Source organism: Desertivirga xinjiangensis (genome assembly GCF_024436435.1).
Taxonomy (GTDB): domain Bacteria; phylum Bacteroidota; class Bacteroidia; order Sphingobacteriales; family Sphingobacteriaceae; genus Desertivirga; species Desertivirga xinjiangensis.
The window spans coordinates 691,265-806,607 of sequence record NZ_JAFMZP010000002.1 but is presented as its reverse complement, the minus strand read 5'-3'; the positions used below and the strand labels follow the sequence as shown (position 1 = coordinate 806,607).

The 115,343-nt window shown below is 41.9% G+C and carries 98 protein-coding genes and 3 tRNA genes (2 of these 101 running past the window's edge); 47 read left to right on the top strand and 54 right to left on the bottom strand.

Translation table 11 applies throughout. The features are described from left to right. From J3P37_RS08235 to J3P37_RS08215, 5 genes are all read left to right on the top strand, one after another. Positions 1–1,305: the final stretch of a SusC/RagA family TonB-linked outer membrane protein gene (locus J3P37_RS08235; protein WP_256010620.1), read on the top strand. Its footprint begins 2,319 nt before the window's first position; only the last 1,305 of its 3,624 coding nucleotides appear in the window; the start codon falls outside the window, past its left edge; it ends in the stop codon at positions 1,303–1,305. A 10-nt stretch (positions 1,306–1,315) separates the two neighbouring features. Further along, complete coding sequence (locus J3P37_RS08230) at positions 1,316–2,698, top strand: RagB/SusD family nutrient uptake outer membrane protein (protein WP_256010619.1); 1,383 nt, start codon at positions 1,316–1,318, stop codon at positions 2,696–2,698. Between the two features lie 5 nt (positions 2,699–2,703). Further along, positions 2,704–5,247, top strand: a complete 2,544-nt coding sequence (locus J3P37_RS08225; RefSeq protein ID WP_256010618.1) for a zinc-dependent metalloprotease — start codon at positions 2,704–2,706, stop codon at positions 5,245–5,247. Between the two features lie 336 nt (positions 5,248–5,583). After that, positions 5,584–7,800 carry a response regulator gene (locus J3P37_RS08220; RefSeq protein ID WP_256010617.1) on the top strand — a complete coding sequence of 739 codons (2,217 nt, stop codon included), beginning with the start codon at positions 5,584–5,586 and terminating at the stop codon, positions 7,798–7,800. A 203-nt stretch (positions 7,801–8,003) separates the two neighbouring features. Beyond that, a complete protein-coding gene (locus J3P37_RS08215) occupies positions 8,004–8,552 on the top strand; it encodes a dihydrofolate reductase family protein (RefSeq protein ID WP_256010616.1) in 549 nt (182 codons plus the stop codon). 259 nt (positions 8,553–8,811) lie between these two features. On the opposite strand, the gene J3P37_RS08210 is transcribed toward J3P37_RS08215, so the two are convergent. From J3P37_RS08210 to J3P37_RS08170, 9 genes are all read right to left on the bottom strand, one after another. Continuing rightward, on the bottom strand, positions 8,812–9,915 hold the full coding sequence (locus J3P37_RS08210) for a phytase (RefSeq protein WP_256010615.1): 1,104 nt from the start codon (positions 9,913–9,915) through the stop codon (positions 8,812–8,814). Position 9,916: 1 nt separating this feature from the next. Next, complete coding sequence (locus tag J3P37_RS08205; RefSeq protein ID WP_256010614.1) at positions 9,917–10,858, bottom strand: purple acid phosphatase family protein; 942 nt, start codon at positions 10,856–10,858, stop codon at positions 9,917–9,919. A gap of 128 nt (positions 10,859–10,986) precedes the next feature. Then, positions 10,987–12,018, bottom strand: a complete 1,032-nt coding sequence (locus tag J3P37_RS08200; RefSeq protein WP_256010613.1) for a hypothetical protein — start codon at positions 12,016–12,018, stop codon at positions 10,987–10,989. A gap of 27 nt (positions 12,019–12,045) precedes the next feature. Then, positions 12,046–14,754, bottom strand: a complete 2,709-nt coding sequence (locus tag J3P37_RS08195; RefSeq protein ID WP_256010612.1) for a TonB-dependent receptor — start codon at positions 14,752–14,754, stop codon at positions 12,046–12,048. Between the two features lie 230 nt (positions 14,755–14,984). Beyond that, a complete protein-coding gene (locus J3P37_RS08190; protein WP_256010611.1) occupies positions 14,985–16,655 on the bottom strand; it encodes a tetratricopeptide repeat protein in 1,671 nt (556 codons plus the stop codon). A gap of 523 nt (positions 16,656–17,178) precedes the next feature. Next, positions 17,179–17,252, bottom strand: a tRNA-Pro gene (locus tag J3P37_RS08185). A 58-nt stretch (positions 17,253–17,310) separates the two neighbouring features. Further along, a tRNA-Pro gene (locus J3P37_RS08180) sits at positions 17,311–17,384 on the bottom strand. 86 nt (positions 17,385–17,470) lie between these two features. Beyond that, a tRNA-Ser gene (locus J3P37_RS08175) sits at positions 17,471–17,557 on the bottom strand. A gap of 165 nt (positions 17,558–17,722) precedes the next feature. Further along, positions 17,723–19,726, bottom strand: coding sequence for an HD family phosphohydrolase (locus J3P37_RS08170; RefSeq protein ID WP_256010610.1), 2,004 nt, complete (start codon positions 19,724–19,726; stop codon positions 17,723–17,725). 297 nt (positions 19,727–20,023) lie between these two features. Here J3P37_RS08170 and J3P37_RS08165 point away from each other — a divergent pair, with 297 nt between their 5' ends. The 5 genes from J3P37_RS08165 to J3P37_RS08145 all read left to right on the top strand — a co-directional run bounded on the left by J3P37_RS08165 (position 20,024) and on the right by J3P37_RS08145 (position 24,910). After that, the gene (locus tag J3P37_RS08165; protein WP_256010609.1) at positions 20,024–20,941 is read left to right on the top strand and encodes a hypothetical protein; all 918 of its coding nucleotides are present in this window, start codon (positions 20,024–20,026) and stop codon (positions 20,939–20,941) included. 133 nt (positions 20,942–21,074) lie between these two features. Continuing rightward, positions 21,075–21,914 (top strand): formyltetrahydrofolate deformylase, encoded by an 840-nt coding sequence (purU, locus tag J3P37_RS08160; RefSeq protein WP_256010608.1) that lies wholly within the window; start codon positions 21,075–21,077, stop codon positions 21,912–21,914. A gap of 44 nt (positions 21,915–21,958) precedes the next feature. Beyond that, complete coding sequence (locus tag J3P37_RS08155) at positions 21,959–22,579, top strand: hypothetical protein (RefSeq protein ID WP_256010607.1); 621 nt, start codon at positions 21,959–21,961, stop codon at positions 22,577–22,579. Positions 22,580–22,712: 133 nt separating this feature from the next. Beyond that, entirely contained in the window at positions 22,713–24,026 is a 1,314-nt protein-coding gene (locus J3P37_RS08150; RefSeq protein WP_256010605.1) for an ammonium transporter, read from the top strand. Positions 24,027–24,532: 506 nt separating this feature from the next. Beyond that, positions 24,533–24,910 (top strand): hypothetical protein, encoded by a 378-nt coding sequence (locus tag J3P37_RS08145; protein WP_256010604.1) that lies wholly within the window; start codon positions 24,533–24,535, stop codon positions 24,908–24,910. A 48-nt stretch (positions 24,911–24,958) separates the two neighbouring features. Here the strand turns inward: J3P37_RS08145 and J3P37_RS08140 are convergent, their stop codons facing one another. The 4 genes from J3P37_RS08140 to J3P37_RS08125 are packed head-to-tail and all read right to left on the bottom strand — an operon-like array spanning position 24,959 to position 27,555. Beyond that, entirely contained in the window at positions 24,959–25,543 is a 585-nt protein-coding gene (locus tag J3P37_RS08140; RefSeq protein WP_256010603.1) for an ATP-binding protein, read from the bottom strand. Then, positions 25,530–25,856, bottom strand: a complete 327-nt coding sequence (locus J3P37_RS08135; RefSeq protein ID WP_256010602.1) for an STAS domain-containing protein — start codon at positions 25,854–25,856, stop codon at positions 25,530–25,532. Before J3P37_RS08135 ends, J3P37_RS08140 begins: the two co-directional genes overlap by 14 nt. Continuing rightward, positions 25,857–27,008, bottom strand: coding sequence for a response regulator (locus J3P37_RS08130; protein ID WP_256010601.1), 1,152 nt, complete (start codon positions 27,006–27,008; stop codon positions 25,857–25,859). It abuts the gene before it with no gap. 4 nt (positions 27,009–27,012) lie between these two features. Then, positions 27,013–27,555 (bottom strand): hypothetical protein, encoded by a 543-nt coding sequence (locus tag J3P37_RS08125; protein WP_256010600.1) that lies wholly within the window; start codon positions 27,553–27,555, stop codon positions 27,013–27,015. A 66-nt stretch (positions 27,556–27,621) separates the two neighbouring features. Between J3P37_RS08125 and J3P37_RS08120 the strand changes: the two genes are divergently transcribed. Then, positions 27,622–28,542, top strand: coding sequence for a glycosyltransferase family 2 protein (locus tag J3P37_RS08120; protein WP_256010599.1), 921 nt, complete (start codon positions 27,622–27,624; stop codon positions 28,540–28,542). Between the two features lie 32 nt (positions 28,543–28,574). Continuing rightward, on the top strand, positions 28,575–29,747 hold the full coding sequence (locus J3P37_RS08115) for a glycosyltransferase family 2 protein (protein ID WP_256010598.1): 1,173 nt from the start codon (positions 28,575–28,577) through the stop codon (positions 29,745–29,747). 151 nt (positions 29,748–29,898) lie between these two features. On the opposite strand, the gene J3P37_RS08110 is transcribed toward J3P37_RS08115, so the two are convergent. Beyond that, positions 29,899–30,603, bottom strand: a complete 705-nt coding sequence (locus J3P37_RS08110; protein WP_256010597.1) for an LOG family protein — start codon at positions 30,601–30,603, stop codon at positions 29,899–29,901. Positions 30,604–30,623: 20 nt separating this feature from the next. Beyond that, positions 30,624–32,099: a sodium:solute symporter gene (locus tag J3P37_RS08105; RefSeq protein ID WP_256010596.1), complete on the bottom strand. Its 1,476-nt coding sequence runs from the start codon at positions 32,097–32,099 to the stop codon at positions 30,624–30,626. A 135-nt stretch (positions 32,100–32,234) separates the two neighbouring features. Between J3P37_RS08105 and recR the strand changes: the two genes are divergently transcribed. From recR to J3P37_RS08080, 5 genes are all read left to right on the top strand, one after another. Beyond that, complete coding sequence (gene recR / locus J3P37_RS08100; protein WP_256010595.1) at positions 32,235–32,852, top strand: recombination mediator RecR; 618 nt, start codon at positions 32,235–32,237, stop codon at positions 32,850–32,852. Positions 32,853–32,953: 101 nt separating this feature from the next. Next, a complete protein-coding gene (locus J3P37_RS08095; protein WP_256010594.1) occupies positions 32,954–35,128 on the top strand; it encodes a S9 family peptidase in 2,175 nt (724 codons plus the stop codon). Then, the gene (locus J3P37_RS08090; protein WP_256010593.1) at positions 35,128–36,684 is read left to right on the top strand and encodes a peptide MFS transporter; all 1,557 of its coding nucleotides are present in this window, start codon (positions 35,128–35,130) and stop codon (positions 36,682–36,684) included. Before J3P37_RS08095 ends, J3P37_RS08090 begins: the two co-directional genes overlap by 1 nt. 17 nt (positions 36,685–36,701) lie before the next feature. Continuing rightward, positions 36,702–38,462: a peptide MFS transporter gene (locus J3P37_RS08085; RefSeq protein WP_256010592.1), complete on the top strand. Its 1,761-nt coding sequence runs from the start codon at positions 36,702–36,704 to the stop codon at positions 38,460–38,462. 96 nt (positions 38,463–38,558) lie between these two features. Beyond that, the gene (locus J3P37_RS08080) at positions 38,559–39,287 is read left to right on the top strand and encodes a polyprenol monophosphomannose synthase (protein ID WP_256010591.1); all 729 of its coding nucleotides are present in this window, start codon (positions 38,559–38,561) and stop codon (positions 39,285–39,287) included. A 74-nt stretch (positions 39,288–39,361) separates the two neighbouring features. On the opposite strand, the gene J3P37_RS08075 is transcribed toward J3P37_RS08080, so the two are convergent. The 6 genes from J3P37_RS08075 to J3P37_RS08050 all read right to left on the bottom strand — a co-directional run bounded on the left by J3P37_RS08075 (position 39,362) and on the right by J3P37_RS08050 (position 44,935). Beyond that, positions 39,362–40,081, bottom strand: a complete 720-nt coding sequence (locus tag J3P37_RS08075; protein ID WP_256010590.1) for a DUF3307 domain-containing protein — start codon at positions 40,079–40,081, stop codon at positions 39,362–39,364. Then, the gene (locus tag J3P37_RS08070; protein ID WP_256010589.1) at positions 40,081–40,686 is read right to left on the bottom strand and encodes a hypothetical protein; all 606 of its coding nucleotides are present in this window, start codon (positions 40,684–40,686) and stop codon (positions 40,081–40,083) included. Before J3P37_RS08070 ends, J3P37_RS08075 begins: the two co-directional genes overlap by 1 nt. Before the next feature lie 184 nt (positions 40,687–40,870). Beyond that, complete coding sequence (gene guaB / locus J3P37_RS08065; RefSeq protein WP_256010588.1) at positions 40,871–42,340, bottom strand: IMP dehydrogenase; 1,470 nt, start codon at positions 42,338–42,340, stop codon at positions 40,871–40,873. Between the two features lie 210 nt (positions 42,341–42,550). Then, positions 42,551–43,120, bottom strand: a complete 570-nt coding sequence (locus J3P37_RS08060; RefSeq protein WP_256010587.1) for a superoxide dismutase family protein — start codon at positions 43,118–43,120, stop codon at positions 42,551–42,553. Between the two features lie 130 nt (positions 43,121–43,250). Continuing rightward, positions 43,251–44,558 carry an ammonium transporter gene (locus tag J3P37_RS08055; protein ID WP_256010585.1) on the bottom strand — a complete coding sequence of 436 codons (1,308 nt, stop codon included), beginning with the start codon at positions 44,556–44,558 and terminating at the stop codon, positions 43,251–43,253. A 185-nt stretch (positions 44,559–44,743) separates the two neighbouring features. After that, positions 44,744–44,935, bottom strand: coding sequence for a hypothetical protein (locus tag J3P37_RS08050; RefSeq protein ID WP_256010584.1), 192 nt, complete (start codon positions 44,933–44,935; stop codon positions 44,744–44,746). A 113-nt stretch (positions 44,936–45,048) separates the two neighbouring features. Between J3P37_RS08050 and J3P37_RS08045 the strand changes: the two genes are divergently transcribed. After that, a complete protein-coding gene (locus tag J3P37_RS08045) occupies positions 45,049–45,744 on the top strand; it encodes a DUF3291 domain-containing protein (RefSeq protein ID WP_256010583.1) in 696 nt (231 codons plus the stop codon). A gap of 28 nt (positions 45,745–45,772) precedes the next feature. Continuing rightward, positions 45,773–46,021: a hypothetical protein gene (locus J3P37_RS08040; RefSeq protein ID WP_256010582.1), complete on the top strand. Its 249-nt coding sequence runs from the start codon at positions 45,773–45,775 to the stop codon at positions 46,019–46,021. A gap of 87 nt (positions 46,022–46,108) precedes the next feature. Here J3P37_RS08040 and J3P37_RS23095 read toward each other — a convergent pair whose 3' ends face one another. From J3P37_RS23095 to J3P37_RS08015, 6 genes are all read right to left on the bottom strand, one after another. Next, on the bottom strand, positions 46,109–46,498 hold the full coding sequence (locus tag J3P37_RS23095) for a mannonate dehydratase (RefSeq protein WP_369414060.1): 390 nt from the start codon (positions 46,496–46,498) through the stop codon (positions 46,109–46,111). A 245-nt stretch (positions 46,499–46,743) separates the two neighbouring features. Continuing rightward, positions 46,744–46,911, bottom strand: coding sequence for a quinol oxidase subunit 4 (locus tag J3P37_RS08035; protein ID WP_256010581.1), 168 nt, complete (start codon positions 46,909–46,911; stop codon positions 46,744–46,746). Between the two features lie 46 nt (positions 46,912–46,957). Next, a complete protein-coding gene (locus tag J3P37_RS08030) occupies positions 46,958–48,268 on the bottom strand; it encodes a sensor histidine kinase (protein ID WP_256010580.1) in 1,311 nt (436 codons plus the stop codon). A gap of 1 nt (position 48,269) precedes the next feature. After that, on the bottom strand, positions 48,270–48,944 hold the full coding sequence (locus tag J3P37_RS08025) for a response regulator transcription factor (protein WP_256010579.1): 675 nt from the start codon (positions 48,942–48,944) through the stop codon (positions 48,270–48,272). Positions 48,945–48,950: 6 nt separating this feature from the next. Beyond that, positions 48,951–49,826 (bottom strand): porin family protein, encoded by an 876-nt coding sequence (locus J3P37_RS08020; RefSeq protein WP_256010578.1) that lies wholly within the window; start codon positions 49,824–49,826, stop codon positions 48,951–48,953. Between the two features lie 9 nt (positions 49,827–49,835). Continuing rightward, positions 49,836–50,288 (bottom strand): hypothetical protein, encoded by a 453-nt coding sequence (locus tag J3P37_RS08015; protein ID WP_256010577.1) that lies wholly within the window; start codon positions 50,286–50,288, stop codon positions 49,836–49,838. 29 nt (positions 50,289–50,317) lie between these two features. On the opposite strand from J3P37_RS08015, the gene J3P37_RS08010 reads away from it, so the two are divergent. Beyond that, the gene (locus J3P37_RS08010; protein WP_256010576.1) at positions 50,318–51,118 is read left to right on the top strand and encodes a DUF4382 domain-containing protein; all 801 of its coding nucleotides are present in this window, start codon (positions 50,318–50,320) and stop codon (positions 51,116–51,118) included. Between the two features lie 144 nt (positions 51,119–51,262). Here the strand turns inward: J3P37_RS08010 and J3P37_RS08005 are convergent, their stop codons facing one another. Continuing rightward, entirely contained in the window at positions 51,263–51,547 is a 285-nt protein-coding gene (locus J3P37_RS08005) for a hypothetical protein (RefSeq protein ID WP_256010575.1), read from the bottom strand. Positions 51,548–51,745: 198 nt separating this feature from the next. On the opposite strand from J3P37_RS08005, the gene J3P37_RS08000 reads away from it, so the two are divergent. The 3 genes from J3P37_RS08000 to rnr all read left to right on the top strand — a co-directional run bounded on the left by J3P37_RS08000 (position 51,746) and on the right by rnr (position 62,061). Beyond that, on the top strand, positions 51,746–57,382 hold the full coding sequence (locus J3P37_RS08000) for an alpha-2-macroglobulin family protein (RefSeq protein ID WP_256010574.1): 5,637 nt from the start codon (positions 51,746–51,748) through the stop codon (positions 57,380–57,382). Between the two features lie 38 nt (positions 57,383–57,420). Continuing rightward, a complete protein-coding gene (pbpC, locus tag J3P37_RS07995) occupies positions 57,421–59,787 on the top strand; it encodes a penicillin-binding protein 1C (RefSeq protein ID WP_256010573.1) in 2,367 nt (788 codons plus the stop codon). A gap of 114 nt (positions 59,788–59,901) precedes the next feature. Further along, complete coding sequence (gene rnr, locus J3P37_RS07990) at positions 59,902–62,061, top strand: ribonuclease R (protein ID WP_256010572.1); 2,160 nt, start codon at positions 59,902–59,904, stop codon at positions 62,059–62,061. A gap of 97 nt (positions 62,062–62,158) precedes the next feature. Here the strand turns inward: rnr and J3P37_RS07985 are convergent, their stop codons facing one another. The 4 genes from J3P37_RS07985 to J3P37_RS07970 are packed head-to-tail and all read right to left on the bottom strand — an operon-like array spanning position 62,159 to position 65,808. After that, on the bottom strand, positions 62,159–63,094 hold the full coding sequence (locus J3P37_RS07985) for an EamA family transporter (RefSeq protein ID WP_256010571.1): 936 nt from the start codon (positions 63,092–63,094) through the stop codon (positions 62,159–62,161). A gap of 20 nt (positions 63,095–63,114) precedes the next feature. Then, positions 63,115–64,380, bottom strand: a complete 1,266-nt coding sequence (bioA, locus tag J3P37_RS07980) for an adenosylmethionine--8-amino-7-oxononanoate transaminase (RefSeq protein ID WP_256010570.1) — start codon at positions 64,378–64,380, stop codon at positions 63,115–63,117. Continuing rightward, entirely contained in the window at positions 64,377–64,823 is a 447-nt protein-coding gene (locus tag J3P37_RS07975; protein ID WP_256010569.1) for an NUDIX domain-containing protein, read from the bottom strand. Before J3P37_RS07975 ends, bioA begins: the two co-directional genes overlap by 4 nt. A 4-nt stretch (positions 64,824–64,827) precedes the next feature. Beyond that, complete coding sequence (locus tag J3P37_RS07970; RefSeq protein ID WP_256010629.1) at positions 64,828–65,808, bottom strand: cation diffusion facilitator family transporter; 981 nt, start codon at positions 65,806–65,808, stop codon at positions 64,828–64,830. 155 nt (positions 65,809–65,963) lie between these two features. Here J3P37_RS07970 and J3P37_RS07965 point away from each other — a divergent pair, with 155 nt between their 5' ends. Then, complete coding sequence (locus J3P37_RS07965; protein WP_256010568.1) at positions 65,964–67,181, top strand: pyridoxal phosphate-dependent aminotransferase; 1,218 nt, start codon at positions 65,964–65,966, stop codon at positions 67,179–67,181. Continuing rightward, positions 67,156–68,136: a bifunctional heptose 7-phosphate kinase/heptose 1-phosphate adenyltransferase gene (locus tag J3P37_RS07960; protein WP_256010567.1), complete on the top strand. Its 981-nt coding sequence runs from the start codon at positions 67,156–67,158 to the stop codon at positions 68,134–68,136. The genes J3P37_RS07965 and J3P37_RS07960 overlap by 26 nt, the downstream gene beginning before the upstream one ends. Positions 68,137–68,430: 294 nt before the next feature. On the opposite strand, the gene J3P37_RS07955 is transcribed toward J3P37_RS07960, so the two are convergent. Further along, positions 68,431–69,648 carry a DEAD/DEAH box helicase gene (locus tag J3P37_RS07955; protein ID WP_256010566.1) on the bottom strand — a complete coding sequence of 406 codons (1,218 nt, stop codon included), beginning with the start codon at positions 69,646–69,648 and terminating at the stop codon, positions 68,431–68,433. Positions 69,649–69,943: 295 nt separating this feature from the next. On the opposite strand from J3P37_RS07955, the gene rbp reads away from it, so the two are divergent. After that, positions 69,944–70,363, top strand: a complete 420-nt coding sequence (gene rbp / locus J3P37_RS07950; protein WP_256010565.1) for an RNA-binding regulator — start codon at positions 69,944–69,946, stop codon at positions 70,361–70,363. A 103-nt stretch (positions 70,364–70,466) separates the two neighbouring features. Here the strand turns inward: rbp and J3P37_RS07945 are convergent, their stop codons facing one another. Together J3P37_RS07945 and J3P37_RS07940 are read right to left on the bottom strand one after the other, a co-directional pair. Next, complete coding sequence (locus J3P37_RS07945) at positions 70,467–71,786, bottom strand: sensor histidine kinase (protein WP_256010564.1); 1,320 nt, start codon at positions 71,784–71,786, stop codon at positions 70,467–70,469. 68 nt (positions 71,787–71,854) lie between these two features. Then, positions 71,855–73,000 (bottom strand): AI-2E family transporter, encoded by a 1,146-nt coding sequence (locus J3P37_RS07940; protein WP_256010563.1) that lies wholly within the window; start codon positions 72,998–73,000, stop codon positions 71,855–71,857. A 200-nt stretch (positions 73,001–73,200) separates the two neighbouring features. Here J3P37_RS07940 and J3P37_RS07935 point away from each other — a divergent pair, with 200 nt between their 5' ends. From J3P37_RS07935 to J3P37_RS07920, 4 genes are all read left to right on the top strand, one after another. Then, positions 73,201–73,542 (top strand): hypothetical protein, encoded by a 342-nt coding sequence (locus tag J3P37_RS07935; protein ID WP_256010562.1) that lies wholly within the window; start codon positions 73,201–73,203, stop codon positions 73,540–73,542. A gap of 118 nt (positions 73,543–73,660) precedes the next feature. After that, positions 73,661–74,197 (top strand): ferritin, encoded by a 537-nt coding sequence (locus tag J3P37_RS07930; protein ID WP_256010561.1) that lies wholly within the window; start codon positions 73,661–73,663, stop codon positions 74,195–74,197. Positions 74,198–74,304: 107 nt separating this feature from the next. After that, entirely contained in the window at positions 74,305–74,520 is a 216-nt protein-coding gene (locus tag J3P37_RS07925) for a hypothetical protein (RefSeq protein ID WP_256010560.1), read from the top strand. A gap of 79 nt (positions 74,521–74,599) precedes the next feature. Beyond that, positions 74,600–75,076, top strand: coding sequence for a DUF2147 domain-containing protein (locus tag J3P37_RS07920; protein WP_256010559.1), 477 nt, complete (start codon positions 74,600–74,602; stop codon positions 75,074–75,076). A gap of 3 nt (positions 75,077–75,079) precedes the next feature. On the opposite strand, the gene holA is transcribed toward J3P37_RS07920, so the two are convergent. After that, positions 75,080–76,105 (bottom strand): DNA polymerase III subunit delta, encoded by a 1,026-nt coding sequence (holA, locus tag J3P37_RS07915; protein WP_256010558.1) that lies wholly within the window; start codon positions 76,103–76,105, stop codon positions 75,080–75,082. Positions 76,106–76,232: 127 nt separating this feature from the next. Between holA and J3P37_RS07910 the strand changes: the two genes are divergently transcribed. Continuing rightward, entirely contained in the window at positions 76,233–76,694 is a 462-nt protein-coding gene (locus J3P37_RS07910; RefSeq protein WP_256010628.1) for a type I restriction enzyme HsdR N-terminal domain-containing protein, read from the top strand. A gap of 32 nt (positions 76,695–76,726) precedes the next feature. After that, positions 76,727–77,176 carry a hypothetical protein gene (locus J3P37_RS07905; protein ID WP_256010557.1) on the top strand — a complete coding sequence of 150 codons (450 nt, stop codon included), beginning with the start codon at positions 76,727–76,729 and terminating at the stop codon, positions 77,174–77,176. A gap of 3 nt (positions 77,177–77,179) precedes the next feature. On the opposite strand, the gene J3P37_RS07900 is transcribed toward J3P37_RS07905, so the two are convergent. The 4 genes from J3P37_RS07900 to aroQ form a co-directional block, all read right to left on the bottom strand. Next, positions 77,180–77,845, bottom strand: coding sequence for a hypothetical protein (locus tag J3P37_RS07900; protein WP_256010556.1), 666 nt, complete (start codon positions 77,843–77,845; stop codon positions 77,180–77,182). A 38-nt stretch (positions 77,846–77,883) separates the two neighbouring features. Beyond that, positions 77,884–78,516 (bottom strand): hypothetical protein, encoded by a 633-nt coding sequence (locus J3P37_RS07895; RefSeq protein WP_256010555.1) that lies wholly within the window; start codon positions 78,514–78,516, stop codon positions 77,884–77,886. A gap of 37 nt (positions 78,517–78,553) precedes the next feature. Then, entirely contained in the window at positions 78,554–81,229 is a 2,676-nt protein-coding gene (locus J3P37_RS07890; RefSeq protein WP_256010554.1) for a valine--tRNA ligase, read from the bottom strand. A 294-nt stretch (positions 81,230–81,523) separates the two neighbouring features. Then, positions 81,524–81,937, bottom strand: a complete 414-nt coding sequence (gene aroQ / locus J3P37_RS07885) for a type II 3-dehydroquinate dehydratase (protein ID WP_256010553.1) — start codon at positions 81,935–81,937, stop codon at positions 81,524–81,526. 54 nt (positions 81,938–81,991) lie between these two features. Here aroQ and xerD point away from each other — a divergent pair, with 54 nt between their 5' ends. Both xerD and J3P37_RS07875 read left to right on the top strand, forming a co-directional pair. Beyond that, a complete protein-coding gene (xerD, locus tag J3P37_RS07880) occupies positions 81,992–82,888 on the top strand; it encodes a site-specific tyrosine recombinase XerD (protein ID WP_256010552.1) in 897 nt (298 codons plus the stop codon). A gap of 678 nt (positions 82,889–83,566) precedes the next feature. Then, complete coding sequence (locus J3P37_RS07875; RefSeq protein ID WP_256010551.1) at positions 83,567–84,313, top strand: hypothetical protein; 747 nt, start codon at positions 83,567–83,569, stop codon at positions 84,311–84,313. A gap of 69 nt (positions 84,314–84,382) precedes the next feature. Here J3P37_RS07875 and bioB read toward each other — a convergent pair whose 3' ends face one another. The 4 genes from bioB to J3P37_RS07855 form a co-directional block, all read right to left on the bottom strand. Continuing rightward, positions 84,383–85,378: a biotin synthase BioB gene (bioB, locus tag J3P37_RS07870; RefSeq protein WP_256010550.1), complete on the bottom strand. Its 996-nt coding sequence runs from the start codon at positions 85,376–85,378 to the stop codon at positions 84,383–84,385. Positions 85,379–85,444: 66 nt separating this feature from the next. Then, positions 85,445–86,794 carry a magnesium transporter gene (gene mgtE / locus J3P37_RS07865; protein ID WP_256010549.1) on the bottom strand — a complete coding sequence of 450 codons (1,350 nt, stop codon included), beginning with the start codon at positions 86,792–86,794 and terminating at the stop codon, positions 85,445–85,447. Positions 86,795–86,883: 89 nt separating this feature from the next. Next, the gene (gene corA / locus J3P37_RS07860) at positions 86,884–88,008 is read right to left on the bottom strand and encodes a magnesium/cobalt transporter CorA (RefSeq protein WP_256010548.1); all 1,125 of its coding nucleotides are present in this window, start codon (positions 88,006–88,008) and stop codon (positions 86,884–86,886) included. Between the two features lie 3 nt (positions 88,009–88,011). Beyond that, a complete protein-coding gene (locus tag J3P37_RS07855; protein WP_256010547.1) occupies positions 88,012–88,620 on the bottom strand; it encodes a WbqC family protein in 609 nt (202 codons plus the stop codon). A 54-nt stretch (positions 88,621–88,674) separates the two neighbouring features. On the opposite strand from J3P37_RS07855, the gene J3P37_RS07850 reads away from it, so the two are divergent. Continuing rightward, on the top strand, positions 88,675–89,547 hold the full coding sequence (locus J3P37_RS07850) for a lysophospholipid acyltransferase family protein (RefSeq protein ID WP_256010546.1): 873 nt from the start codon (positions 88,675–88,677) through the stop codon (positions 89,545–89,547). A gap of 4 nt (positions 89,548–89,551) precedes the next feature. Further along, positions 89,552–90,574 (top strand): glycosyltransferase family 2 protein, encoded by a 1,023-nt coding sequence (locus J3P37_RS07845; RefSeq protein WP_256010545.1) that lies wholly within the window; start codon positions 89,552–89,554, stop codon positions 90,572–90,574. Here the strand turns inward: J3P37_RS07845 and cobA are convergent. The 9 genes from cobA to J3P37_RS07800 all read right to left on the bottom strand — a co-directional run bounded on the left by cobA (position 90,571) and on the right by J3P37_RS07800 (position 100,578). After that, positions 90,571–91,305 (bottom strand): uroporphyrinogen-III C-methyltransferase, encoded by a 735-nt coding sequence (gene cobA, locus J3P37_RS07840; RefSeq protein ID WP_256010544.1) that lies wholly within the window; start codon positions 91,303–91,305, stop codon positions 90,571–90,573. The two genes, J3P37_RS07845 and cobA, sit on opposite strands and share 4 nt — an antisense overlap. A 219-nt stretch (positions 91,306–91,524) precedes the next feature. Continuing rightward, entirely contained in the window at positions 91,525–92,496 is a 972-nt protein-coding gene (locus tag J3P37_RS07835; RefSeq protein ID WP_256010543.1) for a helix-turn-helix transcriptional regulator, read from the bottom strand. A 169-nt stretch (positions 92,497–92,665) separates the two neighbouring features. After that, complete coding sequence (locus J3P37_RS07830; protein ID WP_256010542.1) at positions 92,666–93,634, bottom strand: MBL fold metallo-hydrolase; 969 nt, start codon at positions 93,632–93,634, stop codon at positions 92,666–92,668. A gap of 11 nt (positions 93,635–93,645) precedes the next feature. Continuing rightward, positions 93,646–94,272, bottom strand: coding sequence for a DUF4142 domain-containing protein (locus tag J3P37_RS07825; protein WP_256010541.1), 627 nt, complete (start codon positions 94,270–94,272; stop codon positions 93,646–93,648). Positions 94,273–94,346: 74 nt separating this feature from the next. Then, positions 94,347–95,357, bottom strand: a complete 1,011-nt coding sequence (locus J3P37_RS07820; RefSeq protein ID WP_256010540.1) for a Gfo/Idh/MocA family oxidoreductase — start codon at positions 95,355–95,357, stop codon at positions 94,347–94,349. Between the two features lie 70 nt (positions 95,358–95,427). Continuing rightward, on the bottom strand, positions 95,428–97,989 hold the full coding sequence (locus J3P37_RS07815) for a phosphoenolpyruvate carboxylase (RefSeq protein WP_256010539.1): 2,562 nt from the start codon (positions 97,987–97,989) through the stop codon (positions 95,428–95,430). Between the two features lie 138 nt (positions 97,990–98,127). After that, a complete protein-coding gene (locus J3P37_RS07810) occupies positions 98,128–98,997 on the bottom strand; it encodes an SDR family oxidoreductase (protein WP_256010538.1) in 870 nt (289 codons plus the stop codon). A gap of 16 nt (positions 98,998–99,013) precedes the next feature. Beyond that, a complete protein-coding gene (locus J3P37_RS07805; RefSeq protein ID WP_256010537.1) occupies positions 99,014–99,520 on the bottom strand; it encodes a hypothetical protein in 507 nt (168 codons plus the stop codon). 11 nt (positions 99,521–99,531) lie between these two features. Beyond that, complete coding sequence (locus J3P37_RS07800) at positions 99,532–100,578, bottom strand: zinc-dependent alcohol dehydrogenase (RefSeq protein WP_439648955.1); 1,047 nt, start codon at positions 100,576–100,578, stop codon at positions 99,532–99,534. A gap of 355 nt (positions 100,579–100,933) precedes the next feature. On the opposite strand from J3P37_RS07800, the gene J3P37_RS07795 reads away from it, so the two are divergent. Genes J3P37_RS07795 through J3P37_RS07780 form a run of 4 tightly spaced genes read left to right on the top strand, consistent with a single transcriptional unit; the run spans position 100,934 to position 104,418 of the window. Then, the gene (locus J3P37_RS07795) at positions 100,934–101,359 is read left to right on the top strand and encodes a nuclear transport factor 2 family protein (RefSeq protein ID WP_256010535.1); all 426 of its coding nucleotides are present in this window, start codon (positions 100,934–100,936) and stop codon (positions 101,357–101,359) included. A 49-nt stretch (positions 101,360–101,408) separates the two neighbouring features. Next, the gene (gene moaCB / locus J3P37_RS07790; RefSeq protein WP_256010534.1) at positions 101,409–102,359 is read left to right on the top strand and encodes a bifunctional molybdenum cofactor biosynthesis protein MoaC/MoaB; all 951 of its coding nucleotides are present in this window, start codon (positions 101,409–101,411) and stop codon (positions 102,357–102,359) included. A gap of 1 nt (position 102,360) precedes the next feature. Continuing rightward, positions 102,361–103,188: an alpha/beta hydrolase gene (locus J3P37_RS07785; RefSeq protein WP_256010533.1), complete on the top strand. Its 828-nt coding sequence runs from the start codon at positions 102,361–102,363 to the stop codon at positions 103,186–103,188. Positions 103,189–103,224: 36 nt separating this feature from the next. Beyond that, entirely contained in the window at positions 103,225–104,418 is a 1,194-nt protein-coding gene (locus J3P37_RS07780) for a molybdopterin molybdotransferase MoeA (RefSeq protein ID WP_256010532.1), read from the top strand. Here J3P37_RS07780 and J3P37_RS07775 read toward each other — a convergent pair. Continuing rightward, entirely contained in the window at positions 104,413–105,156 is a 744-nt protein-coding gene (locus tag J3P37_RS07775; protein ID WP_256010531.1) for a Crp/Fnr family transcriptional regulator, read from the bottom strand. The genes J3P37_RS07780 and J3P37_RS07775 overlap by 6 nt on opposite strands. A gap of 515 nt (positions 105,157–105,671) precedes the next feature. On the opposite strand from J3P37_RS07775, the gene J3P37_RS07770 reads away from it, so the two are divergent. The 7 genes in view from J3P37_RS07770 to J3P37_RS07740 are tightly spaced (at most 46 nt apart) and all read left to right on the top strand, a layout consistent with a single transcriptional unit that may run on beyond the window. Next, complete coding sequence (locus tag J3P37_RS07770; protein ID WP_256010530.1) at positions 105,672–107,201, top strand: alginate export family protein; 1,530 nt, start codon at positions 105,672–105,674, stop codon at positions 107,199–107,201. A gap of 9 nt (positions 107,202–107,210) precedes the next feature. Then, entirely contained in the window at positions 107,211–107,978 is a 768-nt protein-coding gene (locus J3P37_RS07765; RefSeq protein WP_256010529.1) for an ATP-binding cassette domain-containing protein, read from the top strand. 46 nt (positions 107,979–108,024) lie between these two features. Further along, a complete protein-coding gene (locus J3P37_RS07760) occupies positions 108,025–109,335 on the top strand; it encodes an MFS transporter (RefSeq protein ID WP_256010528.1) in 1,311 nt (436 codons plus the stop codon). 32 nt (positions 109,336–109,367) lie between these two features. Next, the gene (locus tag J3P37_RS07755) at positions 109,368–112,889 is read left to right on the top strand and encodes a nitrate reductase (RefSeq protein WP_256010527.1); all 3,522 of its coding nucleotides are present in this window, start codon (positions 109,368–109,370) and stop codon (positions 112,887–112,889) included. Beyond that, on the top strand, positions 112,886–114,376 hold the full coding sequence (locus J3P37_RS07750) for a rubredoxin domain-containing protein (RefSeq protein WP_256010526.1): 1,491 nt from the start codon (positions 112,886–112,888) through the stop codon (positions 114,374–114,376). The genes J3P37_RS07755 and J3P37_RS07750 overlap by 4 nt, the downstream gene beginning before the upstream one ends. Before the next feature lie 36 nt (positions 114,377–114,412). Then, positions 114,413–115,144, top strand: a complete 732-nt coding sequence (locus J3P37_RS07745) for a sulfite exporter TauE/SafE family protein (RefSeq protein ID WP_256010525.1) — start codon at positions 114,413–114,415, stop codon at positions 115,142–115,144. A gap of 7 nt (positions 115,145–115,151) precedes the next feature. After that, positions 115,152–115,343, top strand: partial view of a GTP 3',8-cyclase MoaA gene (locus tag J3P37_RS07740; RefSeq protein WP_256010524.1) — the 5' portion only. 774 nt of this gene lie beyond the right edge of the window; the window shows 192 of its 966 coding nt (coding positions 1–192); its start codon is at positions 115,152–115,154; the stop codon falls past the right edge of the window.

Here is a 115,343-nt window from a genome sequence, read left to right as displayed (position 1 = left end):
TCCTACTCTTATCAGGCAAGATATTTCTTATCGGGAAGCATTCGTTTTGATGACTATAACATTCTGGGTGTAAGCCGTAAAGACAGGGCTACTCCGCTGTGGTCGGCGGGGTTGCGCTGGGATCTTAAAAAAGAAAACTTTATGAAAGGGGTACAATGGCTTGAAGCACTTAGTTTGAGGGGAACTTATGGCAAACTCGGGAATGCGCCAGGCAGCTCGCAGAATTATGCAACAGTAAGCGTCGGACTGGTCGACGGCTACACCCAGCTGCCTTACAGCAGCATCGGGAATCCTGCAAACAGAGATCTAGGATGGGAAATCACAGCTCTTAGTAACCAGGGGATTGATGCGCGGTTTTTTCATAACCGTCTGTCCATCTCGGCCGACGTATTCCAAAAAAGGTCCAAGGGTATTTTTGTAAGCATTCCGATGAATGGAACTTATGGTTTCACCTCTCTGGCCAGGAATGCTGCCACGCTTTCAGCCCATGGTTACGAGCTGAGCTTGTCGGGAGACCTTCTTAAAAGCAGGGGCTTTCTATGGACGATGAACGGTAATGTTTCTTACAATACCAATAAAGTCACGGATGCTCGCTTTGAAAACAATTCTACTTCGGTGGGTTCAGGGATGATCATCAATGATTATCCTGTTGATAACTTCTTCGTATTCCGCTTCGCTGGTCTGGATGAGAAAGGACAATCGAAAATTTATAAAGCAGATGGCTCGGTCATACAGTCTTCCGGTTCGTCATCTATCTCCGCTGAAGACCGCAAGTATGCAGGGAGAACAACGGCACCTTATTTCGGGGGACTTAGCAATACCTTTACTTACAAAAATCTGAGCCTTTCAGCGCGGGCCAGCTACTACTTTGGACATAAGTTCCTTTATAAAACAGTGAATACGTCCTTCTACCCCACTTCTGGATCTGTTTCTGGCTTAATTCCTAACATTGACGTACTTGCAATGCGCTGGAGAAAGCCGGGTGATGAGTCGGTGACGAGTGTACCTGGTTTTAGCAACACGAATTTCAACAGTATCTTCTGGTACGCAAACTCGGATGAGAATGTAAGGGATGCAGGCCATATCCGCTTGCAGCAAGTGAGTCTTAGCTATAACCTTCCACCTTCATTCTTCAAGAAGAGCCCGTTTATAAAAGGGATCAGTCTGGCTGCAACGGTAAGTAACGTCGGATTGTTATGGGTGGCAAATAAAGAAGGAATAGATCCCGCCTATCAGGCTGACGGAACGTTATCGAATCTTCCACCGACAAGAAATTATGTTTTCAGTTTTAATCTTTCACTTTAAGAACAGTACAATGAAGCGATATATTTACAAAGGCCTAATGCTGATTACCGTGCTTGCTCATTCCGCATGCAGGAAGTATGTTGAGATTTCACCAGAGCAGATTCGCGTGCTTAAACGGACAAGTGATTTTCAGCAGCTTCTTTACAACTCGACCACTTTCGACCCTGCTTATTATCTGCCGGTCCTTGCTGCGGATGATACGGGGAACGAAATACTCAGCTGGCAAAACAGTTTATCTCTCTCTCAGGCAAATGCTTTTATCTGGGCGGAGAAAACATATGGTCAAAGCGAAGAGGATGTTGACTGGAATAATTTATACAAACAGATCTATACCTGTAATCTGATAGAAGAAGGGATAATGAACAGTGAAGGCGGAACTGAAGCTTTGAAGGAGTTAGTTCTCGCATCTGCACGGGTACACCGTGCGTTTGCTTACTATACCCTTGTTAACCTTTATGCTAAACAATATGATCCATTAAGTGCAGAATCAGATCCAGGTGTACCTCTTCAACTGAGCACCTCATTCTATTCCAGTCTTGAGCGAGCAAGCGTCCAAAAGGTATATGAAAAAATATCTGAGGACCTGAAGGCTTCTTTGACAGGCCTGCCGGATAAACCTGATTACAGTCCTAACCCTTCCAAAGCGGCGGCTTACTCCATACTGTCTAGGGTTTACCTAAATATGCGTCAGTTTGCACAGGCAGAAGAATACGCTGACCGTACCCTGGGCATTCAGAACACTTTGGTCGACCTAAATGATTATGCAGCTAACAGGAATACGTACCCGGCTAAAATAAGAAATCCGGAAGTGATCTTTTTTAAGCGTACCTCCCAGTTCCCAACTTCTCTGGCGATCAGTTCTTCGGCCACCGCCCTTTATGATCAGGTAAATGATCTTCGTTATACAACCTTTTACCTTTCAGATCCAAATATCCCTGGAGGAAACTTCCCTGCAGGCAATGGTAATAAGCTCTATTATAAGTCAAGGATAACGGCGGACGGTGTCTGGGTAGGTCCCACTGTACCCGAGCTGATGCTTATAAAAGCGGAGTGCCGGGCCCGGGCTGATGATCCTTCAGGGGCGGTCAGCATTCTGAACGCGCTTCGTAAAAAAAGGTATCTAAGGGTAAATTACAGCGCTGACCTTAGTGCAGATTCTCGTGCTGAGGCTTTGCAGCATGTAATTAACGAAAGAGGGCGTGAGCTGGTAGGTACGGGTATGCGCTGGTTCGATCAGCGCCGCCTAAGCAAGGACGCAGGATTGGTTTCGCCTGTTACCCGGTTATTTAAAGGAGAAAGCTATACGCTTGAGCCGGAAAGTAACCGTTATACTTTCGCGATTGCTGATAAATACATTCAACTAAATCCAGAAATAATACAAAATCCGAGATAAAAAACATGTTAAAAAGTTCTAAGACGCTGTTAGGCGGAGCTATTTGCGGAGCTTTGCTCATTTCAGGCTGCGCAATCCTTAAGAAGAAAAAAAAGGTCTCCCTCATCAGCCCAATTGAAGCTGTTGATCCGGCTAAAAAAACAGCGGACAGCTTAAAGAAAGCGAAGGCTTTAAAACCCTATTCTGATGTGGTAGGCAAGGGCACTAAAACCCAGACCGGCTTTTTCACTGTCCACCAAAAAGACAACAAGTTTTACTTTGAAATCCCCAATAATATCCTGAAGAGAGAGATCCTAGTGGTCAGCCGTATCGCCAAGGCCTCCTCAGATATGAGAAATGGAAGCTCAGGCTACGCCGGCGATCAAATCGGGGAAACTGTCTACAGTTTCGAGAAGGGTCCCGATAACAAGCTTTTTCTCAGACGCAGATCTTATTCTGAGTACGCCAAGGATAGTACGATGACTTTGTTTGCTGCCCTGGAAAAGAATAATGTGAGTGCCATAGTTGCCACATTCCCGGTTCTGACTATGCCTTCAGATTCGTCGGCTGTCGTGGTGGATGTAACTGAGTTTCTGAACAGCGATAATGATGTCCTATATTTTCAAAAAAAAATATTCAAGGAACGGGCTGGCATGGCTGGGCAGATCAACGACAGGAGTTATATTGATTATGTCCATACGTATAACACAAACGTTGAAATAAGAGCGGTGAAAACATACAATGCCGGAATTAATCCTAATGGTTCCGTATTTACTATCGAGCTGAACTCTTCATTGGTGCTGCTTCCCCTGAAGCCTATGAAAGGTCGTCTGGCGGACGCACGTGTGGGATATTTTACGACTGCTTTCAAAGATTTTGGTGCTGATCCGCAGGGCGTGACTACTACTGCTTACATCAAAAGATGGCGGCTTGAACCTAAACCCGAAGATATGGAAAAGTATAAACGGGGGGAGCTTGTAGAGCCGGTCAAACCGATTGTTTTCTACATCGATCCTGTAACGCCGAAAAAGTGGGTTCCCTATCTGATCGCTGGTGTGAACGATTGGCAAAAAGCTTTTGAGGCGGCCGGCTTCAAAAATGCCGTATTGGCAAAAGAGGCTCCGACCCGGGAGCAGGACAGTACATGGAGCATTGATGACGCCAGGCACTCGGCTATTATTTACCGCCCGTCGTCCGTGGCCAATGCTATGGGGCCAAGCACGTCTGATCCGCGGAGCGGTGAGATCCTGGAAAGTCATATTTTCTGGTATCATAATGTGATGTCTCTGTTGCAAAGATGGTATCGCCTGCAGGCCGGAGCCGCTGATCCAGCTGCACGTAAGCCGGAATTCGATGATGAGCTTATGGGTACACTTATTCGTTTTGTTTCTTCGCATGAAATAGGCCATGCTCTTGGTTTACTGCATAATTTCGGGGCAAGTTCTAGAGTTCCGGTCGAGAAGCTAAGGGATAAAAAGTGGCTCGAAAGCCATGGCCATACGCCTTCTATCATGGATTATGCCCGTTTCAACTATGTTGCACAGCCGGAGGATAAGATCCCTCAGAGCGGTCTTTTTCCTAAAATCGGCGATTATGATCTCTGGGCTATAAAATGGGGATACAGCTGGCTGCCGGATTACCAGAATCCGGAGGCTGAAACACCCTACCTGATTAAGATGGTCACCGATTCAATTCGCAGGAATAAAAACTTATGGTTCGGATCTGAGCTGGAGGCAAGCGACCCCCGTTCCCAAAATGAGGACTTGGGAGACAACGCGATGAAAGCTGGCTATTATGGAATAAAGAACCTTAAGAGGATTGCACCGGAACTGCATAAATGGGTGAATGTTCCAACCGAAGGCCAGGAAAAACTTAATATGTCTTATTCTGATCTCTGGCTGCAGTTCGGTAGGTACCTGGGCCATGTATCAAAGAATATTGCCGGGGAATACCACACTGTTAAAATCAATGCAGAGCCGGGATTAATGTATCAGCCGGTGCCTTATGAGATCCAGAAAGAGGCTGTCGGCTTCCTTAATAAAGAGATTTTTTCTACACCAATGTGGTTGAATACGAAAATTGTCCTGAACCGGCTGAACAGTAGTTTCGGTGTGGAGTTGAATCAGTTACAGAAGAGTGTTATTGAGTCGGTGTTCACCCGGGCGAACTTAAGCCGTCTGCTGATCAATGAGCAGGAATTTAGCGTGCGGACATATACAGTCAAAGACCTGCTGAGGGACTTCGACAAAGGTATCAATGCTGAGATCTATAGTGCAAGGAATATTGATTTTTATCGCAGGAATCTGCAGAAGAATTATGTATATCGGTTGTGCTATATGAATTTTTTTCCTAACGAAGCCAGCCTGATCGGATTTGGAAGATACTATAATATTGCTACCAGTGATTTGTCAAGTTATCTTTCTGAGGAGTTGCGAAGATTGCAGTCCTCCTTCAGAAGAGCAGCAGCTAATACTACTTTGAATAAAGAAACGAGGAGTCATCTTAGACGTATGGATGCGTTTATTGAAAGCAAATTTGTTGCTGATCGGAACGGTATCATTCCGAGATAAGAATTTTTTTTCTACTATTTAATGGCCATACGGGTTCTCCGCATGGCCATTGATCTAATGCGCCACCGGGAAGGAATTTTTTTGGTTCTCTATACCGATGGTAACATTTCAGCCAGGTGGTCACTGTCAGAAATCCAGATAAGACTTACTGACAAGTATAATAGTACAATCCTTTAAGGGTTTCAAAAAACATTGGATCTGATGAAACATCAGATCTATTATGTACATGTAGATTCTAAACATAAGGATAAATCATACATAGCTTGCCTCGCCTATAGTTCGTAATTATACGAAACCCCGATAAAAACCCACCGTAGAAATAAAAAATTCCTTGTAATGAAAGCTGCAGCAGTGCTACATACCTTACTTGCCCTGGGAATTGATGAAGATCAGGAAGAGTGGTTACAACAAAAGCTTAAGCTGACCAATAAAACTTCGCTTTTAACTGTTCTTCTTGATATTCCTTATATTGTGCTGACTGCGGTTTATTTCCCGCAGCTTCTTTTTTGCCCATTGGGAGTCGCATTGTCTGTTACGGGCTGTTTAGTTTTAAATTTCTATAAAAAAGTCAATTTTTCGAGGTTCCTGCTGGCTGCTAATATTCCTGTCTTTCTAACTTTGTATCATGCCTGCTTACTGAAGCCGAATGAGGATTTAATTCCGGCGCTATACCAGCTTCAGCTGAGCTTACTAGTATTTCCTTTACTTGTCTTTGCTCTCAACGAAAAGATTTGGATTGCCTGCACCCTCCTGCTCAACAGTTCTCTTGCTTTCAGTTACCCACTGATTGGGTCTTTCTCGTTGCAATTAGACAATTCAATTCTACGGGAGGGTTGGATTGCTTTCATGGGAACGGGTATTGCCATAACCGCATTATTCATCATTGTCATCCTGAATTCTATTATCAACGAACAGTATTCACGGTTAAACAAATCGATGCTTAGTGAACTGGAGACGCAGCAAAAATTCACCCTCGAAGCACTCGAGGATGCTGAGCGCTCCAAACGGGAGGCTGAAAAAGCGAATGAGGCGAAAAGCACTTTCCTGGCAACCATGAGTCATGAAATCCGGACTCCTATGAACGGTGTTATCGGGATGGCGGGACTTTTATCTTCTACTCCGTTGAGTACTGAGCAGAATGAGTACGTTGAAATCATCAAATCCAGTGGTGAATCTTTGCTTAGCTTGATTAACGACATTCTAGATTATTCTAAAATTGAATCAGGCAGAATGGAGTTAGAGCAGCAGGAATTTGATCTGAGAGCCTGCCTGGAAAAAGTGATGGATATTTTTTCGGGGAACAGCAGTTCCTCCGTGGATCTGATATACCAGGTGGATGCGGAAATCCCTGAGTATCTGCTTGGAGACAGTTATCGCTTATCACAGGTGCTGATCAATCTGACCGGCAATGCCTTGAAGTTCACTTCAAAGGGTGAAGTCTTTATTCAGGTACGTAAGATAAATACTACTGGTTCACATACGGAGATTAGGTTCAGTGTGAGTGACACTGGTATAGGAATCCGGGAGGAAAAACTGCCTGCTCTGTTCAAAGCGTTTTCCCAGGTCGATTCATCTACCACAAGGAAATATGGAGGTTCGGGCCTCGGACTGGCGATCAGTCAGCGCCTGATCGATCTGATGGGCGGCGAAATCCAGGTTGTAAGTGAACTGGGAAGTGGTTCGTGTTTTTCGTTTTCCTTAAACTTTATCAATGGAAGGAGTCCGGGCCGGAACTTTTATCTTGAGGAGCGTTTTCCAAATGACAAGGAAAAGGTTTTGGTTATGGATGACAATGCCACACTAAGAGAGGTTTTAAAAACTCATCTTCTTCGTCTTGGACTGGCACCAGTGCTGGCTGCTTCAGGGAAGGAAGCCTTAAAAATCCTTTCTGAAAACAAGGATTTGTGTCTTGTTATTGTGGACAGGTCTGTGCCGGAATGGAATGATGTTGATCTGGCTGCTGCAATCAGGAAGCTATCTCCGGAAATTCCTGTATTAATCTTGTCGGATGTGGGTGATGATGTATGTTTGAGGTATCCTGAGCTGTCTTTAAAACTTATTACCAAGCCTGTGAAGGAGAGTCAGTTTTTCGAAGCGGTAAGGGCTGAATTAAAAACGAAGCTTCCCTTGCCTGCACATCGAAGGCAGGATGCTGGTTCCTCGTACTCTGCTGAGTTTGCCCTGAATTTTCCACTAAATATTCTTTTGGCTGAAGATAATCTTATCAACCAGAAGCTGGCTGACCGGATCCTTAGCAAGCTGGGTTATAGGATTGACCTGGCTAATGATGGTGTCGAGGCGGTGAGCTTGGCTCAGACCAATACCTACGACCTGATTTTGATGGATGTTCAGATGCCTAATATGGATGGTCTGGAAGCTACACGTACGATTCGTTTCGGCAAGGGCAGGCAACCGAGGATTGTGGCAATGACGGCAAATGCAATGCCGGGCGACAGGGAGGCTTGTCTGGCTGCTGGTATGGATGAATATATTTCGAAGCCGGTAAATGTGCCGCGTTTGCTGGAGGTGCTGAGGGCCTGCAAACGGACATAACAGAGGCTAGTTAGTGCTCTGCGAGCATACAACACATACCGAGATTGTTTGGCGCTTATAGACAAGCAGAATAATTGTAGGGAAAAGTCCAATGCCGAGGATTCGCCACGGATCTAATATAAATACGTATATTTATTTTGGCTGACACACCCGTGCAAGTAAACGTTAGCTGCCTATTTAAATAAACTTTCAAAAGAAATAACATGAGAAAATTAATAATGTGGAATATCATTACGCTTGATGGATATTTTGAAGGAGAAAAAAGCTGGGACCTTCCCTTTCACGAAACCGTTTGGGGACCCGAGCTACATCAATTATCAGTTGAACAGTTGCAGTCGGCAGATTACCTTGTATTTGGCCGGATAACGTTTCAGGGTATGGCTGCATATTGGAAAAATGCAGAAGGTGAGATTGCAGGATTGATGAATACGACTCCCAAGATAGTAATCTCCCGGACATTGGAATCAGCAGATTGGAATAACTCCATCCTCATTAAGGAAAATGTGGTAGGAGAACTTAAAAAGCTGAAGTCAGGTGGAGATAAAGACATGTATGTGTTCGGCAGTGCATACCTATCTGAGACTTTGGTTGAAGAAAACCTCTTTGATGAGTATAGAATAGGGGTAGCACCTGTTATTGCAGGAAGCGGAAGATGCCTGTTTCCAAAAGGATTGACGACAAAAAAGCTATCGTTGATTTCGTCGCAACAACTCTCCACAGGTGGCGTAGTTTTAAAATATCGACCAAAATGAGGTAGCTCTAAAATTTGCTGACGAAAAGCGTCTGCATTTCAGCATTGGCGCGCAAGTGCATTATCTGTTTCTCTGGCATACATTTTTCTTGACATTAACATGCCTGAGGTGTATGGCTTTGAGTTTCTGGCCGAATACAATAAACTGCCAGAAAACAATCACTTCAATTTAGAATTACCTTCGTAAATTTACCGGCTCATATCTTTCCTGAGAACAATAAAATAGCAGGGAATCAAGCCTGCTATTTTAGTCTTTGAATCTAAGGATTAATGATCAGTTTGCTTCCGGCTATGTCTTCCCATCGGTAAAAATGGAAAGTCTTGTCATCACTCATCGCTACAAATAAACCGTGTTTAAAATCACTATTTAACGGAACAGACACAATATCCGACCCGTCACTTTTAACTGTTGCCGTTTTAACAGAATCGATCAAAGCATGATTGTGAGGGTTATTAAGCCCTTCCCTGCTGTATACTTTGAATTTGTTCGCACTTTGGTCAGATACCAGGATATAGCCGGTAGTTGCCGAGGTTTTATAAATGCTGATGCCCTCATTATCTTCGGTGTAACCTTCCGTGGCAAATAAAGCGAGCTCCTCATTGCCTTTTGCTGGATCGGCATAATACTTCCGTACGCCTACCTGTTCGTCTGAGTAGTAAATATAGCCTAGCTCGTTGTCGACCGCTATCGATTCAATTTCTTTGATACCACTATATTTTCCGAACTTTCTTATTAAAGTGGCTTTTAACCGTGCATTACCATCGTCTTCAAGCAAATATTGCCAGAGGTATGTGCCATCGGTAGGGCCTGTTTTCCTGCCTACAATAGCATAGATCTTTCCTGCGGGATCGGTATAGAGGGCTATTCCCATTAGATCCCGGAACATTATGCCCATTTGACCTTCGTAGACTTCAATTCCTCCATTATCAAGGGGCTTCATATCCGGCAGAGAGTAAACACGAATTTTATGGGTCATTCTTTCGGTAGCCACGGCAATGTCGAATTTCTTCCCACCTAAAGTCAGACCATAGGCTACATCTACGTTGTTAGGACGTTTTAGTCCTTTCACAGTTTTCTCCTTGACTATCTTTCCCTTAAGGTCGTATATATAAAGCCCGCCGTTTTTATCTTTGTCGGTACCAATAACCAGTGACCGAGCCGGGTCCGCCCGATTAATCCATATTGCCGGATCGTCCGTGTCAAATCTCACAGGTTCAGTAATATATAGGGGTTTTACAACATTGTCGGGTCCTTGCGTACCGTTTGTTTTCGTTGTTATTTTATTTGAACAGGATATGCTCAGGGCAATCAGGCATCCAGAAGCAAAAGCCGCGTATAGGTGTAGTTTATTTAAAATCAACATGTTAGTTCTTTTTCTTAATATTATCTGTATAGATCACTTCTCCCCTGTCGTTTACCACCTGCACCAGCATATTGTCAGGGCTGATAGAGAAAGTCATGAAGCCAAAGTCAGCCTTTGCGAAACGACTTTCAGGAAGCTTTCCCGTTGGTCGCACCTCACAGCCTGCACCAGACACAAAATAGTGAGTTTGGCCGGCCGGCTTGATGTGCTGAAGGTCGTGTTCATGGCCGCACAAGTAGGCATCGACCTTGTACTTCTTAAACAAGGGTTCAAAGCAATTCCGGATGTCAAATGTTTCAAGGCTTTTTACCCGCTTGCCACCGCAATACAGCGGGTGGTGCCCCACTACAATCCTCCATTTTATCGCCGGATCAGGATCACTCAACACGCTGTTGATCCAGGTTTTTTGTGCCGCTGTATCCTGCTTAGACACTTGCTTTTTATAGTCATCATCCTTATAATACTTTTTTACAAAAGGGTTAGTATCAATGTAAACAAATAAAACCTTTTGCGTGGCATCGTCATTAATGCTCAGCTTCTGCGAAAAATAGTAGTCAGGCATATTCCACCTGCCGCTGATCGCTGAGTAGGCAATCTGCGCAGCGGGATTCGACCGGTAGTCGTGATTGCCCAATACCACATTCCAGTCCTGTAGTAAAGGAAAGTCATTGTAAACATCTTCGAAAGATGTTTTCCATAGCGGATCACTAATACTTTGCACACCGTTTGGATAAAAGTTATCCCCGGTTGAGATTATAAACTTGCTGTCCAGCGTAATTGCAGCATTGGCTAATTGCTTAGCCACCGACGTCTGATGATACTGCCCGTTACGACCCCAGTCGCCTATCACCAGGAAGTTCAGGGCATCTTCATTCACTTGCAATGATTCGATGAAACCTCCCTGGTACCCTGATGCTTTCTCTTCAGCAATGATCTTTGACAACTTTTGCGAGCTTGCTTGAGAAGCTGTCTGGGATAAACCTTGGAACGACCCAGACAGGATAACTATAAGTATTACAAAAGAATATGTAAACTTACCAGATAATCTACTTAAGATTAATTTCAGCTGCTTCATTTACTCAGTGCCAGGGTTATTTCTTCAGTTTCATCGTCATCAAACTCCCCCTGCAATACCAATGTAAGTGCACCAGAGACCACTTCAAAGCTCCCTTTATAAACAAACTCTTTGGATGCTCCTTTATCATCTTCGATTTCACCCACTAATTCCAGGTCGCCTTTCAGACTATCGCCTTCCAGCTCTTCAAGATCAGCTTCAATCTCAATTTCGCGGTTTACAGTTTCGGTTTCGCCGCATTCGCTCACTTGGATTGTTTGCTTCAATACCACAAGGGCCTTTAATTCACCGTATTGAAATTCGATCTTTATTTCTTCAACATCATCAGCAGAAAGACCTTTAACCTCTTCATTCACGAGCCCAAACAGGTTTATGTAATTCTGGAACTGGCTGGCATCATCGATATCCAATTCATACTCGCCATAGATACCCTCATCATCTAATACCCGGTATTCGAAAACGTTTGAACTATTTACCACCACATTTTGTCCCGGAGCATTTACAGAACTAAGCTTAATTTCCAGGCCGCGCTCTTCTTCATTGAACACATCATCGTCGAATAGGCTGGCCTCCGTTTCAAACTCGATCTCGATTTCTTCTACACCCTTTGGAAAGGTAACGCTGCCCTTGCCCGTACGTGCATCGAATACCATGTTCAGGTCTATGTCTGCATCTTCGGAGCTTGTGCAGTCGTCTATCTCGTAAAAGGCTTTCGCATCTAAGATGTAAGAAGAAATGGCATCGAAGCCTTTAGTGTCTGAAACTTCGAAGTTAACAGTAGCATCCTGTTCTAATGGGATGATCTTACCACCAAGTTCATTTCCCTCTGGATCTTTCCGGTCTGCCAGCGTTATTTTAAAACTGAATTTGTCTTCATCCTCTAACTCACCGTCTCCTTCATCCGCCAGTAACAGGATCTGAGGGAAATCGTTCTCCACAATGGGGGCAATCAGGTTATCGTTCTTTTTATCGCAGGCTGTCATTGACAGGATAACCGATGCGAAAAAGATATATTTTAATGTTTTCATTTGTTCTTTTAATGAGCTTGTTAGAAATTACAGATTGAACTTTACGCCAAACCGGGTCCAGAAAGAATACATTTCGCGCTGGATAGTCTGTGATTTATTTCCCTGATACAACTGTAATGGCTGATTGGTAATGTTCAGCACTTCAGTAAACAACCTGATCTTTTTATTCAAGGCATAACTGGCGCTCGCATCAAGCTGCAGACGACTTTTTACATAAATATCCTCTGCTTTTGACCCTCCAACTTCTGAAAGGAACTTATCGCTGAAATTAATAGAAGTACGCAAAGACAGTTTTTTGCCTTCATATCCAAGAGAGGCATTTCCCACATTTGCAGATTGTCCCGGCAACCTGATCTCTTCCTGAACATTTGAATCTGATTCAGTAGCTTCCCTACTCTGGATATTTGCTTTAGAGTGCGTGTAGGTATAGTTAAGATATAAACTAAAAGCCTTTAATGCCGGAATAAGGGTTAATCTTCTTTGGAAAGCGAACTCTAAACCGGTTACCTGAGCCGCATTACCATTTTGAACCTGAACCACATCGATGCCAGTTACGGCAGCAGGACCGGTTAAGGGGTAAGATGTATTAAAAAGGACTCGTCTGTAAATAAAATCGTCGAGTTTTTTGTGGAATAAACCAGCCGAAACGATCCCCACAGAACCGAAGTACCGCTCGAACATCAAATCGTAATTAATAGCACTGACCGGCATCAGATCTGCATTACCAACGGTTGCAACATTATCCTCCCGGTTAATCTCCTGTGCAGGAATGATCTCTGAAAAGTTTGGCCTCGCATAAGACCAGGTCAGTGCTGCTCTCAGATTACTAAACTTGCTAAGTTCATATTTGAAATGTAACTGAGGTAAGATAAAATCGTAGGTGGAACTTCCTGAAACGGGTAAGATATCTTCAAGATCTCCAGCTTCATTGATCACTACATCGCTTGAATTGTATTTTACCCTGGTGTATTCGTACCTCACGCCTCCTAAAACCATTAACTTCTTTATTTGCTGACGTGCCATCAGGTAACCGGCAACAACATCTTCATTTGCAGTATACGATTCCAGCGCTTCGTCTATCGCTTTATCTTCGACCTGTAGTTCAAACTGACCGGGGTTGGCATTATAATAACCGATCAGGCTGGTAACATTTAGAGGTCTGCCTAATTCATACCGGCCGGAAAAAAATTCATCTTTTACCGGGTCCTCTTCAAAAGCATCCAATGTTGGTACACCACCAAGATTTTCTACAGTGTTTTGCTGAATGCGATAGCTTTTATCTTTCGACCTTGCTTTTGCCCCAAATTTGATCAGGCCATCATTATCGCCCAACTTATACGGCAAACCGATATTAAATTTTGCAGTGAGGTTTTTATCCTTTGCCAGGGTTTTGCCAAAGCCTACGGCGTCAAACTCGTATAATGAATTGTTGGTATAGTCAGCTGCCTGGAAGGCAGGATAACGAGAATTACTAAAATCGATGTTGCTTGAAATTCCTGCGATAAATTCTGCCTCATTATCGTAGGGAGTGTTCTGTTCCCCGTAACTATATTGGGCTTCATAATCCAGGAAGAACTTTTTGAATGTATGTTTAGCACCGGCATTGACAGAAATAACCGATTGCGATTCAAATCTGTCTTTAGTTGCTTTAACTATTTCTTCATCTTCGGGAGCAAAAACATAAGCTCTCCGGAATTCACGGTCAGTAAACCTCGAATAAAGTCCTTTCAAATAGATTTCATGGTGATTATTGAATTTATAATCTAAAGATGAACTCAAGCCTAAACGTGTTCTTGTGAGCTCGTAGTCGCGCAATTCCAGTTCGTTATCTGCAACTGAACGTTCAACATTATCAGAACCAAGATCATTGTGGTAGTAGTTGCTGTTCAATAAGAGGCCAAGCTTTTCATCTTTTCCAAAGCGCTGACCATATTGCAATTGTCCCTGCAAATTTGACTTTCCCATCAAATTATTATATCCCCCACCGAATGATCCGCTTATTTCCGGAATGCTGCTTTGAGGTGTACGGGTGATGAGGTTAATGGAACCTCCTATAGCATCGCCGTCCAGATCGGGCGTCAGGGCTTTGGTCACCTCAATCGATGCCAACTGATCAGAAGGAATAGCGTCCAGGGCTACAAAACGTACATCCGCTTCAGGGGAAGGAATTTGCTCGCCGTTAATGCTTGTATTAGTAAACTGCGGTGCAAGCCCCCTTACAGAAACATATCTTCCCTCTCCCTGATCTCTTTCGATATTTACTCCTGGAACCCTTTGTAATGCCTCGGCGGCGTTCGGGTCAGGAAAACGTCCTATCTGGTCTGCCGCTATAATGTTCTTGATATTGTCGGCATTCTTTTGCTGATTCAGCGCCTTTGCCTGGCCCTGCGTGTATCCGGTAATGGTAACATCGCTTAATTTCTGCTGGCGTCCGGAAAGAGCTACGTTAAGTACTTTCAACTCACCTCCTTTCAGATTTACAGTCAAAGTTGTATCTCTGAAACCAAGATACCGTACCGTAAGATTTACATTTCCCGAGTTTACATAGAACTGATACTCCCCATTAAGGTTAGTTATTGTGCTGTTATTTGTTCCGGAAAGCAGAACGGTAGCACCTGTCAGGGGTTCTTTACTTTGCTGGCCAGTAATTTTGCCTTTAACAATTGCTCGCTGACCAAAAGCCATAGCAGCAAGAAACAAAATTGGCACACAAAAAAGTAATGCTTTAAGATTCATAAAATTGTGATTTATTTTTCTAAGGGCAAAGATTAAAGCAGAGAAACGAGCAATCAATTTTATGGCGTTACAAAAAAGATACAGCGGGCAGAAAAGCGTATACAAAACAGCAACATCACACCAATTTCAAAAATAAAGACCTGTACATCAATAGTTTAATATCTAATATTGAGCCATTAAGTTTGCGTTAACGGACGGTTACTTTACTTTTAAGCCTCCGCTTTTGTCCTCTATAGCCTCTGAATAAACGAACTCAGATTCTCCCCCTCTTCAAGATTAAGTTTTTTACGGAGCCTGTATCTTGAAATCCGGAGACTGTCTTGTGATATACCCAACATCGTTGCAATATCAGAAGAGCTCAAATTCATCTTTAGCAACGCCACAAGCCGAAGGTCAGAAGATGTTAGGGTATTGCAGTATTTTTTCAGGCTTTCAAAAAAGTGCTCATGCACTCTTTCAAAAACAACACGGAAATCTTCCCAGTTCTTATCCTGATTGTTGTTGAAGCTGATCAGGCTTATCACCTGCTTAAGTTCTTTGCGCTGATCCCGCTTTTCGTCTTTGATCATGGCATTGAGCTTATTTTTTAGTTCTTCAAGAAGTTGATTTTTTTGAATGAGATGAAGTGTATGACTGGTAAGCTCTTTGCTCTTCAGTTCCAGTTCAGCCTTGAGGTTCTCCTCTTTAAGCTGCTTGGTATACAGATCAGCCTCCATTACTTTCTTCTGGGCTTCAAAGAGCGAATGATTTTGCTGATTTAGTTGATGCTGATTGATGATTTTGAGTCGCTGTTTACTTATTATACTTACTGCAAGTGCTATTAGCAGCACGATGATCACAATGGCAGCTATTACGAACAATCTGTTTGCCTGCCTGTCTTTCTCAAACTGAATGATGGTATTGTCTTTTTGCTCGATCTCAAACAAGGTCTGCAATAATAGAAGCTGTTTTTTATTATCCTGAGAAAAGATACTCATAAAAACTTCTCTACCAGCTTCGCTGTAGTGATAGGCACTGTCATTTTTCCCCATCAGGTTAAATGCTTTAGAAAGATCCCGGCAGGCACTGGCTTGCTGATAGGGCTCATTCAGTTCAACGGCTAGTTTTTCGGCTTTTTTAGAATAGATCAACGATTCGACATACCGGCCGGATTTACGAAATACATCACCTATATTATTTAATATTTCGATCTGGGACATCCGGTCATCGCGTGAACTATTCAGGTCGAGAGCAAGGTTAAAATATCTAAGCGCAGAATCCAGCTGGAGCTTATCTTCGTATATGCTTCCCAAATTCTCGTATATCTTGGCAATGCCGGTCTGATCTTCCAGTTTTCTAAATTCGGCCAGAGCCAGATTTTGAAAATGGAAAGCCTGTTTATCATCATTGTTCTTTTCGTAAGTCTGGCCGATAAAACCATAGGAAGTGGCCATTCCGCTACGGTTATTAGATTTTTTATAAATACTGATGGCTTCCTGGAACGACTTCAAAGCAATGCCGTATTGCCGGTTATAATAATAGGTCTCTCCTATTTTATTCAGATTCCCAGCCAACTCATCATCATAGTGGTGCTTCCTGAAAATACTATTAGCCTTATAGTAATTGTCTAATGCCTGGGAATATGCTGCCTGGTAATAAAATAATTCGCCAATCTGCTCATAGCATACTGCTATAGCGAATTCATCCATGTTATCTTGCGACTCTTTCAACAGGCGCTTGATCTCCAGGAATGCTGCATCCGGATTTTGTTTAATGAGGGACCGCGAATGCTGCAGTTTTTCGAGTATAAGCTTCTGGGAACTGGCCTTTAACGGGAAGATTTGTAAAATGACGAAAATGTTTATTATCGCAGCTATTTTTAGCAAGGGGCACTGCGTTAACCTACCGAAATCAACATTCATTTGGATATTTTAAGGATATCTATTTAGAATGTTAAAATTAGGACTCGTAGGTTAGAGCAATGTTAAATTAGAGATATATCGGATAATTTTATCCTAACATAGAATGGCACTCCCAACCGGGCAGTTTATTCATTAGCTGGATACGACCAAACGTTTCAGTTCCAGCTTAGGATATGGGCAGCGATATTGCAACGATAAGGTTAAGCGTAAGTTGGAGGAGGAATTGCTATTTACCAGCATAAAATTTTTTGGGAGCAAGCGGAAAAGTTGGGGGGATGTTCTTTCCTTCGTCATCCTGAACTTGTTTCAGGACCTCTTGCTTAAGCATGTCCTTTATAGTTCAAGAGTTGCTGAATCGAATTCGGCATGACGACCGTTTTAAAAAGTTTGGCACTAATGCGCTTCGCCGCCCCCAACTTTTCCACTTGATCCGTTTTTGGCACACACGGTGTGCCGGGGAGTACCAAAAGCGTGGAAATAAAAAAGGACAAAATGGAATTGGTCCACTTTGTCCTTCTTAAAGTCGGGGTGGCAGGATTCGAACCTACGACCTCCACATCCCAAATGTGGCGCGATACCGGGCTACGCTACACCCCGATTAGTATCGATCTTTTTTATTACTTCAATTTTAAAATCAAACTCATCTTGATTTTAGTCGGGGTGGCAGGATTCGAACCTACGACCTCCACATCCCAAATGTGGCGCGATACCGGGCTACGCTACACCCCGATCGGTATCTTTATTCTCCTTTTTAAGGGAGTGCAAAGTAACGGTTTTAAAACCGTTAAAAAAAGTAGATTTTTAATTCTTTTTTGCGGAGAGGGCGGGATTCGAACCCGCGGTACCGTTACCAGTACGACAGTTTAGCAAACTGTTCCTTTCGGCCACTCAGGCACCTCTCCGTTTATTTTTAACAGCTTTCCCGGATGCTGCTGAATTTAAAGATCTAGTATTTTAAAGAACCATTTTTCGAGTTTTTAAACTCCGGTGTTTTAATCCCGTGCCCTTGTTTTAGGGTGTGCAAATATAGTAATAAGGTAGTCCCTTCAAAAAAAAATTTCACTTTTTTATAGGTCATAGTCCACCCGAACATGATAAATTGACATTAACATACTTTTAAAGATCTGCCTGATCATGGCTACGTCTTTAAGGGTAATATTACTATTGTTTAATTGACCCTGATCTAGTTTATAATCTATAATCCTGTCAACAAGCGCATTAATACTTTTGGCATCAGGTTCTTTTAAACTTCGGGATGCAGCTTCTACTGAATCAGCAAGCATTAAAACACCTGTTTCTTTCGAAAAAGGAATTGGTCCGGGATACCTGAAAATATTTTCGTCCACGAACTTTTCCGGGAAGTTTTTAAGGTATGATTGATAAAAATAGTCCATCCTTGTGTTGCCATGGTGGGTTCTGATGAAGTCGATTATGATCTCAGGCAGGTGATTCCTGCGTGCTATCTCCACTCCTTTTGTAACGTGCCGGATAATGATCTGAGCACTGGCCTCATATGACAATGAATCATGCGGACTGGATCCCTTGTTCTGATTCTCAATAAAGTACTGGGGGTTTTCCATTTTTCCAATGTCGTGGTACAAAGCTCCTGCCCTAACCAGCAGTCCGTTTCCACCGATGTTATAAATGGCAGCCTCCGCAAGATTAGCCACCTGCAAAGAATGCTGAAAGGTGCCTGGTGCCTTGTACGAAAGCTCTCTAAGTAGTTTTGAGTTAGTGTTGGTGATCTCCATCAAGCTCACTTCAGAAGTGATACCGAACACCCGCTCGAAGACATAAATAAGTGGATAAGCAAGCAATGACAGTAGAACGCTGATAGTAAAAGGGACAAACGTGATCCAGTCTATAGCATACAGAGAACCGTTTCTTATTAAAGAAATACCTAGAAAGGCAGCAAAATAGTTTCCCAGAATTAATAATGCAGAAATCAGAAATTGCTCGCGTTTTACCAAGTTCTTGATACTATAAATAGCCACCATGCCGGATGTTACTTGCAAAAACGCAAACTCGAAGCTATTAGGAACGTAAAAGCCAGCTATGAGCACAACTAATAAATGTATGTTAAGCGCCAGACGGGTGTCAAACAGTATCCTGATAATAATTGGCACTATACAGTAAGGAATGTAGTAGAGGTTAGGTATTTTAAGCTGTATAGACCAGGATAATACCACCAGCATTGAGGTGATAACTATAAGAATCAGCGAAATTTGCCGGTTATCCTGGAAGATATCTCTTCTGAACAGACGTAGGAAGACCATCAATAGCATTACTACTAAGCCCCCTAGTAAAAACTGTCCGGCGAAAATGATCCGCTTGTCTCCTCTTATTTTCGAGTCTTTTTCGTAGGTATTTTTTAAAGATTCGAGCTTTTGATAGATTTCCGGAGTAATCACCGCTTTGTTGCCTACAATGAATTCACCTTTTTGCACCATTCCACGGGTGGTGGATATATTCTGAAGACCTTCAGCCTCCAGCTTTTCAGTTAAACGTTCGTCGAAGATATAGTTTTGATTTATCCTGTCTTCCAGTAACTTAACCAACCACTGTTTGTTGGTTATGCGAACGTCTTCATTTACCTGCTTTTCTGCATACTTAATTGCAGATTCCAAAGTAAATACTCCGACAGTATTCATCTGCCTGGCCTGATTATTATTTAGTAAAAGAAAGTTGTAATTGTCGCCAGTCCGTTGGTATCTTTTGAATAACGACATAATACCTCGCTCATAAATTTCTGTAAGGATCTTTGTGCCCGCTTCGCGGTATGCTATCTGCATCTCGGCATCCTCATTGGCTGAATTCCATTTAATATCGAGATCAGCATTAAAAGCCTGAAGTTCCGTCTCAAAAACATCTGGATCATATTGATAAGCAGGCAACACGGAAGCCAGGACATCTTTTCTGTCTTTATCGAGTTCTGCAGCGGTTTTCTCTATGGCGAAGCTATAAGGCGACACCAGATCCTTGTTCATCCAAAGTTTTCCCTTTTCATACTCGTACTTAAACCGGGCATGTTTCGGTAAAAAAAGCGTAACTATCAGTACGCATAGTACCATCAATAAATATTTAAGCGAGGAAGAATACTTACGGTACAGTATTAAATGGGAATTTCTCCTGAATTTAGCCACGTTGTTTCCTTAGTGTTTCAAAAATATAAGATTTAATAAACCCGGTCACAAAAAAAGAGAAAGAAAATCAATTTTGTTATATATAGAATCAATTAAGTACTTATACTGTTTTATAGTACAATAGCGTTTTATTAAGGACTGTAACCACAAACATCACTTCTTCGTTTAAAAAGCCGACAGGAGCCCAAACTGAAGAACATTTTTGCGGTTAGGTTGAGATCAAATATGAAAACACTTTTTTTAGCTACAATTCTGTTTTTAAGCGGACTTAAAGCCATACAGGCGCAGCATTCATCGCCTAACAAAGATCTTATTTTGCGTTATCAGGATACGATAAAAATGTTAAGCTATGAGAGCATTAACAATCCGGATGAAGCTGAGCGATACAGTTCGAGTTATAAGATGATACGAACGCTTATTAAAGCTCTTAAAACACCTAATTCGTTTAACTTTGGCTTTGACTCCGTTAAGACAATCTCTATTCAGTTATCACCCGACAGGCGCTTCAGAATATTTTCCTGGCATGTAATGAATAATAATGGAAGTTACCGTTATTATGGCACAATACAAATGAACACTCCGGGAAGCAGCACTTTAAAAATGTTACCTCTAATAGATCATACAGAGGCTATCAAAAATCCGCAAGACACCTTAACTACAAATGAGAACTGGTTTGGCGCGCAGTATTATAAGATCATTCCGGTAACGGCAAATGTGCGCTCACCCTATTACATACTACTTGGCTGGAAGGGTAATACCGTAAAAACAACCAGGAAAGTCATTGAAGTACTACAGTTCAAGGATGATAAAGCGTATTTTGGTTTACCTGTATTTGAGGGCAATAAAGACTTGCTGGGTAAAAAAAGGGTGATCTTTGAATACAACCGGCAGGTATCTATGATGTTGAATTATCAGCCCAAAGAAAGAATGATAGTTTTTGATCACCTTGCCGCGCCCGACCCAAGAATAACGAACAAGCCGGAATTAATGGGGCCCGATATGTCTTATGATGGGTTTAAGCTTTCTAATGGCCGCTGGAAATTTGTTCAGGATCTCGAATTAAAAAATGCGCCATCAGAGCTGGACGATTCTTTTATTGATCCTACTAAAGCCCTAAAGGAAAAGGTTAATAAACTTAACTAGGTCCTATGACGGTGGCCCGAAAACTTTACTATTAAAGCTGAAATGCTAAAACCTTCCGCCTAATTACTGCGGGTTTAGCCCCCCCTGGCAAAAACACTCTTGGAAATTTAAAATCCTGCTTTATATTTAGGGCATGAATAAAACCTTGATTCTGATTGAATGCCGGGATAATGTTGGGCTTGTTGCTATTATTTCTCAGATCTTATCAAAACATGATTTAAATATTACCGCTATGCGGGAATTTGTCGACGAGGCGGCGAATCGTTTTTTTGCCCGAATAGAATGTCGCGGAATGGTACAAAGTGCAAACCAGCTGTTGGATGAACTCCAGGCCTCCCTCCCTCTTGAAGCAAAAGTAACCATAAACCCAAAAGCTGAAAAAACTGTCGCTTTGCTGGTAACAAAAGAATATCATTGCCTTGCCGACATTCTTGTACGACATTCATTTAATACCCTTGGGGCAAATGTATGCTGTGTAGCGGGCAACTACGATTCGCTGAAAACTTTTGCAGAGCGATTTGATATCCCATTTCACTATATCACACATGAAAACAAATCGAAGGAGCAGTTTGAACAGGAGCTTTTAGCCGTTGTTGAACCTTACGAGCCCGACTTTATAGTGCTTGCTAAGTTTATGCGCATCCTTTCTTCTCAATTTGTTGCCAGATTTCCTAACCAGATCATTAATATTCATCACTCCTTCTTGCCTGCATTTATTGGTGCCAGTCCATACCGTCAAGCCTATGAGCGTGGCGTAAAAGTAATTGGCGCAACAGCGCATTTTGTAACCAATGATCTGGACGAGGGCCCTATCATTGTTCAGCAAACTATACCGGTAAACCATACCTTTGGTGTCTCGGAAATGGTTATTGCTGGCAAAGAGATCGAGAAGTCTGTGCTCAGCAAAGCATTGCAGTTAGTTTTTCAGGACAGAGTATTTGTAACCGGAAATAAAACTATCATTTTCGAATAAACACAAACTTTCTGCTATCAGGATGTTTTATCTAAAAATCTACTATGAAACATCCTGATAACATCATACCTGAAAACCAACAAGGAGCCAAAAGCGACAACAGCAGCAGCATTACCTTATCCTCCCCTGAAGAAGCTTTAAATCATTTTCAACTCTGCAGGGACCGTCTGCTCAGGGTGTCGCAATGGCACAGTCTTGCCGGTCAGGCCTCTGCTTCTTTCACCTTAACCGATGCCAGCGGAAGGCAAATTGACCGGCAACTTCAAAAAGGTGACTTTTTCAAAATAGATATACCGGCTCCCGGATCTGATTCTGGTGAAGGTTTCGATTGGGTGCAGGTTGAAGCAGTTGAAGAAGATGTTAATGAGAATGAAAACTGGGAGTATATCCTGGTGAAAGTCTGCCCGGCAAGTAATCCGGAAACACCAGATAGAAGCACCTCACACTTTTTCGATGAAAATGCCAACAGTTACTTTCTGATCAAACGAGTGAACCAGACAGTGACAGCAGAAGTGCACGGCCGGAATGAATTGCCAAACACTGACACTGAAACTCTCAAGGACAAAATAAGAAATACAGTCATTGCTATTGGGGCAATGATAGGTATTTCCAGCGCTCAATGGAAAAGTCTTACGGAAGGACTGATTTCAAAGGAAGAAGATTAGAAAATTCTTAAAACATTTAAGAAAAACCAATGAAATCCAATTTTAGACATACTTTATTACCAAACAAGCAATAAAAATTCTAAAACTTTACAATTTAGAATATATTTGCGGCCACTAATAACCAAAACTAAGTATGGCAAATAAATTGTCTAAGATTCCTTTTATTTTTATTATTCTTTTTTCAGTATTTTGCTTTTTGTTTCCATCGGTGCCAAAAAACACCGATTTAACAGAGTACAATCTCGTTGATATTGCCTGGATGCTGACTGCAACGGCAATGGTTTTGATCATGACGCCCGGCCTCGCCTTCTTTTACGGCGGAATGGTGAATAAAAAGAACGTCATCTCAACCATGTTGCAAAGTTTCATCTGTATGGCAATAATCACTGTAATATGGTTGATATTTGGATTTGGCCTGGTATTTGGCGAAAGCACCTGGGGAATTATAGGAAACCCGGCAAGCTTTTTCATGATGAAGGACGTTTTTGACAGCAAGCCCTGGGAGCTGGCACCAACCATTCCACTGGCTTTGTTTGCTATGTACCAGTTAAAGTTTGCCATCATTACCCCGGCCTTGATCACCGGCGCATTTGCTGAACGTATACGTTTTATTTCTTATGTCTTCTTCATCTGCCTGTTCTTTATATTTATTTATGCGCCACTGGCTCATGCTACATGGCACCCTGAGGGTATCTTATTTAAATTTGGAGTATTAGACTTTGCCGGAGGGACTGTGGTTCATATGTCGGCAGGCTGGGCTGCACTCGCTTCTGCCCTGTATCTTAAACGTCGTAATGAGCCAAATCATAACCCTGCGCGTATTACTTATGTGATGCTCGGTACAGGACTGTTATGGTTTGGATGGTTTGGCTTTAATGCAGGTTCAGCTTTTGGCGTAGGCCGTTTATCTATCGTTGCATTGTCCACCACTATGGCAGCTTCGGCCTCTGCGGCTTTAGCATGGATATTCTTCGACGCATTTAAAGGTCGTAAACCTTCCGCCATGGGAACATGTATCGGTGCAGTGGTAGGATTAGTAGCCATTACTCCTGCTGCAGGCTTTGTAACCATTCCCCATTCCCTACTAATTGGTATGATATCCGCTATAGTAAGTAACCTTGTGGTAGAATGGCGCACACGTACTTCAATAGACGATACTCTTGACGTATTTCCCTGTCATGGAGTGGGCGGTATGGTCGGAATGATCCTTACTGGAGTATTCGCGTCCCAGGCTATTAATCCGGCAAATACTACAGGGAATGGACTTATATTTGGAGAAACGCATCTTTTCCTGGTACAGAGTGTCGCTCTGGTTGGAGCCTCAATATTCTCTTTTTTTGGATCATGGGCTTTATTAAAAATTACAGATATGATTACTCGGTTAAGGGTGTCGGAAGAAGATGAACGCATTGGATTAGATATTAGTCAGCATGGCGAAAGCTTATAACATATAAGATCTATCCCTCCTTAAAGGTCTGGCAATATTGCTGGACCTTTTTCGTCAGCTGCCCTGCTAGAACTCTTCGAAACCTCTTTCTGCAGATTCTTAGTACCGAACAAAAAAGAAGTTTCAGGAAGAAAACAGGCAATTTTATTCCAAAAAAAGTAAATTAATATAATTTCGAGCCTCCTGTTTAAACTTTTTATTTAAAAAATCATGTCTCTGTAATTGCGGAAATGCCGTTTTTTATGCGACAACAAGATTTTGGCGCGCACGGATAACCACCAAATAATGAAATCATTACCGATACGCTCCATACCTGCCAGTTAAAACAGTTTCGTTGAACAGGATAGCCTTGTACAGATCTGCATTCATTGTTTTTATTAATTTGAATTAATACTTGTAACTTATACAAACAATTTGTTTTTTTAGAAGTAACTATTCATAGTCACATAAAGGCAATAAATGGACAAAAGAATTTACATCATTTAGGACCTTTGTAAAAACAGATTATGCTCAATCTCTATCGACAAATTATTAGTAACACCCTTAACAATACAATCTTTGAAGAACTGCCGGAAGAATGGCTGGAGCGACTATCTCCAGGCATCAGAAATGAGATCGTAAGCGGTTTTTTTAATGCCGGTATCCTCACCATCAATATGTCCGATTTCAACCGAAATGACTTCTACGACAAGACTATTAAATCCAAATTCCATCACTATTGCGAAAACTTATACATCTATTTAAGTCCTATCATACAAAGGTGCCTGCGCAGAATGTTTTTAGGGTTTAACGATAATCTAACCGAATATAAAGTAGTACTATTTATGGAGGGAAGAGAAGATGATCATTTTGAAGCCTGTAAGTACACTATAGATATATTCTAGTATAAGTTGACAGAACAAAGTCGAAGGTAGAAAAAAGTATAGGGTTGATCAGCTAAGCTTAATTGTAGCTCTGAAAAGATTTGATCCTGTAGACGGATCATATGCATAGAAGAATTCATCAGACAGCTTTCTCAAAATCAGCAGGCCGTAATGCTCCATAAGGTGAGTGTCATTTGTAAGTGTCCCTATTGGGTACTCAATTAGTTCAAAAGATATACGCTGATCATTTTCAATAACGGCATAGAGTTGATTGATGTCGTCTGAATAGATCCTTATCTTTTCACCAAGATATTTTTTTTCCAGCGGCCACTGTAAAGGTGGCCAGCCGGTATAATCATCTAAATAGAACATCCTGCCCGAATCAGATTTACTGATCGACACCTGATTATCGGCCAGAACTATCGTAATTACAGAACTTGCCGTATCTGAGTGTTTAATTCCATTGGTCAGCAACTCAATTAGGATTTGCTTACAGTTACTTATTTTATCCTCGTAACTATCAGAAGGTAAATGAATTTTTATAAAGGAAACAATCTCTGTAAGCAATGAATGAATGGATTTCGATTCATTGTTAAAATGAAAAGTCCTTACGATTTCAGTTGCCACAGCCAGCTGGTTCTTATGCAAAAACATCAGGGAGGGTGTTGTAAATCTTAAACACTTTGTTCATTCTAATAAGGTTGAACAGATTATTAATGTCTTTGTTTAGCTGAACAACTGCAATATCGCCATTCTTAGACATCGCATATTTTAATACGGATACCAGGGCTCCCAAAAACGAACTGTCTACATAAGCAACATTTTCAAAACTTACTATGATAAGATTTTGTCCTTTGTCAATCAATTGAAGGATTTCGGTTTTAAATTGCTCAGCCACATCTAAATTTGCCTCTTTAATCTGTAGCTTAGCAACAGTGTAATTGCTGTGGGTAAAAGTTTCGATCATTTATTTATCAGTTTTAATTTTTTCAATAAAAATTAAGCTGCAGTCGTCTACCAGATGTTTACGTTTATCTGCAGAAAAGGTTACATTTTTAATTAAATCGAATGAGTTTGTTTCTCCAAGCATAGGCATTACGAAATTAAAAAACAAATCATAGTCGCTTTTCTTCTCTCCGTTAAGTTCAAAATCTATCATTCCGTCAGAAACAATTATCATTTGATCGCCCTCTGCGAGGTTAATTATCTCCTCATTATAAAGGCCGTCTTGCATTACCCCCAGGAGTAAGCCCGATGAACAGATTCGCCGGCAGGTTTTCTCATGAGCATTATAGTAAACCAAAGGAAGGTCTCCGGCTCCGGAATAATGTACCTTGCCGGTCTTGTGCTCTATCATCAGTAAAGATAAAGTAGAAAGTACATCGCCCAGCACCGGATCCATGAAAATAACCCGGTTTATCTTCTGAAGAATACTGGCTGTCGACAAATCGCCATCAAAAACACATAAACGTATTGCCGACCTGATATAACTTAGGAAGTTGAACGAGAAAAACCATGCCCCCCATTTCTTTCCCATTACATCTCCAAGGACTGCAAAGGTAAAATCATTGTCAATACATATAAAGTCAATAAAATCGCCTCCAGGATAGTCTTCAAAACTCTTGTATAGAAAGTTTAGGGAGAAGCCTTCTATGACAGGAGGATTTGCCGGTACAGAACTCAGATTCAGAGCTTCGGCAGCGACCCGGATTTCATAGATGGACTTTTCGTGCTCCTTTCTGATAGCTTGCAGAATATTATTGAGCTTCGACACAACCAATGGAACAGGTGTTTCTTTGTCGATATAATCAACAGCCTGCATATCCAAACCACGCTGGATCAGATCCCTGTCTGTGTATGAGGTTAAAAAAACAAAAGGAATATTTTTATAGCGTTTATCATTTAAGACCCTCGTTCTGAATTCAAAACCGTCCTGACCAGGCATTTGATAGTCGGATAGAATGAGATCAGGAGTATCGTTACCCAATAAAATCATGGCCTCTTCGACAGATTGGGCAGTTGAACACTGAAAACCACCGTCGATCAAGGCCCTGTTAAACAACATAAGAATTAGTCGGTCATCATCAACAAGAAGGATCTTTTTCTGAATTTGAGGCATACAATCAATCCGGACTATTAGTTTTTATAACAGCACGAATAAACAAATATACACCAGCAAAGACAATTAACAACGCTATGAGATCCATTAATGTAAATCCATCATCCCTTGTAAAATAAAAAATGGTAAACATTTCAAATTCGGGGGTAGCAGGCATAACGATCAGGGCATAGCCAAACACCATTAATACTACAGCTATAAGCATTAATACAAGTTTGGAAACCCTTTCGGCAAAGAGATATTTTTTTGAGACCTTACTGTCTACGTTGTAAGATGACAGTAAACTTTCCAGGTTGTCCGCCAGTTCAAGCCGGCTTGAGCCATTGTTATCAAGGCCTTGAAATGCTTTAAAGTTATCATTAGACGATTTCGTTTGTTCGGCAGCCGTAACAAACTTATCCTGCAAGCGGCTCAATGTCTCACTATCCAGGTTACTTTTTTCAAGTAGCATTATAAGTTCATCTAGTTTTTTCTCAACAGATACCTGCGAATCCTCCAGTTGTTCAAACTGCTTAACCTGGTCTTCAATGCTCTTTCGGTTTTCCAAAGCTGTTTAATTTAATAAAATTGTATCTTCCCCTTTTTTATAGCGTAAAAACGTTTTTTCCGTATAATGAATAAAGTATCAGTAGTCACTGTTAATTATAATCAAGCCCTGGTAACAGAAGAACTTCTTCATTCCATTTCAACTCTAAACAGTTACCCCGACACTGAAATCATCGTTATCGATAATGGTAGTGTCATTAATCCTGTTCCACAGTGGCAGTCCAAATACCCTGACATCCATTTTATACGCTCAGAGAGTAATTTAGGTTTTGCCGGCGGCAATAATTTAGGAATTAAAGCAGCTACGGGTGATTACCTGTTTTTGGTGAACAATGATACAGAATTTACTTCAGGTTTGATCGAATCGCTTGCTGCTGTGCTCGATAGTCACCCTACCGCCGGTATGGTTTCGCCGAAGATCCGGTTTTTCCATCAACCAGACATTATACAGTATGCAGGTTTTACACCAATGAATTACTTTACTGCCCGTAACAAGCGGATTGGCGAGTATGAAACCGACAAAGGCCAATACGATGGCCCAGCGAAACCCACTGGCTTTGCCGACGGTGCAGCTATGATGGTTAGGAAGGAAACTGTTGAAAAAGCAGGCTTAATGGCCGAACACTTTTTTCTTTATTATGAGGAAATGGATTGGTGCGAGAGGATAAAGAGGTCTGGATATGTAATATGGGTGGAGCCCGGGGCTCTTATTTATCATAAAGAGTCTGTTTCCGTTGGCAAAAGAAGCTCTCTGAAAGAATACTTTATGAACAGGAACAGGATTCTGTTCATTAGAAGAAATGCCCCGCTGATCGCCAGATTTCTCTTCTACTTCCACTTCTGCTGCCTGGTAGCCCCCAGAAATCTGTTTACTTATCTCCGTGATAAACGACCGGACCTTGCGCAGAATTTCATCAAAGCAATTTGGTGGAATATTACTCACAAAAAAGACAGTAAAGATCTGGGCTACTCCATTCAAAAAATTTAGCTACAGGATATTACAGAATAAAATCAGATAAAATGAAATTTACGCTTTGGCTTGCAATTTTTATAATTTTCTATACTTTTCTTGGTTATGGAATTCTCCTATATCTCCTTGTAAGGCTGAGGAGGATCTTAAAAGGGAAAAGGATCCTGCCACTTATTGATGCAGACAGGCTGCCGAGCTGCACCCTGGTAGTAGCTGCCTATAATGAAGAGAGCTTTATCCAGGAAAAAATTGCAGATACCCTCGCATTAAACTATCCGGCCGACCGCCTTAAGCTCGTTTTTGTCACAGATGGCTCGAACGACAGGACCCCTCAGATAATTTCAACATATCCTGAGATCCGCCTGATGCACCGACCGGAACGTCTTGGTAAAATTGCAGCGGTTCACCGTGCAGTTGAAACGATCGATACTGAAGTCATCGTATTTACAGACGCAAATACCTTTTTGAATAAAGGCGCCTTGTTGAATATCTGCCGTCATTACGCTGATAAAACGGTGGGAGCAGTTGCCGGCGAAAAAAGGGTGATGGCCGATGAACAAGCCGATGCAAGTGCAGCGGGTGAAGGATTTTATTGGAAGTATGAATCTACATTAAAAAAATGGGATTCCGAGTTATATTCGGTAGTTGGTGCCGCAGGTGAACTTTTCAGCGTACGCAGAGAGCTCTACGAACCGGTGGATAAAAATGCTATACTTGATGACTTTATGATCTCCATGCTGATTGCCAAAAAGGGATACCGGATCATTTATGAACCTGAAGCATATGCTTCGGAAACTGCGTCAGCCGACGTATCCGAAGAACTAAAGCGTAAAGTAAGGATAGCAGCCGGAGGCATACAATCTATTATATGGCTAAAGAGTTTGCTGAACATTTTTAAATATGGCACTTTAAGTTTCCAGTATATTAGCCATCGTGTGCTTCGCTGGACCATCACTCCGTTCTTGCTGATACTGGCTTTTTTGCTAAACCTGATCATTGCCTTGCAGCCAGAAGAGCAGCTTTACCAGATCTTACTGGCCGGGCAGATCCTGTTTTATTTATTCGCATTTATAGGTCTTGTGCTGGAGAAAAAACAGCTCCGGATTAAGGTGTTATTTATCCCGTATTATTTTTGCATCATGAACTATGCGGTACTAGCGGGCATTCGACGCTATATAAAGAAACAGCAGAGTTCCGTCTGGGAAAAATCGAAAAGGAAATAAAATAACGATATCTAAAAAATTTAACGACCAGCATTTATATCCCCGCTCGTAAAGCACACACGGCACCCGTGCACTAGCAAGCGTATTAGGGTATATGCCGGCTATGCTAGCGCACGCGTGCCGCGTGTGCTGAGAAACTAAATTTCCTACGTTAAAAGTTCGGTTTGAGAACGTACTTATTATAAAACCTAAAAATGTGTTCTGTAGCATCTTCTGCGGTATCTACCAGTCGATAGAGACCAAGATCATCTGGACTTATATTCTTTGCGTCAAGCATATTATTCTCTACCCAGTCTAATAAGCCTTTCCAATATTCGGTACCTACCAAAACAATTGGGAACCTTGCAATTTTACCTGTCTGGATAAGTGTAATAGCTTCAAACATCTCATCCATGGTGCCGAAACCACCTGGCAGGACAATAAATCCCTGAGAGTATTTCATGAACATTACCTTCCGGACAAAGAAATAATCGAACTCCAGGATCTTATCCCTGTCAATGTATTTGTTATGAAACTGCTCAAAAGGCAACTCAATATTTAACCCTACTGACTTCCCTCCTGCCTCATAAGCGCCTTTATTGGCCGCTTCCATAATCCCCGGTCCACCGCCCGATATCACACCATAACCGCGCTCTGTAAGCAACCTCGCAGTATCTTCGGCAATTTTATAGTATTTATTGTCATTGGGCGTTCGTGCAGATCCAAAGATCGACACACAGGGGCCAATTTTAGCCAGCTTTTCAAAGCCATCCACAAATTCGGCCATTATCTTGAATATCTGCCACGAGTCTGTTACCTTAATTTCATGCCAGTTCTGGTTCTCGAATGCACTTCTTATTTTATCGTCACTTGTCATATTCCCAATAAGTATTGTATTTAGTATTTGTTTTTATTTTCCCCTTTACTGGTAATTAGCAAAAGCAGGAAGGTTATTAATCCGTTATAAATTATCAGTTCAAATCCTATGGCATACCCTATCCATTGGACCGAATAAGAATCCAGTAAAAAGCAGATTGCCGGAGATAAAATGCAGATATATGGAACCAGGCGATCTCTTACATTGCTTTTAGTGAGCATACCAAAAACAAAAAGTCCGAGTAAGGGGCCGTAAGTATATCCTGCAGCCTTAAAAATAGCATTTACAACCGAGTCGTTATTGATCACCCTAAAACCAAGTATTACCAGGAGCATTAAAAAGGAAAAGGAAATATGCACCAGGTGCCTGGTACGGACCAGACGAGGCGAATTATGGTCCTTTTCTTTATTAAAATTAAGAAAGTCAACACAAAAAGATGTCGTCAAGGCGGTAAGCGCCGAATCTGTGGTAGCAAAGGTCGCCGCAGTTAAGCCTAACATAAAGATAATCGCTGGTACGATATTAAGATGGTTGAGTGCTATTTCAGGGAACAGGTGATCAGGAGTCTTAAAAGAGGCAAGATCAATGTTATTCTTTGCGGCAAACATGTACAACAAGGCGCCAACGCTAAGGAAAAACAGGTTGATCACCACAAATATGCTTGTAAAAGTGAGCATGTTTTTCTGAGCTTCACCGATATTTTTACAGCTTAAATTTTTTTGCATTAAATCCTGGTCTAAGCCTGTCATGGCTATCGTGACGAATATTCCCCCAAAAAACTGTTTCAGAAAGTGCGCCTTACTTCCCGCAAAATCCTCCCAAAAGAAGATCTTAGAGTAAGAACTGCTTTTAACTGCTTCAAACGCGTTTGTAAGACTAAAGTTTAGACTTTTCGAGATAAAATAAATAGATAAAACTACCGACAAAAGCAGAAATACCGTTTGTAGAGTATCGGTGATGATAATGGTTTTTAGTCCTCCCCTGTAAGTGTATAGCCAGATTAACACAAGGCAGATTAGTATCGTAATGGCAAAAGGAACGTTCCAGGCATCAAAAATAAACTTCTGCAAAACGATAGCTACCAGATACAACCGGAACGCCGAGCCGATCGTACGCGAGATCAGGAAGATCATGGACCCTGATTTATAACTCCAGAATCCTAACCGCTGCTCCAGATAAGTATAGATGGAAATCAGGTGCATGCGATAATACAAAGGCAGCAGAACTGTTGCGATGAGCACAAAGCCTACAGCGTTGCCTAAAACAAACTGAAAATACCCGAAACTGCTGTTCCCAACTGCGCCGGGTACAGAAATAAATGTCACCCCCGACAGTGCCGTACCAATCATACCGAATGCCACCAAATACCACTTTGAGTTACGATTAGCGATGAAAAAAGTGGAATTATCTGAAGACTTCCTTGAAGTGAAATGCGCAACGGTAATAAGTATCACAAAATATCCAATTATAAACGATAATAAAACTATAGGCGACATACTTTATCAGTTAAGGGCAAATTTGGTTCGGCGCAATATAAGTACTAAATGTTAATCCTTTAAATATTACGCCGGGAAACCGGAAATATCCTCCAGCGGCTTTAATCTGTGTAATCCTATTAATACCTTTGCAAAATGAATTTTTCATCCCGATTATTGGAAAATGCTGTAAACGAATTCTCCAGGCTTCCGGGTGTTGGTCAAAAAACGGCATTGCGATTAGTATTGCATCTGTTAAATCAGCCAGTGCAGGATGTTCAGCGATTTAGTGAGGCTTTAACCCGTTTAAAAAATGACATCAGGTTTTGCGATGTTTGTCAAAATATATCAGATAGCCCTGTTTGCGAAATATGTACAAATAAGAAACGCGACCGGGACTTAATATGTGTTGTTGAGGATACCCGTGATGTAATGGCTATCGAAAATACCAATCAGTACAATGGAGTTTACCATGTGCTGGGCGGCCTAATCTCGCCTATGGATGGAGTAGGGCCATCCGAACTGAATATAGAATCCTTGATCGGGCGTGTCAAAAATGGCGGGGTTGGTGAGATCATACTCGCTTTAAGTGCCACCATGGAGGGCGATACAACCATCTTTTATGTGTATAAAAGATTAAAGGATCTACCGGTAAAGATCAGTACAATTGCCCGTGGTATTGCTTTTGGTGGCGAGATCGAATATGTCGATGAAATTACGCTCGGCAGGTCTATTGCTACCAGGATTCCCTACGAAAACTCTCTAATAAAGTAAAGAATTAAGTAAAATCTTAAAAAATTAGACTTTAAACATCCAACATCATCCATTCTAATTCGTTAGAATGATTACTTTTACTTCTATACCCCGGAATTTGTATGAAGAAACTCTTTTTTTTATTGTTTCTGTGTGAAAATCTATTTGCTCAAACTTCTAAAATATCAATCGACTCGCTTTTCAAAGCAACAACTTTTCAACAACGGACTATATATGGATTAAACTCCCTTAAGGACGGGAAAAGTTATGCTTCTATTGTGAGAGATGGAAAAACAGGACTGTTGAAGGTATTGAGAAAAAGTTATGCAGACGGGAAAACACTCGAAACCATTTATTCTTCAGCAAATGTTATTACTGGTAAAGACACCATGGAGCTAAGCACTGAGTTCAACGAAGACGAAAGCAAGGTGCTTTTATCTAAAGATGAAGAAGCGGTTTACAGACGTTCTACACTCGCTTACTACTACGTCCTTGACCTTAGCACTAAAAAACTTATTCCATTGTCCGAAAAGGAAAAACAGCTATTTCCAACATTCTCTCCTGATGGCATGAAAGTGGCATTCGTGAGAAACAACAATATTTTCATTAAAGATCTTGCCTCGCTTAACGAGCTGCAGGTCACCGCTGACGGTAAGAAGAATGAAATCATTAATGGCCGTTCCGACTGGGTTTATGAAGAAGAGTTCAGCTTTGCCCGCGCGTTTTTCTGGAGCCCCGACAGTAAAAAGATCGCTTATTATAAGTTTGATGAACGGGCGGTGCCTGAATTCTCGATGACTGTTTTTAACTCCCTCTATCCTCTTCAATATGTTTACAAATACCCTAAAGCTGGCGAAAAGAACTCGATAGTGAGCATTCATGTTTATGATACGGGAAATAAGAGCACGCATAATGTGGATGTGGGTTCAGAGAAAGACCAGTATATTCCTCGCATTAAATGGACGGCTGATCCCGGGCAGCTCTGTGTGCTTCGTCTAAACAGGCGCCAGAACAAGCTCGATTACCTTCTTGCTGATGCTTTCAGCGGCAGATCGAAGGTAATGCTGACCGAGCAGGATAAGTATTATATCGACATAGAGCAGGAACAACTTACTTTTCTGGATAATAAAACCCAGTTTATAAACACCAGTGAGCGCGACGGTTATAATCACATTTATCTTTATAATATGGATGGGAAAGTGCTGAAACAGCTTACCTCAGGTAAATGGGATGTAACGGAGCTTTATGGAATTGATGAGAGGAACAAGGTTGTTTATTATCAGTCGGCGGAGGCATCTCCCTTGCAGAGAGATATTTATTCCATCAAGCTCAGCAGTGGTGACAAGAAACGTCTTAGTGCTTCAAACGGAACAAACAGTGCGGTGTTCAGCAGCGATTTCAGCTATTATATACTACAACATTCCACAATCAATCAGCCTGCCTATATCAGTCTTCATAACCAGGCGGGCGAGCGCCTGAGGATACTTGAGGACAATTCAGCACTTAAAAACAACCTGGAACGCTACCAGGTACCAAAGGCCGATTTCTTTACATTAAAAACTTCGGAAGGTGTAGATCTGAACGGGTATATGATAAAACCCTCAGACTTCGATGCCACAAAGAAATATCCCGTATTACTTTTTGTCTATGGCGGTCCCGGCAGCCAGAATGTATCAGACTCCTGGGCTGGAATATCTATGACCTGGATGAGGATGCTGGCACAAAACGGCTATATAGTAGCTTCTGTTGATAACAGAGGAACCGGCTTCAGAGGAGCCGCCTTTAAGAAAATGACGTATAAAGCGCTGGGTAAATATGAAACCATCGATCAGATAGAAGTAGCCAAATGGTTTGGAAAACAAAGCTTTGTTGATCCGGTCCGGATTGGGATCTGGGGATGGAGCTTTGGAGGTTATTTGTCCGCGCTCTGTGCAACCAAAGGCAATGGTATATTTAAAGTGGCTATTTCCGTGGCCCCGGTAACTAACTGGCGCTTTTACGATACCATTTACACTGAACGCTTTCTGCAAACTCCCCAGGAAAATCCAGAGGGTTATGATGACAACTCTCCTATCAACTTTGCAGATCGTTTAAAGGGCAAATTTTTACTGATACATGGTACCGGCGATGATAACGTACACTTTCAAAATAGCGCAGCATTTTCTGAAGCGCTTATCAACGCAAACATACCGTTCGAGCAAGCCTATTATCCCAACAAAAACCATAGTATCAGGGGTGGTAATACTTCTATTCACTTGTATTCAAAATTAACTTCTTTTATATATAATAACTTATAATGGAACAATCCAACAGCCCTTCCTTAGAACAGATCCAGGATTTCAAGGGAAAATACCCCCGGCAGCTTTGGTATTTGTTTTTCTCTGAAATGTGGGAGCGCTTCTGCTTTTACGGGATGCGTGGTATGCTCGCCTATTTCATGGTAACAGAACTGCTGATGAATGATGAGATGGCCAACCTGCAATATGGGGCCACACAAGCATTTGTATATGCATTTACATTTATCGGGGGATTGTTTGCTGACAAGATATTGGGATTCAGAAAGTCATTGTTCTGGGGAGGCTTGCTTATGATTGTTGGCAGTGCCATCCTTGCTTATGATCCCCACGAGTTCTTCTTCCTCGGCATCAGCTTTACTGTAGTCGGTACCGGCTTTTTCAAACCAAACATATCTACTATGGTTGGGCAGCTGTATAAGAACAACGACCCTCGTCGCGATGCAGGATTTTCATTATTCTACTCCGGTATTAATATTGGGGCACTGATAGGGGGATATGCCTGTATCGCTATAGGCAAAGAATATTCCTGGCACCTGGCTTTTGGTCTGGCGGGTATTGTGATGACGATCAGCCTTCTCACCTTCTTATTTACGCAACATAGTCTCGGGCCCATCGGTCTGCCGCCTGCTTTCAATTCAACAGTTGAGCCTGTGATCGTACAGAGCGTAGGCCATAACGTCGCTAATGAGCCTGCAACAATTCGACAAAAAGCAAAAAACACCAGCTGGTATAGTTATGCTGTTTATGCGGGTTCTATAGCGGTGATACCGCTGATCATGATCATGGTTTCTAAAACTCAGTATACCGACTGGTTTATGTATACTATCGGGCCTGCAGCACTGATCTATCTCTTTTATGAGATGACTAAATACAACGTAATCGAGCGCAAAAAACTATTTGCTGCTTTGATATTTATCCTCTTTTCAATATTGTTTTTTGCCTTTTTCGAGCAAAGCGGCGGATCCCTGAGTTTGTTTGCAGCCAATAATCTTGAGAAGACAGTACTCGGCATTCCCCTGGACCCGAACGGTGTAAATAACGCTGCCAACTCATTGTTCGTGATTATTTTTGCCCCATTACTCGGCTTATTATGGATTGCCATGGCAAAAAGGAGAATAGAGCCTAATACGGTTGTCAAATTCGGGCTAGGTTTTCTGTTTTTGGCCGGTGCTTTCTTTACGTTCTACGCAACCAGATTTTTTGCAAATGAACAGGGAATAACTTCGCTGGATATCTTCACGCTGGCTTACCTGATCATTACTCTTGGAGAACTTTGCCTCTCTCCTATCGGCCTGTCAATCATGACCAAGCTTTCACCTCCACGCTTACAGGGAGTAATGATGGGGATGTGGTTCCTTGCCAGTGCCTATGGTCAGTATGTTGCAGGCTTGTTAGGTGCTGACATGGCTAAAGGTAATGAGAACGATACTTTATATCAAAAGTTGATCACTTTTACTGATGGGTATTATCAGCTTGCGATATATGCCCTGATCGCGGGTATTGTACTGATCATTGCGTCGGGTCTTGTCAGAAAACTAATGAATGATGTTAAATAGAAAGATTAAACTAAAATATGTCGACACACACCACTGATAACTTTTTTAAATCCACGGTACTCGGACACCCTGAAGGATTATTTGTCCTTTTCTTTACAGAGATGTGGGAACGCTTCTCATATTATGGAATGCGGGCGCTGCTTGTTATATTTTTGACTTCATCTATGTTTGGCGACAATCCAGGTTGGGGTTGGCCGCGGGAGAACGCTCTTGCCATTTATGGATCATACACGTCCCTGGCCTACCTAACGCCTATCCTGGGAGGCTATATTGCCGACAGGATAATAGGATACCGCTGGGCAGTTATTGTCGGCGCATTTCTTATGACCTGCGGGCATGCCTCCATGGCTTTAGAATTCAACCCCATATTTATGTACATAGGCCTAGGATTATTAGTGCTGGGCAATGGTTTCTTCAAACCTAACATGACCTCTGTTTTGTCACAGATGTACAAAAACCATCCTGAAAAGAAAGATGGTGCGTATACCATCTTCTACATGGGAGTAAATTCAGGAGCCTTCTTAGGTATGCTCCTTTGCGGATACATTGGAGAAAGCCCGGATTGGGGATGGACCTACGGCTTTGGATTAGCTGGTATATTTATGTTTGTTGGAATGCTTCAGTTCTATTTCACCCAAAACATCTTTGGCGACATTGGCTTAAAGCCGGTTAATAATACTGAATCAAAAGAAATCGAGCACCCTGATGAAGCACAACGTAACCCTTTTTCAAAGTTTGATCTGGTTCTCATAGCCCTGATCTCTGTTATAGGTCTTGTTTGGGTGATAAATGATCCGGTTTCTAAAATTACATCCCTGAATGTTTTTAACTTTTCGGTAGCCGGAGTAAGCGGTGACAATTTTGCCATTGTGCTTGCGTTGGCGCTCTTTATTTTTATCCTGATAAAAAGGATATCACAATACACACCGGTGTTGCGAGACAAAATGATCGCCGTGATCATCCTGGCATTTATCACCATATTTTTCTGGGCAAGTTTTGAGCAGGCTGGAGGTTCAATGACCATCTTTGCCAAAGATTATACCGCAAGAGTACTGGAAGGGAATTATAAATTAGTTTTTAATATTGTAAACACGCTTATTACGGTTATCCCCTTAGTCATTATCACTTATGTGCTGTTTAAGTTGTTCTTAAACACCTTTAAAAGATTTGCCACCGGCAACATTATATTAGCATCTGGCTTTCTTATTATCTGGGTGCTGGTGATCTACATGCTAAAAAGCCAGTATTATGATGTTAAAGCTGAGGTTCCCGCGACCTGGTTTGGGATATTAAATGCTTTGTTCATCATCTCTTGTGCTCCCCTTATTTCCAGGATTTGGGAAAGTAAATACAATCCATTTGCTACGTTTAAGAATGGATTTGGCATGATATTACTGGGCACAGGCTTTGCAGTATTAGCCTTTGGCGCATCCGATATCCCTCAGGGAGCGAAAGTGGCATCTGTAAGTATGATCTGGCTTGTTCTGGCTTACTTCTTTCATACTATGGGTGAATTATGCATTTCGCCGGTTGGCTTGTCGTATGTCAGCAAATTGGTACCAGGACGAATGATCGCCATAATGTTCGGGATCTGGTATCTGGCGATAGCCATCGGTAATAAAATTGCAGGTACTATGGGTGGTATGATCGATCAGATCACCGCACAATATTCGATGTCGACATTCTTCCTGATCTTCACCCTCATCCCGGTTGGATTGGGGATATTCATTATGCTGCTAACACCGCTTCTGAAGAAACTAATGCACGGAGTCCACTAGTTTTTTAAACTTTAACATAATTTAACCCCTGGTAAATCTGCCCGGGGTTTTCTTTTATACTTTTTAAATTTACTTTTGCTGTCTTAATAATATTCCGTGCTATCAGACAGTCTTGTAATAATTCCTACATATAATGAGAAGGAAAATATCGAAAAAATAATCCGTAAGGTATTTTCATTAACTCATTCATTTCATATTCTTATTATTGATGACGGTTCTCCTGACGGCACAGCTTCCATAGTTAAGCACTTACAGGGCGAGTTTGCCGGTAAGCTTCATATTGAGGAACGCAGCGGCAAACTTGGTTTAGGCACTGCTTATATCCATGGTTTCCAATGGGCATTGCAACATACATACGAATTTATCTTTGAGATGGATGCTGATTTTTCGCATAATCCCGAAGATCTGGTACGCTTGAGAGAAGCCTGTTTAGCAGATGCCGACGTAGCTATTGGGTCAAGGTATATTAAAGGAGTAAATGTGGTGAACTGGCCCATGGACAGGGTACTGATGTCGTATTTTGCATCAGTTTATGTTCGGTTTATTACAGGAATAAATATTCAGGACGCCACCGCCGGATTTAAATGCTATCGGCGAAAAGTGTTAAGCACTATTAACCTAAATAAAATCCGTTTTGTAGGGTATGCATTTCAAATAGAAATGAAATTTACTGCCATACAACATGGGTTTAGGGTAGTTGAGGTTCCCATCATCTTCACCGACAGAACGGAGGGTACCTCCAAGATGAGCACTAAGATCTTTAGAGAAGCCTTTTTAGGGGTTATTCAAATGAAGATCACAAGTTGGTTCCGGAAGTATAAATAAACATTGATTTGTGAAAGGAACAGTTAGGCATACCCGGCACGCGTGTGCTAAAAACTAATTCCTCGCAAAGGATATTATACCAAATTCACACACACCATACCCACAACAATCGCAATTCCAAAGCTTAAAAAAGTGCCGATCAATATATACTCTGTTAATTTCAGATCATTTCCTTCTTTAAGATCGCCAAACCTGAATATCGATTTCGCTGCTATCAAGAAACCTACGGCCTCCCAGTGATTGGTATAAACAAAAAGTAATACCAGCAGACGCTCCATCATTCCAATATATTTGCCTGCACTTTGCAAGGATGCAACACTTCCCGCCGGTTGTGTCGGCAAATAGTTCGGAGTCCATTTTGCGATGAGGGTTTTAATGATAAGAGATGTTGGGTAGGACAAGAATAATATTCCAAGGGCGGCTATCCAAAAAGCCTCTTTGCTCAAATAGTCGAAACTCAGAACCGGATTCGTGCTCAAATACCAAACTGCCAGGATGGAAATCAGGTGCAACACCTGGTCGGCAAAGAACCAGGTCCTTTTGGTCGATGATCTCTGAAAAAGAAGTTTTACGGTATCAATCAACCCATGCAGCACCAGGATTGCCACCGCCTGACGCCAATAGTTCAGATCAGCAAGTAATAACATTACCAAGCCTCCATGAATAAGCACATGCAGGTACAACTTCAGCGACCTGAGTTTCTTAGCTTCTTTTTCTACAACCCAGGAATCGGGTTGTAGAAAGAAATCCCCCAAAAAATGTGCGATGAGCAGTTTTATTAAGAATATATCCATCAGGCAGAGATAAAGAGGTTTAGTTTCTTTTGGTAAAGATCATTCAGCTCCATTATTTCAGAGAAGCTGGCGCGTTTTAAAGCCTCGCTTACCGAGGACTGCGATCTTCCGGAGATCTCAGCTAACTCTTGTTGTGAAGCTTCAGGATGCTCAATAGCAAGCTTAACCGTTTCGGCTGCCACTTGCCCCCAGTTATCCATTGCTATCAGCGCAAGCCGGATAGCAATATTCATTTCATAATCAAGATCGGGCCAGGGGCTATGAAGCGCTAAAGTAAGCCGCTCCTTTTTTAGTAGTTCGAACTTTTCACCTGATAATATAAAAGCCTGCCCGTTTGACTCGCCTGGACTTGAGCCATTATAATCCTTACAGCCGATGCCGATTGCAATACGGACATCGATATTTTTAAGGGTTTTAATATTGGCTTTAATGTAGATAGCTTTAAGCAGGGCTTCTTCAGGACTATCTTCAGCCTGAAAACTATCGCCCCGGTAAATTTCCCAAATGTTGTTCCGGGAAAGTGCGCCTTTTAAAACCGGCAACCAACTTTGAGGTGACTTTGCCTGCCGCGAATTGATGACATCTCCTGTGATTACACTTATCATTCAATAAATATCGGTCTTTTAGCCGATAAATACAAATATCGGGTGATTGCCCGATAAATGACAATATCGGATCATTAGCCGATAAAGGATAATAAGCCAACTTTGGCACGCGACTCGTGTGTGCAATAATGTCCCTTTCCCAACAAGGTTTAACGTTAAACGAAATTCAACCAATCAACCCAACCTATCTCGTATAATTCGGTGCTTCTTTAGTAATAGTGATATCGTGAGGATGGCTCTCGCGCATGCCAGCAGCAGTAATCTTAACAAAACGCGCGTTTTGAAGCTCTTCAATGGTGGCTGCACCGCAATAATGCATACCGGCACGTAAACCGCCTACATACTGAAAGATAACTTCTGCCAAAGTTCCTTTATAAGGCACCCTGCCAACAATTCCTTCCGGTACTAATTTGGTCACCACATCCGTTTCATCCTGGAAGTAACGATCTTTTGATCCTTTCGCCATGGCTTCAACAGAGCCCATACCTCTGTAAGACTTGAATTTCCGTCCCTCATAGATAATCGTTTCGCCTGGCGATTCCTCAACTCCGGCAAATAAAGAACCGGCCATGATCGAGCTGGCACCTGCAGCGATAGCTTTAACAATCTCTCCGGTTTGTTTTATCCCGCCATCGGCAATCACAGGCACGCCTCTTCCTCTTAAAGCTTTAGCACATTCATAAACAGCATACAGCTGTGGCACCCCAACACCCGCAATGATACGGGTTGTACAGATAGAACCTGGCCCGATACCTACTTTAACAGCATCAGCACCAGCGTCTGCCAAAGCTATTGCAGCCTCCGGAGTAGCTATGTTTCCGGCGATCACCTGCAAATCGGGATAAACTTTTTTAATCGCCTTTACCATATCGATCACTCCTTTAGAGTGGCCATGAGCGGTATCTACAGTCACAACATCAACGCCGGCAGCAACTAATGCAGCTACACGATCCATATTTTCGGCTAAAACACCAACAGCAGCACCTACGCGTAAACGGCCATGCTCATCTTTGCATGCTTTAGGATAGTTTTTAAATTTCTGAATATCTTTAAATGTGATCAGACCAATAAGCTTACCATCTGCATCTACCACCGGTAATTTTTCAATCTTATAATCCTGAAGGATCTCTTCAGCTTTAATCAGGTCGGTTCCTTTGGGAGCCGTAACCAAATTATCTTTAGTCATCACTTCATGAAGAGGGCGATTAAGATCTTTTTGAAAGCGAAGATCTCTGTTTGTTAATATACCTACCAGCTTGCTTTCAGAATCAACAATCGGAATTCCACCGATCCGATATTCCTGCATGATTTTAAATGCATCAGAAACCAGCGCATTCTGATGAAGAGTAACCGGATCCTGAATCATTCCGCTTTCCGAGCGTTTTACTTTCCTCACCTCCTCGGCTTGTTGCTGAATGGTCATGTTCTTATGAAGAATCCCTATACCTCCTGCCTGAGCAATGGCAATTGCCAGTTCAGCTTCAGTAACGGTGTCCATAGCGGCCGAGACAATAGGAACATTGATACGGATCTTTTTAGTTAGATACGATTGAGTGTTCACATCGCGCGGCAGGACTTCAGAATAAGCAGGGATTAGGAGAACGTCATCATAAGTAAGACCTTCTGCGACGAATTTTTCGGGATCAAGATGCATGGCAAATAAAATTTCTTATTTGCCGGGCAAAGATAGTTGTTTTCGACCTTCCTGACAAGTTGTTTGAAGCAGCAATCGCTAATATGCAGTCATGCAGCGCGAAAATTAACATCTAATTTACATTTCTACGCATTACTGGCGCAATACCAGGTCATACAAAATGGAAAAACCTGTAAGTTTCAAAAAACTTACAGGTTTTTTAACTAATGTTTACAGGCTATTTACCCTGCTGGAAGCTAACTCAATTACACCGCAACCAATTCTCGAGCCGGCATTTCCTGTAGGCTGTGTAACATAGTCGTCCACTCCATCATGAACAATCAAACCTTTTCCTGTAACATCATTATCTGCACCAGTACCAACAGACCATTTGTCTGTTTTTATCTCAAGTGAACCTTTTCCGGAGGCATCAAGCTGTACGTTGCCTATATCTCCCAAATGAAATTCGGCACTACCCCATTTGCCATGTTTACTTTTCGTAGGATTCCAATGCCCGTGAGCTGCATTACCTTCATTGCCACAATCACCATGCTCATGAATATGGACGGCGACTGACTTATTAGCTTTAGAAGGGAAACTGATATCAAGCTTCATTTCTACCTCCGATCCTTTCTGAACAAAACTAATGGTTCCGCTTCCCGGAACACCTGTCTTAGTTGAAGCTATATTAGCTTTTGCTTCCTTTTTAGCGCCTCCTTTTAAACTTGAACAAGAAAAACTGAGCATACTTACAGTCAATGCAACTGCTGCAAAATGTTTACTACTAAATTTTGATAACATCGGTTGATCTTTTTAATGAGAAAAATATTCCTCCCCAAAAGTTTAAAAATAAAACAACACTGGCAACAAAAAAACCCACGTAAGCGGGTTTTTCCATTAATCATGGATTTAGGATTACAGAATCGCAAAACTACAGTTCTTCATCATGCTGACTAAGGTCAAGTCCGGCTTCTTCATCTTCCGCACTCACCCTAAGAGGACTAATGGCATTGGTAATAACCAGGAGTATATACGAACCAACAAAGGCAAATACAGAAACCACCACAAGTGCAACCAAATGAGTTAAAAACAATTTAGTTTCGCCATAAAAAAGACCGTTTCCTGTAGTGTTACCGGCATTCACATTCTGATGAGCAAACACACCAGTTAACAGCATACCTACCATACCGCCTACACCGTGGCAAGGAAATACATCAAGTGTATCGTCAATATTGGTGCGTGTACGCCATAAAACAACCAGGTTACTGATCACGGCCGCAACAACACCTATTACCAAAGAATGGGGAACAGTAACAAAACCTGCGGCTGGGGTAATCGCAACCAAACCCACCACAGCACCTATACAGGCACCCATTGCTGAAGGTTTCTTTCCCCGGAATATATCAAAGAAAATCCAGGCCATAGCTGCAGCAGCAGAAGCTGTAGTTGTAGTAGCCAGGGCCGTGGCGGCTAATGCGCCCGCTCCTACCGCTGATCCTGCATTAAAACCAAACCAACCGAACCATAGTAAGCCGGTTCCAAGGATCACATAAGAAACCCTTGCAGGTGTATGTGCAGGCGTAGTACGTTTCTTTAAAAACAGTGCCGAAGCTAAAGCCGCCCAGCCTGCAGACATATGTACAACTGTTCCTCCCGCAAAATCAAGTACACCTTTTTGGAATAAAATCCCCTCAGGATGCCATGTAGCATGAGCAAGGGGAACATAGATTACGATCATAAACAAGCACAAGAAAATTAGATATGAATTGAACCTGATCCGTTCTGCAAATGCACCAGTGATTAGAGCAGGAGTAATTACTGCAAATTTTAACTGGAACATCGCAAACAATACTAATGGTATAGTGGGAGCCAGCGGCCAGGCCTGATTTCCAAGCATTCCTTTCATCATAAAGAAAGTTGCCGGATTTCCAATTAATCCGCCAATATCTTCACCAAATGCAAGGCTGAAACCAAAGATCACCCAAAGAACCGTGATCAGCCCCATACAGACAAGACTCTGCAGCATGGTGGAAATAACATTTTTTTTCCGCACCATCCCCCCGTAAAAATAAGCTAAGCCAGGAGTCATTAATAATACCAATGCAGTGGAAACTAACATCCATGCGGTATCTCCAGTGTCGAAAGTAGCATCAGCCACAGTTACCGGCTCAACAGAGGGAAAAACAAGAGCCAAAACCACGGCTACCAGTAATAAAACAAAAGGTAATACTTTTTTCATGTTTAAAAATTATGTTTTCTCTATATAAAATATAAAAATGACAAAATATTACCACAAAAACAACGATTAACTAAAAAAACAATCATATATTGTAGTAAAAACACGTAAAATTGTATCAATTATTCAAGAAACCAAAAAAACACGCAGGCGAAAACTAACGGAATCAAGAAAAAATACATCAAAACCTACGAAGAATAAGACCTAACAACCTCTTCATACGATTCAGATGTAAAATAGAGAATAGGTTCTTCCTCTGTATGCGAAGCCTCAATAGTAATTTTGGCACCAAACTCATACGGTTCAATGGCGACTACTCTCTTTTTCTCAAACCTTGTAGGTTTATTATCAATTAACACGGTGAAAAAATCTCCTGACATATATATAGTATAACATTTAAGCAATCACTAATTAACTTGTGTTACTTTAGATTGTTTTCAGACATAGAAACGTATTTATTGCTGTTATCACATTTTTTTTCTACTATCGCCAAATGCTTCTATCGCTCACTATTGTCCGTTATAAAAAAGCTCTCATTCCGCTTGCTTTTTTAGCCATGGCAATCCACAGGCTTCCGTTATGGCTGAATCCGGCTTGCAAGTTTTGGAAATTGATGGGCTGCGGCAAAAACGGATCGTTTAGCATTAAACCTGATCTACAGCAATGGGCCTTACTTGCGGTATGGAACAACCAAGATGAGTTTAACAAATTTCAAAAGCACTCATTTATATCTGGCTGGTGGAAGAAATTTTGCAATGAGACATTTACCATACTCTGTATTCCGGTAGCAAGCCGTGGAAAATGGGACAACAAAGAGCCTTTCGATTCAACGGAATCTACGGAATTAAACGGGCCAGTTGCAGTACTGACAAGAGCAACGATCCGGCTTAACCGCCTTAAAAACTTTTGGCAAAATGTTGACAAGGTAAGCCGCTTAATGCATACTTCACCAGGCTATATCACTTCCTTCGGTATTGGAGAAGCCCCCTATTACAGGCAGGCAACCTTTTCTTTATGGGAAAATACTGATTCTGTAAAAGCATTCGCCTATGGTTCAAAAGAGCATACCGAGGTAATTAAAAAGACACGGCAGGAAAACTGGTACAGCGAAGAGTTGTTTGCTCGGTTCAAAACTCTCTCCTGCACAGGGACCATAAACGGCATCAATCCTTTGGAAGGAAAAATTTAAAAAATATAAAGATTAGAAAGTATTAACTATGAGAGTTGTAGCAGAACTACCGCGCCCCGATTGCAAAATCACCATATTTTCCATGAACATGAAGTTCGTTATCAAATTTGAACAAGGTGTTCTGGAGCAAACTTTTAAGCTCTCTGAAATGGACGTTACAGGAGGCCTTGACGGAGTTTTTCAATTACTCGATGAAGAGTTTATTGCAACTGTGGTCGGGAGATTTAAAAGCATGAACAATGATTTCCATCTGGCTTATCAAAGACATGAGGTATAACAGGCAATTGTTATATATACTCAACACCGTTTCTTCGTCATCCTGAACTTGTTTCAGGACCTCTTGCCTAAGCACGCCAGCATAGACTTACCCAACTAAATTTACTGCAGGCAAACCCAGTAAATTGCTATACGGATTGTCTGAATTAAGATTTAATTTGATCGTTAGTGAATCTGCAAGAGGCTTCACGTTTCTTTTAAACCACCCTAAATTAATGGTCAACTGCTCACTCGACAACGACCTATATTCTTGTATTCTAAACTTTAAATCTTCGAGCGTAGTTTCCGTATCAGACTGCACAGACCTTAACACATTTTGCTGCAAAATACATTTTTCCGAATAAGTAAATTTTTGAAAGTAGCATTTTGCTGAATGCCGTTGAAAGGATGATTGGTGAACTGCTTCTTTTCGTTCTAAGGGAGGTACCTTACTTTTAACTACGTTTGCGGCAAAGTATCTGGAAGTGCTAGGTGTCATTCCAGCAGGAAAAGGTCCAAATAATATATCTGGTGATTTCCTTCCTAATGGTTTTATAGAAGAATAACAATTGGGGCATATCCTTCAGGGGGAAAGAATCGATGCTTCATTCAGCAATATCACGGTGAAGTCCTTAACAACACTCCGCTTGTAAGTATCGTTCTAAGCTGGGTAAACAACTTGAACTGCAAGTCATTTACCCTGTTTAGTTGTATCGCTTATAAACTGCTTTTATTTACTTCTTCTTACTTCTTCCGCTGACCAGGAGCATAAGGCTTTGCCGATTTTGAACCAGTAGCCTTTTTTACCTGCCCAGGCGGCCGTTTCCCACTATTGCCAGCGGTCTGAGTAGGGTAACAAGAACCAAGAAAAGCCACAAGTAGCGCTGCTACCAATACGTTTATAATTTTCATAATCATTTTTATTTGTACTAACCAAATTTATTAAATCTCAAATGCGCTAATTAAACCTCAACTTAAAAGTCGTACCCTTCCCAGGTTCGGATTCCGCTGTTATTTGGATTCGATGATAGATCGCGATGCTTTTTACAATAGCGAGTCCCAACCCATACCCAACCTGGGCAGCAAGATTGGTTTTCATAAAGCGGTCGAAAATAAAAGGGAGGTCCTCCTTGGGGATTCCAATTCCAGTATCACTTATATGTATGTAATACTTGCCATCATTCGATCTTCCTCCTTTGATAAAAATCCTGCCATCCTGCCGGTTGAATTTGATAGCATTATGAATCAGGTTGAAAAATAATTGGAATAGAAGATTTCTGTTTACATCCTTAAGAAGAGCGTCTGGGGAAATATCGAGGGAAATGCTGATGTTCTTCTCTTCCAGCCGGTGCCTGATCTCGTCGACAATTTCCTGAAATAACTCCATAGGCCTCAGCTCTTCCTTCCTGATATATTGTTCATTTTCAATCCGGGAGATGAGCAATAAGGAACTAGTGATCTTCTTCAACCGGTCAACCGTCTTCATCATTTCCACTACGGCGACAGACTGATTAGCATCTAAACCTTCCTCAGCCAGAAAATTTTCCAGCTTGTTCTGTAAAATACTGATGGGCGTCATCAGCTCATGAGAAGCATTCGAAGTAAATTCACGCTCTTTATAAAAGGCCTCATTGATCTGGTCCATCAAAAGCAGGAGTGATTCATCCAGGTATTTGAAATCTGTTGTGTTGGTTTGAATTCGCTTTTGTTCCACATCAAATGGAAACACCCTGTTTACAAGCCTTGTCTTGATGATACTTCCGAGAGGTCTAAGAATAAGCCGTATAAAGGTGAGATCAATCAGCACTGTCATCACAATTAAGGTAATGAGTACATATAAGGCGAAACGCTGCAAGGGCTTATTATACTGGTGGATACTTGCGGTTGTTTTACCAATTTCAAGCAAATAGGTTTTCTGCTTGTTTTTGAAGGTATGGCTAAGCACTCGGTAACTTAAAGTATCACCTTCAATCAGTCGTTGAGCATCCTTAATCGTATCTAAACTAAATCCGGTTTTCACCGGAAGAAAAGCGATGAACTCTTCTTTCAGTAAGGTGTAGCTGCCATAGTTTTCCTCACCCTGCAGGTAATAATCCAGGCCATTTTTTTTTACAATAGACAATACCTTCGAACGTTGCTGTTTCAATGTATAATTGGTGTACTGCGAGGCTATCTCCTTTACAAGTATAGGCAAGGCCGCCACAAAAAGCAGCACGATGACCAACTTAGACCCGGTAATAAAAAGCGTGAGTTTGGTAGACAGCTTCATATCACTTTCTAATTCGGTAACCTACCCCTCTTACAGTTTCCAGCCATTCGGTACTTCCGCAGGCATTTAGCTTTTTGCGAATATTTTTGATATGTGCATCGATATAATTCGAGTCATAATCATCATTCACAAACGTTCCCCAAATGTGCTCACTAAGCTGTGCACGAGTAAGTACACGATTCTTGTGCAGCAAAAGATAACTTAGAAGATCAAATTCCTTTCGGGAGAATTCAATTGACTGCCCATCACAAGTGACCAACCTGTTTTGGATGTCTACCTGGAATTCACCAATCGAAATCGCCTCCTCCGTGATATTGAACTTACGACGGGCTATAGCTTGCATCCTCGACTGAAGCTCTAACAGATAAAAAGGCTTTGCAAGGTAATCATCGGCCCCCAGGTCAAGTCCGCTTACCCTGTCTTTCAAGTTAGTTCGCGCTGTAATGATAATATAAGCGGCGCCAGGATTACTCTTCTTTGCATGTTTTAAAACGTCCAGACCATCGCCATCTGGCAGGCTCAGATCGATTAAAACAAAATCATACTGATTCAGTTCTAGTTGTTCTACCCCCGATCTGAAGCTGTGCGCAAGGTCGCATACATAAAAGCTTTTTTTCAGAAAGGCTTCCATTTCATAAGCCAGTGTTTTTTCGTCCTCAATAATTAATACTTTCATAGCACTTTAAAACTGGTAGTAAAATGCAAGCCCAAAATAGGATTGCTGCTTTTTTAGTTCTTCTTCCGCCTTACGGCCCAATACTGAAAATTGATAACTCAATTCTGTAATGTAATTGGCCCTGCTAAGGCTAAGGGGCAATTTAAAATTGTAAGACAAAAGATTGAAGTCCCTGGATTCCCTGGTAATAGTACTTTCTGCTGCAGATGATCCTGACTTGCCTGAATTACCAGAATTGCCAGAGTTACCAGGAGACTTAAGGCCTTTGCCTTTTTCCTTGTCACGTTTTCCTTTGGCAATGGTGTATGTCTGGTAAAAAGATCTGCTGCCAGCCACTATTTCTATTGCCGGTTCTATATAGAATTCATTTTTATCGCTAAAAAAATTGCCTAAAATAACCTCCCTGGAAGTGTCCAGGCTTAAAAAGACATCGCTTTGCTGACCAAAAGCATAATCGGCATTTAAGTCAGTTTTAAAGAAAAGTGAGGTATATGTAGCTGAAAAATTAAGATTATTTTCATTGGACGCCTGTAATAATGGCGAATTTGAGGGAAAAAAAGAACGCGAATAACCAAGGCCAAAACTAAGTTGATCGTTAATATCGTAGTCAAAACCCAGTCCGAGGTCGGCTGCCGAAATGCCTGAGCCGTAGTTGAACAGCTTGTAAGATCCGGCAGAAAAGTAAACGCCAGCCGGAAGCCTTAATGTAGCATTCAGCAGAATATAAGGCATTTCCTCATTCGTAGACTGACCATAATAACTCACATCACTATTGTATACTATGGCCGCAGTAAGGGTCGTTTTTTTACTTATAGTGTCCTGTTGCGCCCATAATTGCAGCGAACCCAGAAATGTGATTAACAGAAGGAATGTAGATTTCATCTATTAACATTAAGGTTTTTTAATTTTAGGCCGGCTAATTTTGACAGGCTTGACTTTCACATCAGGCTTAGTAACCACTTTTGGTCGCGACTGTCTTCTAGCCTTGGGCACCTCTTTTATATCTGGTTTCTTAGCATCCGCTTTGGGCTCCTGCTTATCTTTCTTTTGTGTTTTTTTATCCTCCTGCTTTTTCTCGTCCAGTTCTTTTTTTTCTTGTTGCTCTGTCACGTTAAATGCAAACATCAAAGGTTGAGCAGCCAAAGAAGGTATTGAAACCTTCTGGATCGATAGGAATATTAAACATGCTTTGAAAATGAACGAGCTGCCCATGCTGCAAAAATAACATTTGTATTGGAGACCGCGACGGTTCCTACAAAATTCGGCGGCCCACATGAAATTCACATGAAGTTTTGTCGAAAAATAAATCTTAAACATCACCATCATTTCATGTTCTGAAAGCACTTTTGAGTCTCACTTTAAATCGACAATTTATGCAAAAGAAATTCTTATACTTTACAGTTGCAGCGGTGCTAGGGATCAGCACCTTCACCGCTTGCCAAAAAAATAATGAAACATCTTTTTCAGGAACTTCCAGGGTTCAAATCAGGATGACTGATGCACCGGGAAACTTTGAGAAGATCAATCTAAGTGTAAAAGAGATAGTCCTGGTATCAGGAGGTAAACCTTATGTATTTACTGCAACCGTCCCAAGGTTTAATATCCTTGACTTTAGGATGGGAACCAGTAATCCCGACATATTAGTCGCTTCGGGCGAAATGCCAGGCGGCGACATTACGGAGATCAGGCTCGTTCTAAATAATTCCGAAAACACTATTGTAGTAGACGGCGTTGAATCTGCGCTGAGTACGCCAAGCGGACAATCGTCAGGATGGAAAGTCAAACTGACCGCCAATCCGACCTTAGTTCCAGGAGCCACCTACTCGCTGCTGCTCGACTTTGATGCTGCAAAATCGATTGTAAGTACCGGCAACGGAAAATACCTGTTAAAACCCGTAGTCAGGGGTATCACGGCCGCCACCACCGGGTTAATCTCAGGGACTGTGCTGCCTTTATCAAGCCACCCGGAAGTACTTGTCATTGCAGGAAAGGATACCGTTGGTACAGTAGCTGATCTTTTAACAGGCAGGTTCACGATTGGCGGACTAGCAGCCGGAAACTATTCTGTGAAATTTGTTCCTCTTGAGGGATATAAGGACAGTACAGTCACCAATGTATCTTTAGCCCTGGGTCAAAAAACCTCAATGGAAACAATAGTCTTAAAACAATACTAAGTGCTGAAAGAAAGACTTGAAAAAGTATAATCCTGTATGGTCGAATCAAAAACACCTTGTAAATTTGAAGTAATAACCTCATTGGATTGAAATTATTCCCTTTAGCAACAGAGTGTCACCGTAAGCTGTTGAGATACCTTTCTATCAACTCAATCCTTCCCTATCCGGGACCGTTGTGCCGAGCTTGGGCATATGATATTCTCCCATCACCTTCATTCGTACGGGCATAGCCTGTTGATGCAACATCAGTCCTGATGAGCCTAAAGGCGTTCGGTAGTCAAGAGAAAGGGTTTGATCGGAAGCAACCCCTTGAGGACTATGACAATGGGCGTAATTTACATGCAGGTATGACCTTGCCCGTTTTTCAAGGGAGATCTTATTATCTTCATATGAAGGAAGCACATCAAGCTTGGAAATACTAGTTTCCATTTACCAGAAAACCTTTGTTATGCAGCAGTTCAAGCTGGTAACTATTGTCGTCGTGAAAAGTGGCACAGGCAACTCACGTTCGCTAGCTTACTGGAATGACTGGTAAGACAGGTAGTTCATTCATAATCTCTCCATCCGATCTATATATTTTTTTCCCATAAAAAAACTTCCTACTTTTCCAGTAATTAACCCAAAGCAATGAGTTCTCCTGAAAAATCCGTTCTCGCCAGACACGGCAGTAACTTGGCCGTAATCCTGCTGTTTTTAATGGCAATAATTGCTATCTTTTACCATAGTTCCCGGGAAAAAAAGATTGCGCAGAGCAACTATGAAATCTACAGCGGTTATGTTGAAAGTTATACTACGGGTATAATCTCGCGGGGTAGTACAATTAAGGTAAGGCTAGCGACAGATGTAAGAACACTGCACTCGACCAATGAGCCCGCGTCCGGCGAGCTGTTTGAATTTTCACCGGAGATCAAGGGGAAGGCTTATTGGTTGGATTCCCGGACCATTGAGTTTCGTCCGGAACAAGCTTTGGTGCCAGATAAAGAATATACTGCCACCCTTAATCTTTCGGAGATTATGGAGATCCCTGAAAACCTGAGGGTTTTCAATTTTGGTTTTACTACGATAAAGCCTGATTTTTCTATCGAAACCCTTGGCTTGCGCTCGGCTTCGGCAAACGCTGCAGCCATTATGAAACTAAGCGGAAGGATCATTACCGCCGATACGGAGGAAAGCAGCAATATCGAAAAGATGCTGCAGCTTAGCTATGATGGGAAGGTCAGGATCAGTTGGGAACATAACAACGAAGCGCGTACACACACTTTTACCGTAAATAACATCACCCGTTATCCAAATGATAAAAAACTTCTGCTAAGCTTTGACGGTGCTCCTATTAATGCAGATGGAGAAGGTACAAAAGAAGTAATGGTACCGGCTGCAGGGCAGTTCAAAGTACTGGAGCTTCGTCCGGTACAGGATAGAGAACAGTATATCTCAGTATTGTTTTCTGATCCCATCCGTATCGGACAGGATCTTACCGGCCTACTCGGTATACGTACCTTGCCCATGCCTGCTTACACCATCAACGGCAGCGAAGTAAAATTATATCCAGGTGAGCGTTTGAACGGAAACTACTCGACATTTGTTAATGAAGGTATAGAGAACTTTGAGAGTAAAAAGCTGCCCCGCTCCTTCTCGGCTAATGTGCATTTCGAAAATACAGAACCTTCGGTGAGTATCCCTGGCAAGGGCGTAATCCTGCCGCATTCAGGCAAATTGATGATGCCTTTTGAAGCGACAAACCTGAATGCAGTGGATGTTACCATCATTAAGATCTATGAAAATAACATCCCACAGTACCTGCAGCAAAATACCATCGATGGTGAAAATCTACTGAGGCAGGTGGCCAAACCGATCAAACAGGCCACTATCCGTCTGGATGAGGATAAAAGCCTGAACCTTCATAAAAAGAACCGCTTTATGCTGGATATCGATAAACTTATCCGGACCGAACCTGGAGCGATCTATCGTATCACCATTGGTTTCAGGCCTGCGTATAGTGTATATACCTGCAAAGGAGCAGAGAATAGTGGAGCTGGCAACGAATCTGAAGAAGATCAGCAAAATGATGAATATGGTGGTTATAGGGCCAATATTGATGAGGACGATGAGTTCTGGGGTCGCTATGATAATTATTATCCTTACGGCTATAACTGGGAAGAAAGAAATAATCCATGCAGCAAATCGTATTACAACCGGGAACGCTGGGCTTCGCGAAATGTCCTGGCTTCTAACATTGGGCTTATAGCAAAACGCGGCAGCAGCAACAATCTGCTGATCGCCGTAACCGATATTCTGTCTGCTGAACCTCTTGGAGGAGTGAAATTGGAATTGCTCGACTACCAGCAGCAGGTATTAGCCAGCACCAATTCGGGAAATGACGGCCTGGCCCAATTAAGCTTGAAACGTAAACCGTACCTCCTGGTGGCAAAAAAGGGCGATGAAAGGGCTTATCTGAAACTTGATGACGGAAGCTCTCTTCCTTTAAGCCGTTTTGATGTTGGCGGCGAGCAGTTGCAGAAGGGTTTGAAAGGATTTATTTATGCAGAACGAGGCGTATGGCGGCCGGGCGATTCTTTATTTATCTCTTTTATTCTTGATGACAGTCAGAACAAACTCCCGGTTGGACATCCCGTAGACCTGGAGTTATATACGCCCCAGGGACAACTGTTTAAACGGATCAGCCTGAACAGATCAGTCGATAATTTTTACACGTTCAGAACGGCTACGGAGCAGTCCTCTCAAACGGGCAACTGGACTGCCCGGATAAAAGCTGGCGGCGCCGTATTTGAAAAAAGGATCCGTATAGAGACGGTCATGCCTAACAGGCTAAAGATAAACCTGTCCTTTGCTAAGCAGGCGTATTTGTCGAAATCTCAAAGTGCCAGGGGGCTATTAAAAGCGGAGTGGTTGTTTGGTGGTGCAGGCCGGAATCTTAATGCGAAGGTAGATGCTTACGTTTCGCCGGAAAAAACTAATTTCAAAGGTTTTGAACAGTTCATATTTGACGATCCAGTAAGGAAGTTCAGTTCACAGCTGCAAACTGTCTTCGACGGAAAGCTGAATGAGAACGGTATTGCCGCTGTGAATACCAATATAAATGTGGAAGAACAGGCTCCGGGGCGCTTGAATGCTAATTTTATGGTCAAGGTGTTTGAGCCGGGCGGCAACTTCAGCATTAACCAGGTTTCTATGCCTTACCATGTTTACAATGGTTATGTCGGTCTTCGCAGTCCCGAAGGAAAGGGTTTCTCGGAGATGCTGGTTACGGGTGTCAACCATCCTATCGACATTGTGGCTGTAGACGCAGCCGGACGACTCAGGGGCGGAAGTCGCCAGGTGGAGATCGAACTGTATAAAATGAAGTGGCAATGGTGGTGGGATGAAGATGAAAGCGCTGTAAGCAATTTTACCCAGGACGAATACAATAAACTGATTCAGACGGCCTCTGTGTCGCTGAACAATGGCCGCGGTAAGTGGAACCTCCGTGTTGACGAACCCGAATGGGGACGTTATCTGATCCGCATAAGGGATCCGGAAACAGGCCACTCGACAGGCAAGATCGTTTACATTGACTGGCCAAACTGGGCTGAGCGGATGCAGACTGAAAATCCTAGCGAGGCTGCTATGCTGTCGTTTACGGCAAATAAGGATAACTACAATGTAGGTGAGGAAATTGCCCTTACGATACCAACTGGAAATGCGGGTCGTGCACTCATCAGCATTGAGAACGGAAGCGGGGTAATTAAAACTTTTTGGATAGAAGCGAAAAAAGGACAAACACAGTTCAGGTTCAGGGCTGAGAAAGAGATGAGCCCTAACGTCTTCGTGAATGTCACTCTCCTTCAGCCTCATTCGCAAACAGCTAACGACCTGCCGATCAGGATGTACGGAATAATACCTTTGGAAATAGAAGATCCTGGGACCCTGTTGAAACCTGTCATTTCTATGGCTGATGAGATCCGGCCGGAAACCAATGCCAGTATCACCGTATCTGAAGCATCCGGCAAAAAAATGACCTATACTATTGCTCTGGTCGATGAGGGGTTGCTGGATATCACCAACTTCCCTACCCCTGATCCGCATGCTGCGTTTTATGCCCGGGAAGGATTAGGCGTAAAAACCTGGGACCTGTTTGATTATGTGATTGGCGCGTACGGCGGCGATCTGCAGAGAATTCTAAGTATCGGGGGTGACAGGCAATCCGGAAAAGGCGGTAAAAACCCAAGTGCGAACAGGTTTAAACCTGTTGTGAAATTTATGGGTCCCTTTACTTCGGATGGCGGCAAACAAACGCATCGTTTTAAACTACCGCAATATGTGGGTTCGCTGAGAGCTATGGTGATTGCCGGGCATAAATCGGCCTACGGCTTTGCAGAGAAAATGATAAAGGTCAAAAAGCCTTTGATGGTGCTGGCTACACTGCCACGGGTTTTAAGTCCTGGTGAGCAGGTTCGCTTACCAATAACGGTCTTTGCGATGAATAGCTCGGTGAAAAACGTAAGCCTTGAACTGAGATCGAATATGTTCAGCTTCCCTCAGGGTAACCGAACCTCTGTTGCCTTCAGTAAACCTGGCGATCAGCTGGTGTACCTGGATCTCGTAACCCGGAACTTATCTGGTATAGGAAAGTTGAAGGTCATCGCGAAAAGCGGCAAAGAAAGTTCTGAGTTTGACATAGAGCTCGACGTGCGAAATCCTAATCCAACGATCACAAGAGTTATAGAGAAGACCCTCGAACCGGGAGCCTCTGTACAAGTTCCATTCGCGGCTTTCGGTACAGCGGGCACCAACAGCGGGACGCTTGAGGTTTCGTCGGTAGCCCCCATCAATCTGGATAAACGATTAAACTATCTTATCCAATATCCTCATGGTTGCGTGGAGCAGATCACTTCTGCTGCTTTCCCGCAACTATATCTTCAAAAGCTTACCGAGCTATCTGAGGCCAGAAAAGCGCTTGCCGAAAGGAATATCAAAACAGCCATTGCCCGGCTGAACGGTTACCAGCTGCCTGATGGCGGCATGGCTTACTGGCCGGGCGCTAAGGAAGCTGATGAGTGGAGCACTAATTACACAGGGCATTTTATGCTGGAAGCTGAATCGAACGGGTTTTCGCTTCCACCTGGGTATTTAACGCAGTGGAAGAAGTTTCAGAAGAACAAAGCGGTATCCTGGGCGCCCTCGACCCTGAATTTTTATGGCGCTGATCTTTTACAGGCCTACCGTTTGTACCTGCTGGCACTGGCGAAATTGCCCGAATTGGGTGCAATGAACAGGCTAAGGGAGTTTAAGTACCTCTCTCCTGCTGCTAAGTGGCGTCTGGCGGCTGCCTATAGGCTTGCCGGACAGGCAGGAATTGCGATGCAGTTGATCAGGGGTTTATCACTGGATGTAAAACCTTACAAGCAATCCTACGGTACCTTTGGTTCTGATCTGCGTGATGAATCGATGATCCTTGAAACTTTGACACTTCTTAACCAGAAAAAGCAGGCTGAGGGCTTAATGCGGAGCATTTCGGCGAGGTTGTCCCAAGATAACTGGTATAGCACCCAGTCGACCGCGTATGCGCTGATCGCCATTGCTAAATATTGCGGAGCGAGTACGGCCGGGAAAAAGCTGCAGTTCAGTTATCGCGTCAACAAGGCGGGAGGAACTATCGATCAAAACGCCTATGTATGGCAATCGCAGCTAGCTTTATCGGGATTAAAGAATGTGGCTATGCTAAGTAATAAAGGCAAGAACCGTTTGTTCGTAAGGTTAGTGCTCAGGGGTAAGCCATCTATTGGTCAGGAAGATATTCCGGCAGGAAATCCGGATATTTTAAGTATGCGTGTGGGATACTTTTCGCTTGCAGGGCAACTGATCGACCCGGCAAGGATTGTGCAGGGCACCGACTTTATAGCGCAGGTGAATATCTCGAATCCGGGCAAACGCGGGCGGTATGATAACCTTGCATTAAGCCAGCTGTTCCCTTCAGGATGGGAGATTATCAATACCCGGCTGATGGACAATGAGGCGATATTTAAGTCCTCACCTGCGGATTACAGGGATATCAGGGACGACCGGGTAAACACCTATTTCGGACTGGCCGAAGGTAAGGAGCTTACTTATTTCGTGTTACTGAATGCTTCTTATACTGGCCGGTATTACCTGCCTCCTACTCATTGTGAAGGGATGTATAATGCAGAGATCAGCGCTACGGTACCGGGGAAATGGGTTGAGGTAGTTAGTCCGCTTCCTGAACCGCAAAGTGTTGCGGGAAAATGAGGGAGCTCACGGCAATTCTGAAAGAATTCTTTCGCAGCATGTCGCGCACGAAAAAGACAGCTCTTCTTTGTGCGCTGGTTCTGTTGACTGCTTTTACATTTTGCTTACCTGAGCCCCTGTTTGTTCATCCTACCTCCTTTGTGATTGAAAGCGTCGAAGGTGAATTGCTAAGTGCCTCCACCGCGAGGGATGGTCAGTGGCGCTTTCCGAAAAACGATTCAGTTCCTGAGAAATTTAAACAATGTATCATCGCATTTGAAGACAAACGTTTTTACAGGCACCCTGGTGTTGATATTTTAGCTGTCGCAAGAGCGATTAGGCAGAATTTCAGCAAGGGAAGGGTCGTTAGCGGGGGCAGCACGCTAAGTATGCAAGTGATCAGGCTTTCCCAGGGAAATAAACGTACTCTAATTAATAAGTTATTTGAAGCAATCAAAGCGCTCCGGCTGGAACTTCGCTATAATAAAGAAGAGATCATTTCCTTGTATGCGGCTAACGCTCCCTTTGGCTCGAATGTGGTTGGTCTGGATGCTGCCGCCTGGAGGTATTTTGGCCGGCCCGCCTCCAGCCTTTCATGGGGAGAAGCTGCCACGCTGGCTGTATTGCCTAATTCTCCTTCGCTTGTTCATCCTGGCAAAAACAGGGATCGTCTTCGCGTAAAACGAGATCGCCTGATCAGCATTTTAGAGCACGAAAAAGTCATCGATGCTGACGAGGCAATGCTCGCCAGCATCGAGCCCCTGCCCGGCAAACCATTCCCTTTGCCTCAAAGTGCTCCGCACTTGATGAGCCTCGTTAAGTCGGATTTTAAAAAAAATAAACTCAGTTCTACTCTTGTCCGGTCCAGCATCCAAAGTCAGCTTCAAAATCAGGTAAGCGATATTTTATGGAGCCATCGTCAGCGACTTGCAGCCAATGAAGTTAGTAATTGCGCAGCCCTGGTTTTGGACGTTGAAAGCGGGCAAGCCCTGGCTTATGTTGGAAATATATACCAGCCGGAAAATACTGAAGCAGAAAGTTATGTGGACGTTATCCAGGCGCCCCGCAGTCCGGGCAGCACTTTAAAACCTCTGTTATATGCTGCCATGCTGAATGAGGGCATGCTGCTGCCTAACAGCCTTATACCGGACATCCCTACGCAGATCTCCGGCTATCAGCCCAATAACTATGATCTTGGATACGACGGAGCTGTGCCTGCTTCAAAAGCACTAGCACGGTCGTTAAATGTCCCTGCCGTGCGCATGTTGCAGCAGTACAGATATGAGCGCTTTCACGACTTTTTAAAGAGCACAGGTGTTTCTACCCTGATCAAGCCGCCCGACTTTTACGGCCTGTCTTTAATACTTGGTGGCTGTGAAACAACTATGTGGGAGCTTAGCGGCATTTATGCCAGCATGGCAAGAACTCTAAAACATTATAGGAAAAACCGGGGAAAATATGCAAAAAGCGACTGGAGGCCACCGACCTATCTCGCAAATAAAGCAAACGACAGAGAACTGGAAAAGAACGGCAAACTGGACGCCTCGGCAATATATTATACCTTTGAGGCTATGAATGAAGTGATGCGTCCGGGCGAAGAGCTGCTTTGGAAGCAATTCTCCTCCTCACGAAAGATCGCATGGAAGACTGGCACCAGTTTTGGATTCAGAGATGCCTGGGCTATTGGAGTTACGCCGCAATACCTGGTGGCAGTATGGGCAGGAAATACTGATGGTGAGGGCCGTCCGGGCTTAACCGGGATAGATGCCGCGGCACCTATCCTGTTCGACATCTTCCGCTCGTTGCCTCCCGGATCGACCCAGTGGTTTGAAATGCCTTCACCGGAAATGAAACTACTGGAGGTTTGCAAACAAAGTGGATTTAAAGCATCGACCATGTGTACTTCTACAGAAAAAATGCATCTGCCTGTACGAAGCTCTAATGCGGCCGTATGCAACTTTCATAAGCTGGTCCATTTGGAGCGAAGCGGACGGTTCCAGGTGAGTTCAGAATGTGAAAGTCCCTCGGAGATGATCCATAAAAGCTGGTTTGTTTTGCCCCCGGCGATGGAATATTATTACAAGTCCAAAGATTACAGCTATCAGAGCCTGCCTCCGTTCAGGGAGGACTGTGCGGGAAACATTGGAGGCAATGTGATGGAACTGATCTATCCCCGTCACAATGCAAGGATCTATGTCCCTGTAGAGCTCGATGGTAAACGAGGGCAAGTGATCTTTAATGCTGCTCACCAAAAGAGCGATACAAAGGTGTTCTGGCACCTGGATGATGAGTTCGTGGGAAGCACCCGCGATATTCACCAAATAGCACTAAATCCTTCCGCAGGAAAACATCAGATCACCCTGGTAGACCAGCAGGGGAACCGTTTACAGCAGGCCTTTGTGATACTGGACAAAGAGAAAAATTAATTTTACTATCTTGCCAGGATCAGCAGGTTGAAAAAGGTGCTTTTTGTGGAATTAAAAAGCAAAATAAAGTTTTCGTCTGTTGTCAAAAAACAACTTTTAAATAGATCTAATAAAATGGCAAAAAAGAAAGCCTCACATATAAAACATGTTTTTACTCAACTCATAACAGATGTATTTGAGAAAAGTGGCAACAAACCACTTAACTACAAACAAGTTGCTGCAAAGCTAAATTTGAAGGACGCAGAGTCGAGAGAAAGTATCCTCGACGTACTTAAAGTTGAGACGAATAAAGGACTGTTCCAACAGGTAGATGCCGGAAAATACCAGTTAAAGGAACTTAAGACTTTCTTAACGGGCCGGGTAGCCATGACCAGCGACGGTTCGGCGTTTATTATCCCCGACGATGAATTTGAAAACGATATATATGTTGCCCCCCGTAAGCTGCGCACCGCTTTAAATGGTGATAAGGTAAAAATTTACGTCTTTGCAAAAAGCAAAGGAAAGCGTAAGGAGGGAGAAGTGATTGAAATCCTGGAACGGGCTAAGATGGAGTTTACGGGTATCGTAAAAATATCAGAACGTTTTGCATTCTTCATTCCTGATGATAAAAAAATGCTTCGTGATATTTTCATTCCACTGGACGATCTTAACGGTGCTCAGCATGGTGAAAAAGCCATCGCGAAGATAACAGACTGGCCAGAGGATGCCAAAAACCCTATTGGGCAGATCACGCGGGTGCTCGGAAAGCAGGGTGAAAATAATACAGAGATGAATGCTATCCTGGCCGAATATGGCTTCCCGCTTCAGTTTCCTGATGATGTAGAAGAGGAAGCTAACGCGATACCGGAAGAGATAAGTGCTGAGGAGATAAGTAAACGACGTGATTTTAGAGAAGTTCTGACCTTTACTATTGACCCTGTTGATGCGAAAGATTTCGATGATGCCATTTCATTTAAATACCTGGACAATGGAAACTACGAGGTCGGAATTCATATTGCAGACGTATCCCATTACGTAAAACCCGATTCCGCTTTAGATAAAGAAGCCTATGCACGTGGTACATCTGTTTATCTTGTCGACCGGGTGATCCCTATGTTACCGGAAAGATTGTCAAACGGTGTTTGCTCATTAAGACCGAAAGAGGATAAATTATGCTTCGCCGCGGTTTTTGAATTAGATAACGAGGCGAATGTTGTTGAACAATGGTTTGGTAAAACGATCATCCATTCTGACCGCCGCTTTTCATACGAGGAGGCACAGGAAGTTATCGAAGGAACTTCCCAGGAATATTATAATGAGATCCATAAGCTTAACGCACTGGCCTATAAATTAAGGGACAGAAAGTTTAAGCATGGGGCTATTAGTTTTGAATCCACGGAGGTCAAGTTTAAACTTGATGATGCAGGGAAGCCTATTGGAGTATACGTAAAAGAACGGAAGGATGCGCACAAGCTGATTGAAGATTTTATGCTCCTCGCTAACCGCAAGGTAGCTGAGTTCATTGCTAAAAAGGGCAAGGGTAAAAACAAATACACGTTTGTTTATCGCGCACACGATGCACCGAACGAACAAACACTAAACAGCTTCGCGCTTTTTGCAGCCAGGTTCGGTTATAAGATCAATACTAAATCTGATAAGGAGATTGCCCGTTCACTGAATCATTTAATGGAAGATGTGGAGGGTAAAAAAGAACAGAATGTGCTTACTCAACTGGCCATTCGTTCGATGGCAAAAGCTATCTATACCACTAAAAAATCGAGCCACTATGGCCTGGCTTTCGATTTTTATACACACTTCACCTCTCCTATCCGTCGTTATCCGGACGTGATGGTACACCGGCTGCTGGAGCTATACCTTGCCGATGGAAAATCAGCGAACGAAGAGCACTATGAGGCGCTTAGTCTCTATTCTTCCCAAATGGAGAAAAAGGCTGCAGATGCAGAACGGGCTTCAATTAAATATAAACAAGCAGAGTTTCTTGAAGATAATATAGGCCGGGAGTATAATGGTATCATTTCAGGAGTTACCGAATGGGGTATGTATGTAGAGATCATCGAGAATAAATGTGAAGGTATGATCCGCTTGAAAGATATATCCGACGACTTTTATGTGCTGGATGAGAAAAACTACTGTATTATCGGTCAGCGAAAAAAGAAGAAATATCAGCTTGGTGATGAGGTGAGGATCCTGGTTAAGAAGGTAGATCTATCAAAACGCCAGATCGACTTTACTCTCGTTCAGAACGGAACCGTTAAAGATGAGTGGGATTTTTAATATAAGCAGGTGTTTGATGATTGCAGAGGTCTGTGTTAGCTAACTTGACCCACGCGACAGGTGTGCCGCGTGGGCTTTCATAGTAATAACACCTGACCTACTTATACTTAACCGCTCGGTACTTTGCAAGGTTGATCATCAATACGCTCAATAAAATAATGATCAGACCAAGGATTTGCAGTAAGGTGATCGATTCATTAGCGAAAAAGACGCCTAAGAGAACAGCTACCACCGGATTTACGTAGGCATAGGTACTTACCTGCGTTGCGGGTCTTACTTCGAGCAACCATACATAGGCGCTGAATCCTGCGATCGAACCGAAGATCACCAGGTAGCCGATAGACCACCAGGCTTCCGAAGGAACTGAGCTCCAATTGAAGCCCTCCGGCTCATTACTGATTACGCTGGATATTGTGAAAGCTACACTCGCAGCTATCATTTGCCAGGCTGAATTTACTGTGGCGGCTCCGCTAGATTTGTATTTTGAGTACAGAGAGCCACCAGCCCAGGACATTGCGCCAATTATCAAAAGCGCCATACCTCCCATTTCGAGCGTACTTCCTCCAGTTGAAAATGCATCCAACATATTCTTATAAAAAAGAATAATTACTCCTACGAAGCCAACCAACAAACCAAACACCGTGGACCTGCTGTTCAGGTTTTCACGCCATTTTGGTATGTCAAGCAAAACGAACCATAAAGGTGCCGAAGAGACCAGGATAGCAACAAGCGCACTTGGAAGAAACTGCTCGACCCATATTACAGCGCCGTTTCCGATAAATAATAAAAGAAATCCACTAACTAGCGAGTGTTTGATCTGGGACCAAACGAACACTTTTTGCTGCTTGTAGGTACACCATGCAAGCATGATCAGACCGGCGGTAGAAAAACGAAATGCTCCCAGAAAAAAAGGGGGAAAGCCATGTATGGCTTTTTGAATAAAGAAATAAGTGGAGCCCCAAACAAGATAGACTGTGACGAATGCCACTATCACCATTAACGGTGTTGCATCTTTAACTTTTGACCTTTCCATTATTGTGATTACTCAAAGATTCAAAATAAATTCAGTGCATTTCTAATTTTTGAGTAAACATATTCTAAACTCTCATCTGATATACAATAAGGTGGCAAAATATAGATGATATTCCCCAGAGGCCTGAGAATTATGCCTTCCCCCAGGAAATATCTGTACAGATTATCACGTAAGCTGCTGAAATACGAAGAATCCTCGCCTGTCTCCCATTCAAAAGCAATGATTGTTCCCGTTTGACGAATTTGTTTAAGTTTCCTGTGATCCTTTATTTCTTCAGCAAACGCTTTATGTTTTGTTATAATTCGCTGGATGTTCTGCATAGTTTGCGGCTGCAAAGTAAGCTCTAAACTTGCCAATGCAGCACTACAGGCTATCGGATTAGCGGTGAACGAGTGTCCGTGAAAAAGCGTTTTTAATTTATCATCAGATAAAAAAGCGTTGTATATCTCCGTTGTACAAGAAGTTACCCCCAAAGCCATTGTGCCACCTGTCAAGCCTTTTGACAGACACACAATATCCGGATCGTTCTGCAAGTACTCTGATGCAAACAACTTTCCTGTACGTCCAAATCCGGTCATCACTTCATCAGCAATGGTAAATATCTGATTCTCTTTACAAACGGCGAGTAGATCATCCAGGTAAGTGGCTTCATACATCAGCATGCCTCCTGAGCCCTGAATTAAAGGTTCGTAAATGAAAGCAGACACTGTATCTCCCAATTCTGAAATCTGAGCTTTCAGCACCTCGATATTTCCTTCGTGAGGTGTGTCTATATATTCTACATCAAAAAGGAAACTCTCGAATGGTGCTGTAAAGGCACTCCGGGCACTCACAGCCATTGCACCAAATGTATCACCATGGTATGAATTGTTGAAAGCAATCACTTTTCGTCGCGGCAAACCCTTGTTGGACCAATATTGAAAACACATCTTAAGCGCAACCTCTACTGCGGTTGAGCCGTTGTCAGAGTAAAATATCTTTGCCTGATTGTCAGGTAAGATATTTAATAAGCCTTCAGCCAGCTCCACCGCAGGCTTATGCGTGAAGCCAGCAAAGATGGCATGTTCCAGAGAATGTAATTGTTCTGATACTTTCCGGGCAATATGGGGATGGGCATGTCCATGAATATTTACCCACCAGGAAGAGACGGCATCAATATATTTCTTTCCGTCTTCCCCAATCAAAAACTCGCGTTCTCCCCTGAGAATGGCAACAGGGGCTGAAGCTGTCTTCATTTGTGTATAGGGATGCCAGATGCTCTCCTGATCACGTTTTGCTAATGTCATGAGATATTTTTTTCTTTTAAAAGTTTAACCACACGCTGATCGGTTGGAAAAGTAACGTCTTCCAATTCAAGTGCTGAAATTTTCTTCCACCTGAAAGCTTGTTTGATATCACCTTCATTATCAAAATCAAACACCACTTGCTTAAAGCGTAGCTGTAGTTCATTTATTGGTTTTACCAAATAGTAGATACTGATTATCTGACTCTCGTTAAATGCCGATTTGCAAAAGAAATCTGTGGTGTAGAAATGACTCAGCACATCAACATCAACATTACACTCCTCAACAAATTCTCTCTTTAAGCCCTCTATCAATCCTTCACCGTATTCAAGACCACCACCCGGAAACTTGCTGAAACGTATTCCGTATTCCTCCTCGTCACTGATAAGAACCTCGTTGTTTTCATTAATCAGAAGGCCATAAACACGAACGTTAAACAGATACATACGATTAAATTTGTTGATAATGCTTATGGTTACTGGTCACATTCTCCACTGTCCACTCAATATTTCGGTTCTGAACCTCTGTCCTTACCGGACATTTATCCATACGACAATAGTGACAGCACTGTGGCAGACAAGGATCAGTATGAATGAAAAATTCGGTTTGAGAAAAGCCATTTTGATTGACAAGGGTATCAATCTCTGATATTTCGTCGTGTACTTTGTTCAATTCGAAATAGTAGGGTAATGTAACGTGACAATCGATGTGTAGTGAATGCCCGTAGCTCTGTGTCCGAAGATTATGAATGTCGATCCAGCTGTTATGACGGTTCTTGTTCAGAATTTCAACCACCTGTTCTACTTTTTCCAGATCAGACTCATCCATCAAGGCTCCTACCGATTTCCGGACTAGTTTATATCCATTATATGCAATATATACTCCCATGATGATGGATAAAACGCTATCCAGGTAATAGTTCCCTGTGAGATAAATGAGAACTAAGCCAGCAACCAAACCAGCACTGCTGTAAGCATCTGTTTTGAGGTGTTTTCCGTCGGCAAAAAGAGTAACCGATCTTAATATTTTAGATTGGTTGATCATATACTGTCCGAGGGAAAAATTAATCACACCCGTAATAGCGATGATAATAGTGCCGTCGAAAAGGTCTTTAATCTGCGAAGGATAGATTAAGTTATATACCGATTTAAACAAAATAAGGCAGCCTGCGATCAGGATCAGAATTCCCTCCACAAACATGGAAAAAAATTCAACCTTTCCGTGCCCATATGGGTGGTTAAAGTCTTTGGGTTGCGACGACAGATAGATGCTGTAATACGCAAATGCACTCGCTAATACGTTTACAATGCTCTCAGCGGCATCAGTAAGTATTGCGTTAGATGAAGTTATAAAATAAGCCGCGAACTTCCCAAGCATCAGGAGCACACTTACACACAGGGCAAAAAGGATAATCTTCTTTTGAGAATGCACTCGGATCTGTTTTCCGCAAAGGTAGGCGATAAATAAGTCAATTTTCAAAAGGAAATAAATTTAGACAGCGGGCCGTACCTGTACTCGGCCAATTTTTCTTATTCAAAATACAAGTTTTTCTACACATTACATAAAGGCTTTATATATTTGCGCTTATGAGTATTTTATCGAACAGAATTAACAATCTTGCAGAGTCAGCTACTATAAAAATGGCGAAACTCGGCAGAGAATTAGCGGCTCAGGGCGTAGATGTTATCAGCCTTAGCCTTGGAGAAACAGACTTCTTTACACCTGATTTTGTTAAAGATGCTGCCAAAAAAGCTATTGATGGAAATTATTCTTACTACACTCCTGTTGCCGGTTATCCGGACCTGAGAAAGGCTATAGCCGCTAAATTAAAGCGTGAAAATAAGATTGAATATAATTTCGACCAGATTGTTGTTTCTACCGGGGCAAAACAGTCATTAGCCAACGCTATCCTTTGCCTTGTTAACCCGGGCGACGAGGTGGTGATTCCAACACCTTATTGGGTATCATACTCTGAGCTGGTGAAATTAGCAGATGGCGAGTCGGTATTTATTAATGCAACGATAGATACTGATTTTAAAATCAGCCCGGAACAATTAAAAGCAGCGATAACTCCGAAAACGAAATTATTTATGTTTTCTTCACCTAACAACCCAACCGGGACTGTTTACACACGTGAAGAGCTTGCCGCATTAGTAAAGGTTTTTGAAAAACACCCTGATGTATATATTATCTCCGATGAAATTTATGAGCACATCAACTTTATTGGAGAGCACGTTTCTATTGCCGAGTTTGAAAGTATAAAAGACAGGGTTATCATAATCAACGGTCTGTCTAAAGCTTATGCTATGACCGGATGGAGATTAGGCTTTTCTGCAAGCAATAAAGAAATTGCGAATGCTATCGACAAACTGCAGAGTCAGGTAACTTCCGGAACTTGTTCGATCACTCAAATGGCTGGAACAGCAGCATATCAAGGCAGTTTAGACAGTGTTAAGGAAATGCAAAAAACTTTCTTAAGACGTCGCGACCTAGTTTACGGTTTGTTAAAAGAAATTGATGGCATCAAAGTAAACCTTCCGGCAGGAGCATTTTACTTCTTCCCGGAAGTAAGTTCGTTCTTCGGAAAATCATTTAATGGTTCTGTAATTAAAAACGCAGAAGATCTTTCATTATATCTTTTAAATGTTGGTCATGTAGCCACTGTAAGCGGCGATTCTTTTGGAGATCCGAATTCAATTCGTTTGTCGTATGCGGCAGCAGACGAGAAATTAATAGAAGCTATTAAACGCATTAAATTCGCTCTAGAACAATTAAAGGATGAAAAAGCTGTTCCAACAGTTTAACAACTTAAATATCCTTGTAATTGGCGACGTGATGATGGACTCGTACCTCTGGGGAAATGTTGACCGCATTTCTCCGGAGGCTCCTGTTCCTATCGTATCCGTTAAGAAAAAGGAAAACCGTTTGGGCGGAGCAGCTAACGTAGCCTTGAATATTCAGGCCCTGGGGGCCAATCCTATCATATGTGCAACCATAGGCACGGACATAGAAGGAGACGAGTTTATAAAACTGATGGACAAGCAAGAGCTTAGTTCTGAAGGTTTACTTCGCCTGTCAAGCAGGCCAACTACTGTTAAGACACGGGTTATCGGACACCACCAGCAGATGCTGAGAATCGATGCAGAGGTGGATGAAGAAATAACTAGCTCTGAAAGTGCTGATCTGCTGTTAAGAATATTATTCATACTAGAGCATCAAAAAGTCGATGCTATAATTTTCGAAGATTACGACAAAGGTGTTATCAGCGAAAGTCTGATCGCTCAGGTAGTTACAGAAGCAAATCGTCGGAAGATCATAACTGTTGTTGATCCAAAAAAACGCAACTTTTTAAGCTACAAAGATGTCACACTGTTTAAACCGAATTTGAAGGAACTTCGGGAAGGTTTAAAAGTAGATATTAACCTGCAAAAGTCCGACGATTTGGACAGGGCTGTAAACAAACTACAGGAAAAGCTGAGGGCAGAAAAAATAATGGTGACACTTTCAGAACATGGGGTGTTTATACAATCAAAAAATGGTAAACGAATCATTCCTGCACATGTTCGAGACATTGCAGATGTTTCGGGTGCAGGTGATACTGTAATCTCTACTGCTGCTCTTTGCCTGGCTGCTGGCTTTGACGATTTTAAAACTGCAGCGATAGCGAATTTAGCAGGCGGTTTGGTTTGCGAGCATATAGGTGTAGTACCTATCAACAAAGATCAACTCATTGAAGAAGCTGAAGAACTATTTAAATAGTTCTTCAGCTTTCAGCTTGCTGTCTGATCTTTGGTTATATATAAGAATCGTCTGTTTGTCTGTCCTTTGTGTTCCGCAGGATCACTAAGGATTCAGCAATGAGAAAGAGTCTCTGACTCGCTAAAGCGCAGTGTTTAATGCCTAAGGAGTCAAAGACTCCGTTTTTATTGGATAATCCTTAGTCTCTCGCGCACTTAACTCAGGCTACAGACTAAGGACAGCGCTGATCAAACATTGGATCTCTTAACTAAAGGACAATGCGCGTGCGCCGGCATATGCGAACATCGGCTATATTTATTGCCTTGTTTTAGGCTTGAACTTCCTTTTTCCCTGGGGTGGCTTTCTATTCTTTTTGGCTTTTACGTACGGTTTAAATTCAACCTGCTCCCCTGCTTCATCCGGCAAAATACTGCAAGGTATCTCGCGCCCTATCATCGCTTCGATCTGGGATAGTTTTCTTTGATCACGCTCGTTTACCAGCGTAATGGCTGTACCTGTTGTCGCTGCACGGGCGGTTCTTCCAATTCTGTGAATATAGTCTTCCGGGTCGGAAGGAGCGTCATAGTTGACTACCAGGTCTATCCCTTCTACGTCAATCCCTCGCGATAAGACATCAGTTCCGATCAGCACCTTTAGTTTCCTGTTTTTAAACTCAAGAAGAATTTCCTCCCGTTCTGATTGGTCAAGATCAGAGTGAAAGGCTTTGGCGTCAATATGAATCTTGCGCAAAGCCTTGTAAAGCTCTTTAACTTTTTCTTTGGTAGAAGCAAAAATGATGACACTCGAAAATGCTCCTTTATTAAGGATCAATTGTATAAGTGGTATTTTCTGCTCATCAAGCACCTTATAGATCTGCTGATCGATACCTGCTGCCGGCTGCGATACGGCAAGGTTTATCTGTTCGGGATTATTTAAAGCAGTATTGGCTAGGCTCCGTATGCGTGAAGGCATGGTGGCTGAGAACAGCAGTGTCTGCCGCTCTTTTGGGAGATAACTGATAATCCTAAGAATATCTTCCTGAAATCCCATATCAAGCATCCTGTCAGCTTCATCCAATACCAGGTGTTTAACCTGATTCAGTTTCAGCACACCCGACGAAAGATGGGCGATTAATCTGCCTGGAGTAGCTATCAGGATGTTTACATTATTCTGAATTGCCCGCCGTTGCTGTTCATATACGATGCCGTCGCCTCCTCCAAAAATGGCGACAGAGCTTATTCCTGTAAAATAAGCCAGGCCTTCTGCCTGCTGATCAATCTGCTGTGCCAGTTCCCGTGTTGGAGCAAGTATAAGAGTAGTTATATTCTTTTTATCAGTTTTGCTGATGTAATCCATAACCGGCAGCAGGTATGAGGCCGTTTTCCCTGTACCTGTCTGGGCACATGCTATCAGATCATGGCCTTTTAGGATAATTGGTATAGCAGACTGCTGAATAGGAGTTGGCTCACTGTATCCCATACTATCCAAGCCCTCCTGCAAATGTTCATGAAAGTTAAAATCCTGAAATGTCACTTATTTTGTGTTATTGCGCCAAGATAACAAAATCATCTCACAAAGACCTCTATTCTTTAAACTGTCTGATATTCGATATTGGAAAACAGACAGAGATAATTTTTCTCAGAAAAATAAATTATTAAAAATAATAGATTTAAACATTCTTTATTCATATCTTCAATGCAGTAATTGTTTAAAAGAAAGAAAATTAACAACAAACAAAAGCCTATGAACTATGTTAATGAATTTCACAAACACCTTTTAATTAATTAAAAATAATACTCATTCATTCTCACCATTATTTTATTAGTACATGAACATTTTTGTTGCAAGCCTTCCTTTTCAGCTAGAAGAAGCTGATATCAGGCAAACATTTGAAGAATTCGGAACTGTTTCATCAGTTAAGCTTATCCTGGATAAAGAAACCGGAAGAAAAAGGGGTTTTGGTTTTGTGGAAATGCCCGAAGACGAGCAGGGACAAGAAGCTATAGATAAGCTAAATGGCGCTGAGTTCCACGGTAGAGCGATTTCTGTTTCTAAGGCAGAAGACAAGAGAGAGAATTCTGGAGGGAGAAGCTTCGGCAGATCTGACAGATCTGGATCTGGCGGTGGCTTTAACCGGGGCGAAGGTGGCGGCGGTTATAACAAAGGCGGCTATAACAAGTCAGGAAATAGCAGAGGCGGAAATGGCGGTGGCAGAGACAGAGATAGCAGAGGCGGAAATCGTTGGTAAATATTTCTATAAATCGGGAGTTTGAATATGCTCCTTTAATTTGTTTTATAAAACCTATAAGATTCGAATCTTATAGGTTTTTTTGCAGAACAGACGGGTTAAGTTAAGAGACAGCCATCAATACATGATTTTCGACTAAGGGAAAAGAAACGAAAAAAGAAGTACCTGTATCAGTTGAGCTTTCAAACCAGATTTTACCATTTTGAATTTCTGTGAATTCTTTACATAATACCAAACCCAGTCCGATTCCTTTTTCCTGACCAGTACCATAAGTTGATTTGGCCTTTAGAGAAAACAGATCTCTTTGTCGCTCAGGATTAATCCCTATCCCGTTATCCTTTATCGTAATTTTGCATTCGCCGGCTTCAGCAAGCACTTTCACTTCGATCCGGCCGTTCAATCTGGTAAACTTAATAGCATTATTTATCAGGTTCCTGACAATTAGCTGAAGCATGTCTTTATCGGCTAGTATAGTGATATCATCCGATATGTGGTATATAATTTGTATACCCTTTTTATGTGCTACTGACTTACAAAGATCGATTGTAGACTGTAATGTTGAGTGTAATTCAACCGGGTCTAAATTTACCGAAGCGCCATCAAGCTGAGTCTTTGACCACGAAAGAATATTCATCAACATTTCCTGCGTTCGCCTGGTACTTGATAATAGCTCTTTCGAGAGCTCCAGCCTTTCCTCCTCTTCCAGATAGTCCTCGGAAAGAAGCTCAAGGTAATTCTGAATAGACGACAAAGGTGCTCTTATGTCGTGTGAAATGATAGTGAACAACTTATTTTTTTCAGCATTGATTTTTTCCAGCTCCTCCGCCTTTTGCTCCGCGGAATTTCTTTCTTTCCGATAACTCTTCACCAGAAAAGCTGTACCGTAATAGATCAGAACTATCACTACAAAATAAGAAGAGGAAATGTCGGCAAACCTGTCAAACCTGGTATTATACGTCTGATGAACCAGGTCGGGATGATAATATTCGGATATTAAAATTGCCCCGACGATTGCCAGGTTCAAAAGAAACCACCATCTATACTGCCAGCCTGGCGCGATAGCTATAATGAGAAAAAAAGAAAGTGCAAAAAGCAGTAAGGTTGGGCCTTGAATTCCCGAATTATAGTAATAGTTAAGCCCGAACAGGGCATAAACGCTTAAGCCCATGATGATTATACTGGTTACAACTTTTCCTTTGAATCTGGATAAGTAATAGCATGCAGCCTGAATCAACAGCAGCACAAGGGCTACAAGTGCTGACAAGGGCAAGCCTACAAAATAATTGAATGGAACATGATACGCGAAAGCCACCAGCGCGATAACACACGCTGAATTAAACAGACGGTTTTCTAACGGAAACTCTGAAGCTGATCCAGTTAAACTTTCCCAGCTATCTTTGATTTTAGAATAAATACCCACCACTTAAGAATATGTAAATATACACAATCATGTGTAGTATTTATCGGTGGCCAGGCTTTAAGTAAAAAATACTATTTCTTCTTAGTTGGCTCTATGTTATTATCTTTTTGGATCTTTTGCTGCACCTCTTCTTTGTCTGATCGCATTTCAGGGGATGAAATTGGGCTTCTTACCGGCCTTTCGTCTCCGAGAAGGACTCCCCAGTGTTTAAGCTCAGTGGATCTGTCGAACGTTATTTTCAGCACAGCGATCACAGGCAACGAAAGGAACATTCCCGAAATTCCGGCAAGGCTTCCGCCGACAAAAACACCGATAATAGTAATAAGTGCATTAATTTTGACCTTCGAACCGACAATCCGCGGCATTAGTATGTTATTGTCAAGAAATTGAACAAGCGCAATGGTTCCGAGAACTGCAAAAATGGGCCATAACTCGTCACTTGAAGTAAGGGTAAGGAGCACACCTATCACATTTCCGATCAAAGCTCCAACATAAGGAATCAGGTTTAAAAACGAGAAGATCACAGCAATAAGTAAGGCATGTTTAATACCTATTATCAAAAGAATGCCTCCGAGAATAATAGTCATATATGTTATCTGTATCACCAAACCTATCAGGTAGCTTTTAATAATAACTTTCGTTTCTAACATCGCTTCCCTAACCTTTTCATGATTTTCTTCAGGGAACCATAAAAAGATAAAGCGCAGAAGCACATTTTTGTAATAGAGAAGCAGATATATATAGATAGGCAGCAGACCGACAAAAAGTAAGGTTGAAGATACAGAACCTGCTGCGCCACTCAGCATTCCTGCTGCATAATTAAGCAGTTTATTGCTCTGTTCATTGATCAGATCGATCTGCTCTTTGGTAGAAAATTTTGTTTTTGCATTTATCCAGTTACTCAAAGAATTTAGATGCGTGGTCACATTCTTCTTGATTTGAGGAAAATCGGATACCAGGCTGGTTATCTGTGATGAGAAAAACCATACTAACAAAGCAACCAGAATAATAAGAAAGAAGATCGATAAAAAGATGGCAAGCGATTCAGGAAATTTTTTCCTTAAAAAAAATTGATAAACAGGCAGTAACACGATACTGATAAAAAATGCCATAGTAACAGGCATAATTATGTCTTTTCCTATCACTAATAAAAAACCGATAAGCACCAGGCCTAAAAGTTCTATTGAGCGTTTAACGGTAACCGGCATTTCCTTCATAAAAGCGAAACTAATTAGAAATCTAAATATAATATGCAGATGTTTTGTTTCATTAAGCTGCTGCGAAGATGCAATTTATAAGCAAATCTTTTTTTTTGGGCCAGGTATTGTAAATAAGTGATAAAATTGCAACAATCTATTTGGACTAATTATAAACTAGTTCTATATTTGTATTGCTTAGTAACACAAGAAGTATAAAAATGAGCTGTCAACTAGTAGAAATTTTTAAAACTCAGCACGGATCTGTACACCAATGTAACCTTAAAAATGTTTTCCGTCTGGAGTTTGGTGGGCACCACTCGTTCTTCAAAATCAGCGACTTCCTCGATTTTATAAAAAGGGTAAATCAGATTGATATCGCTGAAATGGCTAAAAATATGTCACGCAATGCTGATATAGCTATACTAATGCCGCATTATACTGAACGCTGTTTTTTACTCACCATTACTGACATTTTAAATCTTCGTGAGATTTTAAACGGAGCGAAGTTTATGGTTCAGCTTAACAGTATTATCCGGGAATGTCTTCATTCCCTTGTTTAAATTCCTGGTGAGAATTTAATGAGAATATTTAGACTTATTCTTTATTGTATTTTATAGTATACAATCTGTCTTTAATACTGTTATAATAGCTAACTTAGAAATATAAAACGACAGTATTATGAAAGACCTTCTCAGACTTAGAACTTCTTTGACCGAAGAAATCGAAGCTCTTTTAAATGAACAAATAAAGACAGAAGCATATTCTTCAGCAGTATACCTTTCAATGGCATCCTGGTGCAACAGAAATGGTTTTGATAATAGTGCAGGATACCTGGAAAAACAATCATACGAAGAAAGAGAACACATGATGAAACTCTTTCGATTTGTAAATGATATGGGCGGACGGGCTATATCTCCCGAAATTACAAACATTCCACAGGAGTTTGATTCTTTTAAGGGTGTTTTTGAATTAGCTTTACAGCAGGAGATTCACGTTACTTCTCAGTTTAACCGTATGGCAGACCGCTGTTTTAAGGCCAAAGATTTTATGACCTTCCAGTTTATTCAGTGGTTCTTGAAAGAACAAATTGAAGAAGAATATGTAGCTCGTCGCATCCTCGAACTTTTTGATGTAATCGGAGAAGAAGGAACAGGACGCTGGCAGATTGATAAGCATATTCCCAAGGTCACCTATGGGGAAGACCCGGGGGAATAATAGAAAAAGTAAGAGCCGCTCATCAAGCGGCTTTTTTTTGTTCTATAGTCTTTTTTAAAGTTTGGCAAGATATTTATTACTATAGTGATAAATAAAAATCACATCCTATGAATATCAGAAATAATTCAAAAGCTACAACTACCTTACTACTTGCAGGAATTGCAACAGGTGCTGCCGCATGGTACTTATTAGGTACAGATAATGGAAAGAAAACATTAACACATTTAACTGATTCAATCAACGGTTTCAGTGATACTGTTGCCACCAAGGCGAATGATACACTTGCTAATCTAAAAGCTCAAAAAGATAATTTCACAGCTTAAAAATAACGAAGGTGTCTGAAGGTCCGACTCACGATAGTTGAAACTTTCTGGACACCTTCTTTTTTTGATAACCTATCCTATGAAATCTCTACTTACAACGATACTCGTTTTTCTAACTTCCTTTGCAAGCCAGGCGGGAAATAATAGTACTGACTATAAGAAAAACTTTAACTTGAGTCATAACGGCAACGATATTCTTGGTCATTGGCGCAGTGCACACGGCAGTGGAAAAATTGAAATCTACAAAAAAGGTGAAAAGTTCTTTGGTAAGCTAATCTGGCTTAAAACGCCAAATGACGAAAATGGCAAGCCTCTGACTGACATCAAAAACCCAGACGAAGCACTAAGGAACCGGCCTATTATGGGATTAGAGATATTTAGAGATCTGGCTTATAAAGGCAATAATACCTGGGGTGGTGGTACCGTTTATGATCCAAAGTCTGGAAAAACATACAATTGCCAGATGAGCCTTCAATCTGAAAGAGAGCTGGATATACGGGCGTTTTTTGGCATTGCTCTCATTGGAAAAACCGAGACATGGACACGGGTTGATTAGAGTCTAATGCAAGATTTTAAATACCAGCTCCTTTAACAATTCGCCGTCGGTTGTATTACCTGTCGAGTCGACACCTTTAGTTTTCAGATCGTATTCGCGAAGGTAACTTATGATGTCGATCGTCTTCCAGGCGTTGTAACTTTTACCTGCTAGCTCATAATCTTTCACAAAATATGGGTTAACACCCAACTCCCTAGCCAGGTTTGAAGACGACTTGTCGGAGATATAATGGTATTTTAAAACTTTGGTGAACCAAGTATTTAATGCTCCCAAAACCATTTGTATTGGATTTGATTTGGGATTAGAAGCGAAATAATCAATTATCTGATTTGCCTTCAAGGGATCACGCCGGGCAAGGGCATCCTGAAGCTCAAAGACATTGTATTCTTTACTTATACCGATATTGTTTTGAACGTCCTCCACCGAAATCTCATTTCCCTTAGGAACGTTTAACATGAGTTTTTCAAGCTCATTTGAAATTTTTGAAAGGTCATTACCAAGATACTCAGCCATTAGTGCTGATGCCCGTGGCTGGATGCGATAGGCCTTATCTTTCATGAACTCCTCTATCCAACCTGGAACCTTACTTTCATAAATAGTGGCTGATTCATAGATTACTCCGATTTTTTCTATAGCCTTATATGTTTTTTTCCGCTTATCGAATTTGGAATGCTTAAAACAAAATACAAGTATAGTACTGGGAACAGGGTTTTCGAAATATGCCAGTACCGGATCTGCACCCTTTTTATCTTCATCCTTTCCCCATTTCAGATCCTGTGCCTCTTTTACCATCACCAATTGATATTCACTCATCATTGGAAATCGTTTTGCGGCATTTAATACTGTTATCATATCTGTATCTCGACCATAAACTACCGTTTGGTTGAAGCCTTTCTCAGCATCGGTTAATAGATGCTCTTCGATGTAAGTGCCAAACAGATCAATATAATAAGGTTCTTCGCCATGGAAGAGATAAACCGGTTTAAATTTCCGGTTTTTCAGATCATTTAACAGTGCTGCAGCAGTCATATCAGGTTGCCAAATTAAGTAATTTTTGTCTTAGAACTGTTCTGGAAGTTTTTTTCGGTAAGGAGTTTGAAAATACCCAGATACTTAGGCTGTTGCTTTCAGCAAATTTTACGAATTTTGCCACGTGATATTTGAACCCTTACAATTAAATCTTCCCGCTCACCCATTTAAGATAAAGCAAGAGCTAAGTATTACTTATATCTTCGATGAAATAAGAAAAAAATACCTTGTGTTAACTCCGGAAGAGTGGGTAAGGCAACATTTGGTTCAGTACATTGTTAAGGAAAAGAGCTATCCAAGATCGCTAATTAAATTGGAAGGGGGCTTAAAGCTTAATTCGCTGCAAAAAAGAACAGACGTGGTCGTTTTCAATAATCGGGGTGAAAAAATACTTATGATTGAATGCAAAGCGCCTTCCGTGAAGATTACTCAAAACGTGTTTGACCAGATAGCACGGTACAACATCATTCATAGAGTACCTTTATTGGCAGTAAGTAACGGACTCGAACACTTTTACTGCCTTATAGACTTTGAAAATCAGAAATACACCTTTGTAAAAGATTTGCCAGATTACGATAATTCACTGTAACCTAATATTTTAATTTTCGTAAAATCAGTGTCATGAAGTTTAGGTTTTACAGGGAAAGTGCTGTGATATCTTTAAAAGAGCAGAGCTCTCCTTTTCACGCCATTTTTATCGGCATTACAGTAGTAATCGGCATCCTGTCCGTATTAATCATACCAGGTTGGTTTTCCCTGGCACTGGTATTAACAGCCGCATGTGTTTCGGCTATTTATCTGCGAGCGCATTTCAGTAAACGACCTTTGGCCCTTGCTGTAACAAAAGATGGTATAAGTTATTATAATGAAGACCTGAATGAAATAATCACCATAGCAGGATCAGATATCCATCATATAAACACCAACTTTTGCAGGATTCAAATTTCAACCAGAGATAATCATATACATAATATCAGTCTGATGGATATTAAAAGTCCTCAAACCAGATGGGAAATTAAAGAATTCACCCGGAGCTTCACTTGCGAAACTTCCGGAAAAGCATTTGATTAAAGGCTACTTATTCATAATCCGTATTTTTACAAGCTTTAAATTGAGCCCTTTTAAATCCGGATGATCGGAACTTAGTTTTTTATCGCCGTTCAGCCCTGCCGGCAGTTCTGAAGATGCTTGATCACCTGGTGCAAACACTCCTCCAAAGCAGGGAATATCGCCCTCCAGTTTTCCTCCGTCGAAATTGGCAAAAGTACCTGCATAATCCCAGCCGAAGCCATAAAAACGAACTGCGTTTCCTCCATTTAACTTAACTATTTCAGCCATTGAGGTTCCAATCTTGATGCCGTTTGCGAACTGATATGGGGAGTCAACTTTTTCTATCTCAATGAAACGGATGTTCTTAAATGGCGGTTTGTTTTCTTCCCAGCGTACAATTACTTCTTCCGGAGTACCTTTTCCAACAACCGTTATCAGCCCCTGAAACATCCCTTCCTGATAGAGTGAATCCTGAGTAACCCTTTCCGGGCCGAACTTCTCTATGATAGCATCCAGATCATCGCCCAGGTCAATTCTGCCTACGCCCCAACAGGTGATAATACTTTCTGTTCCAGGAGCATCAAGGCCCACAGAAATTAAATTGCCTGTCGAGTCTCCCGGTTCAGCCCCTCGCTTGCTTGGCCCGCAAGACAATAAAAAGAAAACTAATAAAAAAAGGGAAAGCCGCATAAATATGAGTTTTCCCTTATTAAATAAACCTTGTAACATTATTGTTTGGGGAATATTCTGATTGAGCTAAGTTCCATATCAATGCGATTAAAAAGTGGGTCTGACGATTCCACCCACTCCTTATTTCTGAAAGCCTTTATTTCATCTTTGTGCACTACATTGATTTTGACCTGCTCCATAAAGCCTGAAAGACACGGTGAATTGCTTTCTACAGTTCCTCCGTTGAAGCTCTTTATGATACCTGCCTCCGATGGCTGCCAGATATTTTTGAAGGTAACCGGCATAAAGCCGTTCAACTTTACTAACTGGCGCATCGTTAATCCAACTTTAACACTATCTTTAGTCATGTAAACAGATCCTGCCGTGTTTACTTCAACAAACTTCACCGTTTTAAATGGAGCACTACTCTCCTTCCAGTAAACGTTTACCTGTTTTTCATCACCTTCGAAAACAGTAGAATAATGTCCATATACGGTATTTTCATGCTCGGTAATGGCATTTTTCCCAAATCTGTCCACCAGCGATTGATGGGTATCTTTCAAACCGATCTCACCGATAGCATTACAAGTAATAAGTATTTTGGGATCGATTTCTTTTTTTTGTTTGGCTTTTTTGGGTTCCTGACAAGCGAACAGCGCCAGGCTTAAGAAAAATAAAGAAGTATATTTCATTATGATATGGTTGTACAATAATTCAAGTCAGGTTCAGTTATTTGATCGCGCTTAAGCCTTCTTCCAATATCAGGATCTTTGCCTCGGCATCAGCTTTCTTTTTACGCTCGTTATCCACCACCTCAGCTTTAGCATTATTTACAAAACGTTCATTTGAAAGCTTCGCATCCACCGACTTAAGGAAACCTTTAAGATATTTTATTTCTTTGCTGATACGCTCGCGTTCGGCTTCCACGTCGAGACTTCCTTGTAAGACAACAAAAAACTCATCCCTGTCCGACATAAAACTTGTGGCTCCCTGAACCTTCTCGGTTACTACAATAAATTCACTAAGGTTAGCCAGTTTGTTTATGATACCGGAATATCGCTGATAAGGTATTTCAGAATTTATTTTTACAGATAATGGCAGACTTTCTTTTGGAGAGATCTGTTTAGAATTCCTGATGTTTCGAACTTCAGAGATTACCTGCTTTACTACCTCAACGTTTTTCAACAGACCTTTTTTTACATCTACTGAAACCGGATAGTTCGACACTATACAGCAATCCAGCTCTGAACGGCTTGCGAATATCTCATCGTCATGCCATAGTTCTTCTGTAAGAAAGGGCATAAAAGGATGCAGAAGCTTCAGTATCCTTTCAAAAAATTCTTTGGTTGCCTTATACGTAAACTGATCTACAGGTTGTTGATAAGCCGGTTTAACCATTTCAAGATACCAGGAACAGAAATCATCCCACACCAGTTTGTAAGAGGCCATTAAAGCTTCAGATAAGCGGTATTGTGCAAAGTTATCTTCAATCTCTGCCAAAGCCTCATTAAAACGGTTATCGAACCATTCAACAGCAGCTTCATTTGCAGCACCGAGCTGAGTGTCGATTTCCCACCCCTTAACCAAACGGAAGGCATTCCAAATCTTATTGGCAAAGTTCCTGCCCTGTTCGCAGTAAGATTCATCAAACATCAAATCGTTTCCTGCGGGTGAGCACAGCAACATCCCGACCCGTACGCCATCCGCTCCATATTTGTCAATAAGATCAATCGGATCGGGGGAATTGCCCAGCGATTTAGACATTTTTCTACCTAGTTTGTCCCTAACAATTCCAGTGAGATAGACATTTTTGAAAGGCACTTCGCCCTTAAATTCGTGTCCCGCCATGATCATCCGGGCTACCCAAAAGAAGAGGATTTCAGGAGCAGTTACCAAGTCGTTAGTGGGGTAATAATAGTTAAGATCGGCATTACCCGGATTTTCCGGGTGACCGCAAACAGAAGGGTCAAACACCGAAATGGGCCACAACCATGAAGAAAACCAGGTATCAACCACATCCTCATCCTGAGAGATAAGCGACTTAGCCTCCTCTTTGAAAGCAGCCTTTTCCTCATCCGAAAGTCCATTTCTAGACTCGGCTAATAACAACTGTTCTACTGCTTCGTCCTTGGATTTAGCTACTACAACTTCATTTTTATAGTACCAGGCCGGTATCCTTTGTCCCCACCACAATTGCCGGCTAATACACCAGTCTTTAACGTTTTCCATCCAATGGCGATAGGTATTTATAAACTTGTCAGGGATAAGTTTAACATCGCCATTCAGAACGTATTCCAGCGCAGGTTTGGCCATCACGTCCATTTTGCAAAACCACTGAAGCGACAATTTAGGTTCAATTGCAGAATCAGTCCGTTCTGAAAAACCGATCTGAGATTTATAATCTTCAACTTTTTCCAGTTGTTCTGCCTCTTCCAGAAGTTCGGCAATCTTTTTCCTGGCGGCGAAACGCTCCACTCCTATTAAAATTTCAGCTTTGTCATTTAAAGTTCCGTCGTCGTTAAGAATATCAATTACCGGTAGGTTATGCTTTAAACCCAATTCATAGTCATTGAGGTCGTGTGCAGGAGTTACTTTCAGGCAGCCCGTACCAAAAGCTACATCCACGTATTCGTCTTCAATAACTGGTATTTCGCGGTTAATTAAAGGAATCAAAACTTTCTTTCCTTTAAGATGACTATAGCGTTCATCATGAGGATTAATACAGATGGCTGTATCAGCCATAATAGTCTCCGGGCGAGTGGTAGCAATCACCAGATATTCCTCGCTTCCGGATACCTTATACTTTATATAATATAGTTTTTGATTTACTTCTTTACGGATCACCTCTTCATCTGACACTGCAGTCAGGCCCTTCGGATCCCAGTTCACCATTCTAACTCCCCGATAAACCAATCCTTTTTTATAGAGATGAATAAAAGTATCAGTAACCGCCTCAGAAAGGGCTTCATCCATGGTAAAGCTAGTACGGTCCCAATCGCAGGAAGCTCCAAGCTTTTCAAGTTGCTTTAATATTATGCCTCCATATTTTTCTTTCCACTCCCATGCATATTTTAAAAACTCCTCACGGCTTATATCTTTTTTTTCTATCCCCCTTTCTTTAAGCATAGCCACCACTTTAGCCTCAGTAGCTATTGACGCATGATCGGTTCCAGGAACCCAGCATGCATTTTTCCCAAGCATCCTGGCTCTTCTTATAAGGACGTCCTGTATGGTATTGTTCAGCATATGCCCCATGTGCAATACACCAGTGACGTTAGGAGGAGGAATTACAATTGTGTAAGGTTCGCGCTCATCGGGCACCGATTTAAAAAAGGCCTTTTCAAGCCAGTATTTATACCATTTATCTTCTGTTTCTTTTGGATTGTACGTTCTGGAAATGCTCATGTGCCGATTAACAATGTTGAATGCAAAAATAGCTTTTAAGGCTCAATTATAAAATTATTGGCATTTATAGGATCTAGTAGACAGATGTGGGAAAAAATGCAAATCATTCTCACAATATTTTTGTTAGAATATAGTTTTAAATGATGAAATGATAACGTGTTTTAAATAAACTATATGACCGCACCTCTACCTTAAAAAATATTTAAAATGAAATTTCGTAGTCATATCAGGATCACTAACCTTTTATATAACTATTTGTATATAGATCGTTTATTCAGGTGGTTTAATAAATAACTATAAGAAGCTCTCAAGGGCCAGCCTGTAGCTATGTAGCCCGAAGCCGGTAATGATGCCTTTACAATTTTTGGCCATCATAGATTTGTGCCGGTATTCTTCACGGGAATAAACATTGGAAATGTGAACTTCTATCACCGGCGTATTTATAGCTGCAATAGCGTCGGCAATGGCAAGTGAAGTATGCGTGTACGCTCCTGCATTGAATATTATTCCGTCATAGCTGAATCCGATTTCATGAAGTTTATTAATAAGCTCGCCTTCAATATTGCTTTGGAAATACTGAATATCAACACTGTGATAGCTGCTTTTTAGTTCAGCCAAAAAAGGTTCGAAACCACTTTCTCCATATATCGACTTTTCGCGGGTTCCCAATAAATTCAGGTTAGGCCCATTAATGATTTGTATCTTCATCCCTTCAAACTTAAGAGTTTTATTTTATTTTGTTGTTGAAAGATGTAATTGCCCATGGATTGGAAGATTTGTAAAACCGGTTTTAAGTCATATCTCCAACTGGAAAGGGGCTTGTCAGTCAATAGTATTGATGCTTATTTAAGCGATGTTGATAAACTTCATCAATATTCAGATAGTGTTGGAGGAATACTTCCCACCGCTATAAAAAGAGAGGACATTGAGCTCTTTCTATCCTGGATAAATGAGCTGGGGATGCTACCTCATAGCCAGGCAAGAGTTCTCTCGGGTTTGAAAGCCTTTTATAAGTACCTCCTCCTGGAGAACATCATACACCGGGACCCAATATCGCTGATAGAGAGTCCCCGACTCAGCAGAAAACTCCCTGAAACGCTGAACATCTACGAAATAGACGCACTTATTGAAGCGATAGATCTTTCAAGTGCTGAAGGGATGCGAAATAAAGCTATGCTTGAGGTGTTATATGGCTGCGGCCTGCGGGTATCTGAACTGACCAACTTAAAACTTTCTGACTTATACCTCGATATTGAATTTATCAAAGTTACAGGAAAAGGAAATAAGGAACGGCTGGTACCAGTAGGTCTGGAAGCAATTAAGCTTTTAAAGATCTACATAAACGAAGTCAGGGTACATATAAACATTAAAGTCGGAAAGGAAGATTTTGTTTTTCTTAACCGGCGGGGAGCTCCATTAAGCAGGGTTATGGTATTCATGATCATCAAACAGCTGGCTAAGACCATAGGTTTAAATAAGACAATCAGTCCTCATACCTTCAGACACTCTTTCGCTACTCATTTAATTGAGGGAGGCGCCGACCTAAGAGCAGTTCAGGATATGCTTGGACATGAGAGTATTACTACAACGGAGATATATACACATCTTGACCGTGATTTCCTAAGAAACACAATTATCCAATTTCATCCAAGAAGCTAGTTATCTTGCTTCAGCAATTAAGATCGAACTCTCTCATTTTATCGGAGTAACCTTTTTCTGTCGAAGCGAACAGTCTCGCTATAATGGATCACTGTATAAAAGGCCCATATGGCAATGAAAGGTGCCATCAGGAACATAGCATGTTCTAACCTTTGTGAGATATTTATTTGAAGGATCACTAAAAATGTGATTATATATATATTGAGCACCGAAACTGCAAATCCTGGCTTCTTTAACATAACATCAAGTTTAGATTAAAAATATACTACTATAAACGCAAGTATTATTCCACATTTTACTGAAATTAAATTTTTATTTTTTTTCTAAAAAAATCCAGTTTCTCTTATCAGACAAACAGCAAAAAGGCTGATTCGATACGCTTTTAAGACGATTACACGTCCTTTTCTTTCCTGGTCTGTTGTACAGAAATTTGCTGGCAACATCTATTTCTTCCTCGATTCTTCCCAAACCTTGTTTTTACTAATGTAGTGTGTACAAAATAGCGTTCCGATGACCTTAATCATTAAATTTCCAACTTTTTATCACTATTAAATGTTTGTGAAGGAAGTGAGCAATTTTTTGCACAATATTCAAAGGAGCTGCTGCTATAATTAATTGCAAACAGCTGCGTTAGTACTTAACATCATTTTTAACATCGTAATTTAACATTGTCCCTTAATGCGAAACAGGTCCCTTTTAATTTTTATCTTACCCTTACTGGTTACTACCGGATGCTCATCTATATATATGCCAAACGTCCCCAATACACCAATGCTGAGTTCACGGGGTGAGATCCATGGAAGTGCTCATATTTCTTTAAAAGGAAACCTGAGCTTTAATTCGGCGCTCGCCGTGTCAGACCATGTAGGTGTTCTGTTGAATGGTTCATACATTGACCGGAATCGTGACAGGAAGGATTTCAGCCAAAACCTTATAGAAGCTGCCGCGGGTTACTTCACAAGCTTCGGAAAACAAAACGAACGCATCTTCGAAGTGTATGCTGGTTTTGGCCGTGGCAGCTCTGAGAGAGTTTACAAAGATCTGCAATATGAGGGGTCTTTCCCGATAGAAACCCAAAATGCTGATTTCAATAAATATTTTGTCCAGGCTAATTACAGTGCGAAAAATAAAAAGTCGCTCAAGCTGTTTGGTAAAAGATACCCTTTGAATTATGGAACAGCCTTAAGAATAAATTACCTGGATCTGGATAAATTTGCCATAAGCACCGCCAGTGTGACTTCTTCGCCTTTTAAGGAGGACAATATTTTTCTTGAGCCTGTTTTTTTCACCCGTATGAAAGTAAGTGAAACAGTGCAGATCCAATATACCAGCGGAAGCATAATTGGTTTGAAGAACAGGCAGTATTTAACTGCCGGCCATTCGGTTTTTACCCTCGGCGCGGTAATCAACCTGGGCAAAAAATAGAAAGCCGGAATAGTTATATCCCGGCTTTCAAGTTTATATTAAAGCTTAAATTATTTAGAGAAAGTAAATCTACAACTCCACCGTTTCCCGTACAGCCGGACGCCCGTTTTTAAAGGCCTCCCGTGGTTTGAGACCAAGTATATCAAACATCTGCATATCCTCGTTAAATTCAGGGTTAGGAGTTGTGAGTAGTTTATCTCCGGCAAAGATTGAATTAGCTCCTGCCATAAAGCAAAGTGCCTGATCAGTGAGGCTCATCTGAGTACGTCCTGCTGAAAGGCGCACTACGGTTTTGGGCATGATAATACGTGCCGTAGCAATCATACGCACCATGTCCCAGATAGGAACTAAAGGCTGATTCTCCATAGGCGTTCCTTTTACCGGCACCAATGCATTAATTGGCACAGATTCCGGATGTTTAGGCATGTTGGAAAGCGTTTTTAACATTGAAATACGGTCTTCAACTGTTTCTCCCAGTCCGATAATTCCTCCGCTGCAAACTGTAAGTTTAGCTTTGCGAACATTTTCTATTGTTTTCAAGCGATCATCATAAGTCCTGGTGGTGATAATTCGCTTGTAATCTTCTTCAGAGGTATCCAGGTTATGATTGTAGGCGTACAAACCAGCGTCGGCAAGGCGTTGAGCCTGGCTCTCGGTTAACATGCCTAGTGTACAGCAAACTTCCATGTCCATGCTGTTCACCGTTTTAACCATCTCTATGACCTTATCAAAATCGCGGTTATCACGAACTTCACGCCAGGCGGCTCCCATGCATAAACGGGAGGCACCTCCATCCTTTGCTTTCTGCGCGGCAAAAGTAACCTGTTCCAGCGACATCAGTGCCTGTACCTCAAGACCAGTGTTATAACGGGCCGCTTGCGGACAATACGAACAATCTTCAGAGCATCCACCAGTCTTGATAGATAACAAACTGCTTATTTGCACTTCAGAATAATCTTTATTTTCACGGTGCACACTCGCCGAACGGTAAATTAAATCCAGTAAAGGGCTGTTATATATTTCAGAAATTTCTTCTTTGGTCCAATCGTTCCTGATCTCAGTCATAATCTCATATCTTAATTGCAACAAATTTAGAAGAAATTTACAGAAAGAACAGCAGAGATTGATTTGTTATAGAAGCAACTTGCTTGCCATACCCAAAAGCAGCAAAAAACCAAGCACATCTGTAAATGTAGTAATGATGATGGAGGATGCAATTGCGGGATCAATTCCGATCCTTTTAAGAAGCAAGGGTATAGAGGCCCCTGTAATACCGGCTATCAACAGATTGCCAGTCATCGCCAGGAAGACTACAAGGCCTAGCATGGGATTTCTATCGTAAAACACGGCGAACAGAAAAATTATACAACCGATAATTGCACCGTTAATTAAGCCTACAGTAAGTTCCTTAAAAACAGTCTGATAGGCCTGTTTATCGGTAAGGTCGTTCAATGAGATGCGCCGGACGGTTACTGCTAAAGCCTGGGTCGCCGCATTACCTCCCATACCCGCAATCATGGTCATATAACCTGATAGTATCACCAGATGCGTAATAGTAGGCTCAAAATGCCTGATAACAGATGAAGCAAGAAAGGCAGTCCCAAGATTTAGAACAAGCCAGGGAAGTCGGCTTTTAATTGCTTCTCTCCAGTTTCCTGATAATTCCTCATCTTCTGATACCCCGGAAATTTTCAGAATGTCTTCTGTATTTTCTTCCTGCAACACGTCGATAACGTCGTCAAAGGTTATCCGGCCCAGTAGTTTCATTTTATCGTCGACTACGGGAATACTGGTCAGGTTATATTGGGATAGAAGCTTGGCAACCTCCTCCTGATCCGTATCAGCAGTTACGTATACAAAATCGTCCTTAACTAGTTCACGAATATGAACCGTATACTTTGATTTTATAATATCCTTTAAAGAGACGATACCTACCAGCCTATTGTCATTGTCGACTACATTTATCGTATAAAACTCCTCAATTTCTTCAGAAAGACGTATGATTTCGTCCAGTGCCTCCTTTTTGGTAAGGCCGCTGTTCACTTTAAGTACCTGGGTATTCATCAGGCCGCCAGCGGTGTCCTCGTCGTAATTCAGGAGGGCCCGTATATGAGAAGCATCTTCGGCATCCAGGCCTTCTAATATCTCTTCTTGCTGTTTCTCAGACAGCTGGCTGATAATATCTGTAGCATCGTCGTAATCGAGTTCCTCTACAATTTCTGAACGTTTTTCGGGATGCAGATTTCCCAGGATCTTTTCGGGGTGAATCTCAGCATCCATTTCTGAAATTACCTCCGAAGCGATATCGCTGGGAAGAATATTAATGATATATTCTCTGGCTTCCTGGCTAAGCCCTTCGAATAAGATCGCAATTTCTGACGCATGGTATTCAGCCAGCAAGACCTTCAGAGCCTCATCATCGCCCTCAAGTGCTTGTGTTATTCTCTGAATATCCGTTTTGTCAAGTTCAAAAGATTGCATTGCTCGCTAAAATAGTAAAATGATGCCTGATTTATGTTTTATAATAACAATTAAGGCTATGTTAACCTGCTGGTAACACAAAGCAGGACTTACTTAAGCCAGCCCTTACGCCAAAAATAGATCACCTGTACCAATGCAATGAAGCCCATCACGAACATGGTATACAAGTATCCATTTTCTGAATAAAGTTCGGGCATATTTTTTTCCAGCACCTGTCCTGTTTCGGGATTCTTATCGGCAAAATTCATACCGTACACCCCTGCTATAAAGGTAAGCGGAATAAATATGGAGGAGATCACCGTAAGCACCCTCATAATTTCGTTGGTTCTGTTACTCATGAAAGACAAGTACATATCGATCACACTGGTAGCAATCTCTTTATAACTCTCTACGAGGTCAATGATCTGCATAGAATGATCATAAACATCCCTCAGGAAAGTCTTGGTATGATCGGTTATCAGGGGCGATGAGCTTCTCAGCATGTCATTTATTTTATCTCTTTCAGGCCATACCGCTCGTCTTACAGTGATTAAAGCCCGCTTAATCTGTTGCGCATCATAGGTTATTGACTTTCCCGGACGCCGGTATAACAGCTCCTCGAGCGAATCTAGTTCATCTCCAAACCGGTTGATCAGTATAAAGTAATTATCCAGGATCAAATCCATCAATGCATACATCAGATAAGAAGTGCCGCCAATACGGATATTTCCTTTCCCTTCCAGTAATCGCTTCCTCACCGGGTCCAGGCAATCTTCGTAATTTTCCTGAAAGGTCAGAAGCACTCTTTCAGTTAATAAAAATGAGATCTGTTCATTTTCCAGCTGCAGTTTGCTGTTTAGGCAAAGCATTCTGCTGGTGGCGAACAGATGATCTTCGAACTCTTCTAATTTGGGGCGCTGATGTGTATGCAATATGTCTTCCAGAATAAGGGTACTAACGGAAAATTCATCCCTGATCGTTTCCAACAATGAACTATCACCCAGGCCCTTAACGTCAATCCAATGAATTTCTGAAGGATGATTATGGAGAATCGTCTTTATTTCCTCAAATGATGAAACTTCAACTTTCTCAAAAAATGAGGGAGAAAAGGAATACACGTCTATCTTTGGAGGCAAAGCGCCTTCAGCCGGTTGCAAAGACCCTGGGCTGGTACCAGGCGGCGGCAGGCGCCTTTTGGTCTTTTTAATACTTATCCTTCTAAAAAAATTCGACATTTTTTAAATGAATTGGATGCTTTGTGGCCCCTGGTTAAATAACAAATCGACTATACTTAGGTTGGGTAAAAAGCCATTCCTGTCGTCAAAAACCTGATAATAAGTTTTATTAGAATAGGTAATCCCGGCCTTCGGATTCATTTCATGACGAAAATCTGCCAGATCAGCGTATTCTTTTTCATATTCTTCCGAATAGGACAGATTAATATTAATTTTCAATAACTTCAACAAAACCTGCAGCAAATCACTATTAAAGTCAAACAGGAAGTCCCATTTTTTCTCAAAGAACGGAGCGAACTCATCTTCGTAAAATTCGAAATATGCGGAGCTTCTGTACGATGACTGAAGGCTTAACCAATGCAAGCGCTGCCATTGGAAGTCGTACGAGATCCTTACATCCTTTACTTTCGTATGAACTTTCGATCCCTTTACTACCGGAATGATCAGGTCAAGTTTCCCCTGGGGAGAATGGATTGACGCCCGGTTCCTGTACGTTTGTTTGGGAAAATGCTCAAAGCGCTCGATAACAATATGATCTTTATACTGAAGAAGTTCAGGAAAAAAGCTAACAGGCGGAAGGTAAAATAATGGAAAGATTGCACCTTTATTCATTGTATATAGTAAGTTTGTGTTCCGGTTCGCCGAAATTAAAAATAAATAACATACATGAAGAAGGTTCTTTGGGGGCTAAGTAAATTTTCAATATATCTGATTTCTTACCTGCCCTTTCCAATCCTTTACCTGGTTTCCGATTTTTTTTACTACATCATATACTATATTGTAAAGTACCGCAGGCATGTGGTAGAACCCAATCTCAGAAATTCCTTCCCCGAAAAAACTGAGGCGGAGTTAAAGGTGATCGAAAAAAAGTTCTATCGCTTTTTATGCGACAACATACTTGAATCTTTTAAAATGCTGACCATTTCTCGTAATAGTATGAAAAAAAGATTAAAGTTCCTTAACCCGGAAGAAGCAGAACGCCATTTTCATAACGGGAGATCTGTTTTGGCAACTGGTGGCCATTATGCAAATTGGGAATGGGGAAATCTGGCAATAAACCTGTTTATTAACAAAACGGTTTTAGTGGTATATAAACCGCTTGGTGATAAACTTTTTGGTGCACTCCTTAACAAAATGAGGAGCAGGTTCGGTACTATAATGGTACCTATGAAACATACGTTGAGAAAGATTGCTGAAAACAGGCACAGGTTATATTTTGCCGTTTTTGTAAGCGACCAGACACCCACCAGACATGAGTCTAACTACTTCACAGAATTTCTCAACCAGCGAACGTCAGTATTTCTCGGTATAGAGAAAATAGCAAAAACCACGGGAAACCCGGTAGTTTTCTGTTACATAGATCGTATTAAAAGAGGGTACTACGAAGCCAGGTTCAAAACTATTGTAGAAGATCCTAAGGAAACAAGCGAGTTCGAAATCACAGAAATTCACACGAAAGAACTGGAACAGCAAATAAAAGCAAGGCCGGAACTTTGGCTGTGGTCTCATAAACGTTGGAAATTTAAATCAGCAGAATAATTAAATGGAAATTTACCCCAGAGTCGCCGTTATTATTTTAAACTGGAACGGTCGAGAATTCCTTAAACAATTCCTTCCTGCGGTGGTAGCTTCCTCCTATCCGAACCTTGAGGTTATTGTCGCCGACAATAAGTCGGATGACGATTCAGTGGAGATGATCTCTACCTATTTCAGTACAGTAAGGCTTATTTTGAACAACAAAAACTTAGGATTTGCAGGCGGGTATAATGAAGCTTTAAACCAAGTGGATGCCGACTACTTTGTATTGTTAAACTCTGATGTTGAAGTTACCAGAGGTTGGATTGAGCCCGTTGTAACGCTAATGGAAAGTGATCCTGAAATTGCCGTTGCACAACCTAAGATCAAGGCATGGAATAATAGAAACGCCTTTGAGTATGCTGGTGCCGCGGGAGGATTTATAGACAAATATGGATATCCTTTTTGCAGAGGGCGGCTGTTTGATACTGTTGAAACAGATGAGGGCCAATACAATCAAGCCACAGAGGTTTTTTGGGCCAGTGGTGCTACCTTATTCATAAAAAAAGCATGCTGGGAGAAAGCAGGTGGCTTTGATGCCGATTTCTTTGCACATATGGAAGAAATAGATCTGTGCTGGAGATTAAAAAACATGGGTTATAAAATTATGTATTGCCCGGGATCTGCTGTTTATCATATAGGAGGCGGAACCTTAAACAGCACCAGCCCCTATAAAAGCTATCTAAACTTCAGGAACAATTTAGCTATGCTTTTAAAAAATCTGCCTAAAGACAAACGTTTTTCCATCCTGTTTACGCGGTTTTGGCTGGATTTCATCACCTTGCTGAAATTCCTGGCCGGAGGTCAGTTTAAACAGGCAAGGGCAATTAACAAAGCTCATATTGCCTTTTTCAAAGATCTCCGGCGTAACCTAAATAAGGCCTCAAAATCTCTCCCTCACCGGAGGCATAGTGGACTTTATCCGGGAAGCATTGTCTGGATGTATTTCGTAAAAGGCATTAGAAAGTTCAGTCAGCTTGAGGTAGATTAGCCTTTTATTTTCAACCCGACAACCTCTCCGATGATTACAATGGCTGGATGTGTAAGCTTGTTATCAATGGCCATCTTAGGTAGATTTTTTGCTGTACCAACGGCCGATTTTTGCTTTGCTAAAGTTGCATGTTGAATTATGGCGGCAGGAGTTTCTCCCATTCCTTCCTTAATATACGTGTCGGCAATATCCTGCAGCTTCTTCATCCCCATATAAATCACCACAGTTGAATTGCTTTGCATAGCAAGACGCAAGTCATTTGATAAAGTGCCGTCTTTTTTAGTGCCGGTTACTACCCATATTCCCTCACTCAAGGTACGATGAGTTAAAGGGATGTCTTCGAATCCGGAAGCTTGCATACTGGTTATCCCCGGAATGAAAAAAGCTTCAATACCATTTTCCCTGGCAAAGATCATTTCCTCATAGCCTCGTCCAAATATAAATGGATCTCCCCCCTTTAAACGCACAATCAGCCCCTTCTCAAATGACTTTTCTTTGATCAGTTCATGAATTCTTTCCTGAGGAGTATATTCGCCATAAGGATGTTTCCCCACATATATTAATTCGCAGTCCTCTGGAGCCAGATCCAAAAGTTCTTTATTAGCAAGATTATCATATAAAATCACTTTTGTCTTCTGAAGCACCTTAAATGCCTTTAATGTAATCAGTTCCGGATCTCCCGGGCCAGCTCCGATAACATATAATTGTGGTTTTATAGTATTCTCCTGCATCTATCGCTTTTTATGCGGGTAAAATACAACATTTTTCAAATTCAGAGGACTTATCTTTACCATTTTCGGGTAAAAAGCAGCAAAAGTATGCATTAGCATAATTTTCTCGCTTTTTTTGCGGCTAAATTGCGGCTTAATTGCTTTAAGCACACGCCATGCTGAACCCTTGCTGGTGCACGTGCCGCGTGTGCCTAACGACTCTGTTTAACATCAGCAATATTACAGGACCGGCTCCGGCACGGTGGTCGTCAATCGTTCAGCAATGTTGGAGAGCATAGACCGCACAGTCTCTACCAGTATATCTGGTTTTTTTATACAAGCCTCATCACCAAACATCATGTACCAACGTGCAAAACCAGTAATGGATGTGGTCATAAAAGTCATTTCAGTTTCGTCGCCATCTTTCACTTCAGAAATAAAACCATTATAATATTTCTGATTATCAAGGTAAGCATGCCAATTTTTAGAGACCCTGATAACAACTTCATGCAGGTTTTTTTCCTTGCAAGAGAACTGCAGATATTCTTTGAGCGGTGGATGCTGCCTGGAAAATAACTGATTGCTTAACCTAAGGTCTGAGATCCGGTCCAGGCGGAAATCCCGGTAGTCATTTCTCAATCTGCAGAAAGCAATCAGATGCCAGTAAGTGTCCAGGAAAAAGACACCGACAGGTTCTACGCAGCGTTCGTTAGATTCCTGACTATAATGTGTAAAATATTTGATAGTCATTGCCCTTTTTTCGGCAATACTTTTGAGCGTTGTTTGAAGCAGATTTAATTCCAGAGCGCTGTTCTCCTGTCGCTTGCTTTTTAAAACAGCGATGCTGGATTCAATATCCTCCAGGTACTCTTTTTCAGATGATTTAAGTACTGCTTTTATTTTATACATCGCAGACGAATAATCTGCGCTGGTGGAAGCATCGGTTAATTGGGCTACCAGTTTTTCAGCAGTCAGGAACGCGGATGCCTCGTCCCTGGTAAACATCACAGGTGGCAACCTGTATCCTTCCACCAGTGAATAACCGATCCCCGCCTCTCCTATTATGGGTACACCTGCTTCCTCCAATGATCGTATATCGCGGTAAACCGTACGCAAACTTATCTCAAACCTGTCTGCTATATCCTGCGCTTTTATCACACGACGAGTTTGCAATTGAATAAGGATAGCTGATATCCGGTCGATTCGATTCATAGCATTATGATTTAAACAAAAGAAACCATAGTGCAGCAATTATCCAAAAAAATTCCCGAACAATAGTCCATCGTTGGAGAAAGGTTTCCATCCCGTCGGCATAAATGCTATTACGAAATATACACGGTTCATACGTCAATAAATTAGTATAATACATTCATGGTTCAGGTCACCGGCGTCTGATTCCCCAAAGTAAACCCGCAGTGGTCAGCCCCGCGAGAATGAAGACACTGGTTAAAATTACCGGATTATTCACCTTACGGGGAATGTATTGAACACCGTTTTTATTTGCCCGGGCCGGTTCCTTCACATAACGGCCATAATGCGGAACAGCTTTTTCATCGAAATGATCAGCAAGATCAACCAGGGCGGCTTTCAGCACTTCTCCATACATGGGATAGCCATGACCTGTGGCAGCTACTTCTGGTTCTAGCAAACGCAGAGCTTTAACTGACTCTTTAGCAGCGGACCAATCTATCGTAAAATACTTCGGCGGGCCGGATAAAACTTTTCTTTGTGTCATTACAGAAAATGCCGACTCCTGCTTTGTGGTTACAAATGCATCACCAGCAATAAGCGTTTTATCACTTTCCCTGAAAATAGAAACCTGGCCCGGTGAGTGCCCCGGAGTATGAATGAACGTCCATCCCGGCAACTCTTCCAGTTCGGTTCCCATGTTCAGCTTTTTTATCCTGTTACCCAGGTCCTTAGGACTTCGAGGGTAAATCCAGGACATCAAACTCATTAAGCCCCCACCTACCATTGGATCTGGCGGAGGATAGGATGATAATCCTTTCAGGTAAGGTAATTCCAGGTAATGTGCATAAACAGGAACTTCCCAAAATCCCAGCAGCTCCTCCAAAGCTCCTACATGATCAAAATGTCCGTGAGTGAGCAAGATAGCAGTGGGTTTAGTTCCAGCACCAAACAGGTGTTCGGCCAAACGCCTGATTTTCGTTCCGGATCCCTTTAACCCGGCATCTATCAGGACCCAGTCCTTCCCTTCGTCGTCGCCCGTTGCGACAATATAAATATTGACAAACACGATCTTCATCCCCCATACACCCGGGGAAACCTTGAAGTATTCCAGCTTATCAGATTTCCTTAGTTTATAACCTTCTTTTTCGATTGTTTTCATAGTATGTACTTCTATTGATCTTTTACCAGGCTTTTTACTGATCTTTCAATTTCTTTAAGTGCATCGTATTGCGCTTCGATATCGGGCAAGCGTTCTTGTGCATACGTTTTTATATTATTATCCAGCGGTTTGGTAGCACCTTTTTTATAAACCGCTATGGCTCTTCTGTGAGCCTGCTCCATCAAATCAAGATATGATTTATCAAACGCATGACTTTTTAAAGTATATAGCTTATTTATTCCATCCTGCTCGTTGGCAGGAATATGGCTATCAGATGGTATCCCCTTCTCCCTGAGGATATCTTCAAGAGTTGATTCTGCTTTCCGGTATTGCGTTATCGTAGTCTCGGCAAAGGCAGGAATAATGGAGCTCTGTGATCGTTCCTTTGCTAGCAAACTTAATTGAATGATAAGTTTGTTCGATATGCAGGCTTGTTTTGCGAACTCCGCACTTGCAGAATCGATAGACGCGTTTTGTTGCTGCGCTATTATTGCCGTTGTATTAGTTGCTTCAGACGACGTTCCTCGTAATGCCGTACTGCCTTCAGGAAGGTAGGACAGGGATTGATCGACACTATTACACCCTGTGACTATGCAACAAAATAAACAGATGCATAGCCGATATATATCGGTTATCATGGCTATAAAGAATATGTTATTAGAACATATTGCTTTATAGCCTGTTTTATTTTTGTATCAGAATAATTAAATATTTATTGCAGGATCTCCAGTTGCCAGATGATTTCTTCTTCCTTTATCGGATATGGCTTATCCAGCTGGATATGATTCGCTATGGCGTCAAATAAACGATTATAGTTACCTTTAAGTGCGGTATTGTAATGAGTACCAGAGCTGCCATCATTATTCACCGTAACCAGCATCCCCTCGGCCCCATTAGGCTCTATACCATAATGAGGATCAATTGGAGAGATATTTTTATCGAGCTGCTCTTCCTGTACATCTGTTCTCTTCTTTATATAAGAGCCTTTTGTACCATGTATTACAAATGAGGGTAAAGGATGGGCGACCAGCAAATTCGCGGTTACAAAAACATTTAAGTTCTCCGGATATTTGAGGTGAACGTGCAGGTAATCATCTACCTGCGAGCCCTCGCGAAATGTGCCCGAAGTTTTTGTAAACAAGAGAGGTTTGCCAAAGAGACTGATCACCTGATCCAGCAAATGCGGGCCCAGGTCGTAACTCAAGCCACTTGCGGGTAAAGACTGTTCTTTGAAATATTTGGGGCTTAGTTCGTTTCGATAGCGATCAAACCGGAAGTGAACTTCGATCAAATTACCTAAAGCCCCTTCTCCTATTATAGACCTGACAGATTGAAAATCTGAATCCCATCTCCGGTTCTGGTATGCCATGATCTTGCACTGATTTTGCTTTGCCAGATCAAACATTTGGCTCGCTTCGTCTGCTGTAGCTGCAAACGGTTTTTCAATCAATACGTGTTTGCCTGCGTTCAAAGCAAGCATTGCATGTTCAAAATGCAAATGATTAGGCGTATTAACAATAACCAGTTCAATCTTTGGATCATTTATAAGCTCTTCCACAGAGCTATAGCTGATCACCTCCGGATACCGTTCATTTATTTTCTTCCTGGTCCTCTCAGTGGCAGCGTACAGTTGAAATGAGGGATGCGTTTGGATAAAAGGGGCATGAAACACGCGGCCAGACATTCCATAGGATAATAAGCCGGTAACAATTTGCTTTTCCATCTATTTTTGAAAAAAGGGATACCAAAGTATCCCTATAAATAACGCTTTTGTTTTCTTCCGGTTTTGGTAATTACGCCAGGTTTCTTCCTGCATTCACAATTCCGTAAACGGTACGTATAACAAGTTTGGATAATATCTGCCGTTGTTCCTCTGAAACATTGCCACTTTCAAGCTGGCGCAAGGCATAATGTTGTATCAATACCAATGGAAGAACAATTTTCTCACGCAAAGCAATTGAACGACGCTCTACCGGATAATGTTCCATCAAGGTTGACGAATCAGTTAGCTCCAGCAATAAAGCTTTTGTAAGATTAAATTCATCTCTCAGTACCCTCCAGAACTCGCCGAATTCACTGTCGTTTTCAAGATAAGCAGTAATGTTAAAATTGGCTTTAGACATAGACATCATGCAGTTGTCCATCATCGTTTTAAACCATCCGGAAGTTTCATACAAAGATCTGACATCGTTCCATTCACCGCTTTCTTTAGCTTTCTTTAAAGCTGAGCCAACCCCAAAAAATCCTGGTATATTTTGTTTAAGCTGACTCCAGGCAGTTACGAAGCTGATAGCTCTCAGATCTTCGAGTTTTAACTCGCCACCTGAATTCCTTTTTACCGGACGACTACTGATATTGATATGGGACAACAACTTCAGAGGACTGAGCTTTTCGAGATACTTTAGGAATAATGGATTTTCCCGAAGTGCAACAAATCGCTTGTGACTTACAGAAGCCATTCCTTCAATGAAGGCCTTTTGCTCCGGTGTAAAAGTATTTTTATCACTCTTATCCAGGGCATTAACTAAACCCGCATTAATCATTTGTTCAATATTATGATGAGCTGTATCAAAAGAACCGTACTGACTGCTTATTGTTTGTCCCTGGATAGTTAGCTGAATATGTTCGTTAGCTATTTCCTTACCCATAGTAGCGTAAAAACGATGTGTTTTACCTCCACCGCGGGCAGGAGGGCCACCACGGCCATCAAAGAACGCAAGCTGAACTCCATATTTCCTCGCTAATGAGGTCAACTCAGACTTAGCCTTGTAGATAGACCAGTTCGCCATAAGATACCCGCCATCTTTTGTACTGTCAGAGAAACCAAGCATGATCACCTGCTTATTGCCTCTATTCTTTAAATGGGTTTTATAAAACTCATTCGTATAAAGACTTTCCATAACAGAAGAAGCTGCTGAAAGATCTTGTACAGTTTCAAACAGAGGCACGAAGTCAATTTTCAACTCGTCCTTTTTCCAGCCGCTCCACAGGAAGAGGTTTATTAATTGCAAAATATCAGAAGCTTGCTGACAATTACTGATAATGAAACGATGAGAGGCCATCTCGCCACCTGCGAGCTGCATTTTCTTCATCAGGCGAATCGTCTGCAAAGTATCGTTGCTGAGACTATCAAGACCGTCACATTGAATATCATCTTCTTCAAAAGTAACCTTCTTAACCTTTTCTTCTTCAGGTAAATTATCGTAACCCTCAAGGAAAGAAGACCTTAAAGATGAACGACAGGTAATATGAGTATTTCGTAATACACGGCTGTCCTGACGAATGTCTATGGATGCAAAATAACACCCAAACAAGGTAACTTTCCGGATCAGATCATCAACAGTATCAACAAAAAGTCCGTCGTGCACACTTTGCAGCACACTCTTTACAGAGCCAAGATTGTCCAGGATTTCTTTTTGAATGTCAACCATGTTTTCAACCCTGGTAAAACTATTCTGATAAAACAACTCCTGCAGTTTGGCCATATAATTTTCAAGGCCTCTGAAAGTGATTCTGCGTTTAAGTACCCGGAAGTCGCGGTAATAGCAGCGGAACAATATTTCACGAAGAAGCTCCGAAACCTCTTTAGTACTTTCTGAAGTTACATTTGGATTTCCGTCACGGTCGCCTCCTGGCCAGAAGCCAAGTTCGATTAACTGATGAGCACTGAAAGAAAGTCCTTCCATCTCATTCTCGACTTCCTTCTGTAAAGAAGAAACCACATGATAGAAGACATTCTCAAGGAACCAGGCAAGGCTGGCAGCCTCGTTTACCGGCGTAGGTTTAGTCTTATTGAAAAAAGGAGTCTTCCCAAGCTGTTGCAAAAGCTGGTGAACTGTATTAATATCATTAGACTTTAAAGCATCAGTAAGGTCGTTAATGATTGCAAGTACCCTACCCGGATAAAATTGTGTGGGATGAGCTGTAAGAACCAAGCGTAAAGAGAATTCTTCAAGCTTTTGCTTAATTTCAGCCTTCATCGCAGGGTTAGAGGAAGCCTGCTGCATTAAGAAAGCCAGGGCATTTTCATCAGAGTTTGTCTTGGTAAAAGCAGAGTCTTCAATTGCATCAAACAATACAACCTGACGTTCAATGTACTGAATAAAGCGAAACAAGAGATCCGTCCTGTCTTCAGTTTGAACGTATTGCTCATATTGTCCAAAAAAACTCTCTATAATATCTGCAGGGGCTAGACTCTGCTTTACTCCTTCTTCGCAATGCGATGTAAAAAACGGGAGAAGCGTTCCTGTATGCTTTACCCGGTAAAATGGAAGAGTAAGGAATAAACTATTGTAGAGTTCAAATCGTGTGACAACTTCACTCGCAAAAAGAGCTTCTTTCTGGCTTAATTTCATTTATTAATATATGAGCTTATTGCAGCAAAAATAACAGCTTTATGCAGATACTAAAATTAAAGGATGATAAAAAGACAAGTATTTTGTCAATTTATCATCCTTTTATTCATTATTAAGCCTCTTTTTTTACAAAACTCCCTAACCATTTATAATTTCTCCCCCATTTGGATGGAGAACCTGACCGGTCATGTAGCTTGAATCCTCCGAAGCAAGAAAAACGTAACAAGGTGCCACTTCTTCTGGCTGCCCAGGGCGTTTTAAAGGAACATCACTTCCAAAAGAAGCTACCTGATCAGCCGGAAATGTGGCTGGGATCAATGGCGTCCATATCGGACCTGGAGCAACTCCGTTTACCCGGATAAATTTGTCGGCAAGCGACTGAGAAAGAGATCTTGTGAATGCAACAATTGCACCTTTTGTTGAAGCATAATCTATCAGATGACCGCTTCCTCTGTAAGCCGTAACCGAAGTTGTATTGATAATGACGCCGCCTTTCGGCAGATGCGGCAAAGCTGCCTTTGCCATATAGAAGTAAGCGAAAATATTCGTGCGAAATGTCTTTTCTAATTGTTCTGAGGTGATATGCTCGAGGCTCTCCTGTGGATACTGAACAGCTGCATTATTTACCAGGATATCCAGTTTTCCAAAACTTTGAATAGTATCTGCTACAATTTTGATACAATGTTGTTCTTTTCCCACATCTCCGGGAACAAGTAAACATTGCTGGCCCTCCTGCTCTACTTGCCATTTGGTCTCTTTGGCATCTTCTTCTTCATTAAGATAAGAAATAACCACATTAGCACCCTGGCGTGCAAAAGCAACCGCTACAGCCCTGCCTATCCCACTGTCTCCGCCTGTAATTATCGCGACTTTATCTGCCAACTTTGAGAAAACATCCGTTTTCTCTCCCTGATAAGCAGGTCTTGGCGTCATTTCCGACTCCAGGCCCGGCTGTTTGTCCTGATGCTGAGGGGGCTGCACTTGCTGGGATTCATTTGACTTTTGCATATATCTGTTAACTAAATTATTTTTTGAAATGAGATTTGCTTTTATTCTTGTAACATAAGGCCGCTACCACGAAAGATCCTATGACAATTCCGGCGAGTGCCTTTTTTATAAAACCTTCACGGTTATATTTCCACTCTGCAGTCCAGCCTCTTTCGGCAAAAATATTAGGTACACGCCCTGAACTCAAGTCGTCAATAATGCCTTCATAAACATTGATCCTGTCGGCCAGAATCAGTGGCAGCCAGTGCCCGTAACTACCCTCACTGTATTTGAAAGCAAATCGGCGGATCTCTCCGCTTAAACCTGAGGGCGGGGTTGAAGTTCCAAAAACAGCCGTCACATTTGGCCGTTCGTTTGATTGAAGCACCTCAATGTCCACGGGCTGCTGAGCCGGTCGCTCCCAGTTGTATCCCTTATGTTCTTCGTCGGTTCTGTTCTTGATTGGATATGTTGGATCATTTTCAGGATCTGCGTCTATTCCCCAGCCCTTAATGTCCTTATAGTTTGTTGGTGTATTTTCCATGATGTCAAATTTTATCGTTGTGCCGATGGTGGAATAAGAACTGGTTTAATACAATTATCCAGTTTTGCTGAAAAAATATGATAAGCCTCTGAGATCTCCTCCAATGGGATGCGATGAGTAATTAATCCTTTCGGGTCAAGGCGGCCAGCCTGAACGTGATCTATTAGCCTTGGAAGTAAACGCTTCACCGAAGCCTGATTTGCCCTGATCGTTATTCCTTTATTTACCACATTTCCTATTGGAATAAGATTGCCGGTAGGACCGTATACTCCTACAATAGAAACTATTCCTCCTTTTTTTACAGAATTAATAGCCCAATGAAGTGCTGTGGCAGAACCAGCCTGTAGTAACATCTTCCTTCCGGTTATGGTTTGCAGGGCGCTACCAGCAGCCTCACATCCAACCGCATCTATACAGGCATCAGCTCCTAGCCAATCCGTTATTTTTTTAATAAATAAGACGGGATCCTCAAGTGATTTAAAATTATAGGCTTCACAGTTAGCGTAATTTCTGGCAAACTCAAGTCTGTAATCGAGATGGTCGATCACAATGACCCTTCCTGCCCCAAAAAGCCAGCAGCATTTAGCCGCCATTATTCCAATGGGTCCTGCACCGAAAATTACAACTGTATCCCCTTTTTGAATACCGGCCATTTCGGCCGCCTGATACCCTGTAGGCACCACATCGGTTAAGAGAACAGCATCATCAGGATCCATTCCTTCGGGTATTACTGTCGGGCCAACATCTGCATAGGGTACTCTGACATATTCAGCTTGTCCACCATCGTAACCACCAGCAGTGTGCGAATACCCGAAGATCCCTCCTACAGCTGTAGCCTGCGAATTGGATTCGTGACAATTGCCGTACAAACCTTGCTTACAGAAAGCGCAGGCTCCGCATGCAATATTGAATGGCACCAGGACGTTGTCGCCGACTTTCAGTTTTTGTACAGACTCACCAATTTCTTCCACTACTCCCACAAATTCGTGTCCGAAGGTCATACCCACTCTTGTATCAGGCACTAGTCCGTGATACAAATGCAGGTCAGAACCGCATATACAAGAACGGGTAACGCGAATAATAGCATCGTTGGGGTGTTTGATCTCAGGATAGGGCTTCTGGTCAAGCCTCACCCTAAATGGACCCCTGTAGTTCATAGCTAACATAGATTTTTTTTTAATGTTTGTTAAGTAGATGTTCAGGTTTGAACAATTAGTGTTCCAAAGATTAGTCAACCGGACAATTCAGGATCGACATGAAACCTGGTGGTTAAAAAGTGCAATTTCTTTTACCGACAAAACTTCATTATTTACCGAGATCCGAACTACGCTGACCTATTACTCCTTTCTAACGACTCATCCGGACATTAGTTTTGACCTAAGAAATTACTCAAACACTCAAAATTAAAATGCCATGAAAACATTAAGATCTTTAGGCACTCTGGTATTGATAGTATTTACACTTAGTGCATTTGCATCAGATGAAGCAGCTACTGAGAAGCTAAGCATGAACCATGCGGTAAAAACCTATTTGGATGCCGTAAGTTTAGGTAAACTTAAAGGCCTAGCACAGGTTTTAGATCCCGAGATAAAGTTTACAAGTACCCGCGGCCAGCGAATTATCCGACACGGCAAAATTGAAATGCTGAGCATTTTCAAGCACAACGAAAACATACAACAGAACTGTATTGCTGATTATACAATTATGGAGTCGAATCCGCGCCAAGCTGTGGTTAAAGTAACTATGAAGTATGAGAATTTTTCAAAAGTTGAGTTTCTGAATATAGTGTACACTAGCCGGGGCTGGAAAATAACTGATGTATCATCCACCTTTATTTAAGACAGGTTTTACGAAAATTAATTCCAATATTTGCTATACATATAAAAATATGAGGGATATTACCCATAAGCAAATAACGTTACGTTCGGCAAGAGCAACAGGAATTATATTTTGTTCTCCAGAAACTATCAATAAAATTAAGGATAACCAGCTGCCCAAAGGTAATCTGTTTGATGTAGCCAGGGCAGCTGGTTTTATGGGCGCCAAGCTTACGCCGCAACTGCTTCCTCATTGCCACCCTGTAGCTATCGATGGTATGGACATTTCCTTTGAGTTTCTTGACCCCGCCATTCACTTTGATCAGTTTTCTGAGGCGGTGTTGTCAAAAGCAGGAATTGTGATTTATGGAGAAGCTAAATCCATAGGCCGGACAGGGATTGAGATGGAAATACTCACAGCAGTAAGTGTAGCCGCACTGGAAATATATGATATGCTCAAACCAGTAGATACCGCCCTTGAAATAGGACATATTAAGTTATTGGAAAAAAAGGGGGGAAAAAGCGACCGGAAAAAGTTCTTCGCCACCTCGCCTACTTGTGCTGTGCTGGTTTGCTCAGACTCCTGTGCACAGGGCACACGCGAAGACCGCAGCGGCTTACTGATAAAACGCATGCTTGAAGAAGCAAGAGCTGAGGTAAAGTATTACAGTATCCTGCCTGATGAGAAGCATTTAATCCAGACTCAGATAAAACAGTGGGTAGCTGAAGATATCCAGTTTATTTTCACCACTGGCGGAACAGGCCTCGGACCCAGGGATAACACAGTCAGTGCCGTCAGCGAAATTTTGGAGCGGGATGCAGGTGGAATAACAGAAGCCATGAGAAACTTTGGGCAGATGCGTACTCCTTTAGCTATGATGAGCCGGGGTGTCGCAGGTTCCATTGCACATACACTTATTGTAACGCTGCCTGGCAGTTCGGATGGCGCAAGAGAATCCTTAGAAGCTATTTTACCAGCAGTTTTTCATGCAAGAAAAATGATGAAAGGCGGAGGACATTAATATGAACATTCAGAAAATTTCTTTTGCATGTGTTTTGTTTAGCTGGGTAACATTTGCTTCAGCTCAGAAGATAGAATATAATATTACGACCAATATCCGGTACTATTCTGAAAAACAAAGCAATATGGATAGTTATATCAATGAGCGCTGCATTTTAGACATTTATTATCCAAAAAATCAAAAGGGATTCAGCACCGTTGTCTGGTTCCATGGTGGCGGGTTAACCCAGGGCAGCAAAGAAATCCCAGCGGCTTTTAAAGAAAAAGGACTTTGTATCATCGGCGTCAATTACCGCTTATCGCCAAAAGTAAATGCTCCCGATTATATTAAAGATGCCGCTGCTTCCATAGCGTGGGCATTCAACAATATAGCAACCTATGGAGGCGACCCTTCCAGGATCTTCCTTTCCGGGCATTCGGCAGGAGCTTATCTTGCTACTATGGTCGGACTAGACAAGACGTGGCTAAATGCTTTCAACATTGATGCAAACAAAATCGCAGGAATCATATCCATGAGCGGCCAGGCCATTACTCATTTTACGATACGCAATGAAAAAGGCATCAAAGAATTGCAGCCAACTATAGACCATTATGCCCCCTTGTTTCATGTAAGAGCAGATGCTCCTCCTTTACTCCTCATCACTGGCGACAGGGAGCTTGAAATGCTTGGCCGCTATGAAGAAAATGCATACCTCATGAGAATGATGAAATTAGCTGGCCATAAACAAACTACTCTTCTTGAACTAGATGGATACGGACATGGGATGACAGAACCTGCTTTTCCGTTATTAATAAAAGAAATAAAAAGAATATCAGACTCAAACAAATAAGAAACAGGAGACCTGATTCATAACAATATTTGTCCTATGCATATGCTAAACTTCAGAGATGCTCAAGCCATTATTTCATCAAAAGCGAAGGGGTTTGGAACAGAGCTGATTCCGCTGGGAGATGCCGGCGACCGGGTTCTTGCACAGGACGCCTTTTCCGACAGATCCTACCCCCCATTTAACCGCTCTGCCATGGACGGATATGCATTCTGTTTGGATGACTGGAATGAAGGGATCAGGACATTCAGGATCCAGGAGATCATCTATGCAGGCATGACCCCGCAAAAAACGTTAGCTAAAGGATACTGTTTTAAGATCATGACGGGCGCCCCGGTTCCCTCACCGGCTAACGTTGTTATACGTCGCGAAGATACAGCCGAGGCCGATGGAGAGGTTTCCTTTAAAATCTCCAATTTAAGAGAATTTCAAAATGTGGCCCGGGAGGGTGAAGACCTTGCAAAGGGTGACCTGGCTATCAAAGCAGACAGCATCTGTACTCCGGCTGTCATCAGTACACTCGCTGCCCTTGGGCATGCTGAAGTAAATGTTAAAAAGCTCCCAACAGTTTCATTTTTTACTACGGGAAATGAAGTCAAACCAATTACTTCAGAAATAGGTCCTTCAGAAATCAGAAACAGCAACGAATGGTTAATTAAATCGTTGTTAAAAAAATGGCAGCTTAAACCCTGGTTATATGCACACCTGATTGATAGTCCTCCGGAGCTGGAAGCTACTATAAAAAAATCACTGCATTGTGACATCCTTATCATGTGCGGAGGTGTGTCAGCCGGCGATGCCGATTATGTACCCCAGGTTTTGGAGAAATGCGGGGTGACCAAACTTTTTCATAAAGTTGCAATAAAACCCGGCAAGCCTATATGGTGCGGTCAGATGCCCCGGGGCGGAATGGTATTTGCACTACCCGGCAATCCTTTTTCATGCATGGTTGGTTTTAAACTTTTTATTGAGACCTACCTTGCAAAATCGCTTGGCCTTAAAAGCATGGCCGAAGAACTCCATCTTCCCTTGGGTGATACCAGAGTAAAAAAATCCGATCTTGATGAATTTTTTCCTGTAATTGTCCAGGGTGAACCTTCTAAACTGGTGACCACTGCAATTAACGGCTCGGGAGATATACGATTGGGGCTTTATGCAGACGGATTGGCTCATCATCCAAAAAAAACTCACGAATTATCCCCCGGGACAGTCGTTAGCTTTTTCAAACTATAGATCTATTGGGATCTTCTTTTTAAAAATGCCTGCATTTGTATTTAAAAGCTCTCCATCGTTGATTATATCGGATAAAGATTCAGGATTCAATATTTTAATACTCTTACCGGAAGTACTGATCATCCCTTCGTTACTTAGTTCGTTTATTATCCTAAAAACGGTTTCATAGGTTGCACCTGCATAAGATGCCAAATCCTGTCTGGTTAAGTCGATATCAATGTAGCCTTCCGAAGTAAGCCCAAATTTATCTTTAAGCGAAAATAAGGCCTGTGCAACTCTTCCTTTAACGGGCATATGCGCGAGATTTCGCATTTTCCGCTCGGATTCTTGTAACTCATCAGCAAAAAACATCATGAGCTGATATGTCAGCTCGTGGTTTACCTTTAAGGTAGCCTCAAATAACTCTATAGGAATAAAACAAACCACCCCGTTCTCAAGCGCTGTTCCGGTTACCGGATAATATGAATTTGAGCCGAGCCCCCTGTGCCCAATTATTGCTCCTTTTTTGGCGAAGCGAATAATAAGCTCTTTATCTGATCCCCATTTTTTATGAACCTTCACATTTCCTTCGTAGACAAAATATACGCCCGTTACCCTATCCCCTTCTCTAAATATCACCTCGCCTTTTTTAACATTAAAGTTTTGCCTCTGAGCCCTCAGAGCAGGAAGCCATTCTTTTAGACACAACCTGCATAAAAAACACCCGTCTAAACTACATTCATGTTTTGATTTTTTCATTTTTCCTCTCTACAATTGATCGTTTCCCAATCTACTAGTATAATTCTTTGTTTGTTCACGAACAGATAACGTAAAAGGCGACATGCCAAACACAAAAGACTAAAAAAAAGCTGAAACCACCTACAAAATTTAAAAAACAATCAAAAAACGAGATACATCTCTGATATTTTGAACATTTATACCAATTTTCTCACTACTATTACCCATATACATAAAATAAAACCATCATATTCATGATATGGAAATTAAAAATTCGACAATTTTAAAGCTAAATCACTAATAATATTTAATAAAACACCAAAAAACCACAATTTGTATTAAATAAATCATATTAATTCAATTAAATTGATAATTTTCTTTACTTTTTTACCAAAATACAATAGTTTTATATCAACATTTAATGGCAAAGTCTTAAAAGAATATAGAAAAGAAAAACAAAAGAAAACCCCGAATGGAGGTCGCAGTCCAGACGGGGCAAAGTTTCAAGTGCTTTAACAAACTTAAAAACCTATCAAATGTACAAAAAAGTTATCATTCAACGGTTCTTAACAACTAGTCTGACTGCGGTCGCAGCGCTGTCTGTCACTCCGGCAAAAGCTCAAATAAGTTTGACCGGACAATTAAGGCCTCGTTTAGAAGTCAGAGACGGTTTTGCGAATTTAACGCCTGAGACCGCCTCTCCCGCGTCCTTCGTGTCGCAACGAACGCGACTCAATTTTGGTTATAAATGGGATAAGGTAAATTTTGGAGTCACGTTACAAGATGTTAGAGTATGGGGACAGGACGCTTCAACAATCAGCCCTGCCGACGGTAACAAACTAATGCTTCATGAAGGCTGGGCAGAACTGATTTTAGCCGATAAGACGGATTCTACTCAAAAGTTTAAGATCCTTGATTTTCTTTCATTTAAGGTTGGTCGTCAGGAGCTAATTTACGACGACGCCCGCCTGATCGGCAATCTCGACTGGCTCCAGCAAGGACGTCGATTCGATATGGCCCTGATTAAAGCTTTACATCATGGATGGCAAGTAGATATGGGATATGCCTACAACCAAAATACTGAGAACTCTAGCGGCACCGCCTATACCCCTGGAAACGTTCCGGCGACCGTGAAAACAGATCGTGGTATTTTAGTATCTACCCCCTCCGGAATAATTCCTTTAACTTCTGCAAATGGAAACAGCTCCGCTACAGGCAACCCTTCTTATGCTAACCCGGCAAATACTAATGCCGGAAACCAGAATTACAAAAGTTTCGTCAGCTTGTATGCAAGTAAAAAGATCAATCAGACCAAACTGTCTTTCCTTGCATTCAAAGATAACTTTTCAAAGTACAGGCCAGTATCGGTAGTCACCGATGCAGATAATGACGGGATTACTGATGGAACTATATATGGCAGAGTATACGACGTAAAAGGCACCAATGACCGCTACACGTTCGGCGGCATGCTTAGTTCTGCCATAAAAAATGTCACTATCCAGGGAGCTTATTATCATCAACTAGGAGAAGATCGCGACGGAAAAAAATTGAATGCATTTCATGCTTCAGTTTTAGCCAGTTATACTAAAGGAAAGTTTAGTTTTGGCCCTGGATTCGATGTTCTTTCCGGCAATAAGACCACCACATTGGCATCCGACTCCAAACGATTCGACCCTTTGTACGGAACACCCCATAAGTTCTGGGGATATATGGATTACTTCTACGCACCCACAGGTTCGCCAGCTTCCGGCTTGAAGGACTATTACTTTAAAACAAAGTATACTACTACAAAATATTATGTATCGGCGGATTTGCATCGCTTTGATTCCAATCATTCTCTGGCTGCTTCCACTAAAAAGCACCTGGCACACGAACTAGATCTGGTTTTAAATTATTCGCTGAATAGATTTACTAACATTGAACTGGGATATTCAGCGATGATGGCTACAAGCGCCCTTTCCCAGGCCAAAGGGCAGGATATTTCTATCGACTATGATAGGTCGCCCTCATTTGGATACCTGATGTTGAATATCCGGCCTGATTTTCTTTTTAAAACCCGCGGATAATCTTAGGCTATGGAATTCACTACAAAACTACCCGGGGCTAAAAGGTCTGTATTTATTAAAGACATTAACCTGGAGATTAAAAAGGGCGAAATCATTGCGATCATGGGACACTCAGGCTCTGGGAAATCCACCTTAATAAACAAGATTGCAGCTTTAGTTAATCCAGGTAACAGCGATTACACCGCAAGCAGCCGCGGCACTACTGGACGGGAATATAACTCGGAGATTGTTCTTCAAAATGACAGGTTTGTCCCATGGCTGTCAGTGTATCAGAATGTTTATGATGCGATTGACAAGGTTATGCCCAACAACCCAGAGTCAGAAAAACAGCAAACAACACGCAACACGCTTACCATGGTAAATCTTGACCCATACAAAGATAAACTTCCCGGACAGCTCCCACCCGACATCAAACAACTGACCGCTGTTGCACGGTCATTTGCCATGAACCCAAAGATCCTGCTGCTTGACGAACCCTTCCTGGCTCTGGATGCAACAACAAAAGGACTAATGCATATGGAACTTCTCAAGCTATGGCATCTCGACAACCGCCAGAAAACTATTATTGTAGTAACAAACGATCTTGAAGAAGCAATAATTCTTTCAGACCGCGTAGTGCTGATGAATCACGCGCCGGCGCCGGCAATAAAGACCATCATAGACGTTGCTCTCCCCAGACCCCGTCACAAAAAAAATATGCTACAAAACCCCTTGTATATAGAAATTAAGGACAGACTCCTAAACTTTTTATTTGACAGGTATTCTTCCTGTAACTAAAAAACACCATCAAAGTATTAAAACACAATATTAAAAACGACAAGACATGACTGCAAAACCTCTAAGCAAACTTAATATATTCAGCACTTCAGGCATTCAAATGCGTACTTTTCACATTACCTGGGTAACTTTCTTTTTTTGTTTTTTTGGTTGGTTCGGAATTGCACCACTGATGCCCCTCGTGCGGGAACAGTTGGGACTTGATAAGGAACAGGTTGGAAATATCATTATTGCTTCAGTGTCGGCTACTATAATAGCCCGCCTGATCATAGGAAAATTATGCGACAGCCTTGGACCACGATTATCGTACACAATTCTTTTACTCATTGGAGCCGTTCCCGTAATGTGTATAGGTTTTAGTAATAGTTATGAATCTTTCCTTTTGTTCCGGTTCATTATCGGCATCATCGGAGCCTCATTTGTAATTACCCAATTCCACACCTCGATGATGTTTGCGCCAAGTATAGTTGGTACAGCAAACGCAGTATCCGGTGGCTGGGGAAACCTTGGCGGAGGTGTTACCAACCTTGTAATGCCTTTAATCGCGTCCGGATTCGTTACGCTGGGATTCACTACAGCAGCTAACTCATGGAGGTATGCGATGATCATTCCGGGCCTGATTCTGGTGATTATGGCCTTTATCTACTATAAATATACTAAAGACACTCCTGCAGGCAATTATAAAGATATCAAACGTGCTGCCACTCAAAAGTCAAAAGGGTCCTTCAAACTGGCACTGAAAGATTACCGCACATGGGCCTTATCTTTCGCCTATGCTGCTTGTTTCGGAATCGAAATTACCGTTGACAATGTAGCTGCGACTTTTTTTGTGGATAACTTCAATGCTTCGCTGATCATGGCCGGAGCACTCGCCGCTTCATTCGGATTGATGAATATCTTCGCCCGTGCCCTGGGCGGATATTTTAGTGATAAAGTGGGAAAAATACATGGATTGAAAGGAAAAGGTCTATTATTGGGTGCTTTCCTTATCCTGGAAGGAGTCGGAATTGCATTGTTTGCGCAGGCCGGCACACTAACGGCTGCCATCATCGCTATGTTGTTCTTCGCGCTATTTCTTAAAATGGCAAACGGTGGGACCTATTCTATTGTGCCTTTTATAAATAAAAAAGCTATCGGTTCTGTAAGCGGAATAGTGGGTGCCGGCGGTAATATTGGAGCGATGCTCGCTGGCTTCCTTTTCAAGGCGAAATCAATCACGTATGCTGATGCTTTTCTTTACCTGGGCATAGCGGTAGCAATTATTGGAATTCTTATAGCCGTTATTCCTTTTGAAACCAGATCGGAAGAAGAAACCTCTGTTGCCGATATTAATCCTGCTGAGCTAAAAACAGCCTGAATTAAATCTTACAGAATTAAAAAAGATTGATAATGGAGCACAAACACAACGCACAGAAATTAACCACAACCTGCTGCTATTGCGGCGTGGGTTGTGGCATTGAGGTCGAGATCGAAAAAAACGGGACAATTTCTGTAAGTGGCGACAAGGACCATCCGGTTAACCGGGGAATGCTTTGCAGCAAAGGCTTAAACCTGGGTTACACAGTAAATGACAAGACAGACCGTCTGTTGTACCCCGAAATGCGTTTCAACAAAAATATGCCTATGCAGCGTGTCTCATGGGATAGCGCTCTGGAACGTACAGCTGCCGTTTTTAAAACCTTTATCGAGAAATACGGCCCCGATTCAGTAGCCTTTTATGCTTCCGGTCAGTGCTTAACTGAGGAATACTATGTGATCAATAAATTAATAAAAGGATTTATCGGCAGTAATAACATAGACACCAATTCCAGACTTTGCATGAGCAGTGCGGTTGTGGGTTACAAAATGGCACTGGGTGAAGACAGCGTCCCGGTTTGCTACGATGATATAGAACTTGCTGATTGCTTTTATGTTACCGGGGCCAACCCTGCCTGGTGCCATCCAATAATCTGGCGCCGGGTGGAAGCACATAAAGCGGCAAATCCCGGCATTAAGATTATTGTGGTAGATCCACGGGTCACAGACAGCGCTTCTATTGCCGATTTACACCTACAGATTAATCCTGGTACAGACATCACCCTAAACCATGCAATCGGTCGTATTTTAATTCAGAACGGCTGTATCGACCTGGAATTTGTGAAAGATCATACCGAAGGTTTTGAAAAATACAGGGAACTGGTGTTTCAAAAAACGATATTTGAAGCTTCTGTAATTTGCGGCCTAAGTGAAGACGACATCCATCTTGCCGCTGAATACATTGGAAATGCAAAAGGATTTTTAAGCATGTGGACAATGGGCTTAAATCAGAGTTCTGTTGGAACCAATAAAAACCTGAGCCTGATCAATCTGAATCTCATCACAGGACATATTGGCAAGCCGGGTTCAGGCCCATTCTCACTAACCGGCCAACCAAATGCGATGGGCGGCCGTGAAGTTGGAGGATTGTCAAACCTTTTGCCTGCGCACCGGAACCTGGCAAATCCCTTACACCGTCAGGAAGTTGAAAAGTTTTGGGGAGGTACATCTATTTCAGAAAAACCGGGCCTGACAGCTACAGAAATGTTCGAAGCCCTCCACGATGGGCGCTTGAAAGCCATCTGGATTCTTTGTACCAACCCGCTTACAAGCCTGCCCAATACCCGTTTCGCAGAACAAGCTTTAAAAAAAGCAAAGTTCGTTGTTGTTCAGGAGGTAAGCAATAAGCCTGAGACTCTTAAATACGCTGATGTTATTCTTCCAGCAGCAGCATGGACCGAAAAAGAGGGCACCATGACTAATTCTGAGAGAAGGATAAGTTATCTAAATAAAATTATTGAGGCTCCGGGGGAAGCTCTCCCCGACGCCGAGATCATTTGCCGCTTTGCGCGTAAAATGGGCTATAAAGGATTTGACTACTCCAGCATGGAGGATATTTACAGGGAACATACCAGGCTTACTGTAAAAACCAACCTTAATATTCATGGGCTAGATTACAGTATAATTAAAAAACACAGGACCATACAATGGCCTTTCAACAAAAAGACAGAATCGGGAACAAAACGGCTTTTTACCGACCGGAAGTTCTATACCACGAGCAAAAAAGCAATAATCCATTCTCCCGACGATACCTTATTGAGTGAATTGCCCGATGCTGACTTTCCCTTCATTCTTACCACAGGGCGGGTCAGAGATCACTGGCATACCATGACGAAAACCGGCAAAGTCAATAAGTTGAAAAAACACATCTCGCAAGCTTATTTGGAGATCCATCCAACGGATGCTGAAAATCTATCAATAAGTGATGGAGATATTGTGTCTGTAAGTTCTCGTCGTGGAGATGTGCGGGTAAAAGCTAAAGTTTCCGGCAGTATAAAAACTGGTATTGTTTTTCTTCCCATGCATTGGGGAAAAATCCTTGGTAACGATTTAAACCGCACAAACAACATTACCAGTACACTGGTTGATCCCATCTCGAAAGAGCCTGATTTCAAATACTGCGCAGTCCGGGTGGAAAAGTATCAGAAGCCCGTGCAACGTATTGTAGTGATCGGTGCAGGCGCCGGCTCTTATGGTTTCGTAAAAAGCTATCGTGAAATCAATCAGGAGGATGAGATAACCATTTTCAGCAAGGAAAACTTTCCCTTTTACAACCGGGTAATGCTTCCTGACTATATCAGTGGCGAGCAGAAATGGGAACAGCTGGTTAAAATGAAAGATTCAGAAGAACCAGAGTATAACATACGTCTGCTCAGAGGAGTAAGTGTCGAAATGGTGAACAGGGAGGAAAAATTTGTTATCGATTCCCGGGGTGTTAAAACCTATTACGATGTTCTGATCATGGCTACAGGCAGCAGGGCGGCAGTTCCGCGTAATGTACCTTCTCTGCCCGGTATTTTTACCATGCGTAGCCGCACTGACGCTGACAATTTTAAAAAGCATGTTTCAAAAGGCGGGCATGTCGTAATTGTGGGCGGAGGTCTATTAGGACTCGAGATGGCTGCGTCTTTACGTGAGATAGGCATCAAGATCACCATTGTCCAAAGGATATCCAGATTTTTGAACCGGCAGTTAGATCCGTTGGGAAGCCAGCTGCTCCATGAAGAAATGGTAGACCAGGGTTGCGACATTTACTATAATGATGAAGTACAGCTATTTTACGGACGGTCCAAGCTTACGGGTGTAGGGCTGGCCAGTGGTCATAAGATAAATTGCGACGCACTGATCCTGGCGATCGGCACCAGCCCAAACCTTGAGCTCGCCCGCGAAAGTGGTTTGGAATGCAAGCGGGGTGTGGTGGTAAATGATCGGCTTCAGACGAGCGACCCATCCGTTTTTGCCATCGGCGAAATTGCCGAATTCGAAGGAACGCTTTATGGGATAACTGCAGCGGCTGAACAACAAGCCGAGGTGGTAGCAAAATTTCTAAACGGCGATATTGCTAGCTTCTACGAGGGCAGTTTGTTTATGAACATTATCAAGATCCAGGGATTTGACCTCTGTAGTATAGGAATTCCGGAAAGTCCGGATGATAAAAACTACGAAGAGATCGTTTTTATCGACAAGGCAAAACGTTACTACAAAAAGTGCATCATACACGAAGACAGGCTGGTTGGAACCATACTTATAGGGGATAAATCAGAATTTCAGGAATTCAGAGAACTTATTGGTAATAAAACGGAATTGAGTGAGAAAAGATTGCAACTCCTGCGAAGTGGCACCAAAGCTGACCCTGTATTGGGAAAACTTGTTTGCAGCTGTAATAATGTAGGTACTGAAAACATAAAGAACAGAATCCAGGCAGGATGTACAGACCTTAAGGAAATTTGCTTATCAACTGGCGCAGGTACGGGCTGTGGCTCATGCCGTCCGGAGGTAAAAAGGATATTAGAAGAAAGTTTAAAAAATGCATTAGTTGAAAGCGCCGCAGTATGACAGAAGAATTGATTGAAACAAAGCACATCATAAAAATTAACCTTCCGGGTGGTATTGTTGCTGCAGGAGATTTGCTTGGAATTTTAAATGCAGCGGAAAAAGCAGGAATTGAAACTGTCAGTTTAGGAAACAGGCAACAACTCTTCCTGCTGGTCAATGATCAGCAGCTGGAAGACCTCGAACATGAATTTTTAATTGCTGACGTTGAATATGAGCTTGATTCGGACCAATGGCCTAATATCATAAGCTCATATGTTTCTGAAGATATTTTTAGCATCTCAAACTGGCTGCGCGAAGGCGTGTACAAGGATATCCTGGATGGCTTCGATTTTAAACCCAGACTTAAAATTAACCTTGCTGATAATAATCAGACTTTCATCCCTTTTTTTACGGGAAACCTGAACTTCATAGCTTCGGCGATCAGCAATTTCTGGCATTTGCACATCCGGTTCCCTAGAACAAACACTTTTTATGCCTGGCCCAGTTTGATCTACACAGAAGACATTGCATCCCTCAGCAAGCTGATTGAAGAATATATTTTTGCCAGCAAAGATCTGTTTTACGACAGAGAACAAGTAGATGGAGCTGTATTATTCAAAAAGATATCAGCCCTTAAACGTTTTATTAACCAAACGCCTGGCGAGGCCCTCACCCTTCCCGACTTCCAGCTTCCTTATTATGAGGGATTCAATAGATACGGCGGCAAATATTGGTTGGGTATATACAATAGGAATGAACAATACACTGTTAAATTTTTAAAAGACATCTCCTCTATTTGTCTGCAAACACGTGTAGGTCAAATTTACACCACTCCCTGGAAATCGCTGATCATAAAGGACATAAAACCTGAAGATAGAAAATCCTGGAACTGGATCCTGGCAAAAAACCGGATTAATGTGAGACATGCGTCAAACGAGTTAAACTGGCAGCTTGAAGATCTTTGCGAATACGGCTTAAAATTAAAGCAGCACCTCGTCCGCCAGTTCGACCTCGTAGACCTGAGAACATTCAAGCTTAGCTTTGCGATCAAAATCAACCCAAAAACTGGATTATTTGGCTCTGTGATAATTAAAAAGCTGGAAAAATCAGAGAATGATCAGCAGGATAAATTTGACATTTTGTATACCAGAGACTTCAATCCAAACTCTAAAGATTTTGTTATGTATGAGCAAGGTGTAACTTACGATGGACTGTCGGCATCATTAATAGCCTTGTGCGACTTCTTTTATAATTTACAGACCGACGGTGATTTGTTCACAGCTCCCGAACCTGTCGAAGCAGTTAAGGAAGAGCAAATTACATACGTCCATCAATGCAAAAATTGTTTTACTGTTTATGACTCTTTTTATGGCGATGCTACTAATAACATTTCTCCAGCTACAACTTTCGATCTTTTGCCGGAAACCTATTGCTGCCCTACCTGCGATTCTGCGAAGTCAGATTTTATAGTAGTTGACAAGAACACGCTGGTAACTTTAAGCACCTAAATTAAACCCACTAATTTTATTTAATTTTGCAGAAGAATGGATTATACCCTGCTTCTTACGCTTTCACTTTTTGTAATTGGTTTTTTATACGCGTCGGTTGGCCATGGAGGTGCAAGCGGATATCTTGCAGTACTTTCTATTTTTTCCGTTCCCATTGCGTCATATAAACCTCTAATACTGGTACTGAATATTTTGGTAGCGGGAATGGGATTTATTCAATTTAGCAGGGCTGGGTTCCTTAAATGGAAGCTCTGCTGGCCATTTTTAATAACGTCTATTCCGATGGCCTTCCTAGGTTCAAAAATGCCCTTGCATGGACAATTATACAATCTGCTGCTTGGTTTGGCATTAATGATCCCTGTTATTCGGTTATTAGGATTTAGCCCGGTTGAGAAAATGGCGAGGAAAGAGCTTACACTTCCTCTTGCGTTGTTGCTTGGGATGATCATTGGCTTTTTATCTGGAATGTTAAATATTGGCGGAGGAATTTTTTTGAGTCCCATACTTATTCTTCTGGCATGGGGAAATGCAAAGGAAGCCGCTGCTGCTTCAGCCATTTTTATTGTATTAAACTCGGCTTCAGGCTTACTAGGACATCCTGGGGATATTAGCATTAATGCAGAATCACTAACTTGGTTTTCTGCAGCCTTATGTGGAGGTCTCGCAGGCGCCTATTGGGGAAGCCAGCGCTTTCAGTTAGTCACCGTACGGTATGTGCTAACTGCAGTACTTGCCGTTGCATCGGTAAAGCTTATATTTTTTATGTGATCGTAAGATGATGGAAGGATTGATAGATGAGTTTGGGAGAAGATTCAAAACTTTGCGGGTAAGTTTGATAAATACCTGCAATTTAGGATGCGTATACTGCACTTGCGGCACAGAAGATCTCAAAGATAACTTAACCATATCTAAGGCACAGGGTATTTCTGCCGGTGACTTATCAGCCATTATAAAAAAGCTGCACAGG

Bases quoted from the DNA above. Each gene is read 5' to 3' on its own strand.
- J3P37_RS08230 (WP_256010619.1), top strand. From the start codon at position 1,316: ATGAAGCGATATATTTACAAAGGCCTAATGCTGATTACCGTGCTTGCT.
- J3P37_RS08225 (WP_256010618.1), top strand. From the start codon at position 2,704: ATGTTAAAAAGTTCTAAGACGCTGTTAGGCGGAGCTATTTGCGGAGCT.
- J3P37_RS08220 (WP_256010617.1), top strand. From the start codon at position 5,584: ATGAAAGCTGCAGCAGTGCTACATACCTTACTTGCCCTGGGAATTGAT.
- J3P37_RS08215 (WP_256010616.1), top strand. From the start codon at position 8,004: ATGAGAAAATTAATAATGTGGAATATCATTACGCTTGATGGATATTTT.
- J3P37_RS08210 (WP_256010615.1), bottom strand. From the start codon at position 9,915: ATGTTGATTTTAAATAAACTACACCTATACGCGGCTTTTGCTTCTGGA.
- J3P37_RS08200 (WP_256010613.1), bottom strand. From the start codon at position 12,018: ATGAAAACATTAAAATATATCTTTTTCGCATCGGTTATCCTGTCAATG.
- J3P37_RS08195 (WP_256010612.1), bottom strand. From the start codon at position 14,754: ATGAATCTTAAAGCATTACTTTTTTGTGTGCCAATTTTGTTTCTTGCT.
- J3P37_RS08190 (WP_256010611.1), bottom strand. From the start codon at position 16,655: ATGAATGTTGATTTCGGTAGGTTAACGCAGTGCCCCTTGCTAAAAATA.
- J3P37_RS08170 (WP_256010610.1), bottom strand. From the start codon at position 19,726: ATGGTACTATGCGTACTGATAGTTACGCTTTTTTTACCGAAACATGCC.
- J3P37_RS08165 (WP_256010609.1), top strand. From the start codon at position 20,024: ATGAAAACACTTTTTTTAGCTACAATTCTGTTTTTAAGCGGACTTAAA.
- purU (WP_256010608.1), top strand. From the start codon at position 21,075: ATGAATAAAACCTTGATTCTGATTGAATGCCGGGATAATGTTGGGCTT.
- J3P37_RS08155 (WP_256010607.1), top strand. From the start codon at position 21,959: ATGAAACATCCTGATAACATCATACCTGAAAACCAACAAGGAGCCAAA.
- J3P37_RS08150 (WP_256010605.1), top strand. From the start codon at position 22,713: ATGGCAAATAAATTGTCTAAGATTCCTTTTATTTTTATTATTCTTTTT.
- J3P37_RS08145 (WP_256010604.1), top strand. From the start codon at position 24,533: ATGCTCAATCTCTATCGACAAATTATTAGTAACACCCTTAACAATACA.
- J3P37_RS08140 (WP_256010603.1), bottom strand. From the start codon at position 25,543: ATGTTTTTGCATAAGAACCAGCTGGCTGTGGCAACTGAAATCGTAAGG.
- J3P37_RS08135 (WP_256010602.1), bottom strand. From the start codon at position 25,856: ATGATCGAAACTTTTACCCACAGCAATTACACTGTTGCTAAGCTACAG.
- J3P37_RS08130 (WP_256010601.1), bottom strand. From the start codon at position 27,008: ATGCCTCAAATTCAGAAAAAGATCCTTCTTGTTGATGATGACCGACTA.
- J3P37_RS08120 (WP_256010599.1), top strand. From the start codon at position 27,622: ATGAATAAAGTATCAGTAGTCACTGTTAATTATAATCAAGCCCTGGTA.
- J3P37_RS08115 (WP_256010598.1), top strand. From the start codon at position 28,575: ATGAAATTTACGCTTTGGCTTGCAATTTTTATAATTTTCTATACTTTT.
- J3P37_RS08110 (WP_256010597.1), bottom strand. From the start codon at position 30,603: ATGACAAGTGACGATAAAATAAGAAGTGCATTCGAGAACCAGAACTGG.
- J3P37_RS08105 (WP_256010596.1), bottom strand. From the start codon at position 32,099: ATGTCGCCTATAGTTTTATTATCGTTTATAATTGGATATTTTGTGATA.
- recR (WP_256010595.1), top strand. From the start codon at position 32,235: ATGAATTTTTCATCCCGATTATTGGAAAATGCTGTAAACGAATTCTCC.
- J3P37_RS08095 (WP_256010594.1), top strand. From the start codon at position 32,954: ATGAAGAAACTCTTTTTTTTATTGTTTCTGTGTGAAAATCTATTTGCT.
- J3P37_RS08090 (WP_256010593.1), top strand. From the start codon at position 35,128: ATGGAACAATCCAACAGCCCTTCCTTAGAACAGATCCAGGATTTCAAG.
- J3P37_RS08085 (WP_256010592.1), top strand. From the start codon at position 36,702: ATGTCGACACACACCACTGATAACTTTTTTAAATCCACGGTACTCGGA.
- J3P37_RS08075 (WP_256010590.1), bottom strand. From the start codon at position 40,081: ATGGATATATTCTTAATAAAACTGCTCATCGCACATTTTTTGGGGGAT.
- J3P37_RS08070 (WP_256010589.1), bottom strand. From the start codon at position 40,686: ATGATAAGTGTAATCACAGGAGATGTCATCAATTCGCGGCAGGCAAAG.
- guaB (WP_256010588.1), bottom strand. From the start codon at position 42,340: ATGCATCTTGATCCCGAAAAATTCGTCGCAGAAGGTCTTACTTATGAT.
- J3P37_RS08060 (WP_256010587.1), bottom strand. From the start codon at position 43,120: ATGTTATCAAAATTTAGTAGTAAACATTTTGCAGCAGTTGCATTGACT.
- J3P37_RS08055 (WP_256010585.1), bottom strand. From the start codon at position 44,558: ATGAAAAAAGTATTACCTTTTGTTTTATTACTGGTAGCCGTGGTTTTG.
- J3P37_RS08050 (WP_256010584.1), bottom strand. From the start codon at position 44,935: ATGTCAGGAGATTTTTTCACCGTGTTAATTGATAATAAACCTACAAGG.
- J3P37_RS08045 (WP_256010583.1), top strand. From the start codon at position 45,049: ATGCTTCTATCGCTCACTATTGTCCGTTATAAAAAAGCTCTCATTCCG.
- J3P37_RS08040 (WP_256010582.1), top strand. From the start codon at position 45,773: ATGAGAGTTGTAGCAGAACTACCGCGCCCCGATTGCAAAATCACCATA.
- J3P37_RS23095 (WP_369414060.1), bottom strand. From the start codon at position 46,498: ATGACACCTAGCACTTCCAGATACTTTGCCGCAAACGTAGTTAAAAGT.
- J3P37_RS08035 (WP_256010581.1), bottom strand. From the start codon at position 46,911: ATGAAAATTATAAACGTATTGGTAGCAGCGCTACTTGTGGCTTTTCTT.
- J3P37_RS08030 (WP_256010580.1), bottom strand. From the start codon at position 48,268: ATGAAGCTGTCTACCAAACTCACGCTTTTTATTACCGGGTCTAAGTTG.
- J3P37_RS08025 (WP_256010579.1), bottom strand. From the start codon at position 48,944: ATGAAAGTATTAATTATTGAGGACGAAAAAACACTGGCTTATGAAATG.
- J3P37_RS08020 (WP_256010578.1), bottom strand. From the start codon at position 49,826: ATGAAATCTACATTCCTTCTGTTAATCACATTTCTGGGTTCGCTGCAA.
- J3P37_RS08010 (WP_256010576.1), top strand. From the start codon at position 50,318: ATGCAAAAGAAATTCTTATACTTTACAGTTGCAGCGGTGCTAGGGATC.
- J3P37_RS08005 (WP_256010575.1), bottom strand. From the start codon at position 51,547: ATGGAAACTAGTATTTCCAAGCTTGATGTGCTTCCTTCATATGAAGAT.
- J3P37_RS08000 (WP_256010574.1), top strand. From the start codon at position 51,746: ATGAGTTCTCCTGAAAAATCCGTTCTCGCCAGACACGGCAGTAACTTG.
- pbpC (WP_256010573.1), top strand. From the start codon at position 57,421: ATGTCGCGCACGAAAAAGACAGCTCTTCTTTGTGCGCTGGTTCTGTTG.
- rnr (WP_256010572.1), top strand. From the start codon at position 59,902: ATGGCAAAAAAGAAAGCCTCACATATAAAACATGTTTTTACTCAACTC.
- J3P37_RS07985 (WP_256010571.1), bottom strand. From the start codon at position 63,094: ATGGAAAGGTCAAAAGTTAAAGATGCAACACCGTTAATGGTGATAGTG.
- bioA (WP_256010570.1), bottom strand. From the start codon at position 64,380: ATGACATTAGCAAAACGTGATCAGGAGAGCATCTGGCATCCCTATACA.
- J3P37_RS07975 (WP_256010569.1), bottom strand. From the start codon at position 64,823: ATGTATCTGTTTAACGTTCGTGTTTATGGCCTTCTGATTAATGAAAAC.
- J3P37_RS07965 (WP_256010568.1), top strand. From the start codon at position 65,964: ATGAGTATTTTATCGAACAGAATTAACAATCTTGCAGAGTCAGCTACT.
- J3P37_RS07960 (WP_256010567.1), top strand. From the start codon at position 67,156: ATGAAAAAGCTGTTCCAACAGTTTAACAACTTAAATATCCTTGTAATT.
- rbp (WP_256010565.1), top strand. From the start codon at position 69,944: ATGAACATTTTTGTTGCAAGCCTTCCTTTTCAGCTAGAAGAAGCTGAT.
- J3P37_RS07940 (WP_256010563.1), bottom strand. From the start codon at position 73,000: ATGAAGGAAATGCCGGTTACCGTTAAACGCTCAATAGAACTTTTAGGC.
- J3P37_RS07935 (WP_256010562.1), top strand. From the start codon at position 73,201: ATGAGCTGTCAACTAGTAGAAATTTTTAAAACTCAGCACGGATCTGTA.
- J3P37_RS07930 (WP_256010561.1), top strand. From the start codon at position 73,661: ATGAAAGACCTTCTCAGACTTAGAACTTCTTTGACCGAAGAAATCGAA.
- J3P37_RS07925 (WP_256010560.1), top strand. From the start codon at position 74,305: ATGAATATCAGAAATAATTCAAAAGCTACAACTACCTTACTACTTGCA.
- J3P37_RS07920 (WP_256010559.1), top strand. From the start codon at position 74,600: ATGAAATCTCTACTTACAACGATACTCGTTTTTCTAACTTCCTTTGCA.
- holA (WP_256010558.1), bottom strand. From the start codon at position 76,105: ATGACTGCTGCAGCACTGTTAAATGATCTGAAAAACCGGAAATTTAAA.
- J3P37_RS07905 (WP_256010557.1), top strand. From the start codon at position 76,727: ATGAAGTTTAGGTTTTACAGGGAAAGTGCTGTGATATCTTTAAAAGAG.
- J3P37_RS07900 (WP_256010556.1), bottom strand. From the start codon at position 77,845: ATGCGGCTTTCCCTTTTTTTATTAGTTTTCTTTTTATTGTCTTGCGGG.
- J3P37_RS07895 (WP_256010555.1), bottom strand. From the start codon at position 78,516: ATGAAATATACTTCTTTATTTTTCTTAAGCCTGGCGCTGTTCGCTTGT.
- J3P37_RS07890 (WP_256010554.1), bottom strand. From the start codon at position 81,229: ATGAGCATTTCCAGAACGTACAATCCAAAAGAAACAGAAGATAAATGG.
- aroQ (WP_256010553.1), bottom strand. From the start codon at position 81,937: ATGAAGATACAAATCATTAATGGGCCTAACCTGAATTTATTGGGAACC.
- xerD (WP_256010552.1), top strand. From the start codon at position 81,992: ATGGATTGGAAGATTTGTAAAACCGGTTTTAAGTCATATCTCCAACTG.
- J3P37_RS07875 (WP_256010551.1), top strand. From the start codon at position 83,567: ATGCGAAACAGGTCCCTTTTAATTTTTATCTTACCCTTACTGGTTACT.
- bioB (WP_256010550.1), bottom strand. From the start codon at position 85,378: ATGACTGAGATCAGGAACGATTGGACCAAAGAAGAAATTTCTGAAATA.
- mgtE (WP_256010549.1), bottom strand. From the start codon at position 86,794: ATGCAATCTTTTGAACTTGACAAAACGGATATTCAGAGAATAACACAA.
- corA (WP_256010548.1), bottom strand. From the start codon at position 88,008: ATGTCGAATTTTTTTAGAAGGATAAGTATTAAAAAGACCAAAAGGCGC.
- J3P37_RS07855 (WP_256010547.1), bottom strand. From the start codon at position 88,620: ATGAATAAAGGTGCAATCTTTCCATTATTTTACCTTCCGCCTGTTAGC.
- J3P37_RS07850 (WP_256010546.1), top strand. From the start codon at position 88,675: ATGAAGAAGGTTCTTTGGGGGCTAAGTAAATTTTCAATATATCTGATT.
- J3P37_RS07845 (WP_256010545.1), top strand. From the start codon at position 89,552: ATGGAAATTTACCCCAGAGTCGCCGTTATTATTTTAAACTGGAACGGT.
- cobA (WP_256010544.1), bottom strand. From the start codon at position 91,305: ATGCAGGAGAATACTATAAAACCACAATTATATGTTATCGGAGCTGGC.
- J3P37_RS07835 (WP_256010543.1), bottom strand. From the start codon at position 92,496: ATGAATCGAATCGACCGGATATCAGCTATCCTTATTCAATTGCAAACT.
- J3P37_RS07830 (WP_256010542.1), bottom strand. From the start codon at position 93,634: ATGAAAACAATCGAAAAAGAAGGTTATAAACTAAGGAAATCTGATAAG.
- J3P37_RS07825 (WP_256010541.1), bottom strand. From the start codon at position 94,272: ATGATAACCGATATATATCGGCTATGCATCTGTTTATTTTGTTGCATA.
- J3P37_RS07820 (WP_256010540.1), bottom strand. From the start codon at position 95,357: ATGGAAAAGCAAATTGTTACCGGCTTATTATCCTATGGAATGTCTGGC.
- J3P37_RS07815 (WP_256010539.1), bottom strand. From the start codon at position 97,989: ATGAAATTAAGCCAGAAAGAAGCTCTTTTTGCGAGTGAAGTTGTCACA.
- J3P37_RS07810 (WP_256010538.1), bottom strand. From the start codon at position 98,997: ATGCAAAAGTCAAATGAATCCCAGCAAGTGCAGCCCCCTCAGCATCAG.
- J3P37_RS07805 (WP_256010537.1), bottom strand. From the start codon at position 99,520: ATGGAAAATACACCAACAAACTATAAGGACATTAAGGGCTGGGGAATA.
- J3P37_RS07795 (WP_256010535.1), top strand. From the start codon at position 100,934: ATGAAAACATTAAGATCTTTAGGCACTCTGGTATTGATAGTATTTACA.
- moaCB (WP_256010534.1), top strand. From the start codon at position 101,409: ATGAGGGATATTACCCATAAGCAAATAACGTTACGTTCGGCAAGAGCA.
- J3P37_RS07785 (WP_256010533.1), top strand. From the start codon at position 102,361: ATGAACATTCAGAAAATTTCTTTTGCATGTGTTTTGTTTAGCTGGGTA.
- J3P37_RS07780 (WP_256010532.1), top strand. From the start codon at position 103,225: ATGCATATGCTAAACTTCAGAGATGCTCAAGCCATTATTTCATCAAAA.
- J3P37_RS07775 (WP_256010531.1), bottom strand. From the start codon at position 105,156: ATGAAAAAATCAAAACATGAATGTAGTTTAGACGGGTGTTTTTTATGC.
- J3P37_RS07770 (WP_256010530.1), top strand. From the start codon at position 105,672: ATGTACAAAAAAGTTATCATTCAACGGTTCTTAACAACTAGTCTGACT.
- J3P37_RS07765 (WP_256010529.1), top strand. From the start codon at position 107,211: ATGGAATTCACTACAAAACTACCCGGGGCTAAAAGGTCTGTATTTATT.
- J3P37_RS07760 (WP_256010528.1), top strand. From the start codon at position 108,025: ATGACTGCAAAACCTCTAAGCAAACTTAATATATTCAGCACTTCAGGC.
- J3P37_RS07755 (WP_256010527.1), top strand. From the start codon at position 109,368: ATGGAGCACAAACACAACGCACAGAAATTAACCACAACCTGCTGCTAT.
- J3P37_RS07750 (WP_256010526.1), top strand. From the start codon at position 112,886: ATGACAGAAGAATTGATTGAAACAAAGCACATCATAAAAATTAACCTT.
- J3P37_RS07745 (WP_256010525.1), top strand. From the start codon at position 114,413: ATGGATTATACCCTGCTTCTTACGCTTTCACTTTTTGTAATTGGTTTT.